Below are 115,343 nucleotides of genomic sequence, written 5' to 3' on the forward strand. Positions count from 1 at the left end.
TGATTTGGGTTTGGTGGGCGATGACTACAATCGCTGGAACACCATGCTCAACCGCCCCAATGGGATTTTGCTGGTTACGGGGCCGACCGGTTCCGGTAAAACCACCACGCTCTATTCGTCGCTGCGCCAAGTCGCGACTGATGAGGTCAATGTCAGCACCATTGAAGACCCGATCGAGATGGTGGAAGAGCGGTTTAACCAAACGCAGGTGCACCACAAGATCGGGCTGGATTTCGCCGCCGGTATCCGCAGCCTGATGCGGCAAGACCCCGACATCATCATGGTAGGTGAGATCCGCGATCTGGAAACCGCGCAGATGGCGGTGCAGGCCGCGCTCACCGGCCATTTGGTGCTATCTACGGTACACACTAACGATGCTCCTTCGACGGTCGCGCGTTTGCTCGATTTGGGTATTCCCTCCTATCTAATTAATGCCACGCTTTTAGGCGTGATGGCGCAGCGACTGGTGCGCACACTCTGCCCCCATTGCAAAGAAGAGGGCAGTATCGCCCACGAACATTGGCAGGAGCTGGTCGCTCCCTGGAAGGTGGCTGTGCCAGCCAAGGTGTATCGCCCGGTGGGTTGTTTGGAATGCCGCAACACCGGTTATTTAGGCCGTCAGGGGCTGTATGAGATCCTGATGCTGTCCGATAACCTCAAAGACAAGGTAGTTCCGGATTGCAACTTGCAGGAGCTGCGCAAGTTGGCAATGAAAGAGGGAATGCGCACCTTGCGCTTGTCCGGCGCGCAGAAAATCGCAGCGGGCTTGACGACAATGGAAGAAGTCTTGCGTGTGGCACCGCCGCCGGATAAGGCGGGTTAATCATCAGTGATACCAAGAACAATGGTGTTCAGATCACAATGCTTTTGGCCCCCTCTCCCATTTACGGGAGAGGGTTGGGGTGAGGGTAGTAATGTCCAGATCAAAACAACAATTTGAATCCCACAAACACCAACATGATTGCCAGTGCCGGGCGCAAATAGTGGTCGGCTACGCGGTTGGCGAGGTGGCTGCCTAAATAAATGCCCGGCAGTGAGCCGATCAGCAAGTTGGCGAGCAAATGCCAATCCACATTCCCCAAACCTGCATGCCCCATTCCGGCAACCAGTGTGAGCGGTACTGCGTGGGCGATTTCTGTTCCCACCAAGCGGACAGTGGGCAGTAGCGGGTAGAGCATAAACAGCGCGACAGTACCCAAGGCACCTGCGCCAATGGAGGTGATGGTAACGACAGCGCCGAGAATCACGCCGGTCACGACTGTCGCTATCATCTGGCCGCGACGGCTCATGCGTGTGATCCAGCTGTTATTTTTTTTGCTGTAATCAAAAATCCGGCGTTTAAACAAAATCGCAATCGCGGTCAGGATCAGCGCATAACCAAGTGTGGTTTTGATAATGCTGTTCAGTGTATCGGTATCCATGCGGATACTATGCAGCGCCCACAAAGTGAGTGCCGCCGCAGGCAAGCTCCCCAAGGCCAATTCACCGGTAATTTTCCAATCGATATTTTTCTTTTTATGGTGGACGTGGATTCCACCGGCTTTGGTAATAGCGGCATACAGCAAATCGGTACCCACCGCATTGGCCGGACTCACACCAAAGTAGAGCAGGATCGGGGTCATTAAGGATCCGCCGCCTACGCCGGTCATACCCACAATAAAACCGACCACCAAGCCTGCGATCACATAGCCAATCTGAAAATCCATAAAACTCCAGTGCAATCTGCTTATAAATAAACAGCTTGCGGGATGTAAGTGTTGAAAAATAAACAGGGCGCGCAGGCTAACAGCCGAGGTGAAGGATGCCTAATGATAATTAGTTTGGTGCTTATAACCGAAAGTGTTTAACGGTCTTGAGGTGATGAATGCTGGCTCAGGTTTTTGCTGCACTATTAATTAGGGCATCTATGGGCTGATTAGGGCATCGATGGGCGCGATAACCACCTTGTTGCGCCCGCCTTGTTTGGCTTGATAGAGCGCTTTATCGACGCGTTCCATAAGGGATTCCAGCGTGTCATCGCTATTGAATTGCGTGACACCGATACTGATTGTCACCGGCGTTGCAAGGTTGAATGGGTGCTGCTCAATAACACTGCGCAAGCTCTCAGCGAGTGTGGCTGCGCCATCCAGCGGCGTTTCCGGGCAGATCACCAAAAACTCTTCACCGCCCCAACGGCCGGGTGAGTCATTGGCGCGGCTGAACTGGCGCAGTTGCGCAGCAATAGTAGCTAACACGGAATCGCCTGCGGGGTGGCCATAGGTATCGTTGATGGCTTTGAAGTGATCGACATCAATCATCAATACCGAGAGCCCAATGCCATAGCGTTTGCTGCGTTCAATTTCATCGCGCAACAATTGGTTTAATTTGAGGCGATTGAATACACCGGTTAATGGATCGGTGATCGACAGCAATTCAAGCGCACGATTTTTTTCGATCAGTTCCTGGGTGCGCTGCTGGATTTGCTCTTCCAGATTGCGCTCGGAATTTTGCAGTGTTTCCACCACTTGTTGCTGCGCAGACAGCGCCGCTATTTGGGCGGCATCTTTTTCCTTACGCGTTGTGTAAAGCCGGTCAGCAAGGGCGTAGGCGAGCAAAATCATTTCAATCGCCGAACCAATTTGTAATCCATTCACAGTAAATAAATTAGTCGGCAGCAAACCGGCGACGCGCAGCGAATTGATCGGCGATGCAGTGCAAATCACCACAAACGCGGCAACAAAAAAATAGGCGCTGCGCTGCCGTTTTATGGCGCAGTAAATGCCAATCCCTAAAATCAAGGTGGAGGCAACCACATTCAGCAGCATCGCAAACGGAATAACGGTTTGGTAGGCGAGAAAAAAGGCGATGGGTGAGGCGATGTAAATTGCCACAATGGTTTTTACGATGCGATCAATACGCGGCAATACACTCGCGGTATTTAACATGCTGCGCGTAAATAACAGCAGCGCAGCGAGTGTGTAGGAATAACCAATCGCCATGGAATAATTTGACCAAAGCGGCGAGTTAGGCCACAAAAATTCATTCGCCAATCCATTTTGCGCGGCGAGTGTCAGTGCGAATGAGGCGACAAAAAATACATAGAGCGCATACATGCTTTCACGTAAAAGCGCGAATACCAGCAGGTTGAAAATCACCATCGCCAGAGCGATACCGGTGTACACCGAGTAAAAAATATAATCGCTGCGCTCGTAAGCGTAGAAGTCATCGGTCTGCCAAAGCGTAGCGGGAATCTCAAGTGCAGCCACGCCTTTTACGCGAATGTAAATGGTGTGTTCACCTTGCGTCATTAACGTTAGTGGAAACACAAAACCGCGGTTAGGGTGAGGGCGGGTTGCGAAGGGAAAGTCGGTGCCGGTAGTCCAACTCAATACATGGCCATCGGGCGATTGATGATACAACTGGACGTTGGCAAGCCGCGCGTAATTGATGTCCAGAAACCGCTCGACTGGATTGCTATGCGGATTGTGCAAACGCAGGCGCAACCAATAGGCGGAGCGGGTAAAACCGTAAATCAGCGATGCGGCGGGCGGCTGTCCAGTCGTGAACCGCTGCGCCCATTCGGGTTGTTGGATGTCATCAAAGCCGAGGTTGTTACTGGAGTCTTCCAAAATGGCGAAGTATTCGGTGAGTGAGACCGATGCCTGGTCGGGATGATTGCTTAACACCAGCGGTTTTTCCTGCGCGTGGCTGGGATGCCACACCAGAGCGAGGAAAAAGCAGAACATCAAACGGGTAAGTGATGCGGTTTTGCCGGACATAACCATCCTGTTGTTGCAGCAAGTTGTTACGAGCCAATTGCTCTTAAGCCTAGCAGCTCGATGGTATAAATCTGCACGCAGGAAATTTAAATTTCGCAGGTCTTCCCCACCAAATGCCTGTCGCGCTCTAGCAGTTCGGTGAGGTTATCGGTTTCTATTGCACCGTCGATCAATATCTCTTCAACGGTTTTTTCCTGGGTGCGCAAAATGCCAATCTGGGTAAACATCAATGCATCTTGTGTGGGCAAATTTTTAAAGTGGTGTTTGCCCATGTGCTTGCCATTCACCCAGACTTCCGCCGAGCCCACTTTCGGGTCAGTTGACCAGTGGATATGCAAGGCAATGCGATGCCATTGCCCGGGTGCTGCTCCTTCGGGTAATTTCCAGAGCACATCGCTTGCGGCAGATTCCTGAAAGCTCAATTCGCTGCCGGTGATATTAAAGCGCAGCATTTGTTGCCAGGATTTATCGGATTCCCAATAACCCAGTTCATGTTTGTGCTCGCTGAATGTTTTGGGCAGATAAAAACTGAACGCAAAAAAAGTGTCTCTACCTTCATGGGTATTACCTGCAGCGCGGCGATGATGGAACTCACTGCGATTCAGAAATTTATTGCCGCGCCATAAAAAAGAATCATCGCCCGTCAGCGTCACTTTGCCTGCGTGTTTTCCATCAAAGGTGCATTCACCGGTGACCGATAATCCGGCGGGATTAATCGGCGAATTCCATTGCGGCATATCACCTGTTTCAAAATCGCCCTGCCAGAGAATGCTGGCATTGCTAAAAGAACAAAAGCCGGTGAACGCGATAAAACAGGACATCAACAAGCATGATTTTTTCATAGCGCAGATCCTTGGAATTATTGTTGTGGGCGATGTAAAACGTCAGGAATTTTTGTGGTGGATAAAGCAAAACGCCGATACTGGCATGCAGTATCGGCGTTTTGTATTGTGCTGTCGATGTGTCGGCAGTTACACCGGCTGTGAAATCACGCCGTTGCAAATGGGGGTGAATGCGGTGATTTTATCCAGCGCGGCGGCATTGCCCAAACTGTTGCCGGGGAACAAATTGCCGAATTGGTTTTGTTGCCCGTGCAGCGCCATGTAGTTGAGGATCACCGTCTCCACCAGCGAGTTGACGTTGTTGGCCGCGCCTACGCCTGAACCAGTTTCCACATCGCCACTGGCGCGCATATGGCCGATTTGCTGGTGTACGCGCTGTACATCGCTAATGGTGGCCGGGTCGCTACTGCTGCCGCCCATGAGCACCGGACGGCGTGCGGGGTTGTAGACCAGAAAGAAGGATGCACCGGTCTGCTGGTCGTCGCCCGTCCAGACACCTTTGCCGCCGCCCATGGGCGAGTCATCAATCATGCCGTTGCTGAATACCGAGCCATCGCTGAATACATAAATCATCAGCGGCATACCTTTGCGTGCGGCGTATTCAAGGCAGGCACCTATGCAGCGGCCTGCGCGTAAATCGCGTGTTTCGCCGGTAGAGCGGTCGCCGGTGTGATAGTCGTAACCGCCCATGGTAATCGTGCCGGCACCGGCATAGCCGTTAATGACCAGCTTGGCGACCGATGCGGTTTTGCGAAATTCACCATCGCCATCAAATTCGGCCTGACTAAATACACCGCCAGCGCCTACCAAATCCGCATCGGCCACCGGATCAATCGCGGAGGGATTACCAAAGCGGTCGGCGAGGTCGGCGCTTTTCACATAGCCGCAGCGCACCATGTCTTTGATCACCGCATCGTTACTGGTGCCGGTGTTGACGGCGCTGAGTTTTTTGTCGCTCAGGCGATAAATTGATTCCATCACCGCTACAGTGTCTTGTTGGTCGAGAAGGCTGACCAGATCGCCTACATCGACAAGGCCGGTCACATCGCTGGGATTATCGACTTTAGTCGGGCGCACTTCGGGGTTGATCATCATCGCCGGTGCCATGGAGTTGCCGCCGGAATCGCTGGCGCGTGAGCCGATCAGCGCCAGCAGTGAGCCATTTGCCCCAGCGCGGTTGATGCCGTACATCGGGTTGTGCGGGTTGTTGCCGGTGTCATTTTCCGAGCGCGCAGGAATGACTGCACCGTTGGTCAGTGCGCGGTTGCCCACGGCGACTTTTTCCAAAATGCCTTGCAGCATGGCGCTGGTGGAATGGAACGAAAGGCCTAGCTCATTATTAATCAGTGGATTAGCTGCGCTGGAGGCGGCCGGACTCATGGAAAGTGGCAAGCCTTGTTTGCTGTAACCGCCCGCACTTAAAAAATCCAATTGGCCGCCGCGCTGGCCGATCAACACATTGGAGCCTGCTATGTTGGCACCGCCGGCCAAATCAAAGCAGATAAACGGGATCTTGCCTGCGCCCTGCGCGGCGATACCACAGCTGCTGCGCATCGCAATCAGGTCCGCCGAGAGCGCGGCTTCAGCCTCACGGGGATTGGCAAACAAGCTGAAAATCGAGCCGCCTAACACGGTGGCAGTACCGGCGCGGAAACCTTGGGATACCAGTTCGCGGCGGGTCACCGGGCGGCTGTGGTTATTCAGCAGCAGCGGGGCATCGGGATGAAGTGGTGCGGTCTTTTTGGCCATGATGTCGGCTCCCCTTACTGCAATAACATAATGGCGCTGCCCATTGCGGCGGCGCAGGTGGCTTTAACGGTGGTGGCGGTGCGGTTGCTGGCACAGCCGCTGCCACAGGCTGTCATACGGTTGATCAGGTTGTTCAGCTCCGCGCGGATTTCGGTCGGGCTGGCCTGATTGCTGAGTGTGCCGCCGGAGGCGATATTGCCCGCCAGCAAATTGCGCAACAGCGGGTCGATAATCTGGTTGCGGCCATTGGTATCAAATGCGGTCGCGGCACTGGCACCAAAATTAAACCCGCTGAAATAGCCGGCGCGCAGGCTGGTATCGTTCACCAGTGCATTGCAATAGGCCACGGCGAGCTGGGTGATGCCCATTTGTTGCGCCGCCAAAAAGCCTTCAATGTTGGTGAGTGTGGGCAGTTGTTGTTCGACTTTGGTGTAAGTCGTTTTCACTGCTGCGTTGGTTTTGCTCACGCCGGTCATGGCCGACAGCGCCGCATTGATCTCGGCAAAATTGCGCAGGCCGATATGCGCCTGGCCAGGAATATCCGCCGGTACCGCCGGTGGTGGTACGGCAACGGGCGTGCGGCTGTAAGAGTTGCTGCCGATCAGGTCAAAGGTCAGGAAGAACTGGTCTTGCTCCGGCCCCTGTTTCATTTCAATGATCGTCCCCAGGCTCGATAGCGGCTGACGGCCTTCAACCATCTGTGCAGCGCTGATCTGTGTATCCAGATTGGCAAACACTTGGCCGACGGGCGCTTCGGTGCCATTTACCCCGATGCGCAAGCCTTTCAAATCCACATTACCCGAGACTTTTTCATCGCCCAGATTGGTGAAGAAGGGCGAGCTGAACAGGTAGGCGTAGTCGTCAAATTGCTGTACATCGAACACGATAAAACTGAGCGGTGTACCTACCAATTCCGACACGTTGAACAGCAACAAATATTTCGCTCCAACGCCTACTTCGAAGTTGGTTTTGATATCCGCTTCGCTCATCGCGCGTTTGTGGATTGCTAAAAAGCGGATGCTGCCCGACCAGGGGCGGTTATTGGAGACATCGTTACCAATCGCAAGCGCAAAACTGCTGTCCCAATCTTTGAGTACAGCACCGGCTTCCGGGTCGGTATCACCGGTGAATTCGCCATTCACGTAGATGCGACGGCCGCGGATGGGGTCAAACGTGACCACCACATGCTGCAAGCTCGCTTGTAACACTTCGGCGTTGGCGGCGGTCGCCAGCTCGGGCAGGCCGTTGGCATCGCTCATGGAGGTGCGGTTTAAAAAGCTGTAGTTGTACTCATACTGGCCAAGGGTGAAATTGCGGCTGGTGTTGCTGCCGGAATAGGTGACGATACGCGCCGGGTTGTTGTCGTTATCGCCCTGCACCACGTTGTCGGGGATCACCCAAGCCTCAATAGAGTATTCGCCCGCGGCGCGCAGTAAATCATAAAATTTGCGGCTGTCCGCAGTAGCGGCCTGCGCCTTGCCTGTGTCTTTAAATTTCAAACCCCAAGCGCTGCTCCAGCCGACGTTGCCGATCAGGTTCAGGTTGGCGACCGGATCTACACCAGACGTGTCATAGGCGATGCTGCCCTTGCCGGTTTTGAATTCGTACTTGGCGATAATATCGGTATCGATGCGACCGCCACTGGTGACAACAAACGCATCACTCAAGCCAACGGCTTTGCTGATGACCAGATTCGGGTCAACGGTGATGGGGGTGATGCTGTCTGCAAACGCGGTAATAGCCGCCTGCATTTCCGCGGCGTTCTGGCTGCAATTGCTCCAGCAGTTGTGGCCATCAAACGACAAGCGCTGCACAAAACGCGATGCGGATGGGTTATCCAAACGCATACGGGTTTTGGCGGCCTCATAGGCAACATCGACACGGCTGCTCGCAAAATAGGGTTGTTGGCGGGTGATGGAGCTCTCGCTGTGACACTGGGCGCAATACTCCGTCAGTACCGGATAAACCGTGGTGGAAAACGCCGTGGGGCTGCTCGGAAATACCTTGCTACTGCTCACATCTTTTTCGGCGGGTGGTGTGAGTACGGTGCTGTTGGCGGTGGTGCCGCTGCTGCCTGCCCAAGCGGTAATCCAGGTGGTCATGATATCGCCGCAGGCAACCGGATCCGCCAGCCAGCAGTTGTGACCAGCAGCGACTTTGGTGACCAAGCGCGACTGCGCCGGATTACCCAGCGTCACCAAGCCATTATCAATCACCGCTGCATAGGCGAGGTTGATGTCATCGCCGCGTGCAAATTCTGGTGCTTGCTTGCCTTGGGTATGGCAGCCGCCGCAGCGGTTTTCGCGCGCGATATTGATCCACAGGTTGTTCTGGAATTTGGTGATGTCAGCCGTCGATGCCGGTTTTTCACCTTTGTAGGAAAAGTCTTCGCCGTTGCCATTACCGGGATTGGTATTGGGGTTGGGTTCGGTTTTGGCACCCGAGCCGGAACCGCAGCCAATCAGGGCGGTAATCAAGCTGAGGATAAGCAGCGAGGAGCGCAATTGAATGGTTTTCACAGTCATCACCCCTTATTGGCCTTTGCAGTAGTTGGCGGTGTCGATAAACACCTGCTTCAACTGATAGTTATGGGTGGCGAAGTTTTGGGTGAACTCCTCAATTTTGGCGCGATCAGTCGCATCGCCCGGTTTGCGCAGGCACACATTCTGGAACACTTTTTCTACCTGACAGCTGGCAAAGGCTTTCGAGTGTGCAAGCTCCATGTTCATGGTTTTGGCTCCGCTGCCGCTGCCCGTTAATGCCGGTGAATTCCACGCCCAACCCAAGTGGCTGTTCTGGCCCTGCCGCCAGTAGTTGGTCCAGTCGTCGTTGGTGGTGACGTAGCCGGGTTTGAAGGTAGAACTGTTGATACGGTATTTCTTTTCCACGCGCGAATTGGTGTCCGGATCGAGCGTGCCCTCGGTGTTGTAATGAATGGCACCACTTACACCATCAGGGTCGGCGTTAATATCAAATTCGTAATCGTAATAGGCGTAGGCTTTGGCCAGTGGATCCATGCCGTTGTGACAGCCGATGCAGTTGTTGAGAAATACGCGGCTATCGCCACCGGGGCTGCGGCTCACATCCTGACGGATATAGTCCGGCACCAGCGATGTGTCATGAACTTGTTCCAGATCGCGGCATAAATGGTTCATCAGGGTAAAGCGGAACATGGCGCGGTTAGTGCCGGCGATAAAGAACGCTTTGGCAGCAGCACGGCTGGTGATCACGCCAGAGGTGGCATCGGATGGCAAGCCATTCAAGCTGGATTGGGTGCGGCGTACCAAGGTGTCTTTCAGGCTGACGCCCTGGTTTTCAATCGCCTCATAGTGCGCGTTATTGCTGTTGGAGTAGGCGGGTAAACCGCCTGCGCTGCTGGTGTAAACCACATCGTCATAAAGCGCCGTGCGGAAATCGGCGTTGTCGCGCACCAGGCCGATAATAGTCGCGGTGTAGTCGTTGAGTGGTGCGAATACAGTTTGCTCCCGGTTGGTCCAGGGGGTTGCCATGTTCTTCAGTGTGACGCTGTAAAACGCCTCGTTATCCATGGCGATTTTCACTGCTTCGGCAGTTTGGCCCGCGTCTATCTGTGCTGCCATTTGCAACAGAACTGCTTCTGTGGGAGGTACACCGGCGACGCGGTTATGGATTTGCAAGGCTTGTTCGCGTGAGCCTGCCTGGGTGGTGGGCGCAATCAGCGCCAGTGCGAATAATCCGGCTGGCAGATAAAACGCCAGCTTGCGGAATAAGCGGGTAGAGGGAATAGTCACGGTGGCTCCCGGTCAATGGCTGCAACAAGCATGGCAGCGGTGTGCAGACAGTGTTAAACGATAAATGTGATAGTCACGCAATGAATATGACAGTTACGCAATGAATGTGATAGTTAAGCGATAAACGCGGTGACTATGCAGTGAATATGCCGAAAAAGTGCGCACAAACCCGTATCGGCATGCAGGTTTCCAGAATTAGAATTGGTTCTCTCTTCCTTTTTGCGGTGGCGCTTTTTCCTTGTCGTTTGGGGGTGATTTTAACTCTATCCCAGCGCTTTCCTTCTGCCGTTAGTCGGATAGTTTACCGCTGTTGATGTGGCATAAATTGTCACTTTGGTGTGCATATGGGCATAGTGAGAACTGGTTCAATTCCGTAGGGGTTAAGGCCAGAAAGCGCTTTGTGCCGGTAAAGCGAGAAGGAGATCACATCGCTTTCTGTGGAATCGGATGAAGATCGCGCCTTTGGCTAGTATTGGCTGAATGCAATCGTGTTGGCGCGGCTTTTGATGATCAAGCTGCGCGAATCGCTCTATAACAACATTGGCAACCGTTTTATGAAATGCGAATTGGGGTTTTCTCTGCTCACTGTCAAGGCTGGTTTTCCGTTATGGCGGAGTACCTGTTTGGCCTTGCTGACGAGCATTCAGTTGGTGTTGGTCGGCTGTGGTGGTGGCAGTGGAGGTGGCAAGTCCGATGGCGGGCAACAGCCTGATCCTGTTGTGGTGGATTTGCCTATCGCCTATATCGAACGCCCTATTCCGGTTGATGAAGACGGTGAGCCAGTTTTCCCTGATGTGTTTGAGCCAGCGGCTTTTAATCCCGGTGCCAAATTAATCCTGAAAGAGCGCGCCACTGCGCAGGCAACGCCGGTTGATATCAGTTCGGCCGCTTTTCCGCTGGAGGATTTTCCCGTTGAGGACTATCCCGATGGCTCGCTCTACGATGTAAAGGATATCTCGGTTCACCCCGATGGGCAGAGCCTGGTATTTGCGATGCGTGCGCCGGAAATCGAAGATGCTGACGAAGACGAGCAGCCCACCTGGAATATCTGGGAATACCATCTGGAAAGCAAAACCCTGCGGCGCATTATTGCGACCGACATAGTCGCTGAGGCAGGGCAGGATATTTCCCCGCGCTATTTGCCCGATGGGCGCATTTTGTTTGCCTCCACCCGTCAAACGCGCAGCAAAGCCATCTTGCTGGATGACGGTAAGCCGCAGTATGCCGCCGGTATCGAGGATGACCGCAACGAGCCCGCGTTCGTGCTGCACACCATGAAAGACGACGGCACTGACATCCAGCAAATTACCTACAACCAAAGCCACGATATCCAGCCCGGCGTTCTGCCCGATGGGCGCGTGTTTTATATGCGTTGGGATGCACTGGGTAACGATAATCTCAGCTTCTACACCGTCAATCCCGATGGCACCAATAGCCAGATTTATTATGGCTATAACAGCCTGAACGAAGAGCCGGAAGATGACACCCAAAGCACGCCGCGCTTGTTTGGCCTGAACCCCATGCCCGACGGCCGTATTGCGGCCATCCTCAAACCCAGCGGCGCGCTGCTGGGGGGCGATATGGTGGTGATCGATGGTGCCGGGTTCAGTGAATTCGACCGCCCGGTTCAGGGGGCTAACAGTGCGGGCGCAGATGGGCAGACCCGTATATCCATACTGCCGGTCAATATCCGCGAAGGCGAAAATGAAATCTCACCACACGGACGTTTTGCCTCGCTTTATCCGCTTTATGATGGCACCAATCGGTTGCTGGTGAGTTGGAGCCAGTGCCGTCTGCAAGAGCCGGAAACCGAACGCCTCCTGCCCTGTACTGAAGCCAATCGGGCGATCCCTGATATCACCGAAGCAGAGCCGTTTTACGGCATCTGGATCTATGACATCACCCAGCAAACCCAGCAGCCGGTAGTGCTGGCAAAGCCGGGGCTGATGTACACCGATGCGGTCTCGCTGGAAAAAATTACCCCGCCCACCTTTTTCCGCTCGGAAGTAGATACCCAGCTCGCGCAGGAATCGGTCGGGGTGCTCCATATCCGCAGTGTGTATGACTTTGATGGCAGCTTTGGCCGCTACGGTGTGACCAGTGCGCCAGCAGACCTGGCGGCGATGGCGGCCGCTGCCCCATCCCAGCGCCCCGCGCGCTTTCTGCGTTTGATCAAAGCTGTTTCCATGCCCGATGACGATACGCTCGATTTTGACGGCTCTGCTTTTGGTGTTAGCGGCGGGGGGATGCGTGAAATATTGGGCTATGCGCCCATCGAGCCGGATGGTTCGGTCAAGGTAAAAGTCCCCGCCGATGTGGCGTTTACCATTGAAATTCTGGATGTGAATGGTCGCCGTATTAGCCCGGTACACAATAACTGGTTGCAGTTGCGCCCGGGCGAAGTGCGGGAGTGCAATGGCTGCCATGATAATCGCAATGATGTCGCCCATGGCCGTGCCGATGCCGAAGCAGCGGCGCTCAATCAGGGTGCGGCAACCAGCGGGATGCAATTTTTAAATACCATCCGCTTTGATAGTTTCGGTACACCCATCACCCCTGCGATGGGCGAAACCATGGCTGAGTTTGCCGTTCGCTCGACCTTCTGTGTGGAAGCGGGAAATGCCGCAAGCTGTGCACCGGTTGCGTTGCGTCAGCCGAGTGTGGATATCGTCTTTAACGATGAGTGGACAGACCCTGCAGTCCGCGCCAAAGAGCCCGCTTTTGATTATCGCTATAGCACCCTTGCAGATGATCCTGCGCAAATCCATGCGCCTACCTCTGAAGCCTGCATGGAGCCGGATGGCTGGAATAGCTTGTGCCGGATCACCATCAACTACGAAACCCATATCCAACCTTTGTGGGAGCGAAGCCGTGTGGTCAATGCGGTCGAGCGTCAATGCACGGGTTGCCACAGCCGCAACACCACCGATCTCAATGGCAATGCGCTTGTGCAGGTTCCAGCGGGTCAGCTAGAGTTGACGAGTCAACCATCGGATATGAACAACGATCACATGACCTCTTACCGCGAGTTGTTGGTGAATGACCTGCGTCAAATTCTTACTGACGACATGGCGGGTCTCACCGATAACATTCCCGTGTGCGAGTTCGTTGTCGATGAAGATGCGATTCCCGAGTGTCAGGTTGTGTTTGATGCCGACGGAAACCCCACCTGCGAAGGTGTTGTGGATTGCCCGTTTGTACAGCAAGACGTAACCAACGAATTGGGCGAGGTCGAACAGGTATTGGTATTGGATGCCGAGGGCAATCCGATACCCCTTACCGAACAAATCGGTGTGACTGCGTCTATGTCGGCGGGTGGCGCGCGCGCCAGCGCACGGTTTTTCAGTCGCTTTGCTAATTTTGATGCGGCGACGGATACTGTTGACCATCGCGGCTTTTTAAATTCCAGTGAGTTGAAACTATTATCTGAGTGGCTCGATATCCGCGCGGCCTACTACAACAATCCCTTTGATTCGGTAGATTGATTTTCAATGACGATTTTCAGCGCAGCACAACAACAAAAACAGTCGCGCAACTATTTTTCAGTAGTCGCCGGGTTGCCAATAGTGCGCCTGCTTTTGTGTGGTTTACTGTTTGCCGCGCAACCCGCATTGGCGCAAAGTTGGTTTAGTAATTGGTTTGCAGAAGATGAACCGCTGCAGGTCAGTGTGGACGATGCATTTATCAATGTGTATTCCGGCCCCGGCCGTGGTTATCCCATTTTTCATGTGGTCGAGCGCGACGAAATTATTACGCTGATCAAAAGCCGCACGGATTGGATAAAAATCAAAACCAAGCGCGGCATAGTCGGTTGGATCAAGCGCGATGATATGCAATTTACCTTGGCGCTGGATGGCAGCAAACCGGAGTTTCCCGATACCAAGCAAGCCGATTATTTGGTGAACCGGTTTGAAATGGGTGCAGCCTATGGTGATTTTGCCGGTGCAGACAGTTTGTCGATGAATGTGGGCTATCGCTTCACCAAAAATTTATCAGCGGAATTGCGCTACGCCGAAAATACGGGCCAGTTTTCTGACAGCCAAATTATTGCGGCGGGCATTTTATTCCAACCGTTTCCTGAATTGCGCGCATCGCCTTTTTTAAGTATCGGCGGCGGTACGATTAACACTTTCCCCAGCTCGACACTGGTTCAGACCGAAGATCGCGAAGACAATTTATTGCAGGCAAGCATTGGCACTTATGTGCATTTGACGGGCCGTTTTTTCCTGCGGGTGGAGTACACCAATCACTACATACTCACCAGCCGCAATACCAACGAAGAGGTTAATGAATGGAAAGTCGGATTCAACGTCTTTTTTTAATCGCGCTGTTGCTCGGCACCACTTGCGTTGGGCAGCTGGCCTATGCGCAGGATGACTCCAGTGAAAGCGAGGACGATGAGCTTGAGCAGATCATCACGCCGGACATCAAGCGCCGCACCATTAAAGAAGATGATCTTGATAGCGAAAATTTTGAAATGGGCGCGTTTTTTGGGCTGCTCAGTATCGAAGACTTTGGCACTAATGAAGTGCAGGGGATTACCTTTGCCTATCACATAACAGAAGACTTTTTTGTTGAGGCTGCCTACGGCATCAGTAAAACCGAAAAAACCAGTTATGAATTGTTGAGCGGCGGTGTAGAACTGCTTACCGATGATGAGCGCGATTTGAATTATTACAACTTGTCACTTGGATACAATTTCTTGCATGGACAAGTATTTATTTCCGATAAATGGACGTTCAATAATCACTTTTATATTTTGGCGGGTGCAGGCAATACCGATTTTGCTGCAAAAGATTATTTCACTACCAACATTGGTGCCGGGTTGCGCTTTTACACGACTGATTGGATGGCGTTGGATATCAGCATGCGCGGTCACAGCTTTAAACATGAACTCTTTGGTGAAAGCAAAACCGTAACCAATCTGGAATCGCGTATCGGATTGTCGTTGTTTTTTTAATGGCTATTTTTAATACGGTTATTTAAGTGGTGAATTTAATGATGTTATTGCAAAAAATGTTTGCACGCTTGGTGATGCTGGTTTCTGTCGGCGTTTTTTCGTTGCATGCAGCGGCTGATGCCGCCCCCGATTTCACCCTGCAAAGTAGCACCGGTGAAAATGTGCGCTTGGCTGAACAGCGGGGTCAGGTGGTGATGTTAAATTTCTGGGCATCCTGGTGTGGCCCTTGCCGTAAAGAAATGCCGTTGCTGGATGAAATGTCCAAACGCTACAGTGCCGCGGGCTTTGTGCTTTATGGTGTGAATGTTGAAGAAGACAATACTGACGCAAAAAAACTGATTAAAGAGTTGGGTGTGACCTTTCCTATTTTGTATGACACCGAAAGCAAAGCGAGCAGCTTGTATAACGTTGATGCTATGCCGACTACGGTTGTGATCGATAAAAAAGGCCAGATCCGCTACGTCAATCGCGGCTACAAAGCGGGCGACGAAAATAAATATCGCGATCAAATCCGAGAGCTTATTAAAGAATGATCCTGCGCCGCCTCACATTACTCGCGCTGCTGTTGTGCATCGCTGCTTGTAGCTCGGTAAAACCTTGGGTGAAACCTTACGAGCGGCAAAAAATTGCCGACGAAATCATGAGTTTCGAGCGCGACCCTGTCGCTGATTCGTATTTGCATCACGTTTACGACGCTCGCGAAGCCGCGCGTGGTGGCGACGGCGCATCGGGAGGTGGCTGTGGCTGTAATTAATTCATCATCGTCATTCCCGCGCACGCGGGAATCCAGTTTTTATTTGCTTTTATCGTTTCTTCTACTTGCGCTATCGCCGCTAACGCAAGCCGCCGTATTACCCGATGAACGCATCGATGTGTTGTACCACGGTTATGATGGTGGCGGCGCAACCATCGATGGCCCTTCGATTTTGGTGCGCAAAAATATTGGTACCTCTGTATCCTTGGCGGCCAATTATTATGTCGATATGGTGAGCAGTGCATCGATTGATGTGCAAGCAACTGCCAGCCCCTACAGTGAAGAACGCAAAGAAACTGGCCTCAGTGGCCAATACATGGTTGACCGCTCCACTATTAAGTTCGGTTACGTCAGCAGTAAAGAAAATGATTACGATGCATCGACCTATTCGTTGGGTGTGGATCAGAGTTTTTTTGGCGATTTAACTACGCTCGGATTTGGTGTGAGTTTTGGTGAAGATGTGGTCGGGCAAAATACCGACCCGACTTACACGCGCGATTTGCAGCGTCGTAAATACAGTGTCAATGCATCGCAAATTGTGACCAAAAATTTATTGGCATCACTCAGTTTTGATAGCGCGACAGACCAGTGTTTGAATCTCACACAAGATCAAAGTTGTTTGAATAACCCGTATCGCTCTGTGCGTTATTTAAGTGGCACCGGCGGTTATCTGTATCAATCAGAGCGCTACCCACATACCCGCAACAGCGATGCACTGGGGTTGCGCGCCATTTATTATTTACCTTATCGCGCCTCTGTCCGTTTTGAAGCGCGTCAGTTTTCTGATAGCTGGGGTATTGATGCAGAAAATATCGAGCTGCGTTATTTGCATCCCTATGGCGAACAGTTTTTGATTGAAGTGAAATTCCGCATGTACGAACAAACCGGTGCAGATTTTTACGCGGATTTATTTCCCTATCGCGATGCACAAAACTTTCTGGCGCGCGATAAAGAACTAAGCCCGTTTTCATCCACCACGCTGGGTTTGGGAGTGACCTACAAAATTCCGCCAGGTTATATTCCCTGGTTCGATAAAAGTACCGCGAATCTTTATTGGGATCATTTCAATATCGACTACGATGATTTCCGCGATGCGCGTGTCTCCCCTGAGGAATTTGCTGCGGGTGAGGAGCCGCTTTACAGCCTGCAAGCTGATGTGATCCGCTTATATTTCTCCTTCTGGTTTTAGTTTCCGGCAATTCCCCTGATCGGGCGCAAAGGTTCATCCGTAAGATGATATTTTGTGCCCCTATCTCTATAATCCCGAGCCTTTTTCTGTGTTGCCGAGAGCGGCTGCCATTGCCTTTTTGCAAATAACAAGTGAGAAAACTGTGTCCCCTGAGCCGATACTAATTGTCGATTATGATGCGACCTGCGCCGCAGGCAGCGGTATGGATGAACTGCGCGTAGCACTGGCCAATCAACGCTCCGGCCTGCGCCCCAATGACTTCCCTGGCTGCGATTTGCCGACCTGGATTGGCCGTGTGGCGGCGATTGATGAATATGTGTTTGCGCCCAATATGGCCGCTTGGCAAAGCCGCAATAACGCGCTCATTGCGCTGGGCTTGCAGCAGGGCAGGCTGCAGCAATCGCTGGCCACCCTGGTTGAGCGTTTTGGTTCGGCGCGCATTGGTGTGGTCATGGGGTCCAGTACCTCCAGTATTGACCGTTCGGAAGAGGCGTATCGCCATCTGGATGACCAAGGCCAATTGCCGCGGCAATTCCTGCAAGAAAATGTACTCAACCCCCACGCACCGGGTTTGTTTGTTGCTGAATTGTTGGGGTTGGATGGCCCTAACATGACGGTGAATACCGCCTGTTCCTCCTCCGCCAAAGTTTTTGCTACCGCTGCCCGCTGGTTGCGCGCCGGTATTGTGGATGCGGTGTTGGTCGGCGGTGCCGATACCCTCTGCCAAAGCGTGCTTTACGGTTTTCACTCGCTGCAGTTGGTGTCTGAATCCCCCTGCCGCCCGTTTGATGGCGCGCGCGATGGCATCAACTTGGGTGAAGCCGCCGGTTTTGCGCTCTTGGTGCGCGGCAGCGATGCCCAAAGCATTGCACACACCGGCATCCAACTGAGCGGCTACGGCGAAAGCTCGGATGCGCACCATATGTCGCACCCGCACCCTGAAGGCGAGGGTGCGCGTTTGGCGATTGAGCAGGCGCTGGCGCAGGCGGGTTTGGTGCCGGCGCAAATCGACTATATCAATCTGCATGGCACCGCCAGTCGCGCCAATGACCATATTGAAGGCAATTTGGTGGGAGCCATGTTTCCAAGCACAACGCTCGCAAGCTCCACCAAAGGCTGGACCGGCCACACCCTGGGTGCGGCGGGAATTCTGGAATCCATTTTTGCACTGGAGGCGCTCGCGTCTGGCGTGGTTCCAGGTACGCTGAATCTGGCGCAGGTTGATCCTGACATCGCCATCAAGATGACAGCGGCAAATCAAACCGCAGATCTGACCCATGTAATGAGCAACTCCTTCGGCTTTGGCGGCAACAACGCCTGCCTGATTTTTAGCCGTGCGGAGGTGTCAGCATGAGCCAGCAGAAGATGACGGTAGATCTGGTGGGTGCAGATCTTGTGGGGATAGGCGCTTGGGGGCCAGCATTTAATAACTGGCCTGAGCTGCAGGCGCTGTTTGCCAATCCTTCCATTGGCGAGGATTTGCAGTGGGCAACCCAAGTGCCCAAGCCGGAGATTATCCCTGCTAACGAACGCCGCCGTGCGCCATTGCCGGTACGTGCCGCTGTTGATGTGAGCTGGCAGGCGCTGCAGCAAGCGGGTTTGGCATCCAGCGATGTCGCCTGCGTATTTGGCTCGGGGTTAGGCGATACCGAAATCACTGATTATATGTGCCGCGTGCTCACCACCGCCGAAAAGCAGCTATCGCCGACGAAATTCCACAATTCGGTGCATAACGCGGCGGCTGGTTACTGGACTATTAGTACCGGCTGTATGAAATCCGCCAACTCCATTGCCGCTTACCAAAATACCGCCGGTTTGGCGCTGCTGGAGGCGATGATCCAGTGCCAGCAGCACAGCGAACCGGTACTGGTGACTCTGTTTGATACCGCCGCGCACGATGCCTATCGCCAGATTTTCGCCTGCGAACACAGCTTTGCCGTGGCGCTGTTACTCGTGCCTGCGGGTTCGGCAAGCTCGCCCATCGCCCGCTTGACCCTTGGCGATGAAAACACCGCTGCGGTTGTGGAGCCACAATTGCCCTCTACCCAGTTGGCCGCACTTTATCGCGATAACCCATCAGCCAAGGTGCTGGGGCTGCTACAGCAATTGGCAACCAAGCAAGCGGGTCAGGCTTCTTTTGCCCTTAGCCCGGCGCGCGCGCTTAACCTTGAGGTGAGTTTTTAGGTGATGAGTGAAAAACTGTCCTATTGGGATGTGATTATCGCGGGCGGCGGTCTGGCTGGTTTGGGCTTGGCCAAACAGCTCAAGCAGGCGAATCCCGAGTTATCGATTGTGGTGGTGGAAAAGCAGGGCTTTCCGCGCCCGCGCGCCATCGCCAAAGTAGGCGAATCCACGGTGGAAATTGGCTCGCACTATTTGTCGCACCACTTGGGGTTGATGCAGCACCTCAAGGAAAACCACCTCAAAAAATTCGGTATCCGTATCTTCTTTGGTGCGCCAGCCGATGACTTTGCCCAACAGGACGAGCTGGGTGCCAGCCAAACCTTTGGTATTCCCACCTATCAAATCGACCGTGGCGATATCGAAAATCACCTCGCCGATGAGGTGCGCGCTCTGGGCGTTAGCCTGATCGACAAGGCCGATATCCTGCAGTTGGACACCCAGGCTGAAACTGGTTCGGCACATGACAAACAACTGGTAATTCGCACCGCCGATGGCGAGCAAACCCTTATCGGCCACTGGCTGGTAGACACCGCCGGGCGCGCCAGTTTGCTGAAAAATCACTTCAATCTCGCCGCCAAAAACGCGCACAAATCCAACGCCATCTGGTTTCGGGTGGATCGCAAAATTACCCTGGACGACTGGTGTGACCTCCCCGAATGGCATGCCCGTTGTATGCCCGAAGGGCGCCGCTGGCTGAGTACCAATCACTTGGTGGGGCCGGGTTACTGGGTGTGGATTATCCCGCTCGCCTCGGGTGTGACCAGCATCGGCATAGTGATGGACGATATGGCGTTTGATGCGGCGGCAATTAGCGACCAAACCTCAGCAATGGCGTGGTTGGCGCAACATCAACCGCGCTGTGCCGCGGCGATTGGCGATGCGAACTTCCTCGATTTTGTTCTGCTGCGCGATTATTCCTACGACTGCAAACAGCTATTTAGCGACCAGCGCTGGGCAGTGGCGGGTGAGGCTGGCTTGTTTGCCGACCCTTTTTATTCGCCGGGCAGTGACTTTATCGCCTTCGCCAACGGTTTTATTTGCTCGCTGATTACCGCCGAGCGGCGCGGGCAGGATATCCGTGTGCAAACGGTCGTCTATGAACGCTTGTTGCGCTCCATCTACCAAAATACCTTGTCGCTTTACACCGGCCAATACGGCGGTTTTGGCGATAGAGTGATGATGGGCTTAAAACTCTTGTGGGATTACAGCTACTACTGGGGCGTGCTCTCGCTGCTGTATTTCCGCGATGCCCTCTGCGACTTTGAGCGCATTCGCCCACTGGCGGGTGAATTGCACAAAGCCCAGCAGCTCAACCAATCCATCCAAGCCCTGTTCCGCGCGCGCGCCGAGCGCCGCTTGCAGCTGCCGAATCGCGGCGTGTTTATGGATCAATACCAAATCCCCTGCCTGCAATTTTTTAACAAGGTATTGATGGAAGAGCCCAAACTGCCACTCGCCGATGAACTCGCGCGCAATATTGCATTGGTCGAACAAGTCGCCGAGGCGGTGCGGGATATGTTGGGAGAAAATCCAGAGCTGGAGGCCAGCGCGGCCGAAACTGAGCTGTTGGGTGACTATCGGTTAAAAATTCTAGGCTGACGGTTAAAAATTCTAGGCTGAGGCTAGTGGCTGCGCAGCTGCCGGTAAAACGCCAGCAGCTTGGCGCGCGGTAATTTGCCGTTATCTTCGCGCGGTAGGGCATCCACCAGTAACAGCGGGCGCGGCATAAATACCGCGTCCAAATGCGCGGCAAAACGCGCGCTCACATCCTGTTTGCTGGCGGTTGTGGCGACCACCAAGGCGACAGGGCGGGTGACTGCCTGAGTGCCATGCTCCGGCATAAACACCACACCATCCACTACGCCGGGCGTGGCGAGCAAGAGTTTGTTCATCTCTTGCAATGAGCCGCGTTTGCCGGCGATTTCAATCATGTCGTCACTGCGCCCGAGCAGACGAAAGCGGCGGCCGTCATGGGTTTCGATGCGATCCTGCACTGGTTGCTGCTGCGGTAGGTGATCGCCGCGAATCACGCTTAACTCCTCCGCAAATTCCAAGCCTTCAAACAGCTGCCACACATCCTCTTGCGCCGTGCGGCGGCGCGCCATGGAGCCGACTTCGCTGCAGCCGTAAACCTCAAGCAATTCGCCGCCAAAACAGGTTTCAGTGGCTTGCGCCAGTTCAGTGGATAAGGGCGCGGTGGCGCAGAGCAAGTGCGCTGCTTGCGGCATGGTCACGCCGCTGGATACCAAGGCGCGCAAGTGCACCGGCGTGCTGATCAGCAAACGCGGTGCCGGTAGTTGTTGCAGGGCATTGGCCACATCCTGCGGGAACAGCGGGCGCGCATCGCTAATGCACAGGCGCGCAAACAGCGGCAGCAGTAGCGAGGTTTCCAGTCCCCACATATGCTGCGCAGGCACTGTGGCGAGCGCGAAGCGCAGCTGGCCGTGGTAGTTATCGCCCAGCATGGCCTTGGCGTTCATCCGGCTGCTGGTGACAAAGGTGTGCCAGGGCTTGAGGTTAGCTTTGGGCTGGCCAGTGGAGCCGGAGGTAAAGGCGATAGCGGCGAGCTGGTCAGCGGGGATGGTGGGAATCGCGGTGGCAGTCGTGGCGCGCAAATCCAAGTGGTTCAGGTTGAGCTGGGTACAGCCATCAAGCAGGGTTTCCAATCCATCGTGTAATACATAGCTGCGCGGATATTGATCCAGCAGCTGTTGCTGCGTGGCGAGCGCGCGGTTTTGCGGTAGCAGGTTAGTCTGCCCGCGCAGTAGCGCCGCACAAAACCCCAGGGTAAACAGGTAGCGGTTATCGCAGAGGTTGATAACCGCATCGGCCTCGGGCAAGCGCGCGGCCAAGTGCATAACCTGCCCAAGAAACTCGTCTACCCTCACTGTGCCTGTATGCTCGCCAAGGGCGGGCAAGGGCTGGTTGATCCGGGCAAAACAATCATCCAACTGCCGCTCAAGTAGCGGCAATTGACGTGTGGTTGTAATGCTTATCGAGGTTTCACAAGCCATAGCAAGGCAGCTAGTGCTTACTTACTTTTATTGGCTTGAACAAAGTCAGTAAGGGTGGCGAGGCTGGTGAATGCCTTGCGGGTGCTTTCATCTTCCGCTTGCATTTGCACGCCGTATTTTTGCGAGATGGCGAGGGCAATTTCCAGCGCATCGATAGAATCCAACCCAAGGCCATCGCCAAAAAGGGATTCATCCGGGGCAATCTCATCGGCTGCTATATCTTCCAGATTCAGTGCTTCTACCAGTAATTCGGCCATTTCCAATTGGGCAGCAGTTTGCGCAGACATAAATACCTCGGCGTTATTGTCGTTTGGTTGTGTGGAGCTAATCTTGTGTGGATTGGTGTTGAAAAGGCGCGCAGTTTAGTCCTTTTGTGCTCCAAAATCACTCGCGCTTGCGCCATGCAGCGTTAACTTGACGCGCGTTTTTGGTTACACTCGCGCCCTTTCACGCCATCGACCAAAGTGACAAGACGCTGTTATGCCCATACTTCGCCAGGAATATTTATCTGCCAACGCGGTGACGGATACCGCCCAACTGCTCGCCCAGCCCGGGGTGCTTGCGTTGGTTAATTTTGGCGACCTGTGCGAGCCCGGTGAACAGCCGGGCATTATCCCGTTGGGGATGCCGTCGCTGAGCGATAAACCCTGGGAGGTCATCCGCTACGGCGATTCGGTTGCCGAGCGCGGTACCGATGAGCACTGCCAATGGAGTGTGATCGAGGATGTGCTCTGCGTCGCCACCTGGATCGCCCCGCAAGATTGCAGCGATATAGAAGCCGCGACCGAGGTGGCCTATGGCCGCTTGTTCCGCGTCATCCAATCCAAAGGTTTTCCCTACCCCTTCCGCATCTGGAACTTTATGCCGGACATTAATCGCGGCGATGGCGACCGCGAGGAATACAAGAAGTTTTGCGTTGGGCGTGAGCGCGCGTTTGATGATTATCATGTCGCGCCACGGGAATATCCGGCGGCTTCCGCGCTCGGGCATCACGCACAAGGCGCAGTGATTTATTTGCTGGCCGGGCGCAATTCCGGTGTGCATCACGAAAACCCGCGCCAGCAACCCGCTTACAAATATCCGCGCGAGTACGGCCCCAGCAGCCCGAGTTTCGCCCGCGCAACCAGTTTGGCGCTACGCAGCAAGCCGCAGGTGTTTGTCTCTGGCACTGCCAGTATCATCGGCCACAACACCCAAGCGGTGGATGACTTGCAGCAGCAATTGGCGATCACACTCGACAATATCCAGCACTTGCTGCAACACGTAGAGCAAGCGGAAAGCGAGCTAAGTGCAGTGCGCGTGTATCTTCGCCACCCGCAAGATCTTCCTCTGGCGCAAGCGCTGATTAATGCTCGTTTGCCGGAGTCGGTCGTCAACTTTATTTATGCCGACATTTGCCGCAGCCAGTTATTGGTTGAAATCGAGGCGCTGGCTACGCCTTCTTCGCCATGAAACAACTCAATTGGTGCTGGCGTTTGCTGGCGACCGCCTTTTCCTTTGTCCTTTTTGCGATAGGGGCGCTGCTGCTTGCGATCCTGCTTGCGCCCCTGATCCGTCTGCTTCCCTGGCCTGAGCAACGTCGCCGTCAACTGGCGCGGCGATCTATCCAGCGCTGGGTTAGATTTTATGTGTGGATAATGTGCACGCTGGGGCTTCTAACGGTTGAGTTTGAAGGCGAGGATGCGCTCAGCCAATCTGGTGTTCTGGTGGTTGCCAATCATCCCACCTTGCTTGACGCGATTCTGTTGATGGCGGTAATGCCCAACGCCACGTTTATCATGAAAGCCGCAATGGCGCGCAACCCGTTTACCTGCTGGATTGTCAGCCTTGCCGGTTACATTCCTAACGACGAAGTGGGGGTGGAGCTGGTCGAAAAAGCGGCGGCAGCGCTGCGCAGTGGTGAAACCCTGATGATTTTCCCTGAAGGTACCCGCACCGATGGCGACGAGCTTAAGCTCAAACGCGGTGCCGCCAATATCGCGCTGGCGGCAGCTTGCCCGCTCTTGCCGGTGGTCATTGATTGTCAGCCCATGACCCTGCGCAAAGGCGAACCCTGGTATCGCATCCCACCTACTAAACCCCATTTCAGCCTGCGCGTGTTGCCGCTTATAGCGCTGGATGAGGCGGTCGATAAATCCCAGCCTCCCGGTTTGCAGGCGCGCACCCTCACGGCGGAGCTGCGCGATGTGTTACAAGGCAGGCAAGGCTAACTGCTTACTGGCCGATAAAACTTGTATAATCCCGCGCCTGTTTAATCCGGTTGCAAAGTGCCTTCTATGATCCATACCCGCGAAAGTCTGTTAACCCGTATCGCCGCGATACTCCAGGAACAATTTGATGTGGAGCCAGACTCCATCACCCTGGAGTCGCGCCTGCGCGAAGATCTGGATATCGATAGCATCGATGCCGTGAATTTAATGATCGAATTAAAATCCATCACCGCCAAAAAAATCACCTTGGAGAACTTTCACCAAGTCAAAACCATTGGTGATTTGATTGAAGCGATTCTCGCGTTTTTACATCAGGATCAGGCAGCCAACTAATGCAGCGCCGCCGCGAACCCAAGGCACTGCTCAGTGTGGATACCGCCATCACTGTGCCGTTTTTTGATGTGGATTCCATGAACATTGTGTGGCACGGCCACTACTGCAAATATCTGGAAGTGGCGCGCTGTAATTTGCTCGATAAACTCGGTTACAACTACACCGATATGAAAACATCGGGCTTTATGTTTCCGATTGTGGATATGCAAATAAAATACATTCAGCCATTGGTGTTTGAACAGCAGGTGATAGTGACGGCGAGTTTGGTGGAGTGGGAATATCGCTTAAAAATTCATTACGTTATCCGCGATGCGCTCACTCATGCAGTATTGAGTAAAGCCCACACGGTACAAGCAGCGGTAGACGCGCACACCAAGTTGCTGCGTATCGGCAGCCCTGATGTATTGATCGATAAAGTAAAGCAACTCTTAAATAACGCAGCTCTCAAATAACGCAACTTTTAAATAACGCGTAAAGCGGTTTTTAGAATAACGAGTTAGCCTAAAGAAAATGCACCCATGTTGATAAACCAAACGCAATTGCTAAAAACCATAACAATGCTGATGCTTGGTGTGTCAGTCTTTTGCGCTGCTGTGGTTTATGCAAATGGCAATACAAACCTGCTCGATGCCTACCTGCCGGAAACCTGTAACCAGACCGGGCTTTATCAGCAGCAGAAATCCATCGCAGGCATTAGTAAGCAACTGGAAACCAGTGGCAGTTTTGTGTTTGCCTGCGAAAAAGGATTGTTGTGGTACGCCAGTGCGCCGTTAAATGAAACCCTGGTGTATGAACTGCAAGGCAGCACTCAATTAATTCCCGCTGCTGGCGCGCCGAAAAAAATTTCCGGTGCGGTACAAAAACACTTGGGCAAAATGCTCAATCATTTGATCGGCGGCGACCATCGCTATATTGAAAAAACCTTTTCAGTTGCGCAGACCGATACTGGTGTTCGCCTGACACCGCGCAATAAGCGTATGGAAAAATTCCTGCGTTCAATTGACATCACGCGCACTGACGGGGCGGTGAGTATTTATATGCAGCATCAGGGCGAAGAATTTACTGCAATCAAGGTGTACCAATTGCAGCCATTGGCGAGTGCATCCTTTGAACAGTGCCAGCAATTAGCCCCAGAGGCCGCACCTTCGTTTGCTGTTGCTTGCCAACATTTATTTCGATAATCAGTTCTATTTCAATCACAGCTTTAGTTGAGTGAAGGCTTTATGACGCAGCATGTTTATCGTCGCTGGTGCAGCGTCGCCCTCCTGATCCTTACGTTGGTATCCCTTGTCTGTTTTTGGTCGATAAGCCGTACCGGTTTGCAAATCGATACCAACCTGCGCAGTCTTTCGCCTTCATTCTCTGTCGATGCTTCGGTAAACCAAGCGCTCAATAAAATGTCCGCCGATGCCGCACAGCAATTTATGCTGGTGCTGGTGCATGAGGATGAAGATTCGCTCACCGATGCCAGCGATTATTTGCGTGAATTAATCGAACAAGAAGCGCAGGTCATTCGTTACGTTGATCACACCGCATTGCTTGATGCCTATGCGGCGCAGTTGCAGCAGCATTCATTTCATATTCTGGGGCCGCAGGCGCAAACGGTGCTCGCCCAAGGTGAGGATGCTGCGGTATTGAAATTGGGAGAAAACAATCTCTACGGCACTGGCGGCATGCTGCGTTTGGTTCCAGTGGTTCGCGATCCACTGGGGTTCGCGAATGAATACGCAGTGAGATTATTAGATCGCATTGGCGTAAATAACAGTGACGAAATCCAAGCGGTAACACGCGCAGGGAAAGACATCTTTATTGCGCCCCATCAATTGCGCTTGGCTAGCGATGCGATGGAAATGAAACAGCAGGATCTGGCGCTAGCGGAACTTGAAAAAATTACCGCGCAATTTAAAGCAGAATATCCCGATGTTGAAATAGTGGAATCCGGCATTTTATTTTTTGCCGCCGATTCGGCCCAGTCAGCGCGGGCGGATATTGAAACCATCAGCACCGGTTCTACCATTGGTGTGTTGTTATTAGCCTTATGGATTTTTCGCGGGCCGCGTGCGTTGGTATTGCCTGCGTTATCAATCGGCTTGGGTTTGGCGTTTGCGTTTAGTATTTGCCATTACTGGTTGGGTTCAATCCATGTATTAACGCTGGTGTTTGGGTCGAGCTTGATCGGCGTGGTGGTGGATTATGCGTTGCACTATTTTTATTTTCAGGCACATCACCCGCAGGGCGAAAATCGTTTGCCGCTCTACCGCGCGCTTATGCTGAGTTTGTTGTCCAGCGTAATCGGTTTTAGTGCACTGGCTTGGTCGGGGTTAGCGGCGCTGCAACAGGTGGCCGTGTTCGCGGCCTTGGGTTTGGTTTACGCTTGGTTGGTGGTGATTTCCCTCGGCCATTTCCTCACTAAAAACGTAAAAGTTTACGATGCCGGTTTGCAAAAAGCGGTGTTGGGTGTACTGCGTTTGTTTGGCAAATTACGCGCAGTGCATGTCATTGTGGCTATGTTAATGGTGCTGGGCGCGAGCTTTTGGGTGAACCGGTTTGACTTTCCAGTTAGCGATAACCCGCGCAGTTTTTTTGCCGCCAATCCACAATTGATTGAGCAAGAAAAACAAGTCAGCGAATGGGTTGCGAGCCATGAGCCTGCGAGTTTTATTCTGGTTCACGGTGAAAATGCGCAGCAAGTGTATGATCGCATCGCGCTGGTGCAAGCCGCTGTAGAAAATTCGGCACAAGAAAATGAAGCATTGCTACCGCTGCTTGGCGTTCATCATTTTTTTCCATCACCCGCCCAACAGCAAACGAACTATCAGCTTAATCAACGTATTTATGGTGCAGATGGCCTCGCTGCAACATTTATCCAGCAGCAAGGACTCACAGAAATTTCCGCGCAAGCCTTGGCTGAGGCGTATCGCGCGCAACAGAATAATGCGTTGAACCCGGCGGAATTTTTTACCGAAGGCGCATTTTTATTACCGCCATTGTGGATTGAAAGTGATAAAGGTGTGGATGCCTTTTTAATGCTGCCCAAGTCAATGGATCTACATAAAGTGGCCGAGCAGGTTGCAGCAATTTCCGGCGTTCGTTTTTTTAGTGCGATGCAAGACGCAGAAATGGGTATGAAAAACCTGCGCCAATCTTCAATGAAATTGCTGCTGCTGGCCTTGGCGTTGATGGCTGCGCTATTGCTTATTCGCTACCCCTGGCGAACAGTATTGCAGCTGATGGCGGTGCCTGCCTTTGCTATTTCAGCCAGCTTTGTGTTGTTGGCCTTATTTAATGTGCCGCTGACATTGTTTCATGTTATGGCATTATTTTTGGTGGTCGGCTTGGGTATGGATTACGTCATCTTTATTGCCGAGATGAGCGAGAATTCGGTAGAAACCTTATCTGCCGTGGCGATTTCATCCACCACCAATCTTTTATCTTTCGGTTTGTTGGGCTTGAGTATTTTGCCTGCGGTGAGCGCCTTTGGTTTGGCCTTATTTATTGGCAGCAGCTTTAATCTATTGGGTGCATTACTTCTGGCCAGCCGTCGCTGGAAAAATCATTAGTGTGATATTTGTGTAGACAATTGTGAGTAAATAGCAATTAGCAAAGACTGTGAGCAAACAAATACGGGTAAACAACTATGAGCAAAAAACGTGTATTGGTGACCGGTGCCAGCCGTGGAATTGGCAAAGCCTGCGCATTAAAACTCGGTGCCGATGGATTCGATGTCTGTGTTCACTATCGCTCCGGAAAAACTGAAGCAGAAGCGGTTGCTGCTGAAATTATTGCCAATGGCGGCAGCGCCAGTTTGATTCAATTTGATGTGTGCGAGCGCGAAAAAGTGAGCGAGGTATTATTGGCTGATGTTGAGGCCAATGGTGCGTTTTATGCTGTGGTGTGCAACGCGGGCATCGCGGCAGACAATGCTTTTCCTGCGATTACGGGCGAACAGTGGGATTCAGTCATTCACACCAATTTAGATGCGTTTTACAACGTGCTCTATCCACTTGTTATGCCGATGATCCGCTTGCGCAAGGGTGGTCGTATTGTGACGCTATCATCCGTTTCTGGTGTGATTGGCAATCGCGGCCAAACCAATTACAGCGCGGCAAAAGCGGGCATTATCGGTGCCACTAAAGCGCTGGCAATTGAATTGGCCAAGCGCAATATCACCGTCAACTGCGTAGCGCCCGGCGTGATTGAAACCGATATGATCGAAGGCATTTATCACGACGAAGCCATGAAATTAATTCCCATGCAGCGCTTCGGTAAAGTGGACGATGTTGCGGCGACCGTGAGCTTTTTAGTGTCCGATGCGGCGGGCTATATAACGCGGCAAGTGATTAGTGTGAATGGGGGAATGTGTTGAATCCCCCAGCCCCCTTTTACAAAGGGGGAGACTGGTCTGCGCCAGATTTTAAACACTCCGCTAGATGAACTGCTCGCCCGGAATAAAACCAACAATCTCAAATTTGGCACATTCAAACTCCCCCTTTGAAAAAGGGGGCAGGGGGATTTGCTGTTAAACCCGCTTAAAAATCAGCGACGTATTCACCCCGCCAAACGCAAAATTATTACTCATAAAATATTGCGCGGTTAATTCGCGCACGTCATTGCGGATGTAATCCAGTAAGCCGCAATTTTCATCCAGCTCTTCCAAATTTAAATTGGGCGAAAACCAATTTTCATTCATCATTTCGATGCCCAGCCAGGCTTCCAAAGAACCGCAGGCACCAAGGCTGTGGCCGATATAACTTTTCAAACTGCTAAACGGAATCTGGCTGCCCATCACCTCTTGTGTTGCCAATGACTCTGCAATATCGCCGTGGACTGTGGCGGTGCCATGACCGGAAATGTAGTGGATTTGTTCAGCGTTTAATTGCGCATCCTGCAAACTTTTTTGCATGACTTTTGCCATGGTGGCTTGATTGGGGCGCACTAAATGATTGCCATCGCAATTGGTAGCAAAGCCAACCACTTCGGCAAGAATGTTAGCGCCGCGTGCAACGGCGTGATCCCAGTCTTCCAGAATTAATGTGCAAGCGCCTTCGCCCAATACCAAGCCATCGCGTTGGGTATCGAATGCGCGTGGCGATAATTCGGGCGTCGCATTTTTTAAACTGGCGGAGTAAACCGTATCGAATACCGCCGCTTGTGTCGGGCAAAGTTCTTCTGCGCCGCCTGCGATCATAATGGTTTGCTGGCCACTGCGAATCGCCTCATACGCAAAACCAATGCCTTGGCTCCCGGCAGTGCAGGCACTGCTGGTGGTGTACATGCGCCCGCAGGTGCCGAACAGCACGCTGATATTGACCGCAGCGGAATGGCTCATCATGCGCAAATAGGTTGTGCCATTTAATTTGGCCATGGATTTGTGCTCAAGCAAGCCAAAAAATTCCATCGCCGCATCACTGCTGCCGGTGGCAGAGCCGTAAGCAACGCCGGTTTCATCGCTGCTGATAATCGGATCTTTAAATAATCCGGCGTGAATCAACGCTTGCTCGGTGGCGACAACCGCCATCTGTGCCACTCGCCCCATGCCGCGCTTTTTTTTCATGGTGTAATGCGCGGGTATTACAAAATCATCCACGGGTGATGCAAGGCGGGTTTGCAATTCCGGATACTGATCCCACTCGTGCATGTAACGCACACGATTTTTTAATTGCAGAATATTTTCGCGAATGGTTTTCCACTCGTGACCCAATGCTGATATGGCACCGGCTCCGGTAATGGCGACACGTTTTGTCACGCGCTTGCTCCTGTTGTTGGTGGAATTTCCTGTTGTGCTTTTGCTTGTTCGTTCGCTTTTTCTTGCGATTGGTTTTCGTGCTCGTTGAGTGGTTTGCGGAATACTGATAATTTTGCGCGTGCCACACAGCGTTGATCGCGCAGGTTAATGATCTCGCATTGAAAATTAGCCAGGCTTTCACCGACAACGGCGCTTTCCGAACAGCGCACTTGCAATACATCGCCTGCGCAAAAATAGGGAACAAATGCCTCGTATTTGCGAGTCCCTAATAACAAGCCCAAATGCGGCGCGACTGTACCTTGCTGCAGTTGATAGCCTGCAATCAATGCTGCGGTTTGCCCCATGTATTCCACACCAATCCAACTGGGTACGCCTTTGCCCGCAACAAAAAAAGAAGACTGTTCGCTAACGGTAATTTCTGCGCAGGAAAAATTGCCAGCCAACTCAATAATACGATTGATCAACAGCATGGGCTCGCGATGCGGTATTAAATCGTAGATGCGTGAATCAATCATCTGGCAGATTCCTCGGCAGACCGGCTGCTCGCCCAATAGGGATAAAAATTAAACCATTGCAGTGGCGCACGTGCCGCTTGTTGCTCCAAGGCGTTGGCATACTGCTGGGCGTAAGCTTGCAATTGTGCGCCGCCATCTTTGCGTGGCAGCGTCACTTGTTGCGCAAAGGGAACCAATTCAAAAACAATTTTGTGCGCGCTGCGATAGGAAAACATCAGTTGCACTTCGCACTGCAATACTTTGGCGAGCATATAAGGGCCGATAGGTAATTGCGCGGGGCGGCCGAGAAAATCCACCGTGACGGTGCGCGCCTCCCCGCTGAGCGGAATCCGGTCACCGGCAATAAATAGCCATTCGCCATTATCGATTTTGGTTTTCAACTGCAGGATGAGTGGAATATCCAGTTCATTTACTTGGTAAATATGAATGCGCGACTCCGGATTAATTTTTTGCATCGCGGTGACAAAATTGGCGGAGTGTTGATCGTAAACGAGTGCATTGATCGTGCGCGCTTTATAGCGTTGCACAAAGCCGCGGCAATATTCCAAATTGCCCAGGTGGGAGCCAATAATTAATTGGCCATTGGTTTTTGCCATAAATTCGGCGAGCAGTGGTTCGTTGGCGATTTCAAAATCCTGCTCGTTGATGGGCGTACTCCAAGCGAGGAGTTTGTCCAGGATGCATTGCCCAAATGAATACATGTGACGAAAAACATCGCGATAACCGGGTGTTTTTCCTTGCCAATAATCGGGATATTTTTCTGCGTGCGTACGTAAAAATTCGAGTGATGCAGAGCGTGCACGGCGGTTAACCAGAAAAAAATACGCCATGATCGGGTACAACAATGCGTTAAAAAATCCTCGTCCGAAAATGCGTTGTATCCACAGCATGAACAAAATGCCGCGAATAGTGCCGGACTCTTGTAGTGTTGACCAATGCGCTTGTTTTTCGGCTGCAGTTGTTGGTGCTGTACTGGTGTCCAACTCTGTCATTATTGACCTCGTAAACGCTGCCATAGTAGCACCGGCAAGCGGATCAACATGCCCAGCATTAAACGGCTGTGTAATTTAATCAGCAACAGGTTATCGCGCAGGTAATTAAAGTGCGACACACTTTGCTCGGGGTAGATGACATGGGTATTGAGAAATACCAATGTGGTATTGCTCCACACCGCTTTTACCAATAGCTCGGTATCAAAATCCATGCGATTGCCGACGAAGTGGCGGTCGAGTACATCTTCAGCTGCGTGGAGTGGATACACACGAAAGCCGCACAGCCCGTCTTTAATCCGCAGTGACAAAGTTTCCAGTGCGACCCAAAAATCAGTGACTTTGCGGCCATAGACGCGCGCTTTGGGTGCTGATGTATCAAACACGGGTTTGCCACAAATAATGGCATCAGGTTGTTGCTGTGAACACTGCACAAACTTTTCAATATCGGCGACGTCGTGTTGTCCGTCGGCATCAATCTGAATGGCATGGGTAAAACCCAGATTGCGCGCAAAAGTGAAACCGGCTTTTACTGCCGCACCTTTGCCGCGGTTGCGTTGCAACGCAAAAAAATGCACGTTGGTGTAATGCGTAATCGCTGCTTCTACTTGCGCGCGGCTATCGGGATTGCTGCCGTCATCCACAATGACCAGCGGTAATCCACTCGCGACTAACTGCGGTAAAAACGCAATAAATTGGCGCTCATGGTTGTAATGTGGAATTAATAAACAATAACTCATGATGTATTACTGCGTTACCGGTGCTTGGCCTTGAAAAACCAATTTACCTTCAGAGAAAAGAGTGTCGTTTTGGCTGTAGCGAAATTTTACCGTTGTACTGCTGAAACTCAGTGTTAATTGCAAATGCTGCCCGGGCAAAATGACCTGCTGGAATTTCAGGTTATCGATACGGATAAATTCATCGCCAATATTAAATAGCGCTTTGGCGAGCTCACCTGCCCAGTGGGTTTGTACAACGCCTGCGACAACCGGTTGTTGCGGAAAATGCCCTTCCAGCCAATGCATATCATGGGCGATATACACATCGATGACGCATTGATCTTGATCGCGGCTAATGTTCTCCATGCGCGGCCAGTGCGCAGAAGAGAATTGTTCGCGCAGTTGCGCAAGGAGATTTACATCGGTCATTGGTTTTTATCGCGTGAATGCAGCCTGTTGGGTTGGGCGACATGATACTCCAGCCTGCCGTCTAACCCAATTGCCCGGTTTTAGTTCTGCTCGTTGTGTTTGCGGATGTAGTGCAGGCGATAGGCGTATTCGCACGCAAAAAACAGCGCAAAAAACACATAAGAGAGTAGCCCGGTATAGAGTGCCCAACTTTTCATGCTGGCAAACGAGGCAAGATAAAGCGCAATCAGGCCGTTACCGATGAGTAAGAAAACCCACACCAATGTCAGGACGCGAATGTAGTGTTTTGCCTTGGGGGTAATCACTGCGCCACCAAGGCGAGCCATGCGTTCAATAACAGTTTCTTTGTGACGAAGGCTGACCGCAAACAGCGCGGCGACGGACCAACTGATGATGACAGGATAAAGCTTCAGCCAATGCTCGCTGTTGCTTAGCAATAATCCGGCACTGTAAACCGACACTGCAGCGAGCAGCAGGATTTGGCTGCTGTCGGATTTATTGTTTGCACTCAAAAATTTAACCAGCCCCAAAACGAAAATAATGATCGCAAATGTGGCTGGATTAAGGTGCTGGATTCCAAAATACACCAGCACCGGATAAGCGATAGAGATGATGGTGAGCAGTAGTGTCAGTAACGATTTCATGAATGCAGCGCAGGTGGGTGACGGATAGAGCAATTCTAGTGATTGAAAGTGTGTCGATCCTGCCACAATTATCGTTAAAAGTCGCGTGATCTCCCTGTTGCCGCAACGCTCCCGATGGCTGCGCAATTGTGTACAGAATTTGAGCGTGATATAAATGACAATGTTGTCATCAGGAGTTGGTGGCGTTTTTAATCCCTATCTCCCGGCAGAATTGGCGACAAATTTTATAACAATAAAATGGATGTATTTTCTCTAGAGAACAAACGAACGTGTCGTCATTAACGTCGATTCGTTGGTAGTCGCAAAGTAAATATTCAATAAAACCTAACGCCTTTGGGATTTGTTAAGCATTTCCAATGGACGTTTTTGCCTGAACTTTTTTTCTGAGCTTTTTTTGAACCTAGAGAGGGAATCATCCAGTGAAACAGTCATTATTCGCTGTGGCGGGCTTATGCCTTGCCGCTGCATCTGTCCAAAGCCATGCGATCAGTTGTGCGGGTATCCCGCAGTGGAACAGTAGCACCGCCTATGGTGGTGGGAGCCAAGTGCAAGAAGCCGGTAAAGCCTACAAGGCGAACTGGTGGTCACAGGGGCACAGCCCCGCAAGTTACTCCAGTCAGTGGCAAGAGTGGGCATTATTGGGTACATGCGATGGAGCAAGCTCCAGCGCGCCATCATCGGTACGTTCGTCTTCAGCGCCTTCGAGCATCGTACCCTCTAGCTCGGCAAGATCCAGCTCCGCGCCTTCGAGTATTCCAAGTTCCCGTTCATCCAGTTCAGTTGCGCCGTCCAGCTCATCGGTTGGCGGCAATTGCGCCTCATCGCAATATGTTGCGGGTACTGCGTACTCAGTCGGGCAATTAGTGAAGAATGCGGGCAATGAATACCGTTGCACGGTTGCCGGTTGGTGTAGCTCAACCGCTGAGTGGGCCTATGCGCCAGGAACAGGTGCGCATTGGCAAATGGCGTGGGAATTGGTGCGCAGCTGCGGTGTTGTGTCGTCTTCCAGTGCGATGCCCAGCTCCGTAGCAAGCTCATCGCGCTCATCCGTGAGTTCATCGGTATCGAGTGTAGGCACGAGCCGTTACCGCATTATTTCCGGTTATTGGCATAACTTTAATAACGGTTCAGGCGTGATTCCGCTAGATCAGGTATCGGATGCTTACGACGCGATTAACGTATCTTTTGCTGAGCCTACAGGTCGTGCGCCGGGCGAGATAGGTTTTGTGCTGGACCCTGCATTCAATATGGCCGCGTTTAAAGCCGCGATCAAATCCAAACAAGCGGCAGGCAAAAAAGTCATCATCAGTATTGGTGGTGCCAATGGCCAAGTGCAATTACCCACTGCTGCTGCGCGCGCGAACTTTGTTAACTCAATGAAAGCGATTATCGATGAATACGGGTTTGACGGGCTCGATGTGGATTTTGAAGGTCACTCGTTGTTCCTGAATTCGGGCGACAATGACTTCCGCAATCCAACAACACCGGTGATTGTTAACCTGATCGGTGCATTGCAGGATTTGACCAATCACTATGGTGATAAATTCGTGCTGACCATGGCTCCGGAAACCTTCTTTGTACAATTGGGCTACAGCTTCTACGGTGGCACCTGTTCAAGTTGCGATACCCGTGCAGGTGCGTATTTACCGGTGATTTATGCAATGCGTGACAAGCTCGATTGGCTGCAGGTGCAGAACTACAATTCCGGCGCGATCATGGGTACGGACAATAAATATCACTACATGGGCGGCGCGGATTTCCATGTCGCAATGATTGATATGTTATTGACTGGCTTTAAAGTGGCGGGCACTAATTTGACTTTCCCTGCATTGCGTCAGGATCAGGTGTTGATTGGTTTGCCTGCAAACGTAAATGCCGGTGGCGGTTTCACCAGCGTGGCTGATGTGCAATCGGCGATGAACTGCCTGATCAAAGCGCAGGGTTGTACAACCTATCAACCGGCGGCGGCATGGAGCAATTTGCGCGGGTTGATGACTTGGTCAATCAACTGGGATCAATTCAACAATTTTGAATTCTCCAAAAACCATCGCCAATATCTGGATCAGTTGCCAACGCCTTAAGTGTTGCAACAGCTTTTGGCAATAAAAAAACGGGGCGCAAGTTGCGCCCCGTTTTTTTATCGCTTCGATCCAATTGTTACATTCCAATTGCCGCATTAGCGGGTGATATGAAGGTAATCGTCCATTTCGCGATGTGGCATATCAGTCCAGTTATCGGCCGGTAATGCCGGAATAGGCGCGGGAGCTTCCAGGGTAGGATGTTCAATTGCGAGTAGCTCATCCAAATGAACCAGCACAGGGTCTTCAATCGCCTCGCTTGGGCTTAAAAATATATTGTGCTGGCGCGTGCTGCGACCCCAATCAAGGCTGCTTGAATAGCGCACCAGTGCCGATGCCAGCACAAGGCCGGTGATGACCGGTGTCAGCCACCAGAAAAAAACCGGCGCGTAGATGTAGGTCATGGTGCCCCAGATAATCGCGGCCGTGGTCATCTTGGAGGTGCGCGCAATACACTCACCCCAGGGCAATAAACGCCCTTCGCGATCTTGCGAATCCCAATTCACTTTGAATCCAAGCAATACTGAAATCACAAAATAGGCGTGGTAGACCATCATGATCGGCGCGATCAGTACTGCAAAAATGGTTTCAACGAAAGCGCCTTTGATGATCGCGCGCGCACCGCCAAATTGTTTGCGGCGATGAACCAACGCGACCACAACACCAAGAAATTTAGGCCCCATCAACAGCATGGTGGTGAGCAGGATCAACGCAATAATCAATTCTGTTTTGGCGATTGGCCAATTGGGGTACAGCTGGTACACCTCAGTGAAATACACATTGGAATTGATGGCGCGCACAACGGCATCTGCAGTGCTCAGCACCAGCATCAGCAGCCAGATAAATGAAGTGATGTAAGCAATTGCGCCGAGCAAAAAATGCAAGCGACTAATGGGGTGCAGGTCTTTGGTATCGACAATACCCAGATGCTGGATATTGCCTTGTACCCAGCGGCGGTCGCGCTTGGCGTAATCGATAATATTGCAGGGTACTTCTTCGTAACTGCCGTCCAAATCCGCGAGCAAAAACACATCCCAACCGGCACGGCGCAGCATCGCCGCTTCCACAAAATCGTGACTGAGGATATCGCCACCGAAAGGGGCTTTACCGGGCAGGGTAGGTAGCCCGCAATGATCGATAAAAGCGCGCATGCGGATGATCGCGTTGTGCCCCCAATAGTTGGCCGCATCGGTCTGCCAAAAGGCAAGGCCGGTGGCAAGCATGGGGCTATAGAGCACCGCTGCGAACTGTACAAAGCGGCCGAAGAAAGTGGTCTGGCGAACGGGGATCGGGATGGTTTGGATTAATCCGGTGCGTGGGTTTGCCTGCATGGCGCGCACCATTTTTACCAGACAGTCGCCGGTCATGATGGAGTCTGCATCGAGCACAATCATATGCTCATAGTTGGCACCCCAGCGCTGGCAGAACTCGGCAAGGTTGCCCACTTTGCGCCCGATGTTCTTCTCGCGGCGACGATAAAACGTTTGCTTGCCCAGATCGCCCAGGCGTTGCTGCAACAATTGCCATGCATCGCGCTCGGCTTGGGCGATGGTCAGGTTGGTGGTATCGCTGAGCAGATAAAAATCGAATTTGTCGATCTCACCGGTTTTTTCCAGCGAGCGCAGGGTCGCTTCAAAACCGGCGATAACGCGGTGAGTATCCTCGTTGTATACCGGCATTACCACGGCTGTGCGGGTGGTAATCGGTGATGTGTCTTCCAGCATGCCCTTGGTGGATTTCAAGCTCAAAGGGTCGATACGCAGCATCTGCAATACAAACCCAAACAGTCCGCTCCAAAACGCCAGGCTAAGCCAGGTAAAACTGATACCGAACAAAATCAGGATGACGGTTTCCAGCGCGGTCAGGTCATTGGCGCGCAGGATGTCGAACATGATGTACACGCCGGTTACGGCGGTCAGCACGCTCAAAAATGCATAAATCCAACGGCGTAAAGACTTGGCCGGAATTTGGATTGCATCTGCAGGTGCTGAAGAAAGGTCAGCCACGGGGCGGCTGACCTTGGGGTGCGGTGTGGGCATGTGGGTCATATCAAATTGCGTCCGGATACCAGACATAACTCCAGACTTCGCTTAAACGTTGGTCGCGCAACTTCAGGAACAAGCGCATATCGGCAACCTTATCGCCTTCAGGTTCCAGCTTGAATGATGCGCGCCAGGTGCGGCCATCGGGCAATTGGCGCACTGTCAGCTCGCTCACCGTGCCAGCGGATTTTTGCATTTCGGCCACTAAAGGTGCATCTGCAGACAAGTTGTCTAATTCACCGCCGCGGAAATCGATCACGAATTTGCGTTTGCTCGGTGGCGGTGGGTTGGCTTGACCCGGGTTTGCGCCCCAGCCGATGCGGGTGCGAATCACTTTGGCGGCAGTATTCTCAGTGACATGATCATCCATCGCGCGCAGGCGGTATTTGTAAGTTGCAGTGCTGCCCGCTTTCATGGCTTTTGCGGGCACCCAATAGGCAACGATGTTGTCATTGGTTTCGCTGTCGCTTGGGATTTCCACTAGCTCGGCGCGGCCTTTGCCCCAATTACCTTCGGGCATAATCCACATGCTTGGGCGTTTCTCGTAGCGTGCTTCCATGTCCATGTAATGGTCAAAGTCGCGGTCGCGCTGTAACAAACCAAAACCGCGCGGGTTTTCGTCCATCATCGAGGACACGCGTAATTGGCGATGGTTGCTGATCGGACGCCAAATCCATTCGCCGTTGGATGCTGCCATCAACAAGCCGTCAGAGTCGTGTACTTCGGGGCGGAAGTCATCCACAAAGCGGGTATGGTTCTCGCCCCACATATACATACTGGTCAACGGCGCTATACCCACTTTCAAAATATCGGTGCGGGCAAACAGACGTGCTTCCACGGCCATCTCGGTTGGTGCGCCGGGAATGATTTCAAAGCGATAAGCACCGGTAATCGATGGGCTATCAAGCAGGGCATACATCACCATGCGTGTATCGGTTGGCGCGGGTTTTACCAGCCAGAATTCGCGGAACACCGGGAACTCTTCGCCTTTGGGCTCGGCGGTATCAATCGCCAGACCGCGTGCCGACAAACCATATGCCAGACCCGGGCCGACCATGCGGAAGTAAGAAGCGCCCTGGAATACCACAAACTCGTCTTTGTATTCATTGCTATTGAGCGGGTAGTGGATGCGGAAACCGGCAAAGCCGATATTGTTGGGCGCTACACCGGCAAGTGGAGCGGCGGGGCCATCGTAATTGAAATACTCTTGCTTGAACTGCACAAAAGCATCGGGGCCATCGGTGGCCATATGCAGGGTCACTGGCTCACGGTAGAGAAATCCCGGATGGAACAGCTGCAGCTCAAACAAGGATTCGTTGTGCCACAGCGATGCCTCCGGACGGAAACGAATCGAGCGGTACTGGTCGTAATCCATGTTCGCCAGTGCTTCCGGAATATTGGCCTGGATAGGTTTGTATTCGCGCTTGGCCAGCAGTTTTGCTCGCGATGCAATAGCATCAAATAAAGCGGGCTGGGCGATTTCGGTTGCCGCCGCCGGCACTGCAGCGGGTTGCTGTGCATATGCGGTGCCGCTACCCAATAAGCAGCTCATCGTGAGGGTGATGATCCCCGCACCAACAAACAATCGATTATTTGCCTTTTTGTTGTTAGACAACATGCTCATCCACTCTCTCTCCGCTTCGGATTGTTGGGCTTAATTACAGTAAAAAGTCAGGTTTGTTTTGCCAGTGCCACAGAAGGTCGCACAGAGGTAAGAATTGGCGCGCATTGTAAACCATCTGCCTGTGAAAATAGCGGCTTGGCGAGCAGGCTGCCACGTTTTTTTTTTACAGTTCTTTGCAATGCCCTTGCAAGGTTTAAAGCTGCTACACTCAAAAGCAATATTCTCTGTCTTGTGCGGTTGGTATAAATGCCCGGCATTAGAAATTACATGCGTGAAAATCCCATAGCTGCGCGCTTGTTGGGGTTGATCATTATCAGTAGTTCGATCGTTACATTGGTCGCTATTTTGCTGCAGCTGCATGGCAATTTTAATGATGACATCGCGGCATTGGAAAAGCGTATTGATCAGGTGCGGATCAGTACCTTGGCTAGCATCACCAAAAGTTTGTGGGGGTTTGATCAGGAGCAATTAAATATCCAGATCAACAGCGTACTCGATGTTGAAGATGTTGTGCAGGTCAAAGTGGTGTGGCACGACTGGAACAATACCGAGCAAACTCTGGTTGCCAGCAATAACACCTATGATGCAAAAGAACTGGAAAATAAACGCAGCCAATTTTTGGTGCGCTCTTACCCTCTGATTTATGAAGACGCAAGCACCCCGGAGCAACAATTGGGGGTGCTAACGGTTACCGCCAGCCTTACCAGTATTTACGACAAGCTGTGGGAGCGCGCGTTTTTTACCGCGTTGGTTCAAGGTGCAAAGACATTAGTGATTGCGCTTTTTATCGTATGGCTGGTGCATACCTTGCTGACGAGCCACATCAAAACCATCGCCAACTATGCGCGCAACCTTAATCTGGAAACGCTCACCAAGCCGCTCAAACTCAAACGCCTGAAAGTGAATTCCCGCTCTGATGAGTTGGACAATGTGGTTAATGCGATTAATCACATGCGCGAAACATTGCTTGACGATATTGAGCAGCGCCACGCAATTGAAATGGCATTGCTTACAGAGAAAGAAGAGAAGCTCGAAACCCGCCGCCAAAAAAATGCGGCAGAAGATGCAAGCCGTGCAAAAAGCCAATTTCTTGCCACTATGAGCCATGAGATACGCACGCCCATGAATGGTGTCATTGGCATGCTGGAAATGCTGCGCGATACCCCGCTCGATGACAACCAAAAGCACTACATCGATGTTATCCACCGCTCGGGCGAAACCCTGCTTACCATCATTAATGACATCCTCGACTATTCCAAAATCGAAGCCGGGAAAATGCGCCTCGAAGAAACCGTGTTTGAGTTGGAAGAACTGATTGAAAGTTGTGTGCAATTATTCGGTGCCAGTGCAAATAAGCGCCATATAGAGCTTTTTGGTGGCATCGATTCCGACATCCCCAAATGGTTTAAGGGTGATCCTACTCGCTTGCGGCAAATCATCATCAACCTGCTGGGCAATGCGTTCAAATTTACCAGCGAGGGCTTTGTATCCTTGCAGGTAACACAGGTAAGTGCTCAGCCTGATGGAAAAATTGAATTGCGCTTCAGTGTGCAGGACAGTGGTATCGGTATTGATGCCCAAAGTGCAGAAGGTTTATTTGATTCATTTAATCAAGCAGATGCATCCACCACCCGCAAATACGGTGGCACGGGATTGGGGTTGGCTATCTGTAAAAGCCTTGCGGAATTGATGGGCGGAAAAATTGGTGTAGATAGTGAGAAAGGAGGCGGCTCTACCTTTTGGTTTACTGCTCTGTTGGAGCAGGAAAATGTGTACGACGCCAATGCGGCAAGATTGCAAGCGCACGAGCGCGTATTGGCTGGTAAAAAATTATTGTTCGTTGAAGCGAACACTCATCTGACTGATTTTATTGTCCGTCACTGCGCGGCTTGGGGCGTTGGTGTTGATGCGGTCGCCTCTGCGAAAACGGCGATGACGCAAGTGAAACATGCGATGCACTCGGGCGAACCTTACGATTTTGTCGGTTTTGATTATGCCTTGCCGGATGCCAACGGATTTGAGCTGGCGAAATGGTTGCGGGACGTTCCCGAGTTGCGCGAGCTGCCCTTGTTTATGTTCAGTGCCGGCGATATTTATCACGATCAAAGTCAAATACGCACGCTGGGTATTCATGCTGTGTTGCGCAAACCTGTTTCAATGCGGGTGTTGTATCAGGAGCTGGTGGCGCTGCTTGGGCATGCGCCTATTCCCGTGGCGATACCTGCGCGCAAAATCCAGAATCTGGATAAATTTTCACGGTTGCGGGTGCTGGTCGCAGAAGATAACCCGGTTAATCGCATGGTGATCAAAGGCTTGTTAGGTAAACTCAATATAGTGCCTGCTTTTGCGGAAAATGGAGTGGAGGCTTGCGACATAGTCACTAACGCCAGTGAGCGGTTCCACGTCATTCTTATGGATTGCGAAATGCCGGAGATGGATGGCTTTGAAGCGACACGCACTATCCGCGACTACGAGCGGCGCGAGGGGCTTCCTGCAATACCGATCATTGCGCTTACTGCCCATGCATTGCAGGAGCATCGCGACGCGGTGTTTGCTTGTGGTATGAATTATTACCTTTCCAAACCCGTCACGTTTGATAGTTTGTATGCTGCATTTGAAGCAGCAGAGCTGTTGGTGCCTGCCACTTAATCTATTTAGGTTTGCGCTGGCAGCATAGAGTCCCCCTATTGTAATGATTGGTTTTTTCTCCTTGCCTGCTTCTAAGCCAATCCTTATCATGGCCTCAACAAATTTAGGGGGCACCCCCCATTACCAATTAACCGTCAGGTTTGGAGTTTATCTATGAGTAGCGATGCTATTGTTCATATCAGTGATGCCAGTTTTGAACAGGAAGTACTGGGTGCAGATGTGCCAGTGCTGGTGGATTTCTGGGCTCCCTGGTGTGGTCCTTGTAAGATGATTGCTCCTATCCTTGATGATTTGGCTGAGCAATTTGCTGGCAAATTAAAAGTGACCAAATTAAACGTTGATGATCATAAAGAAACCGCAGCCAAATTTAATGTGCGCGGTATTCCTACCCTGATCATCTTCAAAAACGGCGCAGCTCACGCCACCAAAGTCGGTGCTGTCAGCAAACCACAATTGGTTGAGTTCGTTAACGGCGCAATCTGATTGATCATTAGGCCATCGAAAGATGGCCTAATTTGTTTTTGCACTGTGTGATTTTTGCCGCTATACTCAGCCCAATCTGATGTTTGTTCCTCCTGAATCACCTTCCCGATTCCCAAAACCAGACGAACAAACCCTAAATTCCCTGCTGTTGTTCTTGCCTCGGCCTCTGGATAACCAGATCAGCCACTCAAAATTAAAAACAGGCAATAAAATAGGACTATAGCGGCTTAATAACAGCGACAATCGCAATCCTTTTCTACAACTGGCATCGTGCCTCCGATAATTATCTGCAATAACTCACATCCATCCATAAAGTCTTTCTTATGAATCTAACCGACCTGAAAAAGAAACCCATCGAAGAATTAATTGATATTGCCCATGAAATGGGTTTGGAAAATATCGCCCGTTCGCGCAAACAGGACATTATTTTTAATATCCTCAAGCGTCACGCCAAAGGCGGAGAAGATATTTACGGCGATGGAGTCTTGGAAATTCTGGTAGATGGCTTCGGATTTTTGCGTTCAGCGGACAGCTCCTATCTTGCTGGCCCTGATGATATTTATGTATCGCCGAGTCAGATTCGCCGTTTCAACTTGCGTACCGGCGATACGATTTCCGGCAAAATTCGCCCGCCCAAAGAAGGCGAACGCTATTTTGCCCTGCTGAAAGTTAACGACATTAACTTTGATAAACCCGAAAACTCCCGCAATAAAATCCTGTTTGAAAACCTCACGCCGTTGTTCCCCAATATTCGTCTGCCACTTGAAGCAGGTAATGGTTCTACCGAGGATCTTACTGGTCGTATCATCGATTTAATTGCGCCGATTGGTAAAGGTCAGCGCGGTTTGATTGTGGCACCACCCAAAGCCGGTAAAACCATCATGATGCAAAATATTGCGCAGGCAATCACGCGCAATAATCCTGAGTGTCATTTGATTGTATTGTTGATTGACGAGCGCCCTGAAGAAGTAACTGAAATGCAGCGCTCTGTTCGTGGTGAAGTGGTTGCATCGACATTCGATGAGCCGCCAGCGCGTCACGTGCAAGTAGCTGACATGGTGATTGAAAAAGCCAAACGTTTGGTTGAGCACAAAAAAGATGTGGTGATTCTGCTCGATTCTATTACTCGTTTAGCGCGTGCGTACAACACCGTTATTCCTTCATCCGGTAAAGTGTTGACCGGTGGTGTGGATGCACATGCTCTTGAGCGCCCCAAGCGTTTCTTTGGTGCGGCACGGAATATCGAAGAGGGCGGCAGCTTGAGTATTATCGCAACCGCATTGGTAGATACCGGCTCCAAAATGGACGAGGTTATTTACGAAGAATTTAAAGGTACTGGTAATCTTGAATTGCATCTTGATCGCAAGATTGCAGAAAAGCGTATTTACCCAGCTATCAACGTACGCCGCTCCGGTACTCGCCGTGAAGATTTATTGATGAAAGAAGACGAGTTGCAGCGCGCGTGGATTTTGCGCCGTTTGCTGAACGATATGGAAGATGTTCCCGCAACTGAATTCTTGCTCGACAAATTGAAAGACTTCAAAACCAACGACGAATTCTTCCAGTCGATGAAACGTAAGTAATCGATACTCCAAGAAGATATTTGCAGGGCGGAACGTGAAACGCCTTCCGCCAATTCTACTAACGGCGGAAGGCGTTTTTGTTTTTCCGCCCTGTGAGTTTCTACCGCATGAAATATAAAGATCTCCGCGATTTTATTGCTCTGCTTGAAGCGCGTGGTTTGTTAAAACGCATCAAACAAGAAGTTGATCCTCATCTTGAAATGACCGAAATCTGCGATCGCACCTTGCGCGCAGGCGGTCCCGCATTATTGTTTGAAAATCCCAAAGGCTATTCGATTCCCGTGTTGGGGAATTTATTTGGTACCCCCGAGCGGGTTGCGTTGGGAATGGGGCAGGAATCAGTGGGGGCTTTGCGCGAGGTGGGAAAACTGCTCGCGTTTTTAAAAGAGCCGGAACCACCAAAAGGCTTTAAAGACGCATGGGAAAAATTGCCCATCTTCAAACAAGTATTGAATATGGCTCCCAAAGTATTGAGCAAGGCACCGAGCCAGGACATTGTGTTGGAAGGTGATGCGGTCGATCTCGATCAAATTCCCATTCAAACCTGTTGGCCGGGCGATGCTGGCCCGCTGGTAACCTGGCCATTGGTGGTGACGCGTGGCCCGCACAAAGAACGGCAAAATCTGGGTATTTACCGGATGCAAAAAATCGGGAAAAACCGTTTGATTATGCGTTGGCTTTCGCATCGCGGTGGCGCGTTGGATTTTCGCGAATTCCAAATCCAACATCCGGGCAAACCTTTTCCGGTTGCGGTTGCGTTGGGTGCTGACCCCGCAACAATTCTCGGTGCGGTGACGCCCGTGCCCGATACACTTTCTGAATACGGTTTTGCGGGCTTATTGCGCGGCGATAAAACGGAAGTGGTGAAATGTATCGGCAATGATTTACAAGTGCCTGCATCGGCCGAATTTATTTTGGAAGGCTTTATTGCGCCGGATGATATGGCACCCGAGGGGCCTTTTGGCGACCACACGGGGTATTACAATGAGGTGGATCATTTTCCGGTATTCACTGTGGAGCGAATTACCCACCGGCGCGATCCGATTTATCACAGTACTTATACCGGTCGTCCGCCGGATGAGCCGGCAATTCTCGGTGTGGCATTAAACGAAGTGTTTGTGCCGATTTTGCAAAAACAATTTCCGGAAATTGTGGATTTTTATTTGCCACCGGAAGGTTGTTCGTACCGCATGGCAGTGGTGACCATGAAGAAGCAATATCCCGGTCATGCCAAGCGCGTAATGATGGGGGTGTGGAGTTTTTTGCGGCAATTCATGTACACCAAATTTGTCATCGTTACTGATGATGATGTGAATGCGCGCGATTGGAATGATGTGATTTGGGCAATGACGACGCGCATGGATCCCGCGCGCGATACCGTGATGGTAGAAAATACGCCAATCGATTATCTGGATTTTGCATCGCCTGTTTCCGGCCTTGGTTCCAAGATCGGTTTTGATGCAACCAATAAATGGCCAGGTGAAACCACCCGCGAGTGGGGCACGCCGATTGTGATGGATGAGCGCATCAAGCAGCGCGTGGATGAAATCTGGGATGCGCTGGGAATCGATTCACCTGCTGCGTACTAATGGCAGGCGCTTGGTTTCCGGGTGAGGATGGGCTATAACGTTAGCGACAATAAAAACTGTTTTTAAACTGAAAAAAAGGGGAATAGATATGAGCTTTATTAAAGACTTTAAAGAATTTGCTGTGCGCGGCAATGTAGTGGATATGGCAGTGGGTATTATTATCGGTGCGGCTTTTGGCAAGGTGGTCAGCTCGTTGGTGAGCGATGTCTTTATGCCGCCGCTGGGCTGGTTGATTGGCGGCGTGGATTTTTCTGATCTGGCGATTATCCTGCCCGAAATTATTGAGGGTAAAGGTACAGTTCCAATCATGTACGGTAAGTTTATCCAGACGATTCTGGATTTCACCATAGTCGCATTCGCGATTTTTATGATGATTAAAGTCATTAACCGTCTGAAGAAAAAAGAAGAAGAAAAACCAGCTGAACCTGCAGCTCCTTCCAACCAGGAAGTGTTGCTGACTGAAATCCGCGACTTACTTAAACAACAGCAAAAATAATCACTCGTTAATATGCTGGTGATGTTTCGGGATTAAGTAACTTCCACCCTTCTAATGCGGGGTGGAAGAAACCGCACTCGCGATAAGCTCGCTCTATTGTTCCTTCCTTACGCATTTTTGCGACTCCTTTTATCAGCGCACGATAAAATTCGTCACCCAGTGGATGGCGTTTACTCACAGGCCAATGCCTGCTGCCTTTAATGGCAATTTTTACACCTTCAATCGGAACTAGCCGGATATTTTCCACCAGAATTTCTTTTGCCGGATTTTGGTGAAAAGGGGAGAGTGTAATATCGACGCGCCCGGCATTGATCATGCGTGCCATGTTGACCCAATTAGGCGTGTACATGATATTGGTGAAACCCAATTTTTCGAGTGTGGTCAGATCGGGTTTCCATTGGCGGCTGGTGACAACGCGCAGCTTATTAATTTGCTCAAGGCTTGTACTGGAAAGCGCGCGTTTATTGGTGGGCGAGGTGTAGATACCCACAATAAATTGTCCGTCCTCTACGATGGGTGGTGAAATGTGCAGCTTATTGATTTGCGGCAGTAAATCCTGATACCAGATGGTGCCACTCATGGTGAGTGTTTTGCCATCCAACACATTGCGGATACTGCGGAAATAATTTTCTTCATCGACAAAGTTGAGCGAGTGCGCGAAGCCGCCCAGCGCCAGTGCTTGCTGGAGTAGCACCAGCTCGATCACGTCGCGGCGGGCGTAATTGCCGCCGTAGTAGGTGACATCAATCGGATTTCGGTTGCCCAAAAAGAGCGTGTAGTCATTATGGATGTCGGGCAAAACAGCGATATTGGCAATGCGCTTGGCATCACTATCGTCTGCAGCATCGTTTGCAGCAAAAATGGGGCTGCACAGGAGTGTTGCTAGCAATGTACAGCAATAAAAAAAACGATGCTGATACCAAAAAGCGTTCATAGTCTGCCAAACAGTGTTGGATTATTAGGTAAGTGCGCTGAGGAAGGATAAGCCCAAGGCTTGCTCTAATTCTGGATGCGAATTTTCCAGCCGTCCAGAAAAGTTTGTGCTTTTTAACGACATGCTGGCTAGACAATCACCCTGTGGCCGCGATACATGCGCATGGGTTTTTCTGGCGGCATATCGGTGATCAATAATTCGCTGCGCTGTTGATCCTGCTGCGGTGCCTCTACCAAAATGGTTTGGCCGCGATAAACCTTGACGACTTGTTTAGGCGGTTCAACCGCCGCCGGTGTTGGTTCTAATAATTGTCGCCATTCATCTCCTGCCATAGCGAGCAGTTCCTTGATCAGGGTTTTGGTGATCGTGTCCTTGGTGGTTTGGTAGTAATCAGCCAATTCTTTAAGAACGTCGGGATTGGCCATTTTTACGCTGGGCTTCATGTTTGCATCAACGCGGCGACGAATTTCGTACACCAAATCAATCATCGGCTTAGTGTATTGCATTGTCAGTTTCCTCGAGCTGGGATTTCTTCTTGTATGTTGTGATTGAGCAAAAAACAGACCAATGGCAAATCGCCGCCATTACAGCTTGATATGAGAAGGGGATGGGCAAAATGTTGATCTGTTTTGGTGCGGGATGACTATTCTGGGGCGAAATGGCGTTTTGGATAGCAAGTTGGCATCTGCTGATACAAATGCCAGCTGCACAAGCATCAATAAACGGGCACTAGCGGATCAGATGATCCATCTCCCGTGCGGGTTGGTTGCAGGCGGTTTCGCAGATGATTTGCGCGGGAACACCCGCGACGGTTGCGCGCGCAGGCACATCTTTTAACACGACACTACCGGCACCGACTTTGGCGCATTCGCCTACGGTGATGTTACCGAGGATTTTTGCTCCGGCACCAATCAATACCCCTTTGCGGACTTTCGGGTGGCGGTCGCCTGCTTCTTTGCCGGTGCCGCCAAGGGTGACGGATTGCATGATCGATACCATATCTTCTACGACGGCGGTCTCACCAATCACTATGCCGGTGGCGTGGTCGAACATAATGCCTTTGCCAATCCGCGCGGCGGGGTGGATGTCTACCGCAAACACAGCGGATATACGGTTTTGTAAAAACAGTGCGAGTGAATTGCGCCCCTGCTGCCACAGCCAATGGGCGACGCGATAAGCCTGCAGCGCGTGGAAACCTTTGAAGTACAGCAAAGGTGTGACCAGTGAGCAGCAGGCGGAATCGCGCTCGCTGACGGCCATCAAGTCGGCCCGCACGGATTCAATGATCGAACTGTCTTTTTCCATCGCCTCTTCAATTACTTCGCGGATCAGCATGGCGGGCAGGGCGGGGCTGTCGAGCTTGTTGGCCAGATGGAAGCTCAGTGCGCCTTCCAGAGAGTCGTGATTAAGGATGGTGGAATAAAGAAAACTGGCCAGTACCGGCTCGGTTTCCGCTTGCTTGCGGGTTTGCAAACGGATGGACTCCCACAAGCTATCAGCCACGTTGGCGCTTGGCGATACGGCAGTGGCGGAGGTTGCGGCGGAAATAGTGGCATTCATGGCCAGATCCTTACGTGGGGTCAATCGTGGGGTAAATACTGACAAACAAAATCAAACTGCACATTAACGACAATTATTGGGTGTTGTTGCTGAATTTCCAACACAATTCCACCGCCGGAGCCTCAATAAATGACCAACGGCGGTTCGTTAAGCATCGCCAACTGCTCGCGCAACTCCAGAATGTGTTCGCCCCAGTAGCGTTCGGTATTGAACCAGGGGAAGTGATGGGGGAAGGCCGGGTCAGTCCAGCGCCGCGCAAGCCAGGCGCTGTAATGCATGATACGCAGGCTGCGCAGGGCTTCGATCAGCGCCAGTTCGGCCAAATCAAAATCGCAGAACTCGCGGTAGCCCTCCAGAATTTCGCTCATCTGCGCGGTTTGTTGCTCCCGCTCGCCCGAGAGCAGCATCCATAAATCCTGGATTGCAGGACCCATGCGCGCATCGTCAAAATCCACAAAGTGCGGCACGTCATCGCGCCACAAAATATTGCCCGGATGGCAATCGCCATGCAGGCGGATGGGCGTGTAAGCCACGCGCTTGAACAGGGTTTCGCAGCGCGCCAGCACATCTGCGCCCAGGGTGCGGTAAGACTCGCGCAAGCTCGCCGGAATAAAGTCATTGGCCAGTAAAAAGTCATAGCTGTCGCGGCCAAAGGTCTGGATATCCAACGCCGGGCGATGCTCAAACGCGCGCGCTTGCCCCAAGGCATGCATACGCCCCAGGGTGCGGCCGAGCGATAGCAGCGCATCAAAGTCATCCAGATTAGGCGAATGGCCGCCCTGGCGAGGGTAGAGCGCAAAGCGAAAGCCCTGGTATTCACGCAGGGTGTTGCCCGCTGCATCTGCCAGCGGCGGCACGACTGAAATTTCCAACTCTTTCAATGCGGCAGTGAATTGGTGTTCCTCGATGATCTGCGCATCGCTCCAGCGCCCGGGGCGATAAAACTTGGCGATCACCGGGCTGCCACCTTCGATCCCCACCTGATACACGCGGTTTTCGTAACTATTGAGTGCGAGGATGCGGGCATCACTCAGCAGGCCGGTTCTCTCGATTGCATCAAGTACCAGATCCGGTGTGAGTTGTTCATAAGGGTGTGTCATAAATTGGGGTTCGCAATAGCAGCCAGTGAGGCGATGGGGGCTGAGTGTACCTGTCGACGCCCGATTGCGCCTTAGTAAACACTTTTTCGCGCAAATCGCTGCATAAATTTTGAAGGATTCGGTTAAAAATGCTACAAGTTAATATTCAGGCTGGTCGCTCGGTAACTTCCTAAAAGACGGAATCCTTATGATAAAAATCGCGTTTTACAACCTCAAAGGCGGCGTGGGTAAAACTACGACGGCAGTCAACATGGCCTACATGGCCGCTGCGGCGAAGAAAAACGTCATCCTCTGGGACTTGGACCCGCAAGCGGCAGCCAGCTGGTTTTGCCAGCAGGAGCCGGAAGCTGCCAAGGCGATCAAACTGTTTAGCAAGGGCAAATCCATTGGTGAGATGGAGCTGTACAGTCCTTATCCACGCTTGATGCTGATTCCCTCCGACTTGAGTCTGCGCAGTCTGGACAGCGAATTCGACGAGCTCAGCAAAGACAAAAAGTTTCTCAAGCAACTGCTCAAACCCCTGAGCGATAAAGCCGACATTCTGATTTTTGACTGTCCACCGACATTGTCACCCAGCGTGGAGCAGCTGTTGATGGAGGTGGATATTTTGCTGATCCCGATGATCCCCAGCCCCTTGTCGATCCGTGCGATGGAACAGGTGGTGGAGTTTTTAAAAGGCAAGAAGTCGGCCCCCGGGCGTATCGTCGGCTTTTTCAATCAGGTGGATATGCGCCGCAGCCTGCACCGCGAAGCGATTGAAAACAGCAAGAAAATGCCGGTGCCGATGCTCAAGACGTATATCCCCAATGATGCTGCCGTGGAGCAAATGGGGCTGCGCCGTGCGCCCCTGACCAGCTACAATCAGCGCAGCCGCGCGGCACTGGCGTATCTTGATATGTGGAAAGAAGTGGCGCGCTTGCTAAAAGCGGCGGCGAAAGAGAACGAGTAAACCGCCGCCGTTCCCTTTATCGACCGCAATCCATCGCACCAGAACGTCTCATTTGGGCTATTTATTTATCTGAGCTATTTAAGCGTTAAACTTATTAAGAGTTACTTACAATGTTTGTATCGATCCGTTTATTGGCGCGCACCTGTGCCATCGCAGGTGTGCTCACCATCGTTGGCTGTTCTACCCAACCGCAAGCCCCGCAGCGCCCTGCGCCGGTTATTGAAAAACCCGCCGTCACCAAGCCCGCTGAACCTGTCGTTGTGCAACCCCAACCCGGTGTAGTGCCAACGCCAGCGACACCGCCAGTACAAACCCTGAACCCGGCAGCATTGAGTCTGGCCAGACAGGCGCACAGCCAATATCTGCAACAGGATTATCAAGGCGCAATTGCGACTGCCGAGCGCGGCCTGCGTATTGAGCGCCGCGCGGCAGATTTGTATCTGGTGCTCGCCCAAGCCTATGCCCAATTAGGCCTGTCGCAAAAGGCCGATATGTTTGCCCAACAAGGGCTGCGCTTTGCGCCCCAAGGTTCTGAAGTGGCTGAGAAATTGTTGCGGGTGCGTGAGTTTATGGGCAACTAGTGCGATGGATTCTCTGCAATAAAAAATGCAATAAACCCGATTGATTTCTGTGGTAAACAAAAAGGGCGCAATCATTGCGCCCTTTTTGTTGCCTGTGACCCGTCCTGAATAAAGTTGACACTTTTCTACTCTCTACTGAGGAAAGTGTTATGAATCCCGTTATTAAACGCACCCAGCGTGATTACTCTCTCGCCTTTAAATTGGCTCTTGTCGATCAAATCGAAAAAGGAGAGATGACTTATAAACAAGCCCAGTCTCGCTACGGTATACAAGGCAGATCTACAGTCTTGTGTTGGCTGCGCAAGCATGGTCAACTGGATTGGTCATTAGGTTTACCAGCAAAAGGCCTCCTCATGTCCGATAATCCTCGCCCTCAAACGCCAGAACAGCGCATCAAAGAACTGGAACAGCAGCTCGCTCTAACCCAACAAAAAGCGGATTTTTTCGAAGCGGTGGTTGATGTACTCAAGCGCGACTATGGAGTCAGCGTGGTAAAAAAGCCGCACGGAACATCATCCAAACGAAAACGTTAGCGGGTTTATCCGTTGTCCGTGGTTGCCAGCTACTCGGCATCAGTCGGCAAGCCTGGTATCAACAATGTAAGCGGGTGCGACAACGAGAAGTGCACACGCAGATACTCCTTGATGCGGTGCAGCGTGAACGTGCATTACAACCCTGCATCGGAACGCGCAAACTACAGCGCTTGTTACAACAATCCGCATTGGTTGTGGGGCGAGATCGACTGTTTGCTTTGCTGCGCGAACATCGCCTGCTGGTTCCCACCAAGCGGGCTTATCACAAAACAACGCACAGCCATCATCGCTTTCGCAAACATCCCAATCTTCTGAAGCCTGGTGAACATCAAGTGATTCCGCAACGACCAGAACATGTTTGGGTGGCTGACATTACCTATTTACCCGTGCATCAGGGCGAGGCCTATTTGAGTTTGGTGACCGATGCCTATTCGCGCAAGATTGTGGGGCATTGCGTCCATGACAATCTGAAGGCTGAGTCAGTAATCGGTGCGTATAAACAAGCACTACAGCAGCGACGCAGTGGTGATGAGCTCATCCACCATTCAGATCGGGGTATTCAGTATTGTTCAGCGCAATACCAGAAATTGCATTATCAATACGGTGTTCATTGTTCGATGACGGATGGTTACGACTGCTATCAAAATGCGCTGGCAGAGCGTGTGAATGGTATTTTGAAAAGTGAGTTTTTGATAAGGAAACCCAGGGATCTTGCAGAAGCAAAAGTGATGGTGGCCGAGTCGATTCGGATCTACAACGAACGTCGTCCGCATCTATCCCTAGAATACAAAACGCCCGATGAGGTGCATCGGGCGTTTGGATAAATCAGTGTCAACTTATTTCAGGACTGGACACTGCTGTTTTATACATCTTGCGGATGGTTAATAACGCCAGGTGATGGAGCCCATCGCGTTGAGTGGAGCTCCATAGTTGGCTTGTCCCCACTGCGGGCTTAGCAAGTATTTTTCATCAGTGGCATTGTTGATGTTCAATGCCAGACTCAGGTTTGGTGTGAGCGCATACTGGGCAAATAAGTCCACCAGCGCAAAATCCCCCTGTACTCTGGTATTCCCGACATACAGCTCACTCTGCCAGTTAATACCGGCACCCAGGCGCAGGCCGGATACAGCGGGCACTGCATAGGCGGTGGCCACTTTAAACTGGTGTTTGGGGATAAAACGGCGGGTGTCGTTGCCGTTTTCATCTTCAACGCCCACTTGGGTATAGCCTGCGCTGATATTCAGCCCGGTAAAAATTTCACCCGCCAGCTCTACTTCAAAACCATCGCTTTCAAACTCGACGCCGCGATAAATATTGAGACCGGAGGCTTCGTCGCGGGTGACCCACTCGCCAAAGTTCTCCTGCCGGGATTCAAACATCGCCAGAGTGAGCACGGCATTGCCATCAAACACTTCCTGCTTAACACCGGCTTCAGTGCTTTCACCGCGTACGGCACCCAAGGGCAGCAAGTCAGCATCAACCCAGGTCTGGGCGTTGAATACTTCGCTGTAGCTGGCGTACAGCACGGTGCCCGGCAGGGCTTCATAGGTAATACCGGCATAGGGCACGGTTTCATCATCCGCTGCGGTGGCGGGTGCGCCGTAGTTAATGCCGTCTTGCTCGATATCCACGGTGCGGGAACCCAGCAACAGCGACAGCGCGTCGGTGAGATTCAGGCGGGTCGATACGTAATAGGAGTCTTGCTTCTGGTCGATATCGGTAGATTGGGTTGCTGCATCGTACACATCAAATACCGGCAGCGCGGTTTTGCCATCTGCCCAATTAGCGCCTACCGGGGCGTAGTTCCATTCATCGGTGTAGATGGAACGGCCGGTCAGGGTGATGTCGGCTGTGTTAATCCCGGCGACCAACTCATGTTCTTGTCCGAACAGTGAAAAAGAACCGCTGACAAACAGATCGAAAATATCCTCCTGGTCATCCGCTTGGTAAAGGCTTGCATGGGCCAGTAAACCCTCTTCGGTGACCGGGTCTGGTGCGCCTGCCAAATAGAGTGATGTCCATTCACTCTCAAGTCCATTGCGAGTGTAAACGGCCTTCGCCACCCAGTTCGCGCCCAAGTCCTGCTCCAGCTCCACAAAGCTGCGGGTTTGTTCTACATCTTGATATGCCCATGCGGGCGCAGTGTTGGTGGAGGCATCGTAATGGGTCAGTGAACCATCGCTGTAAAACAGTGGCAGGGCGCCGGATGAATTGGCATCGCTGTGGCTGTCGTTGATGCTGTGCCCCAAGGTAAAGCGAGTGGTATCGGTAACCTCACCGCTGACAACGCCGTAGAAAACGGTCAATTCCTTGCCGTAGCGATCCAGATAAGAATCGCCATCCTGCTTGGCGACAACCAAACGGCCGCTGAGTGTGTCGGCAACAATCGGCCCTGAAATATCGCCATCCACACGGTATTGGTTCCAGCTGCCCCCCGAACCGGTAATGGATGCCTGCGTTTCTTGCGTCGGGCGCTTGCGCACGTAGTTAATGGTTGCAGACGGGTTGGCAAGCCCGGTGATCAGGCCGGTCGCCCCTTTCACGACTTCCACCTGCTCGTAAATGGCGGTGTCGTCATGGCCATGCCCCAGGCCGTAAGCGAAGGGAACGCCCAGGCCATCGTACTGGAAGTTAACAATGTCAAAGCCGCGCGCAGTGTAGTAAGTGCGGCCGGTCTCCACCTGTTCAACCGTAACCCCGGGAACATAGGTCAGCAGCGAGTTGATCTCGCGCAGGGAGAAGTCATCAATCTGGTCACGGGAAATCACCGATACCACCTGCGGTGTTTCCAGCACCGACAGGTTTAACTTGGTTGCGGTCTTGGTTTTTTCAGGCTCACCGTAAACATAGGTGGTTTCAATCTCGCCCTTACTGGCATCTGGGGTTTGGCTGGTTTGCGCATAGGCACTGGCACCCCAAATGATACTTGCAACAGACAGCGCCAAAGCGCTGCGCGATAAATGACGCATAACGGCTCCCTACCGGAAAAGAATGGGTGTGACTGCAAATGTGATGTTTTTCTAAATGCATATATTATACAAATGATAATAAATATCATATAGGTTTTCAAAGTCTATAAGCTGCACATCCGCATCCTGAGCCAGGATCGGTTAGGGATGTTGGGCGTGTTGAAAGGGGCGAGAGAGAAGGCGATGTAAACTGTGGGCGCTAGTTAAGTCGTTAAATGCAGGCGTTAAATCCAAAAATGAAAAGGGCGCAATGACTGCGCCCTTATTTCCAACCTAAACAGAGTCAGAAGCTAAAACTCGCGATGCGCCTGCTCAGCCTGTTTGGCTTTTTTCAATTGCTGCTTTTCTTTCGCAGTATGTTTTGCAGGTTTCTTACTTTCTTTACGTTTATCTTGCGATTTGCTCATGGTGCTCACCTCCTGTTTATCACTGTCGGTAACGCTCTTTAAGCTTAGGCGGTGTAGTGGTATTTACCAACGCGGAGATGATTAAAAAATTTATCGTCTAACTGCAGCCTCACAAGCCAACAGTTTATGGCCAGATAAACAAGCGACATGTGCAAAGGACGTTTTACCGCTTTGCTTAGTGAATATTTCACAGCTGTATTCGATGGTTCTGGATATGCTGGCTCTGCGTTACAAAACATTCACTTGGTCTTACTTATAGGGAAATTGAAAATGAAAGCACTTCATGGTTTTACTCGTTCACTCGCTATTGCCCGTTCACTGATTGTGGCTTCTGCCGCATTAGCTTCTGTCGCTGCCACCGCTGGGGATTTCCCGCTGCGCGCCGATGACATCAACCTGAACTACCGTTACACCACCGATACTCATTGGTCTGGTGGCTCGCAGGCTCATGCGTTGGATATAGTTGCCCGTCGCCATATTGGCAGCGGTAAATGGTCGCAGCTAAAGACGGATTCATCCGCGACCAACCTCAACTCCAGCTACATAATCTACGGTGCAAAAATTCGCGCAATGGATGATGGTGTCGTCGTAAATTGCTGGCGCAACGCACCGGAAAATACCCCCGGTTCCAATCACAGCAAAGTCACCGACGGTTATATCTCTTACGCCGGTAACTATTTGTACGTGCTGCAAGATGACGGCAACTACGCCCTCTACGCGCACGCACAACCAGGCACGATTCCCAGCAGTCTCTGCCCCAAGACGGCAACCTACAGTTCTACTGCAAAACCAGGATATGTACTGAATGCCGACGGCGCGGTGAGCGGCGGTGCGCGTATAACCAAAGGCCAATTTTTGGGTAACGTGGGTAACGTAGGAAATTCATCCGGCCCGCACCTGCATGTGCATGTACAAACTCCGGGCGGCAGCGCAGTGAAGTTGAAATTCGATCACGGCCAAACCACATCTTTCGCCAATCAAACTGCATCGGTTAATGCGACTTGGAATCTGTTGAGCGGTAATGCATTACCAACCGGTGAAGTGATGGTGTGGGCACCGCATTCCGTGGGCAACTGGACAGTGAACAATATTCCCGATGAGCGTATGCAAGCCTGGTTCAACCACTTTGCCGATTCCGGCGAAATGCCCAACACCTATGCCTGCACCGACAACGGCCAGATTTACAACACCAGCTGGGTTCCATCGCAAGGTGCCTGGGTTGCCTACCACGGCATGAATCTGACTACCTTCAACAACAAGAAAACGACTTTGGCAAACCAAGGTTTCTACCTGCACGGTTGGTGGTACTGCGGTTCTTACTACACCGGAATCTGGCGTAAATAATTAGCAGATTCAACGTGCGAAATAAAAAGGCAATCGCATGTGCGATTGCCTTTGGTTTTTTACATTTTTGTTTAATGCTTTTTGATTAAGGTGCCTGCTTAATCCAGTTGATGGATTGATCTATACCAGAGTCGTACCCGCCATTACGCTCTTCAGGCGTTGCAAATGGCACTGCGATATCAGCAGGAATACCAATGCCTTCGTAATTATTCCCCAGCGTATCCAAATAGGTTTCATTGCTGATACCAAAGGCGATATCGCTGGTTAAGCGTTTAATCAGAATATCGGAAAATGCACCGGCAGTTGGTTCTCCTACAATCGCCACTTGAGGTAGGGATGCCATTGCTATAACAAAGAGTTCCGCTGCACTGACGGTATCCCCGCTCACTAACACGGCAGTAGGTTTTAAATAAAGGTTTTTGTCTGCCGGTTCCAATACCACATCTTTGCGCGGTGTTTGCAATGCGCCGCTGCCGGCAAATTTGGAGTAAACAACTTGCGAGCGACTCATAAAATGGCGAACAAAGGCGATAGACACTTGGTCATGTCCGCCATCGTTAAAGCGAACATCAATAATAAGCCCATCGGTATTCGCCAGATCTTGCAATGCTTCGTTGATGGTAGCTTCCGCTATAGCAATATCAGCATCCATTCCTGAAAAAACGCCTGATTGTTCCTCGCTGTATTCGGACATGGAGTCAATCAGTAAATAACCCATATTATCTTTTGTGGTAAACCAGGCTATTTCCCCCGCAGCTCTTACTTCAATATCTGATGACGTATCCGCATAGCTGAATATGTTGCTTCGCACTTTATCAGAGTTTTCAGCTATGTAATTTTCTGCTGCAGTTATTTGGGTTGCGGTTAATTCATCTTTCGCCCCCAGCGTTTGTAAATATTCAGCCAATAATTGTTGATAAAGAGTTTCTTGCGTTTCTGTATAAAAAAGAGAAGTGCTCTCTTTGGTGAGTGCTTCCTCCAGACTTTTGTTGAGATCTGGTTTGAGTGGGGCTTTTAATAGCATGACATGAGGGTCACCTAGCGGAGCGATAACCGCACTTAAAAATTCAAATAATTCTGTCTCATTGGTGACATTATCGATTGACGTGAGTGCGTCATCATAAGCCTTATCCCAATCCATGCCTCTCAACTCAAAATAGACGTAAAGCTCATTGAATGCATTCCAGAAAATATCGAAGTCTTTTTTTGCATCAAACGAATAGCCCGCGTCTGTTTTTACTTTTTGCAGATTGTCTTCACACACTTTTGGAGGTGCTTCCAGCTTTTTAAAAGTGATTGCGGGTAAATAGTCAGGGATGTTTTGCTGCAACATTTCTGTGGGCGTGTTGGAATGCAGGTAATCCTTTTTCAGGTCAGATAATGAAAGGTTGCTGTCAACATTCTGTAATAAACAGTCCTTTGTGGTAACACTGTAGTTTTTAACGGTAAATGAATTGCTGTCAGCACTTACCGATAACACGTAACCATAGGCAGGCGCGTGCCATTGGCCTAGATAAGGTGAGTCGGATACGGACGGATTGCTGGAAGAAGATGAGCTAACTGATGCGCTCGATAGAGATGAGCTTGACGATGAGCTGGAAACCTTTCGGTCTTTATTGTTATCGTCACATCCTGTTAACAAGATGATGCTAACACATGAGGCAACGAGTAATGATTTTCTTTCGAAAAAGCTTTCTTTAATGGAGTACATAAAATTATCCCTGTAGGTGATTTGAACGGGATAAGATTAAGTTGCATCACTCTTAATAACTGTATCAAGGTTTATCAAATTGTATGCAGTTATTATCGGTGTGGTTAGGCGTGCGAAGAATGTATGCGCGGAAATGACAGTGTGAACCTTGCTCCACCCAAGGTTTCTGATGTTGCAATATCAATTGTTACATTGTGCAAATCGGCAATGCGTTTTACTAACGCCATGCCAAGGCCATGTCCTTTCTGTGCAGGTTGATGGGGGTTGCTCTCTGTATTCTTCCCACGAATAAAAGGTTTGAATATATCCTGCCGGAATTGCTTGTCTATTCCCTGCCCGTTATCTTCAATGGAAAGTAAAATATGTTTTTCATATTGCTGAACACTAACAAGTATTTTTCCTGAACCATACTTAACTGCATTGGAGAGTAAATTTTCTATCAGCAAGTTTAAATAAAAAGCATCGCCATTTACGATATAAAAATTCTCAGCCGCCGTTATATTGATTTCAGTGAAGGCCTTCTTGTCATCTTGCTGTGTAATAGAGGTAATGGCGTTGTTGCATAGCTCTAATAGATCCATTTTACCCTGCGTGAGCTGCGCGATATTTTTGTCCAGCCGCGCATATTTCAGCAAGGTCTCAACAAGGTTTGTCATGTCGGCTATCACCTTATCAAGGCGATCTTCGTAGGTGTGGCGTTTTTCTATATCGTCTTCATCGCGTAATGCATCCAAACCGAACTGCAATTTCGCCAAAGGCGCACGCAATTCATGGGAAATCGCTGAGCTTAATAAGCTGATGTCCGATACCAGATCTTCAATGCGCTGTGCCATGCGATTAAATTCGAGTTCAATATCATTTATATACGAAATATTACCCGGAGCGATTCGCGCGCTCAGATTGCCTTCACCCAATTTTTTGGCGGATGATTTTATTGTCTGTAAACGGCGAATTAACGGGGTCAGCCACATAACGGTAATGGCGATTAACAAGGCGTAGAAAAGGATAGTGAAGAGAATCGGTAACCAATTATTTTTCTTTGGTTTTGTTATCTGTGGAGTGCGCAGCACAAAAAAGCTATCTGCATTATTTGGGAAGTAGGCGCTAATAATGCTTGATGACGAAAGCGTTAGATAGCCAGTTTTTTTTAATTCCTGAATCAGCTCGGCAGGTATTTTCATATCGTCTTGCTGCACGATTTCCAATGAAATAAATGGATTTCCCTTTTGCCAAATACGTATAAATTCCTCTTTGCTTTCAATGTTCCGCAGCGTGGCTGAAAGCTGTATGCCAATTGCTTCCAATTGTGGTTGCGTTAAGCCACTATCAGGTTGATCGCTTGAGTTTAATGTGCTGTAGAGCTTGTCCAGTAGTAACCCTGCACCAATGGAGGTAACGACAATTGTGAGCAGGAGTGACAGGCTAAGTGTGCGTAGTGTCAGCATAAATAACCTTACCAGGCATCTCTTACAAAAAGGTAGCCTTTGCCCCAAATGGTTTTGATGCGATAAGGTTCCTCACCCGAATCATTCAATTTTTTTCTTACCCGTGAAATACGCAGGTCAATAGATCTGTCGAGTCCATCAAACTCATAACCCCTGAGTTCTTTCAGTAAAGTGTCACGTGTAACTATCTCGCCCGGATGCGAAGCCAAAACCCACAGGACTTCAAATTCTTTCGAGGTAAGTTTTGCATCAATGCCAGCTAAAAGGGCAGATTGCGAATAAGGGTCAATAACCAGATTATTAAAGGTCAATGTTTTTGAATGTGCTGTGATTACTTTCTTTTCGAGAAGTTTTTGAATTCGCGTCAATAACGCGCGCGCTCTTATGGGTTTAATCAGGTAATCATCTGCACCGGCTTCCAGCCCCAATATTTCATCAATTTCCTCATCGCGCGCTGTGATCATAATAATGGCACCGCGAAAAAAAGGCCTTACTGTTTTACAAACAGCAAAGCCATCTAACCCCGGTAATGCGCCATCCAATAACACGATATCCGGTTGCATATCGGTAATTAATGTAACGGCTTCCGTGCCATTTTCTGTGCAGATGCAGGTAAATCCTTTTCCGGTAAGGTAGTCGGCTATCCATTGTTGTAACTCTATATCGTCTTCAACAATAAGAATTGATCCTGCAGATTGATTATTCATTGGTTGTGTTAATTGCCATTAAAAAAGTCGCCAAGTGGAATTGGGTCTATTTGATTTTTTATGAACCCAGAAAAGATGCAGTGTTTCTTTTGCCAGAATTTCTGAGTCATCAGCCGTTGCCAGATAATAGTCTACAGGTTCATCCATCACCAGCTTCTCGGTAAACTGGCCTTCATTCTGGGTATCCCAGCAGGTCAATTTAATTTCATCCGGTGCTCGATATAGGCACAAAGAGCTGGGTACATTCGCCTTCCATTTAATGGCGACATCGGCATAACACTTGTCCCCTTCTTTGAGCACAACACATTCTTTGGGTTTCAACGATAACGTGATTGACGAGTGAAGATATTGATCGGCTGCTGTAACTGCATTCGAAAATACAAAAAGCAAAACAATACAGATGAACTGATAGTTATTTTTCATGTCAGTTCATCCTTAAAACACGTAGTTCAACAAAATGCCGAACTCGCGTTCCTGTTCGGGGTGCTTATGGTATTCACGAATTTTTTTTACCATTGGGCTATCCAGCGTCTCATCTGAATAGAGCATGTGTCTGGAATACATTTGAAATAACACGTTTTTGGTTACGGGGTATGTCAAATCAATTTGTGCTGTGTAATCAATGCCGGATGAAGGCTGATAGGCAGAAATAAATTCATCCGCCTCATTTTCTGTTACCCCCCATTGATGATCCAGCAACCCACTCGACTGGTATTGTGCGCCGACCAGTCCACTCAGGCTCCAGTTTTTAATTTGCCAGCGGTGACCAGCCCATAACGATGCATACTCAATTGCGCTATCTGTCCGAAATTCTTCGTGGTAATAGGGCAGAGCAATAGCTTGTACAAATGTATTTCCCCAGCTGCCTTGCGCTCTTAAACCAACACCGCGCGGCGGTTGGGCGGATATCTGCTTGGCTTCACCATAATAGTTATATTTAAACCGCAAGTCCGAGCCGGTAACAGCGAAAATGGCATCCAGGCTCCAGTGGTCGGTGTTATAGAAGTTGTACCCTAATGCAGGAAGATTTTTATCTCGGGAGGCATCAATAGCGGCCTCAGCAAAAAAACCCTTCCATTGATAACGGCCATTAAAAACGACCCGGACACCATCGGTTTTTTCAAACGTAGGCGACTCCAGATTGATATAGCCCGCCCCGATAGAAAGGTAATAGCCATCGCGATTATTTTCGCTTTGCGGCTTCTCTATATTCTGACTTTCTTCCGCAAGACTACAGCTTGCGATGGATGCTGTTATGAGCGTGAGTAAAAAAGCACTTATTGTTTTACCTGGTTTTTTCATAGCGGCTCCTGTCAATGACGTTTTCATTTGGCAGAGTGTAAAGAGCTACCAACCGAAGGTGTTTACCAAAGAAAGTCAAATTGTACCAAAGTGTATCCTTTCATTGTGCAGCGGGTGTTGTGCACTGAATATAACGAGTTTACGTTAAGAATATTGGAGAGTGACCGCACTATAAGCATCTATTATTGGCTGTACTTCTGCGCCGCGCTTTAGTTGCTGTCGCTGGTAATGTGCGAGCGTTTTGTTCAGGTAGCCAGACGCAAGATTAAATTCTTCCTGATTGCGACATTGCCAAATTGAATCGCCGACAGGGCTTATAGTTGAAACACCATTATTGTTATGGGGAGATGCCAGGATAATTTCATAATAGCGACGATTTTCAATCATCAAGGTTTCAGCTTTCAAACCAAGATCGAGCGCAATTAATTGTTGCCTTAACGTGTATTGGTGGTGCACAGGGCACAAGAGAAAATCGATGTCGGCAGCAGCGTTGTTTTGTGCAATTGCCTTAACCATCGTACTCATTAAATCACCGCCCACACCCGCAATAATGACTAAATGCTTTCCCTTAAATTCCTGCAATTGCAACTGACATAAATCCATACAATGCACTTGCCATTGCGAATAGGAAAGGGAATGGAAATTTGGCTCTTCACCAATTGGAAAATAACGCTTCAGTTTATTTTCCAGCTGATCCATAAGCTCAGGTACAAGATCCACAAAATGAACATAAGGCGCTGCCTTTCTGGTCACCAGCTTTGCGCCCAATAAACCATGGTCACAACAACAATCCCAAATATGATCGTATTGCGAACTCACCATGGATTCGATTTTTTGTAGTCGTTTACTGAGTTTCAATTAGCTGGCTCTGCTATGCATTGTTTGTGTAAAGCATATGGATTTATATTTTGAGAAAAGAAAGAGTTTTTCTAACAGTCAGTTGTTGAAGTTAGCTCCCAACCTACTTGCTTTTTATTTTAAAGTAGAAAAATACCATTGGAGTGAAATAGAAAAATAACCAATGACCTGAAAATCCACGAATCTCATTGACTTGCAATACTTTATATTCTGCTTCGGTAATATACCTAATAAGTTTGCCGTGGTTATGTAGAACATACTGTTCTTGCCAGATATCAGCTACGCCACCCTTTGATTTCGCCATAAATATGACAAAGTTTACGAAAATATAAAAAAACAATAGTGCACAGAGGACTGAATACTTAATAGGAATGATATTCGTAAATTCAGTCATAAAATTATTTTTAGATTTTCCATTCGCTAAATAGAAGATAAATGGCGTGAAAGTAATAAAAATGCCGATGTGTAAAAAACGTATATGCTTTGTCGCTGCTATGTCAGGCCAAAAAAGTAAGCCAAAATGAACAGTCAAAGAGCTCAAAAAACCAATTGATGATAGGAGAAATAATATTCTCAGCATAGTGTGACCTAACGTTTAATGTGGCGAAGGTATGTTTATTTTTGGATATGTTTTGGTGTTAAAAGGATCGCGTAATAGCATTTTATGCGTCGAGCTAGTTTGTTTTGGAAAAGAAAATGATCAAGCCAACCAGCGATATCACAAGTAAGGTGAAAACGCATATTCCTTTCATCATGAGTTCGAGTGCCATTTCTTTACCATCTGCTCCTTCAGTGTACGCTTGATATTCGCTCACATCGATCTTGTGAACAACCACATGATCTGGGTCACTCATCAAAAGAAGAGCATCTTGATGTTGATGATCTAGAGCAGAGAAAACACTGTATTTTATGCCGCTACCTCTTGCACCTTCATATTCCACATAAACGGCAATGCCGTTTTTTTCAAGATGTCTCCTGAGCTTATTGGCTTTTGCTTGAGTGTAAAAACTTGCGATTAATTGCATGATCTTGGTCTTGTTATTAAGGGAAAAGCATACACGCGTTGCGTTGGAAATTATTCCCATCCACATTTTCAATTTAATTTGATCGCATCCAAAACTAATCGAGGTTCGTTAACTTGTCCGCAACTGACCCTCTGCTCGGTTAAAGAACATAGCAGTATTCCCCGGTACTTGGAATTGCGTCGCCTGATACATCTCTTGCCCTCTACCCGAAAGCCGTGGCGCTATGATGTGATGTTGCTCTTTTGATAGCCAATAAGGATTGATAATTATGTTCTGATAGATTTTACAAATGGCCCGTATGGCGATACTCAATTGGCCGCTTGGCGCTTAACTCCCTAATCTGTGCCCCGTAACGTAATTAACCCACGGGCGTAGCCCGCATAGACTTAGGAGTGTGACTCATGGCAACTATCAATTCAGAAATCAAACCTTTCAGTGCACAGGCATATCACCAAGGCAAATTCGTCCATCTGACCGAGGCTGACCTGAAAGGCAAGTGGTCAGTGGTGTTCTTTTACCCGGCGGACTTCACCTTTGTGTGCCCCACTGAATTGGGCGATTTGGCGGATAACTACGCTGAATTCCAAAAGATGGGTGTAGAGATTTATTCCGTATCGACCGATACCCATTTCACCCACAAAGCCTGGCACGACAGTTCTGAAACCATCGGCAAAATCCAATACCCGATGATCGGCGACCCAACCGGCACTATCACCCGCAACTTCGGTGTGATGATTGAAGAAGCTGGCTTGGCTGATCGCGGTACTTTTGTGATTGACCCGCAGGGCAAAATCCAAATCATCGAGATCAACGCGGGTGGTATTGGCCGCGATGCTTCCGAACTGCTGCGCAAAGTAAAAGCGGCGCAATACGTTGCTGCGCATCCAGGTGAAGTGTGCCCTGCCAAGTGGAAAGAAGGTGAAGCGACACTGGCTCCGTCTCTGGATTTGGTTGGCAAAATCTAACGCAAATTTTTTCGTCACTCCCGCTTGCGGGAGTCCAGTTCTTGAATTTAAGACCTATGGATCCCCGCATGCGGGGATGACGTTCGCACGCGAATAAATCTGTTTAAAAAAGCCCGCTCACGAGGCGGGCTTTTATTAAAAAATTCTTATGGAGAACACCATGTTAGATGCCGCGATTAAAGGCCAACTCAAAGCCTATTTGGAAAAACTGCAACGCCCCATCCAACTGGTTGCAAGTCTGGATGACAGCGCAAAAAGTCAGGAGATGTATAGTCTTCTGCAAGAAATTTCTACGCTTTCCGATAAGGTGAGTGTGAGTGATCAAGGTAATTCAACCTATCGCCCATCGTTTGCGGTAGCCGCACAAAACGAAGCCGCTCGCATTCATTTTGCCGGTATCCCGATGGGGCATGAATTTACTTCGCTGGTGTTAGCGTTATTGCAAACCGGCGGCCATCCACCAAAAGTGGATGCAAAAACCATTGAGCAAATTAAAGCGATTAACGGCCAATTTCATTTTGAAGTGTTTGTCTCGCTCTCCTGCCACAACTGCCCGGACGTAGTGCAAGCAGTGAATTTACTGGCAGCGATTAACCCGAATTTTTCGGCCACCATGATCGACGGCGCGCTCTTTCAAAGCGAAGTGGACAAGCGTCAGGTGATGGCGGTGCCAAGTGTGTACTTGAACGGTGAACATTTCGGCCAAGGCCGTATGACGCTGGAAGAGATCATCGCAAAAATCGATACCGGTGCTGCCGAGCGCGATGCAAAAGCATTGAGCGAACGCGACCCTTATGATGTATTAGTTATCGGCGGTGGCCCAGCCGGTGCAGCAGCGGCAATTTATTCTGCGCGCAAAGGTATTCGCACCGGTGTTGTCGCCGAGCGTTTTGGCGGACAAGTATTGGACACCGTATCGATTGAAAATTTTATTTCAGTAAAAGAAACCGAAGGGCCGAAATTAGCGATGGCCTTGGAGCAGCATGTTAAGGAATACGATGTTGATGTGATGAACTTGCAAAAAGCGGTAGACATTGTTCCCGGCGATCTGGTGGAAGTAAAACTCGCGAGCGGCGCAACCTTAAAAAGTAAAAGCATTATTCTTGCGACCGGTGCGCGCTGGAGAGAAATGAATGTACCCGGTGAAAAAGAATATCGCGGCAAAGGTGTGGCCTACTGCCCGCACTGCGATGGTCCTTTATTTAAAGGCAAGCGCGTCGCTGTTATCGGCGGTGGCAACTCCGGTGTAGAAGCGGCGATTGATTTGGCCGGTATTGTTGCGCATGTCACGTTGATTGAGTTTGATTCCAAATTGCGTGCCGATGCCGTATTGCAACGCAAATTATTCAGCTTGCCGAATGTGACAGTGATTACCGAAGCGCTGACGACAGAAGTGATCGGCAACGGTGAAAAAGTCACTGCGCTGAAATACAAAAGCCGCAATACCGATGAAATAGCGACAGTAGAGCTGGAAGGTATTTTTGTGCAAATCGGTTTATTGCCCAACACCGATTTCCTTAAAGGTACGGTGCAGTTGACCAATCGCGGTGAAATTGAAATCAATGCCCGCGGTGAAACTTCTGTGCCGGGTGTGTTTGCCGCAGGTGATTGCACCAACGTTCCCTACAAGCAAATTATTATCGCAATGGGAGCAGGTGCTACTGCCTCGCTGGGAGCGTTTGATCATTTGATCCGTACCAGTGCTCCGGCTTAATTAGTGGTGTAAATAAAAAAACCGCGTGACATTGAGCTGTCGCGCGGTTTTTATGTTTTTCAAACGTTCTTAAAGAGATCAGGCTGCTTCGTCTGTGTTCAATTTCCACCCCGGAAACACCAATACCGCCGGATGGCATTTTAATGCAGTTGCTAATACTTTGGCGCGTTCGACACCAAGATTAATGCGGCCAGACTCAATACTGGAAATGGTTGATTGTGGAATACCAGTGAGTTCTGCCAGTTGATTTTGGCTAAGTTCTTGTAATTCACGAATAATACGGACAGATTCGCCGGGTGTTACCGCTATGTGCTGTTTGGCAGGAATAAAATCTTTCATCAGGATTTCCTCTTGTAATCATGAGGGGTGACTTCGACAACGTTTACGTAAAGCTCTTTGTCCTTAACCTGATAAATCACGCGATATTGAATATTTAAGCGCGACGAGCGAAAGCCTTTCCACTCGCCTTGTAAATTTTCATCTTTAAAGCCTTTGATGGCTTTCAGTCCGTCTGGGCCAGAAATTTCTACAATGCTTTTCCATATCTCATAGCGAGCCAGAATCTCGGCTGGAATTTTGCCGAGCTGTTTGGATAGTTTCCTATGTTCAAATATTGTCCACATACCTTTTATGGTATGTGGTAGGGGGGGGAATGTCAATAATGATTATTTTGCGGTTGGTAAACTAAACCAAAATACGCTGCCGCCATCGTCGGATCGTTCGTAACCGACTTCGCCGTCCAGTGCGTGGGCGATGCGTTTAACGATTGAGAGGCCGAGGCCGTGTCCGTCGGTGGATTTTTTATCAAAGCGCACAAATAAATCGAATAATTCAGCTTGCTGTTCGTCGGTTAGCCCTGCTCCAAAATCCTTGACCCAGCATTTCACTTTTCCCTCTTGGGTCGTATCGGCTCCCATCACAATCAGCGGTGATGTGCCGCCGTATTTGATCGCGTTGGATAAATAGTTCACCCACACTTCTTCTACCCATTGTTCATGGCCGAGTGCGGTTGGCCAGTTTTCATTGAATTGGATATTGGCGTGGTGTTTGTCTGCTAGAGGTTGCAGCCGATTGCAGGCTTCATGTGCGATCTGGCCAATATCCAATGGCTCGCGCTGGATTTTATCGGCTTGGCGCACGCTGGCTAATAACAACAGTGATTCAATAATTGCCTGCATTTTTTGCGCAGAGCGTTGCATACCTCCCAGCAGGATTTTTTTCTTTTCATCGGGTAGCGTTAGGTTTTCGGCATTTAGTAGCGTAGTGCTGGCAACCATATTGGTGAGGGGTTGCTTTAAATCGTGTGCCACAGTGTGGGCATAGGCATCCAGCTCGCGGTTTTGTTCGCGCAATGCATCTGCCTGTTGTTCCAGTAAATGGGTTTGCTGTCGTAAATCTTTGGTGCGCTCATCTACCAATAATTCAAGTTGCTCACGATGGCGAGTTAATTCCTGCAATAGTTTATTGCGTTTTTCCACATCGTCACGAATGCGGATGCGCATGTGGTTAATGGCTTCTGAAACAAGATCGAGTTCATCCGGTTTATGGTTGGAAGCGCGATCCAGCACTAGCGGTGTATTGAGTGTTGTTAAATCCAGTGCTTGGGCGTAGCGCGCCATTTTTTCCAAATGACGGCTAATCCGGAAATGAATGATCAATAAAATAAATACTGCGCAGATCAGCAGGGTGCTGAGTGTGGATAGCGCAATACGCTGTGCAGTACGCTGCAGGTTTGCAATGATGTGGGTGTTGACGGTTTCGGCATGCAAGAAACCGAGTAAAAATGTTTCGCCATTATCGTCGTAATGAATAGGGAATTTTGTGCGTGCGAGAGTTGTGTTTTGGGTAGGTGCATTTCGCTCCCATGTTGTGCCTATATCATCCTCCAGCGTTACCCGCCCGACATGTGGCATCTGCGCAATACTGTTAAGAAGTGCATTAATGCGCGGCTCATCCACTGACCAGAGTGCAGCGCCCAGTAATGGCAGATAATTTTTTTCGATGACAAGGGTCTGCGCTTTTGCATCGGTGACAGCAGCTTGATACGCGCGATAAATCAGTACAACGGAAATCAAACTGGCAAACAAAAGTGTACTGGCGAGCACGACAAATACAATGCGAAAACCCAAGCGATGCTGTTGTTGTATCTGTGATGATGTGTCGTTCCGTGTAAACCAGGGGAGCGGCATTTAAAAACCTCGTGCAGGGGAATACCAAAGCGCAGCATTATCCAGCGGAGTATCTGCGGAGAGTAATGGGTTATCCAAGAGGATCAGCTCGCGGTGTTGCAAATCCAATTGAGTGATGTGTTCGGAAAAGTGCTGATGAAATAAGGTTTGCATGCTGCCATCGGCAATCGCAATCAGAAGGCCCTTCTCAATGGCGGCGGCTAATTCCGGGCGCTGCTTGTTCACGAAAAAATAGACCGGTGCCGGATAATACAATGCCCATCGTGGTGCTATTGCCATGGGCAGTTGTGGGTGTGCATGTATTTCCGGCAGGATTTCTGTCGCTGCGCGCGGGAAATAGCGAATGCGCCCGCGCTTGAGCATGAGGAACAGCCCTTCGTAATTGGTAGTGGGCGTTACTTTGAAATTATTGTGGAGCAGGATTTTATAATCCGGCCAATCCTGTTCCTGGCCTGCGAGCAGTTGTTTGATCTGCTGTGCACTGTTAATCCCTGCAAAAAAATTCACATCGGATTTGTTAATCAGTAGCAAGCGCCAGCCAAGTAAACCGCGGTCGATGGGAATGCGGATTGGCAGCAAACGGGCTTCGCGTTCGGGGGTAGCGAGGGTCCAGGTAATATCCAGTTCGCGCTGTAATTCTACATGGCGCAGTGTGCGCTCCTGGGTTAAATCATGCTTGGCAGGGCGGGGATCATAAGTTCCGCCGGCTTTTTGCAGCGCCAGTGTTAGTAGCGCAACGGGGTAGTGCCCGCGCTCGTCTTGCGCGCGTGATTCCGCCCAGGAATAAATAACTGTCTCGCGAGCCAGTGCATGGCCGGGCAAGTATGGAAGGCAGATAATCCAAATCGCCAACAGCGTTCGTCCTGCCATGCCAATAGTTGCCATGAGGTGCCTGTTGTAATTTTAGCTGTTCAAACCATGGCGCAGTACGGTCACTGAGCCCAGCTAAAATTATAGCGGGGGATTATTGGCTTGCATTACGCGGCGTAATTTAATTCCGGGCTCTTGGTAGCAGTGGAATAGTGCGGATCTGTTGCTTTGTGAATGTCTGCCGTCTTGTGAGTATTTGTCGCTTTGTGGAATTGCTTCGCCTGGCGTGCGCGCTGCTTGCGTATTAAGCCCTGCAGCTCGCGGATGCCATCTGGCCAGAATCCCAGATGCGATTCACTATTGATATGTCCAACCCCTTTCAAGCGTAAAAAATCCGCTCCCCATAGCAGCGCCCAGTAAGCCGCTTTACTGTCGCTCAGCCATGGGTCATTGCTGCTGGCGATGATTTTTGCGGGTACCGGCAACGCGGTTTGCGGCAGTTGTTGTGCGATTGAAAATTTATCCGGGTCAGCGGGTGCCACTAAAAAAAGTGCGGCAATTTTATCGGGAAATTCACTCGCAATACTCGCGCTGGCCAGTGTGCCAAAACTGTGGGCAATCAGGATGGCGGGCTTATCAAGCTGCGCCAATTCTGTAGCGATACCGGCTTTCCATTGTTCGAGCGAGGGAGTTGCCCAGTCATCGACATGAATGCGTTTGCTGTTGGGCAATTGTGCTTGCCACAGGCTTTGCCAGTGATGTTCATCACTGTTGCGCAAGCCCGGCACAATGATCACAGAAAATTTTTCCAGTTGATGCGGCAACCTTAATGGCTTACCTGAAAAAATGGTTTTTTGCTGGGGGCTCACGGTGCTGCTCCTCTGGAGGAATTGGGTTTATGAATTCCGTGGTTGGATCCATCGTTGAATGAGCGCAGCTTAATGGCAGGTGATTTTTTTTAAAAAGAATACTTTTTTCTTTGCTTATTCCTAAATGAATGGCTGCGATGAATTGCCGCAACCAATGACTAATCAAATCAGAGCTTGGTAAATGCCAATGCGCCGCCTGCGAGTATCAATGCGCCACCGGATATCCAGTTGAACCAGCGTTGATGCTCGGGGGATTTCAGCCAGCGCATGATGCTATGCCCGCCCACGGCGTAGACCGTCATCCAGATTAAATCCATCAGCAGAAAAATCACGGTCAATAGCGTGAACTGTGGCGGCATGGATTTATTAATGTCGATAAATTGTGGAAAGAGTGCGCCGAAATAAACCAGGCCTTTGGGGTTGGTGACAGCAACCATAAATGCTTTGCCGAATAAGTGATGGCTGCGCACGTTGCGCGCGTACATATCGGCACTCAGCGGTGGTGCCCGCAGCAGCTGGATTCCCAAATACACCAAATAGGCAGCGCCGATCCATTTAATGGTATGGAACACGGCTTCGGCTTCTTCTACCAGTAATCCCAGCCCCAGCGCTGAGAGCAGCATCAGCGCCAAATTCCCTGCGCTTGCACCGAGCATGGTGTAAACCGATTTACCTATGCCGTAGCGCCCGGCATCGATCATACAGGCGAGCATAACGGGGCCGGGGCTGGCCGATAAAACCAGGGTGATGGTGATAAAAAGCCAGAGCTGTTCTGCGGGCATGATGCTATCCAGGGTTGCGTTGTTTTCTAGTGCGGGCGCGGAGTTTAGCAGGCTCATCCGGCAAGCTGGTTAAAGTCTTCTATACTCCAGTCATTGACTATTAGAACGGATAATTAAAGCGAAAAGGTGTGTTATGCCGAACAACAGTATCTCCTGTGCGATCAAAATTCTTGAAGACTTACTGGCAGGTTTAAGCCAAGCCTATTGGGAAGCCAATAGCCTTGATCGCAAAGATTTTTTCTTTGATTTGATCAGCGCCCTGCACGCGGAGTTATCCGAATTGGGCAAGCTGAGTGTGCAGGATCACGACCTTGACTACGAACCGGTAACCGAAGAGTTTCGCGCGGTGCGCCCCAAGCTCAGCCGTTTGCGCAAATTGGTCGATGATTTTGCGCTGCGCTCGACCACTGCCGTGCGACTGGAACATTTGATTAATGAATCGATGGTATTGATGGGGCGTAATGGTTCGTAATGGTTCGTAAAGATTTCTGGCGGGGTTTAACGTTTATATAGCCATTCTTAATCAGGCGTTTGGGTTTATCGCCAAATAATTTAACTACAGCGATAAAAAAACTGGCAACGCCTGAAAACTGAACAATACTAAAGCTACCGGTAACGGTTTCTTCCTGTAAGTCCAAGGGTGCCTGATGGTGTTCAGGTATATGTTCAGGTAACAGTTTGCTTGGCTTATCGATTTAGGAAGGCAGTACCTTACCGACGGGTTTTTTTAGCCCAGTTTGGAACTCCCCTTTATTTGTAATCTAGTATGGTCTTGGCCGGCATCTTGTGGTGTCGGCTTTTTTTTGTTTCTATTTTGGCCATTCTGTTTTTATTTTTTCCATTCTGTTTCTATGGTCATTTTTATGGTGAGTGTTAGCAATGAAAAAATACGTTGTTGTGGCTGCCTATTGGAGTGTTTGTCTGGCTTTTACGGCAGAGGCAAATAGTTGTCTTGATGCAGAAAATATTGTGCAACTGGATTTGCAATATGAGCAGGCGCTGCAATCTGGCGATGTGGCATTTTTGGATAAGTTGCTGGCACCAGCGTTTTATTGGGTGCACAACCTCGCCAGTATGAAAGAAAATAAAGATCAGCTGATCGCACGCGTGCAAAAACCGGAAGAGCAAGCCCATGCGCGTCGCTCGCATGATGTAAGCCAGCATCGGCTGGATAACACGGTAGTGCTGCAAGGCTTGAGCAGTGTCGATAAATTAAATCCCGATGGTAAAACCCTGCGCACCTATCGTTATCAATTTATGCGAACTTACGTCGAGCAAAAAGGTGAGTGTAAGTTGTTAGCGGTACAGACTATGAAGGTGTGGTCGAGTGAAGAGGGCTTATGAGCAGACATCATTCTGTGACCTACACACAGGGATGGCGTAATGCCGTCACTGCGCAAAGCATTAATTAAAAATATTGTCGTCACCGGGAAAAATACCGGCTTTTACATCGGCGACATATTTTTGCATGGCACCGGGAATATCGTTCGCTTCCAATAAAAAGTTTTTGGAAAATTTTGGCGGTTGTTCTGTTAATCCGAGAATGTCATTAATGACTAACACTTGCGCATCCACATCGCGCCCGGCACCAATTCCAATTGTCGGAATGGGAGTTTCACGCGTGATTTGTGCTGCCAGTGCGGCGGGCACACATTCCAAAACTAATAAATCAGCGCCTGCATCTGCCAGTAATTTTGCATCGCTGAGAATTTTGTCAGCACCTTCCTGATCGCGGCCTTGTACGCGGAAACCACCAAATTTATTGACTGACTGTGGCGTTAAGCCCAAATGTGCGCACACGGGTACGCCGCGCTCCGCAAGCATGCGTACTGTGTCGGCAAGCCAGGCTCCGCCTTCCAGTTTTACCATCTGTGCACCGGCCTGCATAATGCGCATGCAGTTGCGCATGGCATCTTCCGGTGTTGCGTAGGTCATAAACGGCAGGTCGCCAATAATCAGCGATTTTTTATTGCCACGCGCGACGGCTTCCACATGGTAAATCATCTGTTCCATGGTGACGGGAATGGTGCTGTCGTAACCGAGCACCGTCATGCCGAGTGAGTCGCCAATCAATACCACTTCCACACCACAGCGCTGCGCCATAGCTGCCATGTGCGCGTCGTACAATGAGATGACTACAAATTTTTCGCCACTGCTTTTTAATTTATGCAGCGTATTGATGGTGACATTTTTAGTCAGAGCCGTGTTCGCTGTAGGGGTGCTGTTGATCGTTCCGTAAGGCATGGCTAGGCTCGCTCTCAATATTCATTCAGGGTTAACGATTACAGTGCTGGCACCGGATTGTAATAGTGACGGCCGCTCTTGATGGTAAGAATATATTCCACCAGTTGTTTGAAATGGTCGCGATTTTTCGCCAGGTTTAAATCCTTGGCGTTGACGATCAATAGCGGCGCACCATCATAAAAATGAAAAAATTCAGTGTAGGTATCGTTGAGCGCTTTTAAATAATCGGCGCTGATATATTGCTCGGCGCTAATGCCGCGCTGGCGAATACGTTCAAGCAATACATCCAGCGGTGCCTGCAAATAAATCACCAGATCAGGGCGCGGCGCGTTGATGACGAGTTTGTCGTACACCTGGCGATAAATGTTCAGCTCATCGTCATCGAGCGTCACCTTGGCAAACAATTGATCTTTTTCTATCAAAAAATCGGCTACACGAACCGGTTCGAAAATATCGTCCTGGCGCAAATTTTGTAGTTGGTTTGCGCGCTGGAATAAAAAGAATAATTGTGTTGGCAGCGCGGTAGATTTTGGATCGCGATAAAAACGTTCCAGAAAAGGATTTTCCTCCGGCTGCTCTAACAGCATATCGTAATTAAACAGACTGGCGATGTTGCGCGCGAGGGTCGTTTTACCCACGCCTATGCAACCTTCTACCGCGATATAGCGCGGCAGTCTGGTGTTGGTAAGGTCAAGACCCAATTCTTCAAATACAGCGTCCACGATAACTCCTTGCGGCCGGTTAGCGGTGGTTCGGCAAACCGTTGTCTGGCAAGCGCACCAAGCCTTCAAACGGACATTGGTGCAGCAGTGCCTGTAACGTTTGGCCATCCGGCAGTTGTAAATTCGGGCTAATGTCTGCCAAAGGATAAAGTACAAAACCGCGCTGGGTGAGATAAGGATGAGGTACTACCAGCCGCGCATGTTGAATGGTTTGATTGTCGTAAAGCAGTATGTCCAAATCCAGAGTGCGTGGCCCCCAATGCTGGAGGCGAACCCGTTGATGCGCCTGTTCTATGGATTGCAGGGCATCCAGCAGCGCCAGAGGTTCCAGTTGGGTATCAAGTAGTGCCACTGCGTTGATGTAATCTGGCTGCTCGGGGCCGATTGGAGCGCTCGAATAAATAGCTGAGCGTGCAATTAAGCTGGTGTGCGTCAGTGCTGCCAGCTCATCAAATGCACGCGTTACCTGCGCCAGTGGATCTTCCAGATTGCTTCCCAGACCGACATAGGCCAGCGCCATGGGTTATTCGTTCCCGCCGGGAGCTGCATCACCCCTTGGTTTACGAGGTGAACGGCGACGGCGAGGTTTTGTTGCGCCGCCGGTTTTGGATTGCCGTGCAACCTCTTTCACCATTTGTTCGCGTTCATCTTCGGTGGCGGTTTGGTAATTGGTCCACCACACACCCAATCCATCCAGTGCTTCGCCAGCGGCTTCCCGCATCAATAGGAAATCATAAGCTGCACGGAAGCGTGGGTGATCCAATGTGCGCAGGGCGCGCATTCCCAACCGGCTGGGCAAGCGTTGTTGCAAATCCCAGATTTCACGCATGGGGATCAGGAAGCGCTTGGGAATGGCTGTGCGGGTCAGCTGCAGGTTGATGGTGTTGGTTGCAGCTTGCGTCCATGCCTGCGCTGGCGTCATTTTTCCGGAAAGCAGCTGGAATTGCTGTTGCAATGCAGGCCACAGGAGTGCGGCATAAATAAACGCCGGGGTAACCGTTTTATCGGCACGGATACGTTTATCGGTATTGATCATGCATTGCTCAACCAGGCTCGCCCCGAGGGTATCACCTGCCTTGAGCGCTGTATCCGTTCCGGGGAACAGGTGTACCAGCAGATCGTACTCACGCATCAGGCTAAATGTAGCAGTCGCTGAGCCGCCCAAAAACAGCTTGAGCACTTCCTCAAACAGGCGCGCATCAGACACATTCAATAACAAACTGCCCAGCTCGCGGATAGGCTTGGCGGTTTTCGGCTCAATGTTAAAGCCCAACTTGGCGGCGAAACGAAGAGCCCGCAGCATACGTACCGGGTCTTCTTTATAGCGGGTTGCCGGATCGCCAATCATGCGCAGGGTTCGGCTTTTGAGATCGTCCATGCCTTTGCAGTAATCGATCACTGAGAAGTCTTTCAACGTGTAATACAGCGCATTGACGGTGAAGTCGCGGCGCATGGCATCGGTTTCCAATGTGCCATAGACGTTATCGCGTAACAGCATACCGTCTTCGCTGCGGGATGAATGTTGGGATGTGTCTTCGTGATGGCCACGGAAGGTGGTGACCTCAATGACTTCGCGCCCCATACGGACATGGACGATCTGGAAACGGCGTCCCACAATGCGCGCGCTGCGGAACAGGCGTTTTACTTCCTCGGGGCGGGCATTGGTGGCCACATCGAAATCTTTGGGGTGGTTGCCAAGTAATAGATCGCGCACGCCTCCGCCCACCAGGTAGGCAGAAAAGCCGGAATCTTCTAACTGCTTGATAATTCGGATTGCTGCCTGACTGATATTTTTGCGAGAGATATTGTGTTGGTCGCGTGGAATGGCAATCGCGCCATTGGGAGCGGCACTTGATACTTTGCTGGAATCTTTTGACGTAAAGAGGTTAAGCAAGCGTTTGAGCATGTTGTCTCGCTGGTGTTTGGGCAGTCTGTTGCATGGAAGCGGCGAGTTTAGCAGAAGATCAGGGTTTTTTACGACAGACAGCCATGCCTGGAATGAGTCTCAACGATCGGTTTTAGGTCCCCCTTAAAAGCAAAACGGGAAAGCTTTCGCTTTCCCGCTGGAGGGTAGCACCAAGGTGCTGCATTCTGGCATCTCAATGGGTTGCCTCCGTGGCAAACATCCAATCTCGCGTGCTATCCCATCCCGTGCCTAGTCAGTCATCCGCTTTATTTTACTGTCTTATTGCTTTTGTCTTCTAGCGTAGGTCAATCTAAGTTATTGTTTTCGTTATTGTTATATACGTTCTATTGTTATTATTTCTTGTTGTTATTATCTATTTTTTCAGCTTTTTATTATTTCTTGTTGTTATTCGTTTTTTTCAGTTTCTTATTGTCTATTGTTGTTATTTTTAAGTTTCTTCAGTTTTTTATTGTTTCTTGTTGTTATTAGATTTTCACATTTAATTCTTATTGTTTGTTTTTGTTATGGCGCTCTAAAAGCAGTAGTTGTGCCATATTTTAAATGTTCAATAAAAACAAACAGTTATGTTTTTTGGTTCGTCTCTTATTCTTTTTTGTTATTTCGAACGGTTACATATTTATCGCTTATTTGTTACGTGTGGCAATTACGGTAACAGTATTTGTGCGGTAACACTCTCGTGGATGGGGGTAACGATTTGGCGCTGTTTACTGCAAAATTGGCGCGTTAATTTAGAAAAATGTCACTTAAAATAAAAATCCCCGATTGCTTGAGGGCTAATCGGGGGCTTTGGGGGAATAAACGTTAGTGAAATTTATTTGGCGCTACCGACAGCGGCAGAGGATTTTGATCGGGGAATGCCGAGACGTTGACGGCGCTCCCATAAGCATTTACGGCTAACCCCCAGTTTGCGCGCCAGTTCTGTTTCACTCATGGTGTCCTGATGTTCCAATACAAAACGTTGGAAATAGTCCTCCAGTGACAAATCTTCCGATGCGGCACCCGCAGAGCGATTGGCAAGGCGGGCGGGCTCCAATACGGAGCTGCCAGTGTTGTCATCCAGATCATCATTGCTGTCCATATCGATAGAGAGCAGATGGTCGCCAATTTCGGTGCTGTCCTCACACAGAATGACGGCGCGTTGCATGGCGTTTTCCAACTCGCGCACGTTGCCTGGCCAGTTGTAACTCATGATGGCATCCATCGCCGCGGAGGAAAGTTTGAGCTGGGGTTTGCCGAATTGTGCGCAATAGCGTTGTAGCAGGGATTCGGCAATATTGATGATATCCCGTCCACGCTCGCGCAGCGGCGGTAGCTCCAGTTGCACGACGTTAATACGGAAGTACAGGTCTTCGCGGAATTTGCCTTCTTTGGACAGTTTGCGCAAATCGCGGTGGGTTGCCGCTACGAGGCGGACATCCACTTTGCGCGATTCCACCGAGCCGAGCGGGCGTACTTCACCCTCTTGTAGTACACGCAACAGACGGGCTTGGGCTTCCAGTGGCAACTCGCCGATCTCATCGAGGAACAAGGTGCCGCCATCTGCCGCAGCGACCAAGCCTTCACGGTTGTTCGCTGCACCGGTAAATGCCCCTTTTTCGTAACCGAAGAGTTCGGATTCGATCAGCGTGTCGGGAATGGCGGCGCAGTTAACAGAGATCATCAAGTGATTATTGCGATTGCTTTCTTCGTGTAGTGCGCGGGCGACCAGCTCTTTACCTGTGCCGGTTTCGCCGTGGATTAACACGGTGGCATTGGTAGGGGCTACTTTGTGGATGCGGTTGTACAGGTCTTGCATCACATCGCTCGCGCCGATCATGCCGGCAATCGCGGTGCTGGCCGCAACGGTGCCTGAGGCCGCTTTGGTGGCGGCTTTGGCTTTACCGATGACGCGTTTGACGGCATTGACCATTTCATCATGATCAAAGGGTTTGGCGATGTAATCAACTGCGCCCATACGCATGGAATCTACTGCCGAGCGAAGGCTGGCGTAGCTCGTCATAATAAGAACGGGGGTGTCGCCTGCCAGCTTGATCAAATCCGTGCCGGGCGCGCCGGGCAGACGGAGATCGCTGATAATCAGGTCAAAATCCTTGAGTTGGAATTTGGAGGTGGCCTCTTTAACCGAGGGAGCCTCACTGACTTCGTACTGGTTGCGCTCAAGCAGCTTGCGCAGGGCATTACGGATGATGGTTTCGTCTTCAACAATCAGAATCTTACTCATAGCTATCCGGGTCTTGCGTTAAGTGTTGCTGGTCGATAACCGGCAGCTTGCACCTGCCGGTCGCGGATCTTTTTGTCGTTCTGTTTTTGGTTTTTACTCTGGTTTTCGCTGTTGCACCCAGTGGGTATTTGTTACGCATCCATAAAGGAATCGAGATGACGAGGTAGCGTGATCTCAAACCTTGCACCGCGATTGTGGACGGTATCGGCCGGGCTGATGATGTCCATATGGCCGCTGTGATCCTCGATAATGCTATACACCATTGCCAAGCCCAAGCCCGTCCCTTCACCTGGCTCCTTGGTGGTAAAGAAGGGTTCGAGAATTCGCTCGATCAGCTCGGGAGGGATGCCGTGCCCCTCATCGGTAACAGAAATTGTTACCGAATCTTCATCTTCGTTACTTTCAAGCATAACACGGCCTTGCTCCGGGCTGGCATCCCGCGCGTTAGATAAAAGATTTATAAAAACCTGAATTATGCGCTGCGCATCGCCTGCAACAATGGCGGTTTTAGGGATGTCGTTACAGAACAGTACCTGGGTTTTCTCTTTTTGCAGGGATAACAAGTGAATCGCCTCATTGGCGCAGTCACGAATGGAAACAGCTTCGAACTCGGTTTTGCTGGCGTGACCGGCATGGGAGAAACTCACCAGCGACTGCACGATGCGCCCGACACGGTCGGTCTGGCTAAGGATTTGTTCGGCTGTTTCCAGCACTTCGGCTGGGTCGCTGGAGTCGTATTTCAGATTTTGTGCGAGGCAGGCGATACCGGTAATCGGGTTGCCAATTTCATGGGCAACACCCGCCGCGAGGCGGCCGACGGAGGCAAGGCGTTCGGAGTGCACCAATTCCTGCTCCAATAACTGGGTTTCGGTAACATCTTCCAGCAGCATTACCTGATCGTAAACACCCGCAGTAATCGGCCCTTCGATGTTGGCTTTATGCAAGCTGATCCAGTGCGGGCGATTATTCAGTTCGATTTCGCGCCGGTAAAAGTGCGGCTCTTTGCTTTGGCTGAAATCGATTAGCAGGCTGCACCAGGGTTCGGGAATGTCCTCCAAATAAGAGCCGGTAACATCCTCGCTCGGGGTTTGGGTGAGTTCCGCCATGGCGCGGTTCCACATCAGGACTTCCATATCGCGCCCCAGTGAACAAACCGCCATTGGCAGTTCTTCCAGTGTTTTACGGTGATACAGGCGGAGTGTGTTGAGTTCAGCTGCCATACCGGTGAGGTGGTCGCGGTACTGGGCGAGGCGGTTTTCGATCAGGTTGATGTCCACCGTGCTTTGGGTTTCAGCGGTTACATGGGGGATGTGTTTGTCCATGATCTCGCTGGCGACGTGGATTCCCATCAGGCTCGAAAGATTACCTTCAATTTGGTCGCGCAGGCGGCGCAATGCATAGGGGCGGCGCTCGTCAATTGTCAGGTTCAGCTCTTTTAAGGCGAGATCAACCTCGCGGCTGGCGGTTACCTTACCGAGGGGTTTGGCCAGACGGTGTTTGAATTCCGAAGCGGAATGGACATCCAACGCTTGGCGTACCGGATGGCTGAGCTCATCGGCGGCGCAGAGGTCAGCGCTGTATTGTTCATCTTCGGTCTGGCGGGTGAGTAGCGATATCAATACAAAGCAAAAAGTGTTTAACCCGAGAGAGATTAACGTCACTTCGCTCCAGTATTCGATCCCTACCGGAATCGTCCAGCTCAGCAGCGGCAGCTGGATGTATTCCATGCCGGTCAGGATGGGCAGTAACAACCCGATCGCCCAGATACTGGTACCAACCGCCAAACCAGCGATGATGCCGCGCTTGTTACCTTTACTCCAAAACACAATGGCAAATGTGCCGGGCAGGAATTGCAGGGTTTCGATAAATGCTGTCATCGCCAGATGAGCAAGGCTGAAACGGTTATCCAATATCCAATACAGCAGGTAACCGCCGAAGAAAATGGCGGCAATCAGGATTCGACGCAGCCAGATCAGCTGGCTGTAGAGATCGGTGCGCGTGCGCAATTTCAGGCTGGGCAGCAGCCAGTGGTTCATTACCATGGTGGAGAGTGCGAGTGAGATCACCACCATCGCCCCGGTTGCGGCTGAAAGTCCGCCGATGAACGCCAGCAGGGTTAGGCCCGGCGAATCAAATAGGATCGGGATGCCCAGTGTGTAGTACTGGGGTGGTAATGGGACTGAAAGCTCGGTACCAGCCCAGAGTATCGGGAAAATCGGCAGCGCCATTAATAGTAGAAACAGTGGAAATGCCCAGGTCACCGTGTGCGAGTTGCGCATCAGCGGGTTTTCCGCCAATCCCAAATGGAAGATGTGCGGCATGGTGACGGCTGTCGCGACAAATACTAGAAGCAGGGTGTGGGCTGAATCGGTGTGGATGGGGGTGTGCAACAGCGCCAGATTTTCGGGGTGATCGAGCAGCCATTGATCCAACCCTTCCAGACCATCAAATACCCCAAAAACAGCGACCAGCCCGACTGCACAGAGTGCGCAGACTTTGATCAGCGACTCGAATGCCATGGCAGTAATCAGCCCGCGGTGTTGCTCGCGATTGGCACCGAAAGAGATCGTAAAAAACGCCAGAATAAAGCAGTAGCAGAGCGCCATTATGTCTTTGAATGTAAGCCCGGTTCCCGCCAGGGGCAGGGAAGGGTTGCCGCTTACCGTGAGGATGTGCATGGTGTCTGCAATCGCCTGGATCTGTAATGCCATCAAAGGAAGGATGCCACACAGCATGCAAAGAGTGGTCAGGGCGCCCACGCTGTGGCTGTGGTAACGAAATACCAGTAAGTCAGCGAGCGAGTGCACCTGGTGTCGCCGAGCCAACTCTGCCAGTGGTGCCAAGGCAACAGGAGCGAACAGAAAGAGCGCTCCGGTGCCAATGTAGTAGGCGAGTGCGCCATAACCGTATTGGAACGCGAGATCGATTACGCCGTAAAACGCCCAGGCGCTGGCAAAAATCCCTAGCGATAAAATATAGGTGATCGGGTGTGAGGTGACCGCTTCGGGAATCCAGCCCCGCTCGGTTATATAAGCGATACCAAATAGCAGCAGTAAATAACTGATACCGATGAGTGCTACCTGGCTGAGATCAAAAGTCATGTTGTTTTTTTATCGGTATTTTTTAGTGGTAGTAGCCAATGAATAGTTGGGGGCGACAGTTTTGGCGCCGTGTGGTCAGTCAAACTCATGATAGTTCTTGCGGCGAACTTGCATCACAAACGCGACAACAATGACCGCAATCCAGACAATAAACGGCCGATACCAGGCACCTTCCGGATTAAGTATCCAATTAAACAGGCTGGGCGAAAAAATGTAGGCTACCAACAGTAGCAGTATTACCAGGCGTTGGTTGTTCATAAGCGTTTATTCCCCATCGGTACAGCGAGCTGAGGGTTGTTATTGTTCTGTGTTTTTGGTTGTTTTTAGTCTGTATATAAATGACTAAGACCGGAAACTGCGTGGCGTTGCCAATGCTGTACAGCCCAAGCCAGTATTTCGGTGGTTGATACTCCCGCCAAATCAACTGGAGGATTCTGCCCTAAAAACATCAGTCCACGCCACAGGTTCTTGCTGGCATCTCCGGCTTCGATCGCTTTTGCATGGTTTTGTTTACTGAGCTTTTGCCCATTGGCATGTACTGCTAACGGGACGTGACCAAACCTTGGCAGTGGTGCACCTAACAACCCAAAAAAGAATAGCTGCCTCCCTGTGACTTCCAATAAGTCACTGCCGCGGATGGTATGGGTGATGCCTTGGGCAATATCATCGACAACGACTGCCAAAGGGTAGGCAAACAAACCATCGCGCCGTTTCAGGATTTGGTCACCTGCCTGGGTGCGCAGGTTTTGAATTTGTATGCCCTGGATAAGATCCTCAAACTCAATCAAGTCGTTACTGGCGCGATCAGGTAAATCATAGAGTTTCAACCGCAGCGAGTATGCTTGCCCCGGGCTTATCGGATGAGTGCGGCAATGACCGTTGTATATTCCACCCATGTGCGCCAGATCCTGACGGGAGCAGGTGCATGGGTAGACCCAATTTTTTTTCAGCAATACATCCAGACATTCCTGATAGGCCGGATGGCGTTGGCTTTGGTAGAGAACCTCGCCATCCCAATGCAGCCCGTGATCCTCAAGGCTCTGCAATATGTTGCGTGCTGCGCCTGGTTGTTCGCGCGGCAGGTCGAGATCTTCCATTCGCACCAACCATTGACCGTTGTTGGCTTTGGCATCCAGATAACTGGCGAGTGCGCTGACTAGCGAACCAAAATGCAGTGGGCCTGTAGGTGATGGTGCAAAGCGGCCGATATAGCCTGAAACCTCAGTGTTGTCAGGTTGCGAGGGTGAGGTGTGGAGGGATGGGGCTGGCATGGTCGTGGGGCGAGTATTGCTCGCCCCGCTGAATCGGCTTAGCCGCCGATTTGTTTTTCTTTGATCTCTGCAAGGGTTTTGCAGTCTACGCAGAGTGTCGCTGTTGGGCGCGCTTCAAGGCGACGAATACCAATTTCAACGCCGCAGGCATCGCAATAACCGTAATCGTTGTTCTCAATCAGCTCCAGAGTGCTGTCGATTTTCTTGATCAGTTTGCGCTCGCGGTCACGGGTGCGCAGCTCAAGGCTGAATTCCTCTTCCTGGCTGGCGCGGTCAGCTGGGTCAGGGAAGTTCGCCGCTTCGTCTTTCATGTGGCTTACGGTGCGGTCTACTTCTTCCATCAACTCTGAACGCCAGTTGAGCAGCAGCTGCCGGAAGTGCAGTTTCTGGTTGTCGTTCATGTACTCTTCGCCTTTTTTCTCCACGTAAGGAGTGAAAGGGCGTAGCGCGAAGGTTTCAGTAGAAGGTGATTTTTTCGCCATAGGTAGCGCCTCGTAAGACTTCCTGGATCAGCTTATAGTGTTGCACCGCAGGGCGGGCATAATTAGAAGGGGGAGCAAGCTATCAGATAACAAATGCGAGTGCTAGCGTTTTTTCGTGCCCTGCATTGCGCGTAGCGGCATATCCCCAAGGCTGTGACAGCAATTTATTCCCAACCCGATGCAAACCTATTCCAAACAAAAACTATAGCCCCAAATTGGCGCAATTGTGCTTCAATTTGCGCCTTGTCTGCCTTCATTTGATTGTGATTCTTTTATGGCTGTCTTGTTCCCTGCTCTGTTGCTTCGACGTTACAAACGGTTTTTGGCGGATGTTCGTTTGCCGGACGGAAGTGAAATCACTATTCACTGCCCCAATACCGGTTCGATGAAAAATTGTGTCGTACCAGAAAGTCCTTGTTGGTATTCCCTGAGCGAAAATAAAGCGCGCAAATATCCACAAACACTGGAATTGGTCACTACATCTGGCGGCCACATTGCCGGTATCAATACCGGGCGCGCCAATGATTTGGTCGAGGCTGCAATCCAATCAGGCGTTATTACCGAACTACAAGGTTATGGTTCGCTCAAGCGCGAACAAATTTATGGTGAAGAAAAATCGCGCATCGATTTTTTGTTAAGTAGCAATCCAGCAGATGCGCGGTTTTGTTACGTTGAAGTTAAAAATGTCACCTTGATGGAAAGCGAAGGCGAGGGTTTTTTTCCTGATGCAGTGAGCGAGCGTGGCAGTAAGCATTTGCGCGAGTTGATGGCGATGCGTGCGCAAGGGCACAGGGCTGTGTTGTTATTTTGTGTGCAGCACAGTGGGATATTATCGGTGCGCGCTGCCGCGCATATCGATGCCATTTATGCTGCGACGCTGGCCAGTGCGCATGCAGCCGGGGTCGAGGTGATTGCCTATGGTGCGACGATTCAGCCTGAGCAACACCTCATTGCGTTGGATCGCCCGCTACCGGTTTTGTTGTAGTGATTTTCGCCGTTGTGAAATTGACCACCGCAACGGCCCCCAAAATTAAAATAGTCGCACTGAATTCCGGCCAGCCGGGGCGCTCGCCCAATAATAAAATTCCAGACAGGACTCCAATCAGCGGTGTGATTAACGACGACAGAGAAGACACGCTGACGGGAACCAAACTGACCAATCGCACCCACGCCCAATAGCAAAACATAAAGGCGATAAACACATTGTAAAATACCCCCCAAAGCGCAAGATGCGATGGCATTTTTTGTGGTAGCCCATCAACAATCGCTGCAGCAATCAATACCGGAATGCTGGCCAGTAATAATAGCCAGCCAGTGAGCACCACGGTATTTATAGGGATTTTCCAGCGCTTCATCATCACTGTGCCCGCAGCCCAACACCAGGCGGCAACAATCATCAGTACTGCACCGATGAGTAAATTGTTATCGATTGGCCCACCAAACCAGCTGATTAATGACTCGCTCATTAATGCAAAAACACCTGCAGCTCCCAATAGCAATGCGATGCCCACGCGCAGAGTGAATTTATCCTGCAATACCCAAATGGATAAGAGTACTGTCCAGATGGGCATGGTGTAGCCCAATAATGCCGAGCGCCCGGCAGGCAATAAACTCAGTCCATAAGTGGCTAGCACATTCCATGCAATAATATTGAACAGGCATACCCAGAGAATTTTTTGAACAAATCCGCGAGGCATTTGCAGGGAGAGTCCGGAAAAACGCGCAATACCCAAAATTCCCAGGCCGCCTAAACACAAACAAAAACCGCGGAATGTCAGCGGTGGAATTTCACTGATGATAAATTTCATGATTGGCCAATTAATTCCCCAGCCAATTGCCAAACCTATCAATAGCAAAATGCCTTCCGTAGACAGTCGATGTGAATTGGGCATGGAAATTTCTTCTTGTGACAGTGCGTTTTGTGAAGGCGCATTTACTTCGCGGGGCAGCGAGATCAGGGCGCGGGCGATTAATTAATCGCCGCGGCTACAGCAAAACCGTGAACAATAAAAGGCTGCTAATAATTAATTCTCACTAAAGCTTAGCTGGGAAAATTAATTCGTCTCGTTGGAGGGTGGGAATAGTTGCAATAACCGCGTAAAACTTTCACGTAACTTCTGTTCTGCTTTTAACGAAAAATGAATTAGCGGAATTCCTTCCGCGTTGCCGCGCCACACGAGGGTATTATTGCTCGATTGGGTTATATCAATAACGATAACTCCCTCCTGCTTTCCTTGCCCCAGTGTTTGTCCGGTGCCCAATCCCACATTGCCATGACGACCGACCGGCAGGCCAATCCCTATACCGATACTGGTGTTGCCGCCACGGCTGATGCGGGAAAATACTTGCATATCAATAAGCATGTCGGCATTGCTATCTGCGGGCGTGAAGCCTTGTGCGCGCAATTGTTCATCTGCAAGCTGTTGCAGAAATTGTTTATTGGTGCCACCAATATCGATATCCACCGAACGCCAGCGGTAGGTTTTTAAATGGCTGAAATCTGTCCCGGCTTTGTGATCATCGACGTATTTGATATTGGCGCAGGCGCTCAGGAGTGAAAACACTCCAGTGAGCAATAAAATTGAAACAAAAAGGCGCATGCTGTGTCTCCTATGGAATCCTGTGTCACGAGTATAACGCTATATAGACATCGGGTATGGGCACAGAGTTTGCAAACACGAAATAATTGCCGCAGACTTGCGCCGCCGAACCATTGAGTGATTACTATTGTTTGACTAAGGAGTTGTTGTGGATTTATTGCTGATTTTCAAAGCCATCATCATGGGGCTGGTAGAAGGGGTAACCGAGTTTTTACCTATATCGAGTACCGGGCATTTAATTGTCGTCGGGGATTTGATTAATTTTCATAACGACGGCCGGGTATTTGAAATTGCTATCCAATTGGGCGCTATTTTGGCTGTAGTAGTTGAATACCGGCGCAAATTTACCCAGGTTGCATTCGGCATGTTTAGCGATCCACAGGCGCAAAAATTTATCACCAATCTGATTATTGCATTTATTCCCGCTGCCATTGTGGGGGTGTTATTCATATCGCTGATCAAAACCTATTTATTTAACGCATTGACCGTTGCCACTATGTTGATTTTGGGTGGCTTGGTAATTCTGTGGGCAGAGCGGCGAAAGCACGATATCCGTGTCACAGATGTCGATGACATAAGCTGGCGGGATGCATTAAAAGTAGGTTTATTTCAGGTGATGTCGATGATTCCGGGGACTTCCCGCTCGGGCGCTACGATTATTGGTGGTTTATTTATTGGATTGGATCGCAAAGTAGCTGCAGAGTTTTCATTTTTCCTCGCCGTGCCAACCATGGTTGCCGCCACCGTTTACGATATATATAAACACCGTGATTTATTGGAAATGGGCGACTTCCCAATGTTTGCCGCCGGTTTTATCACCGCGTTTATTAGCGCCTGGATTGCTGTGCGTACGCTTGTGCGTTTTGTCGCCAATCATAGCTACGAGATTTTTGCCTGGTACCGAATTGCGTTCGGATTATTGATTTTGATTACCGCCTATACCGGCATGGTGAGTTGGTCCATGTGACAGAAAGGTTTATTTAATCTTTCTTTACACGGCAATGCTTGAGTCTTGTGGGTGGATATTTTGTAATCGTCCCGCGTTTAATACCAATCATAAATTTACTCAACCAGAGGAACACTTCAATGCGCAAATTACTCCTGACTTCACTGGTATTATTAAGTCCATTCGCTGTTGCCGGCCCTGAGTGCACAACGGTAGAAAAATCCCAGTGGCTGGATCAAACTAAATTTCAGGATGACTTGAAGGCTAAAGGTTACGAGATCAAAGTGTTTAAAGTGACCGATGGCAATTGCTATGAAATTTATGGCTGGAACAAAGAAAAGCAAAAAGTTGAAATTTATTTCAATCCGGTGACGGGCGAGATCGTTAAAGAAGAGATCGAAGACTAATTATGTCACCTGCAATGATTACGCTATGGGACCCGCTTGTGCGGGTTTTTCATTGGTCGATAGCTATCATTTTTGTGGCCAATATGTATTTCAATGAGGCGGGTGATGATTGGCACCAATGGTTAGGTTACGCAATGGTGGCGTTGTTGCTGGTGCGCTTTATATGGGGTTTTGTGGGCAAAGGGGCTGCGCGCTGGGCGGATTTTTTCCCTACGCCAGCGCGTCTCTCTGCGCATATCGGTGCATTGGTGCGCGGTCAGGCATACCATCGTATGGGGCATTCACCTTTGGGTGCATTGGTCATGATCTTGATGATGCTGTGCTTGTTGGCGCTGGGCGTTACCGGTTTTTTGGCGCAAGAGGTGGATTATTTCTGGGGGGAGGATTGGATCATTGATCTTCACGATGCGATTGCCAACAGTTTATTGGTGTTGGTATTGCTGCACATCGTTGCAGCTTTATTTGAAAGTTATCGCCTCAAGGAAAATTTGCCGCTGTCGATGATCACCGGAAAGCGCCGTCTGGGTGAGCTGGATTCAAATCACTCTCATCCCCAAGGTTAAACACACTACACAAATCGCACAATGCTGGTGTCGCGTTCCCGACTTTTCCCGGCATTGTGCAATTTGTTCTCATACTCTTGCCAGAGCGACTCCTGATTTTTTGCCAGCTCGTAAAAATAATCCCAAGTGTAAATACCACTGTCGTGGCCATCATCAAAAACCAGCTTGAGCGCATAGTTTCCTGCGCGTTCAAGCTGGGTGATCCGCACATCTTTCTTGCCGAATTGCAGGACTTCCTGGCCTACACCATGACCTTTTACCTCGGCACTCGGTGAGTGCACGCGCAAAAATTCGGCGGGCAATAAAAACTGCTCGCCGTCAAAATGCAGCTCCAGTTGTTGCGATTGTTTGTGCAGCAAAATTTTACTGGGAATTTTGGTCATAGTGTTTTTACAACATGTAATGCTTACAGAATAAAGCGGCTTAAGTCTTCGTTTTTCGCAAGTTCGCCCAGATGTGATTCTACAAAAGGTGCATCAATTTCCACTGTGCGATTACCATCACCGGCGGTGAAAGAAACATCTTCCAGTAAGCGTTCAAGAATGGTGTGCAAGCGGCGCGCGCCAATATTTTCAGTGCGCTCGTTTACATCAAATGCGGTTTCCGCAATGCGGCGAATACCATCTTTGGTAAATGTGATTTCAACACCTTCGGTTTTTAGTAACGCTTCTTGCTGTTCCGTTAGCGATGCTTTGGGTTCGGTAAGAATGCGTTCAAAATCATCCGGTGTTAATGCTTGCAGCTCAACGCGAATAGGTAAGCGTCCCTGTAGTTCCGGAATTAAATCCGACGGTTTGCTCAAGTGAAACGCACCCGACGTAATAAATAAGATATGGTCAGTTTTAATCGAACCATGTTTGGTGGTCACTGTGCAGCCTTCAATTAATGGCAGCAAGTCGCGCTGAACGCCTTCGCGTGATACATCTGCGCCGGTTACATTGCCACGGCGTGCAACTTTGTCGATCTCATCGATAAACACAATGCCGTTTTGCTCAGCCGCTTCAATCGCTTGCGTTTTGATATCTTCATCGCTTACCAGTTTCGCTGCTTCTTCATCTTGCAATTGTTTGAAAGCTTTTTTCACCGTCATCTTGGCTTTTTTGGTTTTGTCGCGGCCGAGCGATGAAAACATGCTTTGCAATTGGTTGGTCATGTCTTCCATGCCGGGTGGAGCCATGATTTCAACACCAACACTTGCGGCTGCAATATCAATTTCAATTTCTTTATCGTCTAGGTCACCTTCGCGCAATTTTTTGCGGAAAATTTGGCGGGTGCCTGATTCATGTTTGCTCTCTTCAGAAGATAAATCGCGTGCTGGAGGTAAAAGTGCATCCAGAATGCGTTCTTCCGCGGCTTCGGCAGCGCGATGCTGTACAGATTTCATCGCTTGCTCGCGGCACATTTTGATGGAGACATCGACCAGGTCGCGAATAATGGATTCAACATCGCGGCCCACGTATCCCACTTCAGTAAATTTAGTGGCTTCTACTTTTATAAACGGCGCGTTGGCGAGCTTTGCCAGGCGGCGTGCAATTTCGGTTTTGCCGACACCGGTGGGGCCGATCATCAAAATATTTTTGGGTGTGATTTCATTGCGCATATCGGCGGGCACTTGCATGCGACGCCAGCGATTGCGCAGTGCAATTGCCACAGCGCGTTTGGCATCGGCCTGGCCGACGATGTGTTTATCTAATTCGTGCACGATTTCGCGCGGAGTCATGGAGGACATAAAAAACTCTTAAGTAGCCCGCATGGAGTGAAACGTAATGCGGGGTGGTTAATCAATTAAGAACTCCCGTATTTCGCTAGGCTCCATACGGGCTACGGCTATCAATATTCGAGTGTTTCGATCGTGTGTGTTTGATTGGTGAAGACGCAAATATCGCCTGCGATTTTCAGCCCTTTTTCAACAATGGTGCGCGCATCGAGCGAGGTGTTTTCCAGTAGTGCGCGTGCAGCGGCTTGCGCGTAATTGCCGCCGGAGCCAATCGCAATTAAATCGTCTTCGGGCTGGATGACATCGCCATTGCCGGTAATGATGAGCGAAGCGTCTTTGTCCGCGACGGCAAGTAAGGCCTCAAGGCGACGCAAGCTACGATCAGTTCGCCAATCTTTGGCGAGTTCAACCGCGGCGCGGGTGAGTTGGCCATTGTGCGCTTCGAGCTTGGCTTCAAAGCGTTCGAACAGGGTAAATGCATCGGCGGTGCCGCCTGCAAATCCAGCGATGACCTGATTTTTGTAAAGGCGGCGCACTTTGCGTGCATTGCCTTTCATGACGGTGTTGCCGAGCGAGACCTGGCCATCGCCGCCGATTACCACTTGCCCTTCACGGCGTACAGAGAGAATTGTAGTCACTGGACTTCCTTTAAGATTGACATCACAGAAGCCAGAAAAATGGGGGCACACATACCTTTTTCAAGGCATGTGCATCAAGCAGATAAGAAGGGTGGGCCTTACTTGGTTTTTGCGCGCTTGAGTACCAGCGCATTGTATTGGTTGTTGACCAGTTGGGTGCGTGCGCTTGTCAGTGCAGTTTGGGTGGCAAACGGGCCAACCACAACGCGATGCCAGATTTCCCCTTTGCGAATTTCCACGGTTTCTATGTGTGCATCGAGATTGATCAAAATTAATTGCGCACGCAATTTATCTGCATCATCCGCGCTCGGGAAAGAGCCAACTTGCAAAATGTACTCGGTTGCCTGGTCTTGCGCGGGTTTTTCTTCGTTGATCGTTTCGCTTGCGGGCACAATAGTTTCACTTTCCTGCAGCAATTTGTAGAAATCAAAGCGCGGTTTGGGCGTTTTGTTTTCCGTTACTTTCGGTTTTGGTTCTTCTTTGGGTGCAGGTTCAGCCGCAGGGTTTTTAATGAAGTAGAGGCTTGCGGCAAAAGCACCTAGCACCAATCCGGCAATAAACCACACCCAAGGCGGTGTTGCACTGTTGGTGGAGGATGTGCGGCGCGCGGGTGCACGGCCTTTTTTGGCGAAATCTCTGCTCATGTAAATCGTATATCCGGATTGAAACGAGGCGCGATTGTAAACGGGCGACAGGTTTGAGTCACTAATCGGTGTATATGACCGCGCGCGTAGGCAGTTGGTTTAACCCATTTCTTGCGGATCAACATCGATTGACCAGCGTACACGTTTGGCTTGCGATACAGCTTCCAATTGTATTGCCAACTGGCTTAATAATTGTTGCAGTGGTTTGCGCTGGGCGCTGTTGATTTGCAATTGGTAGCGGAAGCGGTCGCCGCGCTTTTCCATCATCGCAGGCAGTGGGCCCAGATACTGTAATGCCGGATGAGGTGCCTGTAATTGCTCTGCTAGCTGGCGTGCTTGCGTCAAAAAATCCATGGCTGCTTGTGCGTATTGGCTCTCGGCACGGATCAGTGCCAGATGGCGATAAGGCGGCAACTGGGTGATGTGCCGCTCCTGCAATATTAAATCAGCAAGTGCGTGATAGCCTTGCTTTACCAGTGTTTGCACGAGCGGGTGATCGGTATGGTTGCTTTGCATGATGACCCGCCCGCGTTTTTGTTCGCGCCCTGCGCGCCCCGCAACTTGTAGTAATAATTGTCCCATACGTTCGGCACCGCGAAAGTCGGTGCTGAATAAGCCGGCATCGGCGTCGATAATCACCACCAAAGTCACATCGGCAAAGTGATGGCCTTTGGCAAGCATTTGGGTGCCGACAAGAATGCAGGGTTCGCCACTGTGGACATCGACCAACAGTTTTTGCATTCCATTTTTGTTGCGTGTGGAATCCCGGTCAACGCGAATAACTTTGTGCGCGGGGAAGAGTTGCTGCAATACGACTTCGCTGCGCTCTGTGCCTTGGCCAATTGGGTGGATTTTGCTGCTGTTGCAGCTTGGGCAGCGTTTGGGAATGCCGCGTTGGTGGTCACAGTGGTGGCAGTGCAGGTGACGCGGATTCTGGTGTACGGTCATGCGCGCATCGCAGTGATTGCAGTTGGCCAGCCAGCCGCAATCATGACATTCCAGCGTGGGGGCGTAGCCACGTCGATTGAGGAACACCAGTACCTGATTGCCTTTACCGAGGGCGTCACCTATGGCATCGATACTGGCTTGGGCAAAGCCTTCATGGAGAATTTCGCCACGAATATCGAGCAGTTGAATTTCCGGTGGTTTGGCATTACCTGCGCGCGCTTTCAAGTGCAAATGACGGTAGCGGCCTTGCTGTGCATTGTGCAGGGTTTCCAGTGAGGGTGTGGCGGAGCCAAGAATTAACGGAATCCCCAATCGATGGGCGCGCACTGCAGCAAGATCGCGTGCGGAATAGCGGAAACCATCCTGTTGCTTAAATGAAGCATCGTGCTCCTCATCAATGATCAATATTCCCGGCTCTTTGAGTGGCGTGAACAGGGCCGAGCGGGTGCCGATGATGATGCGCGCTATGCCATCGCGTGCGCGCAGCCAGGCTTCCAGCCGCTCGCGGTCATTGAGACCGGAATGCAGTGCAACAATCGGCAGGTTGAAACGGCGCTGGAAGCGCTCAAGGGTTTGTGGCGTGAGACCAATTTCGGGTACAAGCACCAAGGCCTGCTTCCCTTGTCTGAGCGTCTGTTCGATGGCTTGCAGATAAATTTCAGTTTTACCGCTGCCGGTTGCGCCATCGAGCAGGTAGGCCGTGAAGCTGCTGTAATCAATTTGCGCAAATGCGGCTACTTGTTCATCGCTCAAGTTCAGGGGTTTTTCACGCAGCAGATTGTGCGGTTGCGATGCTTGGTTGGGGGCGATTTCATCGATGCGCACAAGCCCTTTATCGATCAAATTTTTAGCCGTGCTGCGCGCAATCCCTAATAAATCGAGATCAGTCCGTGTGAGCTGCTGATGGGTTTGTAGGGCGGCAAGCAAAGCGGCCTGTTTTGGCGAGCGTTTGAGTGCCCCCTCGGGTAAGCCTTTGCCTTCGGTGGTCAGTTTGAAAACAGGTTCTCCGGCCAAGTGTGCTGGTTCGCCCTGGCGCAACAAGACCGGTAGGGCAGCTTGCAAGGCCTCGCCTGGTGCGCATTGGTAGTAATCGGCAGCCCAGAGACAGAGTTCCAGGAGTTCGCTATCAAGTGCGGGGCGAGTGTCGATAATCGCCAGTGCAGAGCGCATCTTGCCCAAGTCTTGCGTACTTTCTGTCTTGATCTTGATTAGTACGCCGACCAACTCCCGGTTCCCAAACGGTACCCGCACCAATACACCGGGTTGCAGGGCGCTGGCATCCTGCCCGGGCGGCAATAAATAGTCGAAACAGCGCCTTAACGGAACAGGAAGGGCTACTTCGAGTAGTGTTGGATTTTGGGATGATGAATGTGGAGTCATAGATGGCGGCAGCAAATAACAGATGGCCAGCATAGCCTATATCGGTTATCGGATGCGTAGACTGATTACTGTGAGAGTGTATGTTGGCGGCGATTTTTTATCCAAAACGGCGGTTTTCAGTTGCGCGCCAGCGGTTTTCTGGTAGTATCGCCGCTCCCAAAAAACGCCGTTTTTTTTAACCTATGTGCGGTGCCTGGCAATTGATCAGGTGGCGGCACAGATTACGAAGGCATTCATCATGAAAGCAGATATTCATCCAAATTACGTTGATGTAGCTGTAACTTGCAGCTGCGGCAACAGCTTCAATACCCGTTCAACTCTGGGTAAAGCACTTCACGTTGACGTATGCGGTGCTTGTCACCCATTCTACACTGGCAAGCAAAAAATCGTTGATACCGGTGGCCGTATCGATCGCTTCACCAAGCGTTTCGGCAGCCGTATCGGTGGTGCCAAGAAAGACTAATTGTCTTGTCTCGCACTCCTCTGGCATCGCCAGTAAAAACGCCGGGAATGAAGATTCCCGGCGTTTTTTTATGCCTGTTAATCTCTTCGTGCTTTATTGCGTGCCCCGCGTTTGCTGAATGTGGTTTGCCTTCCGGGGATAGTGTCCAGGTTGTCAGGGTGTCTGACGGTGATACATTAAAGTTGCATGATGGACGCTCGGTGCGGGTGCTTGGGATTAATGCACCGGAAATCGCTCATGGCGCTGTAAAGGGGCAACCTTTTGGTCGCGAGTCCAAGGCTCATGCGCAGATGTTTGTTGATGAAACCAAAGGGCGCATCCGACTCGGGTTTGAAAGGGAAATCAAGGACCGTTACGGGCGGCTTCTGGCTCATGTTTACGATAGTCAAAATCGCAGTTTGGCTGCTGAACAGCTGCGTGCAGGGATGGCGCTGCAAATTGCTGTGCCGCCTAATTACTCGCAAATGGATTGTTTGCGGCCGCTGGAGAATAGTGCTCGCGAAAAAAAGCTGGGGTTATGGCGTTCGTCCTATTGGCAGCCAGTGCAGATTACATCTTTGCAGGAAACCGAAGCGGGCTTCAGGCATGTGCGTGGACGTATTACAAAAGTCAGCATGAATACCGCAATTTGGCTGGAATTTGATGGGCAGCTGGTGGCGAAAATTGCCAAAAAAGACTGGCCATTATTTATGGGGAAATTGGCTGGTGTTTATAAAAAAGCCGATTGGTTGAGCTTAAAAGGCAAAGAAGTTGAGTTGCGCGGTTGGATTACCCGACGTAAGTCCAATCCGGCGCGACAATACAAGCCTTTGATATTGCACGTGCGTGTGCCCTCATCCATGAGGGTGGTCGATCGTTGATCGGGAAAAACTAGAACAATTCTTCCGGTAAGGTTGCCTGCTCACTGGATTCATTGCCAGCCGCTGATGTGCGCCCGGTATCCTCCCCCAAAAACACTTCAAATATGGCATCAGGGTCGCCCGGCATGGCGGGTTTGCCTGTATCCGGATTGATTCGCACTGTCACTATTCCTTCCGGTTGGCGTGGCAGTTGGTCTGGAACACCTTCCAGCGCTGTGCGCATAAAATCGATCCAGATTGGCAAGGCTGCTGAGCTGCCGAACTCTCTGCGTCCCAGTAGGGTGTTTTGGTCAAAACCAGCCCAAACTGTTGTTGCTATGTTGGGGTTGTAGCCGGAAAACCAGCTATCACGAGGGCCGTTGGTTGTACCTGTTTTACCTGCAATATCGTTCCGCCCCAGCTGCTTGGCCAAGCGTCCGGTACCTTTGTCTACAACATCGCGAAGCATGGAATCAATTATGTAGGCGATTCGTGCATCAATAATTCTGGGCGCACGCTGGCTGCTGTCCATATCCGGCATCGGCGGAAGTGGGGTTCCATCATCGGCGTAATTGACCTGATTGTTTTCACACTCTTTGCATACGCGTTTGGGGTTGGCCTCGTACACCACCTTGCCTGTGCCATCTTCGATGCGGGTGACAAGGTATGGATCTATCTTGAAACCTCCATTCGCAAAGCTGGCGTAAGCGGTGGCCATTTGCATCGGGGTCAGTGCATGGGAACCCAAGGCTAATGTTAGATCGCGCGGGAATTCTTTCGGATTAAAACCAAATCGCGCAAGGCTATCCAGCGCAGTTTGCATACCAATACTGCGTAACAAGCGTATGGATACCAAATTGCGCGAGCGATACAGAGCCTGGCGCATCCGCATAGGACCAACAAATTTTCCGTCATCGTTTTCCGGCCGCCAGGCAATTCCGGTGCTGGTGTTCTCTATCACTATGGGTGCGTCGTTAATAATAGATGCAGGAGTAAATCCGTTTTCGAGCGCAGCGGTATAAATGAGCGGTTTAAAGCTGGAGCCGGGTTGGCGCGCACCTTGTATAGCGCGGTTGTAGTGACTTTGATTGAAGTCGAATCCCCCCACCAATGAGCGTATCGCACCGTCCATTGAATCAAGGGAAACTAATGCTGCCTGAATGGCGGGAACCTGACTGAAGCGCCACATATCGTCATCATCTTTGATAATGCGTACCACATCGCCGGGTTTTAAAAACTCGGTCGCTGCTTTATAGGCTGCGCCTCTGGAGTCCTCGGTGATGTAGGGGCGAGTATTTGCAAGGCCCTGCTCCCAACCCAAATCGATCAGGTCACCGTTACTCATAATCACCCGGATAGATTTTTCCTGCACATCCACAACTGCGGCGGGCTCCAAACCTCCAAGGCTGGGAATGGATTGAAGCTGATCCTGCCAGTCGATCATATCGGCATCTACTGATGGTTTCAGTCGCAGCTCAGGGCCGCGATAACCGTGGCGCTGGTCATATGCCATTAAACCCTTGAGTACAGCGGCTTGTGCGGTAGCCTGCATCGCACTATCGACACTGGTGTAGACCTTATAGCCCTCGGTATAAGCCTTGTCGCCGAAGCGGTTTAGTGCCTCTTGGCGTGCCATTTCAGAAATATAGGGCGCTTGCACTTCAAGGGTTGTGCCATGGTTGCTGGCAGTATTGGGCTCGTTGATTGCGGCCATGTAGGTGGCATGGTCAATGTGCCCCAACTCATACATTCGGCCGATAATCCAATTGCGTCGAATCATTGCCCGCTTGAGATTTGCTAATGGATTGTATGCAGAGGGGGCTTTGAGTACTCCAACGATCATGGCGTATTGAGCGACGCTTAATTGATCTATGTCCTTGCCGTAATAGATTTGTGCAGCGGCTTGCAAGCCATAGGCTCGATTGCCGAAGAACATTTTATTATTAAACAAAACCAGAATTTCTTCCTTGGTAAATTTTCTTTCAATTTCAAGGGATAAGAGTATTTCGTTAAACTTGCGTGAGAAGATTTGCTTGCGAGTGAGAAAGAAATCACGCGCCAACTGCTGAGTAATAGTGCTTCCGCCTGATTGAATGGCACCAGACTTTAGAATTTGTGATGCGGCGCGCAACATGCCTTTCAGAGAAACTCCATGATGCTCGAAGAACTCTGCATCTTCAGCGGAGAGGAGTGCTTTTATATAAAGGGGCGGTATCTGCTCGTAGGTCAACGGGGTGCGACGTTGCTCACCAAATTCACCAATGAGTTTGCCGTCGCTTGAATAAACCCGTAAAGGGGTCTGTAATTTAACTTCCCTCAACGACTCAACTGACGGCAATTTAGGGCTCAAATAAAGATATAGCCCTGCAAATGTCACCAAAGTAACGCTGAAGCCAGCCAGTAACAGCCAGAAAATAATACCGAAGATGGATTTTTTGCTGAACATTTTTTCTATGTGAATTAATGGGTTAGCGCGATTGCCGCAGGTGGCGGGCATTATACGGGCTTTTTACCTGTTTACATATTCATCGGTTTGTTGCAGGCTTAAGTTAAAGTGCTATAACATAAACAACGTCTAAGTTACGGATATAGATAGAAAAATGGGCATTTTAAGTTTCCTCGAAAAGAAGGCAAAGCCGGTGATTGGACTGGATATCAGTTCCACTTCGGTCAAATTGCTTGAACTTAATCGCGTGGGTGATCGCTATCGCGTTGAGTCCTATACCGTAAAAGCGCTACCCCCGAATGCGGTGGTAGAAAAAAACATTGCAGACCCGGTCGCTGTGGCTGAGGTTATTCGCTCAATGGTCAAGCAATCCAAAACCAAACTTAAGCATGCCGCCGTTGCAGTGGCTGGTTCAGCGGTCATTACTAAAATGATCGATATGCCAATGGATTTAAATGATGATGCAATGGAAAGCCAGATTGCGGCAGAGGCAGACCAATATATTCCCTTCCCTCTGGAGGAGGTGGCTCTTGATTTTGAAATTCAGGGCGTCTCCCCTCGTAATCCAGATCAGGTAGAAGTGCTACTGGCCGCATGTCGACGTGAGAATGTGGAGGTTCGCCAGCAAGTTCTTGCTGATTCAGATCTCATCGCAGAGAAAGTTGATATTGAAGCCTACTGTATGGAACGCGCTTTTGAATTGATCGCTGAGCAGTTGGAAGATCAGGAAGGCCAGGTAGTTGCGATCATTGATATCGGTGCCACTATGACAACGCTCAGTGTTTTGGTGGACGGAAAAACAGTTTATACACGCGAACAGTTATTTGGTGGTCGTCAGTTAACCGAAGAGATTCAGCGCCGTTATGGTTTATCCCGTGAAGAGGCTGGTCTTGCTAAAAAGCAAGGTGGTTTGCCTGATGATTATGAAATGGAAGTTCTGGCTCCTTTCAAAGACGCCGTTGTGCAGCAAGTCACCCGATCACTGCAATTCTTTTTCTCGGCCAGTCAATACAACGATGTTGACTACATTATTTTGGCCGGAGGTGTTGCATCACTTGAAGGCTTGGTTGGTCTGATAGAAGAAAAGTTAGGTACACAAACTGTTGTGGCAAATCCATTTGCGCGCATGTCAGTCTCGTCAAGAGTTAATGCGGTTTCATTGGCAAATGACGCTCCTGCATTGATGATTGTTACGGGCTTGGCAATGAGGAGTTTTGACTGATGGCCAAAATTAACTTATTGCCTTGGCGCGAGGTCTATCGGCAAGAGAAGAAGCGCGAATTTCTGGGAATCATTGTTGGTATCGGCTTGGCAGCGGCATTCGGTGCCTATCTTTGGGTCTCCAGTGTGCAGTCGTCCATTGAAAACCAGAATGCGCGAAATCAATTGCTCAATCAGGAAATTGCCAAACTTGATGCGCAAGTAAAAGAAATCAGTGAAATTAAAAAGGTTCGCGACGATTTGCTCGCGCGTATCAAAGTTATTACTGATCTTGAAGGTACTCGTCCAGTTATTGTCCGTTATTTCGATGAGCTCGCAAGAGCTATTCCTGATGGTGTTTGGATTAGCTCTGCAGAACGTAAGGGTAATGTAGTCACTATTGAAGGTGTTGCTGAATCCTACAATCGTATCGCCAGCTTCCTGCGTAACCTTGAGGCATCTGATTGGTACGCATCGCATAATCTGATTTCAGTCGATGCTGCTCCAGATGAAGGAGAGGATGCAAGTAAATTCAAAATGACCGTAGAAACTTCTGCTCCTACCGATGAAACTGCTGATGCTGCAAAAACCAATACAGCTGGAGGGGTAAAGTAAATGTCATTCCACGATACCCTTGATCAGCTCAAAGATTTTGATGTCAACAACATTGACTTCGAAAAAATTGGAGTGTGGCCGTTACCCGCAAAAATATTTGTTTGTATGTTACTGATTGCCGTTGTTTTTGCAGGTACTTACTACCTAAAGATCAGTGACTTAAATCTTCAGCTTGAAAGAGTTGTCGCTCAGGAACAAACTTTGCGAGCCACTTTCGAAAAACGCAGCTTTGAGGCTGCTAACCTTGATGCATACAAAGCGCAAATGGAGGAAATGAAGGTAACCTTTGATTCTTTATTGTCTCGTTTGCCAGCCAAAACAGAAGTGCCTGGTTTGCTTGAGGATATTGGTACTCGTGGCGGTGAAAGTGGATTGACAAATATCAATATTAACTTCCAACCAGATGTAGTTGCAGAGTATTACATTGAAGTTCCCATCACTATTTCTGCGGAAGGCGGATATCACGATATGGGTGGGTTTGTCAGTGGTGTAGCAGGCATGCCGCGTATTGTGACTTTGCATGATTTTAAGATAACGGCTTCAAAACAAAATAGAGCGCTTAGTATGACCATTTTGGCCAAGACCTATCGCTATAAATCAGTGGAGGCCGCCAAATGAAACGGGCTTCGTTATTGATTTTGAAATTGGTTTGTATTCTCGCGCTGGTTGGATGTGGCCAAGCCTCGCAACAGGATTTACGTGATTTTATGGAGGAAACGAAGCGCAGGCCTAAAGGGCAAATTGAGCCTCTGCCAACGTTTAGCCCCTACCAGCCATTCACTTACAGTGCAATGACGCTGCGTAGCCCATTTGAAAAGCCTATTCCTCTGGATGAGTCTGCCGTGAAAGGTGGACGAGCAGTTGCCCCAGATTTGACGAGAGAAAAAGAGTTTCTCGAAGGGTTTAACATTACCGCGCTTAAAATGGTTGGCACTATTAGTAAAGGGGGGCAGCTCTGGGCGCTCATTGACGACGGAGTTGGCAGTGTGGTGCCTGCAACAGTTGGAAACTATATGGGGATGAATCACGGCAAAATAATCTCCACTAGCCCATCGCAAATCGAGGTGATGGAAATCGTAGGTGACGGCTCTAATGGTTGGGTTGAGCGTCCTAGAATTATTAAATTAGAAGAGAAGGAATAAGCGGATATGCGTGCTCTATTCACTCCGGGGTTGAATATGCGTAAATTTTTCATTGCATTAGTTGGGCTGATCGTATCGCCGTTGACAGTTGCAGGCACTCTTACAGAGATTAATTTCTTTCAGTTGCCCGGCGAACGCTTTGAGGTTCGCATGTCGTTCGATTCTCCACCTCCGGAACCCAAGGGCTACACTATAGAAAAGCCTGCGCGCATAGTGCTGGACTTTCCTGATGTAATTAGTGGGCTTAAAGAGCGTCGCTTTCCTCTTGCGGTAGATAATGGTCAGAGCGCGATGATTCTGACAAGTGAAGGGCGTACCCGTCTTATTTTAAATCTTAATGATTTGGCTGCGTATTCGACTCGTACAGAAGGCAATAGCTACATTGTTGAAGTGGGTGCAGCGAAAAGTAGTGATGCGGACCAATCTGCTCGTCCGTCAATAGATGTTGCGCAAAAATCTCAATACAAAAACGATGCAATTGACAGCAATAATAGAATTACCGATATCGATTTTCGTCGTGGTGCATCAGGTGAGGGGCGCGTGATTATCACCTTATCTAACCCTAAAGTAAGTGCAGATATGGTGGGTACTGGTGCGGGTGTGCGACTGTCTTTCAAAGATGCGTGGTTGCCTCCAGAGTTGCGCCGACGTTTGGATGTGGTTGATTTTGCAACCCCTGTTTCGTTGGTAAGTGCTTCTCAGGAAGGTGAAAGTTCTGTGCTAAACATTAGTGCAGGTGGTGACTTCGACTATCTTGCATATCAAACTGATAATGAATATGTGGTCAGCATCAAGCCTCTTACAGAGCAAGAAAAGCAAGAAAAGAAAAAAGATTTTGAGTACACAGGCGAAAAATTATCTCTCGACTTTCAAGATATTGAAGTCCGTGCAGTGCTGCAGATTATTGCTGACTTTACTGAGCTAAATTTGGTGGCAAGTGATACCGTCCAAGGGCGCATAACGTTGCGATTGCAAAATGTTCCTTGGGATCAAGCATTGGAGATGGTTCTGAAAAATAAAGGCTTGGATAAGCGTCAAGTAGGAAATGTGTTAATGGTTGCCCCAGCTGCCGAGATTGCAGAGCGTGAGCGTCAAGAGATTACCACCAAGAAACAATTGGAAGAGCTTGCGCCACTGAGAACTGAATATATTCGTGTTCGCTATGCTAATGCCAAAGAAATGTTTGAGCTTTTTCGCGGTGAAGGTAGCGGTGGTGGAGGCGGCGGTGGTCAGGGAGGCAGCCGTGCAACTGGTAGTGTGTTATCTGAACGAGGTCAAGGCGTTGTAGATGAACGCACCAACTCAATTATCATCACTGATACAGCAGAGCGTATTGAAGCTTTCAAGCGTTTGGTTGATCAAATTGACATCCCAATTCGTCAGGTGATGATTGAGGCGCGAATCGTAATTGCAAATACTGATTTTGAGCGCGAGCTGGGGATACGTTGGGGTGGTGTTGGCTACAATGCCAATAGAAATCGAGTTATAGACTTTGCTGGCTCTCAGGATGGACTAGATGACGAAGATGGCGCTCGTCCTTCCCGCTGGTTCAACCCAAGCGCGGACGACGATGACAATACGCTCAATTTAACCGAAAACAATGTTGTTGATTTGGCTGTTGGTAATCCCTATGCAAGTGCTGCAATTGGTATTTTGACTGATAGTACCTACTTGGACTTGGAGCTAAGTGCGCTTGAGAATTCGGGTTACGCTGAAATTGTGTCGCAGCCCAAGGTAATTACTAGCGATAAGCAGTTGGCGATAATTAAATCGGGTAAAGAGATCGGATATCAGGAAAGTGCTCCAAGCGGTGGTACAACTACAGGCTTCCGCGAGGCAGTACTGAAGCTGGAAGTAACTCCGCAGATAACACCTGATAACCGGATTATTATGGATTTAAATGTGTGGAAAGATTCGATTGCTGCTGTAGAGGAAAGTGGTCGTCCCACATTGGATATCACTCGTTTGCAAACGAAAGTGCTTGTTAACAATGGACAGACAGTTGTGTTGGGCGGTGTGTTTTCGTTAGAGGGTACAAAAGGGGAAAACAAAGTGCCTGTATTGGGCGATATTCCTTACCTTGGCCGTCTATTTAAGAAAACGGTGGATAACCAATTCAAAACTGAATTATTGATATTTGTTACTCCCAAGTTGATGTCGGATACCCTGTCGAACTAATGCAAAAGCCAAATGTTTTTCTTGTCGGCCCCATGGGGGCCGGCAAATCTACCATAGGCCGTTTATTGGCTGCTGAGTTGAATCTTAATTTTCGCGATAGTGACCGCGTTATCGAAGAGCGGACGGGAGCTGATATTCCCTGGATTTTTGACATGGAGGGGGAAGAGGGCTTTCGCGAGCGTGAGACTGCGGTGTTGAAAGAGTTGGCCGGTGAATCCGATGCTGTGGTCGCCACTGGTGGCGGTATAGTGCTGCGTGAACAAAATCGTGAGTTGATGAAAGCTTCGGGATATGTGTGTTATCTCACTGCATCCATTGATCAACTAGTAGAGCGTACTGCTCGTGATAAAAAACGCCCCCTGTTGCAAGTTGATAATCCGCGTCAGAAAATCATAGATTTATTGGCTTTGCGTGATCCCCTCTATCAAGCGGCTGCTGATTTTGTTGTCAATACTGATCGCCGTTCCCCCAAGTCTGTTGCCCAGGAAATAGCTGCGTTGGTTCAACAAGGGCGATAGTAAACTTCGATGTCTTTGGTTGCTTCGTTTTTGTCCTGATGACCAGCAACTGCAGTATCTCTGGATTTTCACTTCTGATATCAGCCGCTGCTTTGTGATAAAGTGCGGCTGATTTCTATTTTCATTGTCAAAGGTTTTATATGCAGGTTCTAACCGTTAATCTGGATGACCGTAGTTACCCTATTTATATCGGCGAACATTTAATAGAAAGGCCGGGATTGCTAAATCAACATATTCGTGGTCGCCAGATTTGTGTTGTGACTAACGAAACGGTCGCTCCACTTTATCTGGAAAAACTATGCTCATCTTTGGCTGATTATCAGGTCGATCATGTGATATTGCCTGATGGTGAAAGTCATAAAACTCTGGGTGTATGGAGCGGCATTTTCGACACATTGCTGAATAAACGTCACAACCGCACTACAACACTGATCGCATTGGGCGGAGGTGTTGTTGGCGATATGACTGGTTTTGCGGCGGCTTGCTACCAGCGTGGTGTTGACTTTATCCAAATTCCAACCACCTTGCTTTCTATGGTTGATTCATCAGTTGGTGGTAAAACGGGCGTCAATCATCCCCTTGGCAAGAACATGATTGGTGCGTTTTACCAGCCTTTATGTGTTGTGGCTGATACCTCGTTGTTGGCAACCTTGCCTGCCCGCGAATTATCGGCAGGTATCGCTGAAATTATTAAATACGGATTGATTTCTGATTACGATTTTTTTGTTTGGCTTGAGAAAAATATGGATACGTTACTCGCAGGTGATCAAGTTGCGCTTGCCTATGCAGTAAAACGTTCATGCGAAAATAAAGCTGATGTGGTAGCTCAAGATGAGCGCGAAGGCAGTATTCGGGCGATCTTAAATCTAGGGCACACATTTGGTCATGCGATTGAGACAGCACAGGGTTATGGCAATTGGTTGCATGGTGAAGCTGTCGCAGCCGGTATGGTGATGGCAGCTGACTTATCCTGGCGTCGTGGTGCTATTACCGAGGAAGATCTTGGGCGCACAATAAAACTGTTGCAGCGAGCAAATTTGCCGGTTAAAGCGCCTTCGGATATGACACCCGACCAATTTATGAGCCTGATGGGTGTTGATAAAAAAGTATTGGATGGTCGTTTGCGTTTGGTGCTGTTAGCTGCGATGGGGCAGGCGATTGTCACTAGCGATATTGATATGGGAATGCTTCAAGCGACATTCGATGCGTGTAAGGCTAATTAAGCAAACAGGATACAGAGAAAGAAATCATGACAAGAGAGCCCCCTATGCGTGCCGAGCCTGATAGCCGTTTGTTGGATCATGGTGAATCGCAGCAAGGCTATCTATTTGACGAGGTGGATGACAATCCTGTTGGCGATCAACTGCTGGAGGATTATCGCCAGCGTTATGGCTTGTCAGAAGATCCTTTTTCGCATGATTACTCATTCCCATTGTTTACTGGTGCCGGGCGTCGTCAGTTATTGGATCAATTGCTGCACCTGTGTCAATTCAGCAACAGCGTTATGGTTGTATTGGGTGAATTCGGTGTTGGTAAAACCCGTATTGCCCACGCTTTTATGGATTCTTTGTCTGATCAGGATGAAATTTGTTTTATCAGCCTGCGCTCTGGGCAGGGGCTGGAGCAAGTTTTATTGTCCATTGTTCAAGCCTTTGGTTTACGCACCAATAATCCGCTTTCGATTGAAAACCTGTTGACCGAAATTGAGGCATTTATTGCGCAGGAAGCTGTCTCTGAAGATGATGGTTTGGCTGTCGTGGTTTTGGATAATGCGCATTTACTGGATGATCAATCTATTTCGGTTATCACGTCGTTATTGCACAATTTCCCCCAACAAAATCGTTTGCATCTGGCGCTTTTTGGTGAGCCGCAACTGATTACTCGCTTGGAACGCTTGAGTCCCGAGAGTTTATTAGTCAATGATTTTAATTTGCCGCCATTTAGTCTGTCAGAAACGGTTGATTACTTAAATTTCCGTATGGAAATGGCAGATTATCTCGGGCCGGAAATTTTTACAGAATCAATGGTGGAGCCGTGGTGGCGTCAGATGCATGGGCAGTTAAATGTGCTCCATGAGTTGGCGCAAGACCGGCTTCTTCAGTCGGTGAGCTCCACCCAGTCTGCCAGTAAACGGCCATTGCCTGTTGTGCATATCATCGCCCTATCGATGCTGATTGCAGTTGTCGGAGTGGTGTTCTTATATATGGGTGACGATGATCCCGCACCAGCGGCGGTTGCCACAAATCCCGGTGCGCAAGCTGTCACAACCACATCAACTGCCAGCAGTCAGGATACAAGAAATCTGAGTTCGACAGAGACTCCCGTGCAACCCTTGATGCAATCATTGCCTCAACCGACACAACCTAATCAGCAAGCGGCCGCAAACCCCACTGCACCTGATGCATTGCCGCGCGAGGAAGTAGTGCCGTTAGCGCAATTACCTACCTCGCCCAAAAAAGCGGAGGCAATGGCTTCGAGCACAGCGGCGGTAATGGCCTCATCCCAAGCGCCAGTGGTTGAGCAAGCGCCCGCATCTGTACCTTTATCTGAGCCGATGAAAGTGGCTGGCGAAACCCAATCAGCAAAGCCGGTCGAAAAAGTCGTTGTGCCTGAGCCGGTCAAGCAAAAAACCACCACTGTAGTCTCGACCGCCCCTGCAGGAAGCGCGCAGGAACGTAATATTCTCACGTGGAGCCCTAGTGAATTTACTATCCAGCTGTTGGGCGTCAGTAACAAAAAAGCGGCGCTCGATTTTATTGCTGCCCAGCCAAACAAAAAAGATTTATTGGTATTCCAAAGTAAGCGTCAGGGGCGCGACTGGTTTGTGGTCATTACTGGTCGCTACGCCAACTCGGCGCAGGCGCGTCAAGCAATAGCGCGATTACCTGCCGTCCAGCGCGATGCAGGGCCTTGGCCAAGGGATGTCAAAACCATCCAGAATGAAATCAAATCGGCGATGTAAACGGCGCAGCTTGATCAATAAAAAACGCGGCACAATGGCCGCGTTTTTTTATGAAGAATGTCGAGAAGCAGAATTACTCTTCGCTTTCCAACATTTCACGATATTCACTTGCATCGAGCGCTTCATCCAGCTCGGCCAGATCATCGGGTTTGACGCGGAAAAACCAGCCTTCATCGTAAGGTGAGCTGTTGACGGTTTCAGGGGCTTCTTGCAAGGCTTCGTTTACGGCGACGACTTCACCTGATACCAGCGAGTAAATGTCAGATGCCGCTTTTACTGATTCAACAACACCGGCTTCTTCGCCGATGGATACGCGGCTGCCTACTTCCGGTGTTTCTACGTAAACAACATCGCCCAAAGCGTCTTGTGCGTGATCGGTAATGCCGATGGTGACGGTGCCGTCTTCTTCAACGCGTGCCCATTCGTGGCTGCTCAGGTATTTCAGTTCTTTGCGAATATCGCTCATGGTGTTATTCCTGTGGTGGTTCTTTAAGAATTTTGTAGTGCTTGGTGTTAAAAATGATCGATTTTAAATAAGGGCTTTACCATTGCGCACAAAAGTAGGTGCCACCACTTCAACAGTGATGAGCTTGCCGCGCATATCGACCTGGCAGTGACTGCCAATAGTCGCGGGTACCCGTGCTAAAGCAATAGAATAGCCCAAGGTTGGCGAAAATGTCCCGCTGGTGATCACGCCCTTTTCATCGCTGCCATCGATACTGACAACCTGTTCGGCGCGCAAGACTCCGCGCTCACGCAATACCAGCCCTACTAATTTAGGTGCATTACCCGCTGCTTTTTGCGCTTCCAGCGCATGGCGGCCGATAAAGTCGCGCTCGCTGGGCTGCCAGGCAATAGTCCAGCCCATATTCGCAGCCAGAGGCGATACGGTTTCATCCATTTCATGGCCGTAAAGGTTCATGCCGGCTTCCAAGCGCAAAGTATCGCGCGCGCCCAACCCGCAGGGTGCGACACCGGCGCTGGCTAAAGCGTTCCAAAAATCAACGGCTTGCTCATTGGGCAGCATAATTTCCAGCCCGTCTTCGCCGGTGTACCCTGTGCGCCCGATAAACCAATCGCCTGCTGGCAGGCCTTGGAATATTTTCAGGTTAGCAATCACCTGTGCATGTTCGGCCTTCACCAGTGATGATGCGATGCGAATCGCTTCCGGGCCCTGAACGGCGATCATGGCCAGCTCCGGGCGCTCGGTGACCGTCACCGAAAATGCTGCGGCGACTTTATTCATCCAGGCGAGGTCTTTCTCGCGTGTGCTGCAGTTGACAACGACGCGGTACCAGTCGCCCAGATTGTAGGCAATCAGGTCATCAATAACGCCGCCATTTTCGTTGAGCATACCGCTATAAAGTGCTTTGCCCAGAACAGAATCCAGTTTGGCGACGTCATTCGCCAGCAAATATTGCAGATAGGCTTTGGCGTCGGTACCTGCGACATCCACAACGGTCATGTGGGATACATCAAACATCCCCGCGTGTTGGCGCACCTTGTGGTGTTCTTCGATTTGCGAGCCGTAGTGCAATGGCATGTCCCAGCCGCCAAAGTCCACCAGTTTGCCGCCCATTGCTTGATGAGTTGCATAGAGCGCGGTTTTGTTGCCCATGTTGATACCTATTGAGTTGGCTGCAGGATGCTAAAAGATGAGGTTGGGTAAAAAGGGGCGCCATTCTAGGTGCGCGCCCCGCGTGTGTCCAATATCAGTGCCGGAGGGCTATTCTTTTGGATCCGTTTTTCGTGCGTTATCAACCTTTTCTTTCAGTGCCTCCATATCATTCATGAATTCATCCAAACTGTGATCGCGGCTAATGCGCACTGCAGGTGGATAAATATTGCTCATATAAAGTTCTCCCGCCAGATGGTTGCTGGCTTGGTACTCTTTGGTCATGGCGATGGCAGAGCCGAGAATGGCGATTGCGGCCAAAACAAGTTGCAGCCGTTTTGGCTGCTTGTTGCCTGCGGTGATGAAGTGGAAATAAAGCACGACGGCGCAGATGAAAATCATCGGATGGGCGCTAAACGTTTGCAGTGATTCCCAGCTCATTGCATAGGCGAGCAGGCCGCTTCCATGCTCCCATAACTCCAGAAACGCCAAGCCGGCACTGACGATAAACAAGTGACGGCCAAAACGCGCATGGCCATTGAACAGGCGGCTGAACAAGGCCCAGACCCCGCTCCAGCCAATTGCAAACCCGAACACACTGACTAGCTCCAGCAAGTATTTACTCAGCGTGCCTTGGTTCAGATCAGCGAGCCATGTGCTCAGAAGCCCTGTCATCAACAACAGGAGCAGGCCGGTCAATGCAGGCAGCCAGCCTTCCCAGTGATGGTTGGTTGAGTCGGTCACTTCAGCCGCGACCGGATAATCGGCTGTGCGGATACGCAAATGAGTGTGTCCGAGGCGATAAATATGCTCGCCATCGACCACAAAGAACCGCTCGCGGTTTTTACCCAGCGCGAGACCGTTGTAGCTACCTAGGTCTGAAATAATCAGCTCATCCAACTGGTTCAACTCTACCTGCGCGTGGTGCGCGGCGGTGTGCGGGTCATCAAGGATAACCTCGTTGTCATAGGCGCGCCCGATCCGTGCAGGCAAGTGGGTTACTTTGGTGCGGTGCAATACCTCGCCATCCGGCGTCAGTTGTTCGATAAAAACGGGCTGGTTCATGGCGCTACCTCCCCGTTTGCCGGAGCACTTGTTGGAGTGCTTGCCGGGGTGATTGTTGGCTCGTCTGTTTTATCCGCTTCAGCCCGGTCTATGCCCTGCAAAAACAGCGAAATCAATTTCATCCCGTTGTCGTAAGCAACGCCTTGTATGTTGATCATGCTTTGCAAGCTGGTTTGGCTGTCATCGGTGCTGGCGGTGATCAGGGTGAAATCGTAAAGGCCATTGAACTTGTGATAAGCCTCGGCACAGACCAGCGCGCGTAGCGAGATATTGTTGTGTCTGATGAAATCCTCAGTGCAAGACGCCGGTGTGATGGTCTCGCTCTTGGCGGTGCTGTACACCTGCCCATCAAACATATTGGTCGCGAGCTGCGAGAACTGCATGACGTTGAGCTTTTTGTTGTGCGCGTACTTGTGATGCATGCTGATGTGGCTGGTTTGCATCTCGTTGGAGACGTAAATCGCCGACTCCATAGAGCAGTTGATGCTGGCGATGGTGTACGCCTTTTTGGCTGAGCTGTCGGTATTACCCCAGCAGCGCACCTGATCGGATTCCCGCACCGGCACGCGGTAAGGTCCGAGGGATTTGATGCTAAAAGGCTCTTCCAGCAATTTATCGACCATGACGGTTTGATGCTCCAACAATTGCTCACCAATGATCGGTTTGAAATCCTCCGGTGGAGCCATATCGCTGGTGACACGGGAGAGTAGCGCCTGCACATAACGCACCGGCACCAAAAAACTCACCAGTTCTCCATCGCGCCGGTGCGCCACATTGACTCCGGCAACTTGTCCGTCTGCGGTCACGTTGGGGCCGCCGCTCATGCCGGAATTCACCGCACCGGTAAACATCAATTGGTCGGAAAAGCCGCGCGTGCTGATACCGTTATAGGTTCCCTCGGAAATGGTAAAGCCCAAATCGAGTGGGTTGCCTAATGAGTACAGGTGTTGCCCCTGATGCAGCTTTACCAGTGCTGGTTGTTCGGTATTTGCCGAAGCATGGGGCACCTTAAAGAATCCGCTGCCGTTGCGGGCAATGCGCACAATGGCCAGATCGTGCAGTACATCTACGGCCAGTAATTCGATGGAACCGCTTTTGCCGCTGGTGTCTTTGTATTCGCCAAAATAGGTTTCGGGTTCCAGCGCGATTTGCGATACCACGTGAAAATTGGTCACAACCAGATTGGAATTGCCAATCAAAAACCCCGAGCCAACCGACGATTGGCTATTGCCGTTTTTGAGCAATACGCGCAATTGCAACAAATCCTGCTGGGCAGAAGCATAGAGTTGTTGTGCGGCCGAGGAGGGGGCCGTGTTGGGTGTTGTGTTAGTTGCTGTGTTGGGGGTGTCGGTTTGTGCCGCGACACCCAAGCTGGCCATCAGCGTGAACGCGAAGGTCAGGGGGCGGTAGAAAAATCTCATGAAGATCCTTGCAGTAGTTGAGTCGTCAAGTAATAAAACCATCAAGATAAATGCGGGATTACAAGGCAGGCGCTGTGAAAGGATAGGCGCTGCAAAAGGATAGTAGCGACTATTTTGTGGCAGAGGTAGAAAGATTTGTAGTGCTGCCACCCGCTGCCGGGTTTAGCGATCAGGCGTTCGCGCCAGTGCCCAAATATCCACTTGTCTGGCACCGGCTTTGAGCAAGAGTTCACTCAGCGCGCGTGCGGTGGCGGTAGTCGTTACCACATCATCTACCAGCGCCACATGCTTGTTTTTCAGTCGGGCAATCGCTGCGGGGTTAATCCCAAAAGCCTGCTTTTGGTTGCGCAGTCGCTCTTTGCGGCCCAGGCCTTTTTGCGAATGGTGATGGCGAGTCTGGGTTGCAGCCGCTAAAACCGGAATCCCCAGTTGTTTGCCAGACCAATAAGCGAGTAGCTCGCTTTGGTTAAAGCCGCGTTGCCAGCGCTTGCGCCAATGCATGGGAACCGGTACCAGAAAATCCGGGCGCTCATGCTTGCAGTGCTCAGCCAATAGCCTTGCTAACACTTTTCCGCTGCTTAACTGGCGACGGTATTTGAACTGCTGGATTAAAAAATCAAAGGGGTAATCGTAGGTAAACGGAATGCAGGAGCGTGTGAATGCGGGTGGGTAGCGCAAGCATTTACCGCATAAGGGTGCATCGCTAGCCATCGACAGGGCACAGCATCCACACAAATAAGGCTGGTGAGATTGGTATGGCAGGGCATGGGCGCACTCAGGGCATAGCAGCGGGTGTCTTGCATTAGCCAAACCGCACAACAAGCAGGGTGCAGGCAGCAGCCGGTTGGCCAGTGTGGTAGCAAGAGCGAAAGGCGAAGATAGCAAAGCAAGCGGATTGATCGGGTGAGGCATAAAAATCCTTATCAATAAAGCGGTGCGAGTCCTTTGAAGGGCATTTTCAATAACCGGGCACTGCTTGTCAAAGCGGCGAAATCGGCCTGAAGCGTTCCGCAGTAAACCTGCGAGAGGCTTTTTGGTTGACAGCGACGTTTGCTCGGTTAAGATGAGGCCATCTGTTTTCGTCTATATGGACTTTTTATGAACGCCAGCTTTGCCCCTACTATCCGTCACGATTGGACTCGCGCCGAAATCCTCGATTTGTTTGCTATGCCATTCAGCGACCTGATGTTTCAGGCGCAATCAGTGCATCGCGCCTACTTCAATCCCAATGAGGTGCAAGTCAGTACGCTCTGTTCTATTAAAACCGGAGCCTGCCCGGAAGATTGTGCCTACTGTCCACAGTCTGCCCGTTACGACACCGGACTTGAGCGCGAAAAACTGATGGCGGTGGAAAAGGTCATCGAGGAAGCCAAAGCGGCAAAAGCCTCGGGTGCTACCCGTTTTTGCATGGGTGCGGCCTGGCGCTCACCTAAAAATCGTGATATGCCTTACGTCACCACTATGGTTAAAGGCGTAAAAGCGCTGGGGCTCGAAACCTGTATGACGCTCGGCATGCTCGATGAAAATCAGGCGCAAGAATTGGCCAGCGCTGGCTTGGATTACTACAACCACAATCTGGATACATCACCTGAGTACTACGGTGAAATCATCACCACGCGCACCTATCAAGACCGATTGGAAACGCTTGCCAATGTGCGCAAAGCAGGCATGAAAGTCTGCTGTGGCGGAATTGTCGGGATGGGCGAAGAAGAATCTGACCGCGCCGGTTTATTGCAGCAATTGGCGAACATGTCCGAGCATCCTGAATCGGTGCCGATCAATATGCTGGTTAAAGTAGGCGGCACGCCGCTGGAAAGCGAAGCCGATCTCGATCCATTTGAATTTATCCGCACCATCGCCGTAGCGCGTATTTTAATGCCTAAATCCCACGTGCGTTTATCGGCCGGGCGCGAGCAAATGAATGAGCAAACCCAGGCTATGGCATTTCTTGCCGGTGCCAACTCTATTTTCTACGGCGAAAAATTACTGACCACGCCCAACCCTGAAGCCAACAAAGACATGCAGTTATTCAACAAGCTCGGTATCAAGCCTGAAGCTTATGAAGTGCATGAAGATGAAAGCGAACAGGAAGCAGCGATTGTGAACAAGCTGCAAGAAGCTGCAATGGACTCCCTGTTTTACAACGCCTCCAAATAACACACCGCCATAATGTATTGGTTGTTTGCTGTGCAAGGGTTAACGCCAGTGCGATTTTTTATCGCGCTGGCGTTTATCTTTTTTGCAACAGGCTGCGCTCAAGTCGATAACTCATTATCCGTTAAACAATCCACCACACATGAAACTATCGCGAACCCTGTGCGCGATGAAAATGCCCGGCTCAATGCTGCGCAACTCAAGCAGTCACTGGTAGTCGATGGTGAAATTGATTCTGTTTGGGCAGCCGCAACACCCCTGAAATTCAATACTGATTGGCAAGGCCGTGCCACAGCAACCCCAACACAAGTGCGCGCACTCTGGTCGCAAGACGCGCTTTATTTATTGTGGGAATTGGAAAATGCTGCGCTGCGCAATACCGATCTTGATTTTCCGGTTGAGCAGGAACGCAACAAGTTGTATGACGAAGATTGTGTAGAAATTTTTATCGCGCCTGACTCTGCTAACCCTTACGAATATGCCGAAATAGAAGTCGGACCTTTTGGGCATTTCATGGATCTGTGGGTAGATCGCCGTCGCAAATCACATGAGTCTTCCTGGTCATCCAGTGTGAGTGTTGCAGCAACGCAAAATACATTACATAAAACGGTAGTGATTGAAATGGTAATCCGCGCTCCCGACATTACACGAGCGTTAGTCACGGGAGCGCAATTGCCGATTGGGCTTTATCGTTTGGAGGGCAATAATCCGCGGCAATATCTCGCTGCTTTTCCTACGCATACCCGCATCGCTAATTTCCATGTGCCGGACGCTTTTGGTGTGCTGGTGTTGAATCCCTAATTTTTTGTTTATCGCAGCGATTATTTCGCGCCGATAATTTTCTTGTGGTTACTTCTGTGAACATAGATCAAACACTCGCTCCTGCCCTTGCTGAACGTCGTTCAGCGCATTTGTACCGCGCACGCAAATTGTTGCAGTCACCACAAACGCCTCAGGTCATCGTTGACGGTAAACCTTATCTCGCGTTTTGCAGTAACGATTATTTAGGCTTGGCGAATCACCCCGATGTCATTTCCGCATTGCAAGCATCGGCGCAAACATTCGGTGTAGGCAGTGGGGCATCGCATTTGGTTGCGGGGCATTCCAGTGAACATCATGCACTAGAGGAAGAGCTGGCCGCATTTACCGGCCGCGAGCGCGCTTTATTATTTTCCACTGGCTATATGGCTAATGTGGGCGCAATTACTGCATTGGTTGGACAGGGCGATGCAATATTTGAAGACCGTTTGAATCACGCCAGTTTGTTAGATGCAGGCTTGTTAAGCGGCGCGCGCTTCCAGCGTTTTTTGCACAATGATGTGGATAATTTGCAAAACCGGTTGGATAAAACTGACGCGGCGAGAAAATTGATTGTCGTGGACGGTGTGTTCAGTATGGATGGCGATTGCGCGCCCTTGCCGGAGCTTGCTGCGCTGGCGCAAAAAAATAACGCCTGGCTCATGGTGGATGATGCGCATGGTTTTGGCTGCCTAGGAAAAACCGGTGCGGGCAGTGCAGAGCATTTCGGTTTGACGCAAGAGCAACTGCCTATTTTGATGGGCACACTCGGTAAAGCTGCAGGCAGTTTTGGTGCTTTTATCGCGGGCAGCGAAATTTTAATTGAAACGCTCATTCAATTTGCGCGGCCCTACATTTATACCACCGCGATGCCTCCGGCAGTTGCTGCAGCAACACGTGCGAGTTTGCGCATCATCCAGCATGAACACTGGCGACGTGAACACCTTGCACAACTGATTGCGCATTTTCGTAAAGGAGCGGCGGCGCTGGGTTTGCAATTAATGGATTCATTTTCGCCCATCCAACCGATTGTGATTGGCGATGAAGCCAAAGCATTGTTGATTTCACAGAAGCTGGCTGAGCGCGGCATTTTAATTGTTGCGATTCGCCCACCAACGGTGCCAGTTGGCAGTTCGCGTTTGCGTATTACTTTTTCAGCGCAACACGCCATCGAGCAGGTCGATCAATTGTTGGCAGTGTTAGCCGATGTTATCGATGCGGTGGGGCGCGAGGTTGCGCATGATTAATCTGGTGCTTATCCACGGTTGGGGTTGCGACAGCCGCACCTGGCAGCCGGTGTTGGAGCCCTTGCGATCTATTGCTGCAGTCACAGTAATTGATCTACCGGGTTTTGGCTCAGCTGCTGCATTGCCTGAATTTTCTCTTGATGTGGTGCTTGACGCGCTTGCAGCGCAATTGCCTGAAAAATCAGTGGTTATGGGTTGGTCGCTCGGCGGCATGCTTGCGGTGCAATTGGCCGCGCGTTTTCCCGAGCGCATCGATGCCGTGATTACCTTGGCGGCGAATGCAAAATTTGTTGCATCAATTGATTATCCAACAGCGATGCCGCGCGCGATCAATCGCCAATTCAACCAAAGTTTTGAGCAAGACCCGCAAGCTACGTTGAAATTATTTGGTGGCTTGCTGGCGCAAGGCGATGCAAATGAACGAGTCTTGCTGAAACAATTGCGTCGCATGGAGACGGGTGTCATTTCACCTGCTTGGTTGCAAGCATTACAGTTATTATCGGTGTTGGATAATCGTGAAATTTTGGCGCAATTACGCCAACCTTGTTTGCATCTGTTTGCTGAAAAGGATGCCTTGGTTCCGATCGCAGCCGCCGCCGCAATAAAAGACATAAATCCGCAACAGGATATTGTTGTGCTGGACAATACCGCCCATGCAGTGCACTGGAGTCAACCGCAACAGGTGGTAGATTGCATCGGAAAATTTTTACAGCAACATGCAGCTAGTGGCGATCTTGATAAAAAAAAGGTTGCCCAATCGTTTAGCCGTGCAGCACAAACCTATGATTCGGTTGCACAACTGCAACGCGATATTGGTGCGGTTTTGTTGGAGCGATTACCTCCTGCGTTGCCTGAACAGTCTGTGGTATTGGATCTTGGGTCGGGTACCGGATTTTTTACGCAGCACATAGTGTATCGTTATCCGCATGCGCAAGTGATCGGGTTGGATATTGCGGAAGGTATGTTGCGCTACGCATCTACACAGCATGTGGATGCGCAGTGGCTTTGTGCCGATGCAGAATATTTACCGCTGGCGGATAACAGTGTGGACGTTATTTTTTCCAGCCTCGCCATTCAGTGGTGCAATAATTTGCCACAGTTGTTTTGTGAGCTTGCGCGCGTGCTTAAACCGGGCGGGCAATTGTGCATAGCAACGCTCGGGCCGGATACATTGCATGAATTAAAAATGGCGTGGCAAAAGGTGGATAATTACGTTCATGTAAATCGTTTCCAGTCGTGTGAAAATATTGTCGCAGCAGTAGAGCAAGCGCGACTGGTTACTGACAAACTGCAACAGGAAAATCGCACACTTTATTATGCCCAGCTCAACGATTTTACGCGTGAATTAAAATCCCTGGGGGCGCACAATATCAACACAGGAAAGCCCGAGGGACTTACCGGGCGTGCGCGCTTACTCGCGTTCAAAAATGCTTACGAGGCTTTCCGCACCCCGCAAGGATTGCCCGCGACTTACGATGTTATTTATTTAACGGCACACAACATTTAACGGCGCACAGAGTTTATGGCTAAAAAAACATTTTTCATCACGGGAACTGACACTAACGTTGGCAAAACACTCATCGCTGCCGGTTTGTTGGTCGCTGCAAAAAACAATGGGCTTAGTACCGCTGCATTAAAACCGGTTGCGGCGGGTTGCGAAAAAACCGACGCGGGTTTACGCAATGATGATGCCTTGTTGTTGCAGTCGGTGATGACGGTGCCACTAGCCTATGAGCAAATTAATCCTATCGCGCTGCAAGCCGCCA

General features: G+C 50.2%; 107 protein-coding genes (2 of these 107 running past the window's edge). 50 read left to right on the top strand and 57 right to left on the bottom strand.

Going from position 1 to position 115,343, the window contains the following annotated elements; translation table 11 throughout:
* Window positions 1-823, top strand: the final stretch of a protein-coding gene (locus tag VC28_RS17195) for a type IV pilus assembly ATPase TfpB (RefSeq protein WP_049631727.1). It extends 947 nt beyond the left edge of the window; the window shows 823 of its 1,770 coding nt (coding positions 948-1,770); its start codon lies beyond the left edge, outside the window; it ends in the stop codon at window positions 821-823.
* A gap of 100 nt (window positions 824-923) precedes the next feature.
* Here VC28_RS17195 and VC28_RS17200 read toward each other — a convergent pair whose 3' ends face one another.
* The 6 genes from VC28_RS17200 to VC28_RS17225 all read right to left on the bottom strand — a co-directional run bounded on the left by VC28_RS17200 (window position 924) and on the right by VC28_RS17225 (window position 10,119).
* On the bottom strand, window positions 924-1,706 hold the full coding sequence (locus VC28_RS17200) for a sulfite exporter TauE/SafE family protein (protein WP_049631728.1): 783 nt from the start codon (window positions 1,704-1,706) through the stop codon (window positions 924-926).
* A 198-nt stretch (window positions 1,707-1,904) separates the two neighbouring features.
* Window positions 1,905-3,758 carry a sensor domain-containing diguanylate cyclase gene (locus VC28_RS17205; RefSeq protein ID WP_049631729.1) on the bottom strand — a complete coding sequence of 618 codons (1,854 nt, stop codon included), beginning with the start codon at window positions 3,756-3,758 and terminating at the stop codon, window positions 1,905-1,907.
* Window positions 3,759-3,844: 86 nt separating this feature from the next.
* Window positions 3,845-4,600, bottom strand: coding sequence for a polysaccharide lyase (locus VC28_RS17210; RefSeq protein WP_049631730.1), 756 nt, complete (start codon window positions 4,598-4,600; stop codon window positions 3,845-3,847).
* Between the two features lie 129 nt (window positions 4,601-4,729).
* On the bottom strand, window positions 4,730-6,349 hold the full coding sequence (locus VC28_RS17215) for a hypothetical protein (RefSeq protein ID WP_049631731.1): 1,620 nt from the start codon (window positions 6,347-6,349) through the stop codon (window positions 4,730-4,732).
* 14 nt (window positions 6,350-6,363) lie between these two features.
* Window positions 6,364-8,874, bottom strand: a complete 2,511-nt coding sequence (locus VC28_RS17220; protein WP_049631732.1) for a LamG domain-containing protein — start codon at window positions 8,872-8,874, stop codon at window positions 6,364-6,366.
* A gap of 6 nt (window positions 8,875-8,880) precedes the next feature.
* Window positions 8,881-10,119: a hypothetical protein gene (locus tag VC28_RS17225; RefSeq protein ID WP_197085560.1), complete on the bottom strand. Its 1,239-nt coding sequence runs from the start codon at window positions 10,117-10,119 to the stop codon at window positions 8,881-8,883.
* Window positions 10,120-10,625: 506 nt separating this feature from the next.
* Here VC28_RS17225 and VC28_RS17230 point away from each other — a divergent pair.
* The 9 genes from VC28_RS17230 to VC28_RS17270 all read left to right on the top strand — a co-directional run bounded on the left by VC28_RS17230 (window position 10,626) and on the right by VC28_RS17270 (window position 20,805).
* On the top strand, window positions 10,626-13,604 hold the full coding sequence (locus tag VC28_RS17230; RefSeq protein ID WP_231591895.1) for an HzsA-related protein: 2,979 nt from the start codon (window positions 10,626-10,628) through the stop codon (window positions 13,602-13,604).
* 6 nt (window positions 13,605-13,610) lie between these two features.
* A complete protein-coding gene (locus tag VC28_RS17235) occupies window positions 13,611-14,441 on the top strand; it encodes an SH3 domain-containing protein (protein WP_082191601.1) in 831 nt (276 codons plus the stop codon).
* On the top strand, window positions 14,411-15,079 hold the full coding sequence (locus VC28_RS17240; protein ID WP_049631733.1) for an outer membrane beta-barrel domain-containing protein: 669 nt from the start codon (window positions 14,411-14,413) through the stop codon (window positions 15,077-15,079). The genes VC28_RS17235 and VC28_RS17240 overlap by 31 nt, the downstream gene beginning before the upstream one ends.
* 38 nt (window positions 15,080-15,117) lie before the next feature.
* A complete protein-coding gene (locus VC28_RS17245) occupies window positions 15,118-15,612 on the top strand; it encodes a TlpA family protein disulfide reductase (protein WP_053094225.1) in 495 nt (164 codons plus the stop codon).
* Window positions 15,609-15,833 carry a DUF4266 domain-containing protein gene (locus tag VC28_RS17250; RefSeq protein WP_049631734.1) on the top strand — a complete coding sequence of 75 codons (225 nt, stop codon included), beginning with the start codon at window positions 15,609-15,611 and terminating at the stop codon, window positions 15,831-15,833. The genes VC28_RS17245 and VC28_RS17250 overlap by 4 nt, the downstream gene beginning before the upstream one ends.
* A complete protein-coding gene (locus VC28_RS17255) occupies window positions 15,829-17,022 on the top strand; it encodes a DUF3570 domain-containing protein (RefSeq protein ID WP_369799062.1) in 1,194 nt (397 codons plus the stop codon). Before VC28_RS17250 ends, VC28_RS17255 begins: the two co-directional genes overlap by 5 nt.
* Window positions 17,023-17,164: 142 nt before the next feature.
* Window positions 17,165-18,376 carry a beta-ketoacyl-[acyl-carrier-protein] synthase family protein gene (locus tag VC28_RS17260; RefSeq protein WP_082191725.1) on the top strand — a complete coding sequence of 404 codons (1,212 nt, stop codon included), beginning with the start codon at window positions 17,165-17,167 and terminating at the stop codon, window positions 18,374-18,376.
* Window positions 18,373-19,206, top strand: coding sequence for a beta-ketoacyl synthase chain length factor (locus VC28_RS17265; RefSeq protein ID WP_049631735.1), 834 nt, complete (start codon window positions 18,373-18,375; stop codon window positions 19,204-19,206). The genes VC28_RS17260 and VC28_RS17265 overlap by 4 nt, the downstream gene beginning before the upstream one ends.
* A 3-nt stretch (window positions 19,207-19,209) precedes the next feature.
* Window positions 19,210-20,805 carry an NAD(P)/FAD-dependent oxidoreductase gene (locus VC28_RS17270; protein WP_156184354.1) on the top strand — a complete coding sequence of 532 codons (1,596 nt, stop codon included), beginning with the start codon at window positions 19,210-19,212 and terminating at the stop codon, window positions 20,803-20,805.
* A gap of 23 nt (window positions 20,806-20,828) precedes the next feature.
* On the opposite strand, the gene VC28_RS17275 is transcribed toward VC28_RS17270, so the two are convergent.
* Window positions 20,829-22,220: an AMP-binding protein gene (locus VC28_RS17275; protein WP_049631737.1), complete on the bottom strand. Its 1,392-nt coding sequence runs from the start codon at window positions 22,218-22,220 to the stop codon at window positions 20,829-20,831.
* 17 nt (window positions 22,221-22,237) lie between these two features.
* Window positions 22,238-22,507: a phosphopantetheine-binding protein gene (locus VC28_RS17280; protein WP_049631738.1), complete on the bottom strand. Its 270-nt coding sequence runs from the start codon at window positions 22,505-22,507 to the stop codon at window positions 22,238-22,240.
* 193 nt (window positions 22,508-22,700) lie between these two features.
* Here VC28_RS17280 and VC28_RS17285 point away from each other — a divergent pair, with 193 nt between their 5' ends.
* The 7 genes from VC28_RS17285 to VC28_RS17315 all read left to right on the top strand — a co-directional run bounded on the left by VC28_RS17285 (window position 22,701) and on the right by VC28_RS17315 (window position 29,129).
* Window positions 22,701-23,672: a chorismate transformation FkbO/Hyg5 family protein gene (locus VC28_RS17285; RefSeq protein ID WP_049631739.1), complete on the top strand. Its 972-nt coding sequence runs from the start codon at window positions 22,701-22,703 to the stop codon at window positions 23,670-23,672.
* Window positions 23,669-24,430 (top strand): lysophospholipid acyltransferase family protein, encoded by a 762-nt coding sequence (locus VC28_RS17290; RefSeq protein WP_049631740.1) that lies wholly within the window; start codon window positions 23,669-23,671, stop codon window positions 24,428-24,430. The genes VC28_RS17285 and VC28_RS17290 overlap by 4 nt, the downstream gene beginning before the upstream one ends.
* Window positions 24,431-24,496: 66 nt before the next feature.
* On the top strand, window positions 24,497-24,763 hold the full coding sequence (locus tag VC28_RS17295) for an acyl carrier protein (RefSeq protein ID WP_049631741.1): 267 nt from the start codon (window positions 24,497-24,499) through the stop codon (window positions 24,761-24,763).
* Window positions 24,763-25,215: an acyl-CoA thioesterase gene (locus VC28_RS17300; protein WP_049631742.1), complete on the top strand. Its 453-nt coding sequence runs from the start codon at window positions 24,763-24,765 to the stop codon at window positions 25,213-25,215. The genes VC28_RS17295 and VC28_RS17300 overlap by 1 nt, the downstream gene beginning before the upstream one ends.
* Before the next feature lie 66 nt (window positions 25,216-25,281).
* A complete protein-coding gene (locus VC28_RS17305) occupies window positions 25,282-25,944 on the top strand; it encodes a hypothetical protein (RefSeq protein WP_049631743.1) in 663 nt (220 codons plus the stop codon).
* A gap of 42 nt (window positions 25,945-25,986) precedes the next feature.
* Complete coding sequence (locus tag VC28_RS17310; RefSeq protein ID WP_049631744.1) at window positions 25,987-28,323, top strand: MMPL family transporter; 2,337 nt, start codon at window positions 25,987-25,989, stop codon at window positions 28,321-28,323.
* Window positions 28,324-28,400: 77 nt separating this feature from the next.
* Entirely contained in the window at window positions 28,401-29,129 is a 729-nt protein-coding gene (locus tag VC28_RS17315; RefSeq protein WP_049631745.1) for a 3-ketoacyl-ACP reductase FabG2, read from the top strand.
* Between the two features lie 153 nt (window positions 29,130-29,282).
* Here the strand turns inward: VC28_RS17315 and VC28_RS17320 are convergent, their stop codons facing one another.
* From VC28_RS17320 to VC28_RS17345, 6 genes are all read right to left on the bottom strand, one after another.
* The gene (locus tag VC28_RS17320) at window positions 29,283-30,509 is read right to left on the bottom strand and encodes a beta-ketoacyl-ACP synthase (protein WP_049631746.1); all 1,227 of its coding nucleotides are present in this window, start codon (window positions 30,507-30,509) and stop codon (window positions 29,283-29,285) included.
* On the bottom strand, window positions 30,506-31,024 hold the full coding sequence (locus tag VC28_RS17325; RefSeq protein WP_049631747.1) for a hotdog family protein: 519 nt from the start codon (window positions 31,022-31,024) through the stop codon (window positions 30,506-30,508). Before VC28_RS17325 ends, VC28_RS17320 begins: the two co-directional genes overlap by 4 nt.
* Window positions 31,021-32,016, bottom strand: coding sequence for an LpxL/LpxP family acyltransferase (locus tag VC28_RS17330; RefSeq protein WP_049631748.1), 996 nt, complete (start codon window positions 32,014-32,016; stop codon window positions 31,021-31,023). Before VC28_RS17330 ends, VC28_RS17325 begins: the two co-directional genes overlap by 4 nt.
* Window positions 32,016-32,753 (bottom strand): glycosyltransferase family 2 protein, encoded by a 738-nt coding sequence (locus tag VC28_RS17335; protein WP_049631749.1) that lies wholly within the window; start codon window positions 32,751-32,753, stop codon window positions 32,016-32,018. Before VC28_RS17335 ends, VC28_RS17330 begins: the two co-directional genes overlap by 1 nt.
* A gap of 6 nt (window positions 32,754-32,759) precedes the next feature.
* A complete protein-coding gene (locus VC28_RS17340) occupies window positions 32,760-33,161 on the bottom strand; it encodes an ApeI family dehydratase (protein WP_049631750.1) in 402 nt (133 codons plus the stop codon).
* Between the two features lie 80 nt (window positions 33,162-33,241).
* Complete coding sequence (locus VC28_RS17345) at window positions 33,242-33,805, bottom strand: COG4648 family protein (RefSeq protein WP_049631751.1); 564 nt, start codon at window positions 33,803-33,805, stop codon at window positions 33,242-33,244.
* Window positions 33,806-34,224: 419 nt separating this feature from the next.
* Between VC28_RS17345 and VC28_RS17350 the strand changes: the two genes are divergently transcribed.
* Window positions 34,225-35,886: a glycosyl hydrolase family 18 protein gene (locus tag VC28_RS17350; RefSeq protein ID WP_049631752.1), complete on the top strand. Its 1,662-nt coding sequence runs from the start codon at window positions 34,225-34,227 to the stop codon at window positions 35,884-35,886.
* A 95-nt stretch (window positions 35,887-35,981) separates the two neighbouring features.
* Here VC28_RS17350 and mdoH read toward each other — a convergent pair whose 3' ends face one another.
* Together mdoH and VC28_RS17360 are read right to left on the bottom strand one after the other, a co-directional pair.
* Window positions 35,982-37,958: a glucans biosynthesis glucosyltransferase MdoH gene (gene mdoH / locus VC28_RS17355; RefSeq protein WP_082191603.1), complete on the bottom strand. Its 1,977-nt coding sequence runs from the start codon at window positions 37,956-37,958 to the stop codon at window positions 35,982-35,984.
* Window positions 37,933-39,549 carry an OpgD/OpgG family glucan biosynthesis protein gene (locus tag VC28_RS17360; RefSeq protein WP_053094226.1) on the bottom strand — a complete coding sequence of 539 codons (1,617 nt, stop codon included), beginning with the start codon at window positions 39,547-39,549 and terminating at the stop codon, window positions 37,933-37,935. The genes mdoH and VC28_RS17360 overlap by 26 nt, the downstream gene beginning before the upstream one ends.
* Window positions 39,550-39,795: 246 nt before the next feature.
* On the opposite strand from VC28_RS17360, the gene VC28_RS17365 reads away from it, so the two are divergent.
* The 5 genes from VC28_RS17365 to mscL all read left to right on the top strand — a co-directional run bounded on the left by VC28_RS17365 (window position 39,796) and on the right by mscL (window position 46,349).
* Window positions 39,796-42,198, top strand: coding sequence for a response regulator (locus VC28_RS17365; RefSeq protein WP_049631753.1), 2,403 nt, complete (start codon window positions 39,796-39,798; stop codon window positions 42,196-42,198).
* 153 nt (window positions 42,199-42,351) lie between these two features.
* Complete coding sequence (gene trxA, locus VC28_RS17370; protein ID WP_049631754.1) at window positions 42,352-42,681, top strand: thioredoxin TrxA; 330 nt, start codon at window positions 42,352-42,354, stop codon at window positions 42,679-42,681.
* A gap of 323 nt (window positions 42,682-43,004) precedes the next feature.
* Window positions 43,005-44,264, top strand: coding sequence for a transcription termination factor Rho (gene rho / locus VC28_RS17375; protein ID WP_049631755.1), 1,260 nt, complete (start codon window positions 43,005-43,007; stop codon window positions 44,262-44,264).
* A gap of 107 nt (window positions 44,265-44,371) precedes the next feature.
* Window positions 44,372-45,853 carry a 4-hydroxy-3-polyprenylbenzoate decarboxylase gene (gene ubiD, locus VC28_RS17380; RefSeq protein WP_049631756.1) on the top strand — a complete coding sequence of 494 codons (1,482 nt, stop codon included), beginning with the start codon at window positions 44,372-44,374 and terminating at the stop codon, window positions 45,851-45,853.
* A gap of 88 nt (window positions 45,854-45,941) precedes the next feature.
* Window positions 45,942-46,349, top strand: a complete 408-nt coding sequence (gene mscL / locus VC28_RS17385) for a large-conductance mechanosensitive channel protein MscL (protein WP_049631757.1) — start codon at window positions 45,942-45,944, stop codon at window positions 46,347-46,349.
* Between the two features lie 7 nt (window positions 46,350-46,356).
* Here the strand turns inward: mscL and VC28_RS17390 are convergent, their stop codons facing one another.
* The 4 genes from VC28_RS17390 to VC28_RS17405 form a co-directional block, all read right to left on the bottom strand.
* The gene (locus VC28_RS17390; RefSeq protein ID WP_049631758.1) at window positions 46,357-47,283 is read right to left on the bottom strand and encodes a type 2 periplasmic-binding domain-containing protein; all 927 of its coding nucleotides are present in this window, start codon (window positions 47,281-47,283) and stop codon (window positions 46,357-46,359) included.
* Window positions 47,284-47,411: 128 nt separating this feature from the next.
* Complete coding sequence (locus VC28_RS17395) at window positions 47,412-47,789, bottom strand: hypothetical protein (protein ID WP_049631759.1); 378 nt, start codon at window positions 47,787-47,789, stop codon at window positions 47,412-47,414.
* A 223-nt stretch (window positions 47,790-48,012) separates the two neighbouring features.
* Window positions 48,013-48,843 carry a serine O-acetyltransferase gene (gene cysE, locus VC28_RS17400; RefSeq protein ID WP_049631760.1) on the bottom strand — a complete coding sequence of 277 codons (831 nt, stop codon included), beginning with the start codon at window positions 48,841-48,843 and terminating at the stop codon, window positions 48,013-48,015.
* 122 nt (window positions 48,844-48,965) lie between these two features.
* Window positions 48,966-49,943, bottom strand: coding sequence for a serine/threonine protein kinase (locus VC28_RS17405; protein ID WP_049631761.1), 978 nt, complete (start codon window positions 49,941-49,943; stop codon window positions 48,966-48,968).
* A gap of 187 nt (window positions 49,944-50,130) precedes the next feature.
* Here VC28_RS17405 and VC28_RS17410 point away from each other — a divergent pair, with 187 nt between their 5' ends.
* The 3 genes from VC28_RS17410 (at window position 50,131) to VC28_RS19630 (ending at window position 52,830) form a co-directional block, all read left to right on the top strand.
* Window positions 50,131-50,892 carry a ParA family protein gene (locus VC28_RS17410; RefSeq protein ID WP_049631762.1) on the top strand — a complete coding sequence of 254 codons (762 nt, stop codon included), beginning with the start codon at window positions 50,131-50,133 and terminating at the stop codon, window positions 50,890-50,892.
* Between the two features lie 110 nt (window positions 50,893-51,002).
* Window positions 51,003-51,473 (top strand): hypothetical protein, encoded by a 471-nt coding sequence (locus tag VC28_RS17415; RefSeq protein ID WP_049631763.1) that lies wholly within the window; start codon window positions 51,003-51,005, stop codon window positions 51,471-51,473.
* Window positions 51,474-51,622: 149 nt separating this feature from the next.
* Window positions 51,623-52,830 (top strand): IS3 family transposase gene (locus tag VC28_RS19630; RefSeq protein WP_156184249.1). Its coding sequence is split into 2 segments (ribosomal slippage): window positions 51,623-51,965 and window positions 51,965-52,830, totalling 1,209 coding nucleotides; the frame shifts between segments, so codons are not numbered across the junction.
* Between the two features lie 57 nt (window positions 52,831-52,887).
* Here VC28_RS19630 and VC28_RS17430 read toward each other — a convergent pair.
* On the bottom strand, window positions 52,888-54,975 hold the full coding sequence (locus VC28_RS17430; protein WP_049631764.1) for a TonB-dependent siderophore receptor: 2,088 nt from the start codon (window positions 54,973-54,975) through the stop codon (window positions 52,888-52,890).
* Window positions 54,976-55,652: 677 nt separating this feature from the next.
* On the opposite strand from VC28_RS17430, the gene VC28_RS17435 reads away from it, so the two are divergent.
* Complete coding sequence (locus VC28_RS17435) at window positions 55,653-56,726, top strand: M23 family metallopeptidase (RefSeq protein ID WP_049631765.1); 1,074 nt, start codon at window positions 55,653-55,655, stop codon at window positions 56,724-56,726.
* Window positions 56,727-56,811: 85 nt separating this feature from the next.
* Here the strand turns inward: VC28_RS17435 and VC28_RS17440 are convergent, their stop codons facing one another.
* The 8 genes from VC28_RS17440 to VC28_RS17480 all read right to left on the bottom strand — a co-directional run bounded on the left by VC28_RS17440 (window position 56,812) and on the right by VC28_RS17480 (window position 63,774).
* The gene (locus VC28_RS17440) at window positions 56,812-58,437 is read right to left on the bottom strand and encodes a S41 family peptidase (protein ID WP_082191605.1); all 1,626 of its coding nucleotides are present in this window, start codon (window positions 58,435-58,437) and stop codon (window positions 56,812-56,814) included.
* 104 nt (window positions 58,438-58,541) lie between these two features.
* Entirely contained in the window at window positions 58,542-59,882 is a 1,341-nt protein-coding gene (locus VC28_RS17450; RefSeq protein ID WP_049631768.1) for a HAMP domain-containing sensor histidine kinase, read from the bottom strand.
* A gap of 8 nt (window positions 59,883-59,890) precedes the next feature.
* Window positions 59,891-60,589 carry a winged helix-turn-helix domain-containing protein gene (locus tag VC28_RS17455; RefSeq protein ID WP_049631769.1) on the bottom strand — a complete coding sequence of 233 codons (699 nt, stop codon included), beginning with the start codon at window positions 60,587-60,589 and terminating at the stop codon, window positions 59,891-59,893.
* An 18-nt stretch (window positions 60,590-60,607) separates the two neighbouring features.
* Window positions 60,608-61,012, bottom strand: coding sequence for a DUF3019 domain-containing protein (locus VC28_RS17460; protein ID WP_049631770.1), 405 nt, complete (start codon window positions 61,010-61,012; stop codon window positions 60,608-60,610).
* 12 nt (window positions 61,013-61,024) lie between these two features.
* The gene (locus tag VC28_RS17465) at window positions 61,025-61,891 is read right to left on the bottom strand and encodes a MipA/OmpV family protein (RefSeq protein WP_049631771.1); all 867 of its coding nucleotides are present in this window, start codon (window positions 61,889-61,891) and stop codon (window positions 61,025-61,027) included.
* A 144-nt stretch (window positions 61,892-62,035) separates the two neighbouring features.
* On the bottom strand, window positions 62,036-62,749 hold the full coding sequence (locus VC28_RS17470) for a tRNA (adenine(22)-N(1))-methyltransferase (protein ID WP_053094227.1): 714 nt from the start codon (window positions 62,747-62,749) through the stop codon (window positions 62,036-62,038).
* A gap of 103 nt (window positions 62,750-62,852) precedes the next feature.
* Window positions 62,853-63,329 (bottom strand): hypothetical protein, encoded by a 477-nt coding sequence (locus VC28_RS17475; protein WP_049631773.1) that lies wholly within the window; start codon window positions 63,327-63,329, stop codon window positions 62,853-62,855.
* A 94-nt stretch (window positions 63,330-63,423) separates the two neighbouring features.
* A complete protein-coding gene (locus VC28_RS17480) occupies window positions 63,424-63,774 on the bottom strand; it encodes a hypothetical protein (protein ID WP_156184355.1) in 351 nt (116 codons plus the stop codon).
* Window positions 63,775-64,175: 401 nt separating this feature from the next.
* Here VC28_RS17480 and ahpC point away from each other — a divergent pair, with 401 nt between their 5' ends.
* Both ahpC and ahpF read left to right on the top strand, forming a co-directional pair.
* Window positions 64,176-64,739 (top strand): alkyl hydroperoxide reductase subunit C, encoded by a 564-nt coding sequence (gene ahpC / locus VC28_RS17485; protein ID WP_049631775.1) that lies wholly within the window; start codon window positions 64,176-64,178, stop codon window positions 64,737-64,739.
* 160 nt (window positions 64,740-64,899) lie between these two features.
* Window positions 64,900-66,453 carry an alkyl hydroperoxide reductase subunit F gene (gene ahpF, locus VC28_RS17490; RefSeq protein ID WP_049631776.1) on the top strand — a complete coding sequence of 518 codons (1,554 nt, stop codon included), beginning with the start codon at window positions 64,900-64,902 and terminating at the stop codon, window positions 66,451-66,453.
* Between the two features lie 78 nt (window positions 66,454-66,531).
* Here ahpF and VC28_RS17495 read toward each other — a convergent pair whose 3' ends face one another.
* From VC28_RS17495 to VC28_RS17520, 6 genes are all read right to left on the bottom strand, one after another.
* Window positions 66,532-66,792 carry a helix-turn-helix domain-containing protein gene (locus VC28_RS17495; RefSeq protein WP_049631777.1) on the bottom strand — a complete coding sequence of 87 codons (261 nt, stop codon included), beginning with the start codon at window positions 66,790-66,792 and terminating at the stop codon, window positions 66,532-66,534.
* The gene (locus VC28_RS17500; protein WP_049631778.1) at window positions 66,792-67,076 is read right to left on the bottom strand and encodes a type II toxin-antitoxin system mRNA interferase toxin, RelE/StbE family; all 285 of its coding nucleotides are present in this window, start codon (window positions 67,074-67,076) and stop codon (window positions 66,792-66,794) included. The genes VC28_RS17495 and VC28_RS17500 overlap by 1 nt, the downstream gene beginning before the upstream one ends.
* Before the next feature lie 42 nt (window positions 67,077-67,118).
* Window positions 67,119-68,642, bottom strand: a complete 1,524-nt coding sequence (locus VC28_RS17505) for a sensor histidine kinase (RefSeq protein ID WP_049631779.1) — start codon at window positions 68,640-68,642, stop codon at window positions 67,119-67,121.
* On the bottom strand, window positions 68,643-69,527 hold the full coding sequence (locus tag VC28_RS17510; protein ID WP_049631780.1) for a type 2 periplasmic-binding domain-containing protein: 885 nt from the start codon (window positions 69,525-69,527) through the stop codon (window positions 68,643-68,645).
* Window positions 69,528-69,619: 92 nt separating this feature from the next.
* Window positions 69,620-70,321, bottom strand: a complete 702-nt coding sequence (locus tag VC28_RS17515; RefSeq protein ID WP_231591824.1) for an RBBP9/YdeN family alpha/beta hydrolase — start codon at window positions 70,319-70,321, stop codon at window positions 69,620-69,622.
* A gap of 167 nt (window positions 70,322-70,488) precedes the next feature.
* The gene (locus VC28_RS17520) at window positions 70,489-71,103 is read right to left on the bottom strand and encodes a LysE family translocator (RefSeq protein ID WP_049632507.1); all 615 of its coding nucleotides are present in this window, start codon (window positions 71,101-71,103) and stop codon (window positions 70,489-70,491) included.
* Between the two features lie 133 nt (window positions 71,104-71,236).
* On the opposite strand from VC28_RS17520, the gene VC28_RS17525 reads away from it, so the two are divergent.
* Complete coding sequence (locus tag VC28_RS17525; RefSeq protein ID WP_049631781.1) at window positions 71,237-71,575, top strand: hypothetical protein; 339 nt, start codon at window positions 71,237-71,239, stop codon at window positions 71,573-71,575.
* Between the two features lie 407 nt (window positions 71,576-71,982).
* Complete coding sequence (locus VC28_RS17530; protein WP_049631782.1) at window positions 71,983-72,447, top strand: nuclear transport factor 2 family protein; 465 nt, start codon at window positions 71,983-71,985, stop codon at window positions 72,445-72,447.
* A gap of 60 nt (window positions 72,448-72,507) precedes the next feature.
* Here VC28_RS17530 and panB read toward each other — a convergent pair whose 3' ends face one another.
* The 9 genes from panB to dksA all read right to left on the bottom strand — a co-directional run bounded on the left by panB (window position 72,508) and on the right by dksA (window position 83,071).
* Window positions 72,508-73,347, bottom strand: a complete 840-nt coding sequence (gene panB, locus VC28_RS17535; protein ID WP_049631783.1) for a 3-methyl-2-oxobutanoate hydroxymethyltransferase — start codon at window positions 73,345-73,347, stop codon at window positions 72,508-72,510.
* Window positions 73,348-73,385: 38 nt separating this feature from the next.
* Entirely contained in the window at window positions 73,386-74,069 is a 684-nt protein-coding gene (locus tag VC28_RS17540; protein ID WP_049631784.1) for a deoxynucleoside kinase, read from the bottom strand.
* Window positions 74,070-74,088: 19 nt separating this feature from the next.
* Window positions 74,089-74,589: a 2-amino-4-hydroxy-6-hydroxymethyldihydropteridine diphosphokinase gene (folK, locus tag VC28_RS17545; protein WP_049631785.1), complete on the bottom strand. Its 501-nt coding sequence runs from the start codon at window positions 74,587-74,589 to the stop codon at window positions 74,089-74,091.
* Window positions 74,590-74,592: 3 nt separating this feature from the next.
* Entirely contained in the window at window positions 74,593-75,975 is a 1,383-nt protein-coding gene (pcnB, locus tag VC28_RS17550; RefSeq protein WP_049631786.1) for a polynucleotide adenylyltransferase PcnB, read from the bottom strand.
* An 832-nt stretch (window positions 75,976-76,807) separates the two neighbouring features.
* Window positions 76,808-78,217 (bottom strand): sigma-54-dependent transcriptional regulator, encoded by a 1,410-nt coding sequence (locus tag VC28_RS17555; RefSeq protein WP_049631787.1) that lies wholly within the window; start codon window positions 78,215-78,217, stop codon window positions 76,808-76,810.
* Window positions 78,218-78,348: 131 nt separating this feature from the next.
* On the bottom strand, window positions 78,349-81,318 hold the full coding sequence (locus VC28_RS17560; protein ID WP_049631788.1) for an ATP-binding protein: 2,970 nt from the start codon (window positions 81,316-81,318) through the stop codon (window positions 78,349-78,351).
* A 75-nt stretch (window positions 81,319-81,393) separates the two neighbouring features.
* Window positions 81,394-81,576: a hypothetical protein gene (locus VC28_RS17565; protein WP_049631789.1), complete on the bottom strand. Its 183-nt coding sequence runs from the start codon at window positions 81,574-81,576 to the stop codon at window positions 81,394-81,396.
* Window positions 81,577-81,641: 65 nt separating this feature from the next.
* On the bottom strand, window positions 81,642-82,589 hold the full coding sequence (gluQRS, locus tag VC28_RS17570; protein WP_049631790.1) for a tRNA glutamyl-Q(34) synthetase GluQRS: 948 nt from the start codon (window positions 82,587-82,589) through the stop codon (window positions 81,642-81,644).
* A gap of 38 nt (window positions 82,590-82,627) precedes the next feature.
* On the bottom strand, window positions 82,628-83,071 hold the full coding sequence (gene dksA / locus VC28_RS17575) for an RNA polymerase-binding protein DksA (RefSeq protein WP_007645291.1): 444 nt from the start codon (window positions 83,069-83,071) through the stop codon (window positions 82,628-82,630).
* A 274-nt stretch (window positions 83,072-83,345) separates the two neighbouring features.
* Between dksA and sfsA the strand changes: the two genes are divergently transcribed.
* Window positions 83,346-84,056, top strand: a complete 711-nt coding sequence (sfsA, locus tag VC28_RS17580) for a DNA/RNA nuclease SfsA (protein ID WP_049632508.1) — start codon at window positions 83,346-83,348, stop codon at window positions 84,054-84,056.
* Here the strand turns inward: sfsA and VC28_RS17585 are convergent.
* Together VC28_RS17585 and VC28_RS17590 are read right to left on the bottom strand one after the other, a co-directional pair.
* Complete coding sequence (locus VC28_RS17585; RefSeq protein ID WP_049631791.1) at window positions 84,019-84,963, bottom strand: DMT family transporter; 945 nt, start codon at window positions 84,961-84,963, stop codon at window positions 84,019-84,021. The genes sfsA and VC28_RS17585 overlap by 38 nt on opposite strands.
* Before the next feature lie 162 nt (window positions 84,964-85,125).
* Entirely contained in the window at window positions 85,126-85,671 is a 546-nt protein-coding gene (locus tag VC28_RS17590) for a DUF4136 domain-containing protein (RefSeq protein WP_049631792.1), read from the bottom strand.
* 148 nt (window positions 85,672-85,819) lie between these two features.
* Between VC28_RS17590 and VC28_RS17595 the strand changes: the two genes are divergently transcribed.
* From VC28_RS17595 to VC28_RS17605, 3 genes are all read left to right on the top strand, one after another.
* The gene (locus VC28_RS17595) at window positions 85,820-86,638 is read left to right on the top strand and encodes an undecaprenyl-diphosphate phosphatase (RefSeq protein WP_049631793.1); all 819 of its coding nucleotides are present in this window, start codon (window positions 85,820-85,822) and stop codon (window positions 86,636-86,638) included.
* Window positions 86,639-86,757: 119 nt separating this feature from the next.
* The gene (locus tag VC28_RS17600; protein ID WP_049631794.1) at window positions 86,758-87,024 is read left to right on the top strand and encodes a PepSY domain-containing protein; all 267 of its coding nucleotides are present in this window, start codon (window positions 86,758-86,760) and stop codon (window positions 87,022-87,024) included.
* A gap of 2 nt (window positions 87,025-87,026) precedes the next feature.
* Window positions 87,027-87,587, top strand: a complete 561-nt coding sequence (locus VC28_RS17605) for a cytochrome b/b6 domain-containing protein (protein WP_049631795.1) — start codon at window positions 87,027-87,029, stop codon at window positions 87,585-87,587.
* A gap of 5 nt (window positions 87,588-87,592) precedes the next feature.
* Here VC28_RS17605 and VC28_RS17610 read toward each other — a convergent pair whose 3' ends face one another.
* The 5 genes from VC28_RS17610 to VC28_RS17630 all read right to left on the bottom strand — a co-directional run bounded on the left by VC28_RS17610 (window position 87,593) and on the right by VC28_RS17630 (window position 92,914).
* Window positions 87,593-87,970, bottom strand: coding sequence for a gamma-butyrobetaine hydroxylase family protein (locus VC28_RS17610; protein WP_049631796.1), 378 nt, complete (start codon window positions 87,968-87,970; stop codon window positions 87,593-87,595).
* A gap of 23 nt (window positions 87,971-87,993) precedes the next feature.
* Window positions 87,994-89,316, bottom strand: a complete 1,323-nt coding sequence (gene hslU, locus VC28_RS17615; protein WP_049631797.1) for an ATP-dependent protease ATPase subunit HslU — start codon at window positions 89,314-89,316, stop codon at window positions 87,994-87,996.
* A 101-nt stretch (window positions 89,317-89,417) separates the two neighbouring features.
* Entirely contained in the window at window positions 89,418-89,942 is a 525-nt protein-coding gene (hslV, locus tag VC28_RS17620) for an ATP-dependent protease subunit HslV (RefSeq protein WP_049631798.1), read from the bottom strand.
* A 98-nt stretch (window positions 89,943-90,040) separates the two neighbouring features.
* Complete coding sequence (locus VC28_RS17625) at window positions 90,041-90,586, bottom strand: SPOR domain-containing protein (RefSeq protein WP_049631799.1); 546 nt, start codon at window positions 90,584-90,586, stop codon at window positions 90,041-90,043.
* Between the two features lie 99 nt (window positions 90,587-90,685).
* Complete coding sequence (locus tag VC28_RS17630) at window positions 90,686-92,914, bottom strand: primosomal protein N' (RefSeq protein WP_049632509.1); 2,229 nt, start codon at window positions 92,912-92,914, stop codon at window positions 90,686-90,688.
* Window positions 92,915-93,152: 238 nt separating this feature from the next.
* Between VC28_RS17630 and rpmE the strand changes: the two genes are divergently transcribed.
* On the top strand, window positions 93,153-93,377 hold the full coding sequence (rpmE, locus tag VC28_RS17635; RefSeq protein WP_049631800.1) for a 50S ribosomal protein L31: 225 nt from the start codon (window positions 93,153-93,155) through the stop codon (window positions 93,375-93,377).
* Window positions 93,378-93,535: 158 nt separating this feature from the next.
* A complete protein-coding gene (locus VC28_RS17640) occupies window positions 93,536-94,237 on the top strand; it encodes a thermonuclease family protein (protein WP_231591826.1) in 702 nt (233 codons plus the stop codon).
* Between the two features lie 10 nt (window positions 94,238-94,247).
* Here VC28_RS17640 and VC28_RS17645 read toward each other — a convergent pair whose 3' ends face one another.
* Window positions 94,248-96,713 carry a penicillin-binding protein 1A gene (locus tag VC28_RS17645; protein WP_053094228.1) on the bottom strand — a complete coding sequence of 822 codons (2,466 nt, stop codon included), beginning with the start codon at window positions 96,711-96,713 and terminating at the stop codon, window positions 94,248-94,250.
* Between the two features lie 103 nt (window positions 96,714-96,816).
* On the opposite strand from VC28_RS17645, the gene VC28_RS17650 reads away from it, so the two are divergent.
* From VC28_RS17650 to VC28_RS17685, 8 genes are all read left to right on the top strand, one after another.
* On the top strand, window positions 96,817-97,884 hold the full coding sequence (locus VC28_RS17650; protein WP_049631802.1) for a pilus assembly protein PilM: 1,068 nt from the start codon (window positions 96,817-96,819) through the stop codon (window positions 97,882-97,884).
* Window positions 97,884-98,477, top strand: a complete 594-nt coding sequence (locus VC28_RS17655; protein ID WP_049631803.1) for a PilN domain-containing protein — start codon at window positions 97,884-97,886, stop codon at window positions 98,475-98,477. Before VC28_RS17650 ends, VC28_RS17655 begins: the two co-directional genes overlap by 1 nt.
* Window positions 98,478-99,095, top strand: a complete 618-nt coding sequence (locus VC28_RS17660) for a type IV pilus inner membrane component PilO (protein WP_049631804.1) — start codon at window positions 98,478-98,480, stop codon at window positions 99,093-99,095.
* Window positions 99,092-99,619, top strand: coding sequence for a pilus assembly protein PilP (locus VC28_RS17665; protein ID WP_049631805.1), 528 nt, complete (start codon window positions 99,092-99,094; stop codon window positions 99,617-99,619). Before VC28_RS17660 ends, VC28_RS17665 begins: the two co-directional genes overlap by 4 nt.
* A gap of 6 nt (window positions 99,620-99,625) precedes the next feature.
* Complete coding sequence (locus tag VC28_RS17670; RefSeq protein ID WP_231591829.1) at window positions 99,626-101,797, top strand: type IV pilus secretin PilQ; 2,172 nt, start codon at window positions 99,626-99,628, stop codon at window positions 101,795-101,797.
* Complete coding sequence (aroK, locus tag VC28_RS17675; protein ID WP_049631806.1) at window positions 101,797-102,315, top strand: shikimate kinase AroK; 519 nt, start codon at window positions 101,797-101,799, stop codon at window positions 102,313-102,315. The genes VC28_RS17670 and aroK overlap by 1 nt, the downstream gene beginning before the upstream one ends.
* Before the next feature lie 140 nt (window positions 102,316-102,455).
* Entirely contained in the window at window positions 102,456-103,538 is a 1,083-nt protein-coding gene (aroB, locus tag VC28_RS17680) for a 3-dehydroquinate synthase (protein ID WP_049631807.1), read from the top strand.
* 26 nt (window positions 103,539-103,564) lie between these two features.
* The gene (locus VC28_RS17685) at window positions 103,565-105,277 is read left to right on the top strand and encodes an AAA family ATPase (RefSeq protein WP_231591830.1); all 1,713 of its coding nucleotides are present in this window, start codon (window positions 103,565-103,567) and stop codon (window positions 105,275-105,277) included.
* A gap of 73 nt (window positions 105,278-105,350) precedes the next feature.
* Here VC28_RS17685 and gcvH read toward each other — a convergent pair whose 3' ends face one another.
* From gcvH to VC28_RS17710, 5 genes are all read right to left on the bottom strand, one after another.
* The gene (gene gcvH, locus VC28_RS17690; RefSeq protein WP_049631809.1) at window positions 105,351-105,743 is read right to left on the bottom strand and encodes a glycine cleavage system protein GcvH; all 393 of its coding nucleotides are present in this window, start codon (window positions 105,741-105,743) and stop codon (window positions 105,351-105,353) included.
* Window positions 105,744-105,806: 63 nt separating this feature from the next.
* Window positions 105,807-106,895: a glycine cleavage system aminomethyltransferase GcvT gene (gene gcvT, locus VC28_RS17695; protein WP_049631810.1), complete on the bottom strand. Its 1,089-nt coding sequence runs from the start codon at window positions 106,893-106,895 to the stop codon at window positions 105,807-105,809.
* 108 nt (window positions 106,896-107,003) lie between these two features.
* A complete protein-coding gene (locus VC28_RS17700; protein WP_156184356.1) occupies window positions 107,004-107,957 on the bottom strand; it encodes an FHA domain-containing protein in 954 nt (317 codons plus the stop codon).
* Window positions 107,954-109,378: a S1 family peptidase gene (locus VC28_RS17705; protein WP_231591832.1), complete on the bottom strand. Its 1,425-nt coding sequence runs from the start codon at window positions 109,376-109,378 to the stop codon at window positions 107,954-107,956. Before VC28_RS17705 ends, VC28_RS17700 begins: the two co-directional genes overlap by 4 nt.
* Window positions 109,379-109,540: 162 nt before the next feature.
* The gene (locus tag VC28_RS17710) at window positions 109,541-110,290 is read right to left on the bottom strand and encodes a ComF family protein (protein ID WP_231591833.1); all 750 of its coding nucleotides are present in this window, start codon (window positions 110,288-110,290) and stop codon (window positions 109,541-109,543) included.
* A 186-nt stretch (window positions 110,291-110,476) separates the two neighbouring features.
* Between VC28_RS17710 and bioB the strand changes: the two genes are divergently transcribed.
* The 5 genes in view from bioB to bioD are tightly spaced (at most 56 nt apart) and all read left to right on the top strand, a layout consistent with a single transcriptional unit that may run on beyond the window.
* Window positions 110,477-111,535 carry a biotin synthase BioB gene (gene bioB, locus VC28_RS17715; RefSeq protein ID WP_049631811.1) on the top strand — a complete coding sequence of 353 codons (1,059 nt, stop codon included), beginning with the start codon at window positions 110,477-110,479 and terminating at the stop codon, window positions 111,533-111,535.
* A gap of 48 nt (window positions 111,536-111,583) precedes the next feature.
* Complete coding sequence (locus VC28_RS17720; RefSeq protein WP_197085561.1) at window positions 111,584-112,333, top strand: carbohydrate-binding family 9-like protein; 750 nt, start codon at window positions 111,584-111,586, stop codon at window positions 112,331-112,333.
* A gap of 56 nt (window positions 112,334-112,389) precedes the next feature.
* Entirely contained in the window at window positions 112,390-113,577 is a 1,188-nt protein-coding gene (gene bioF / locus VC28_RS17725) for an 8-amino-7-oxononanoate synthase (protein WP_369799050.1), read from the top strand.
* Window positions 113,570-115,084, top strand: a complete 1,515-nt coding sequence (gene bioC / locus VC28_RS17730) for a malonyl-ACP O-methyltransferase BioC (RefSeq protein ID WP_049631813.1) — start codon at window positions 113,570-113,572, stop codon at window positions 115,082-115,084. The genes bioF and bioC overlap by 8 nt, the downstream gene beginning before the upstream one ends.
* 15 nt (window positions 115,085-115,099) lie before the next feature.
* Window positions 115,100-115,343, top strand: the 5' end (the start) of a protein-coding gene (bioD, locus tag VC28_RS17735; RefSeq protein ID WP_049631814.1) for a dethiobiotin synthase. The gene runs 452 nt beyond the window's last position; the window shows 244 of its 696 coding nt (coding positions 1-244); it begins with the start codon at window positions 115,100-115,102; the stop codon falls past the right edge of the window.

It is taken from the genome of Cellvibrio sp. pealriver, from assembly GCF_001183545.1.
Classification (GTDB): Bacteria; Pseudomonadota; Gammaproteobacteria; order Pseudomonadales; family Cellvibrionaceae; genus Cellvibrio.

What these genes read in the sequence shown, in the direction of transcription:
- VC28_RS17495 (WP_049631777.1), bottom strand. Translation starts at nt 66,792, where the DNA reads ATGAAAGATTTTATTCCTGCCAAACAGCACATAGCGGTAACACCCGGC.
- VC28_RS17200 (WP_049631728.1), bottom strand. Translation starts at nt 1,706, where the DNA reads ATGGATTTTCAGATTGGCTATGTGATCGCAGGCTTGGTGGTCGGTTTT.
- VC28_RS17240 (WP_049631733.1), top strand. Translation starts at nt 14,411, where the DNA reads ATGGAAAGTCGGATTCAACGTCTTTTTTTAATCGCGCTGTTGCTCGGC.
- gcvT (WP_049631810.1), bottom strand. Translation starts at nt 106,895, where the DNA reads ATGGGCAACAAAACCGCGCTCTATGCAACTCATCAAGCAATGGGCGGC.
- VC28_RS17705 (WP_231591832.1), bottom strand. Translation starts at nt 109,378, where the DNA reads ATGAGATTTTTCTACCGCCCCCTGACCTTCGCGTTCACGCTGATGGCC.
- VC28_RS17250 (WP_049631734.1), top strand. Translation starts at nt 15,609, where the DNA reads ATGATCCTGCGCCGCCTCACATTACTCGCGCTGCTGTTGTGCATCGCT.
- VC28_RS17600 (WP_049631794.1), top strand. Translation starts at nt 86,758, where the DNA reads ATGCGCAAATTACTCCTGACTTCACTGGTATTATTAAGTCCATTCGCT.
- VC28_RS17710 (WP_231591833.1), bottom strand. Translation starts at nt 110,290, where the DNA reads ATGCCTCACCCGATCAATCCGCTTGCTTTGCTATCTTCGCCTTTCGCT.
- VC28_RS17345 (WP_049631751.1), bottom strand. Translation starts at nt 33,805, where the DNA reads ATGAAATCGTTACTGACACTACTGCTCACCATCATCTCTATCGCTTAT.
- VC28_RS17450 (WP_049631768.1), bottom strand. Translation starts at nt 59,882, where the DNA reads ATGCTGACACTACGCACACTTAGCCTGTCACTCCTGCTCACAATTGTC.
- VC28_RS17665 (WP_049631805.1), top strand. Translation starts at nt 99,092, where the DNA reads ATGAAACGGGCTTCGTTATTGATTTTGAAATTGGTTTGTATTCTCGCG.
- VC28_RS17280 (WP_049631738.1), bottom strand. Translation starts at nt 22,507, where the DNA reads ATGTCTGCGCAAACTGCTGCCCAATTGGAAATGGCCGAATTACTGGTA.
- VC28_RS17500 (WP_049631778.1), bottom strand. Translation starts at nt 67,076, where the DNA reads ATGTGGACAATATTTGAACATAGGAAACTATCCAAACAGCTCGGCAAA.
- VC28_RS17435 (WP_049631765.1), top strand. Translation starts at nt 55,653, where the DNA reads ATGAAAGCACTTCATGGTTTTACTCGTTCACTCGCTATTGCCCGTTCA.
- VC28_RS17520 (WP_049632507.1), bottom strand. Translation starts at nt 71,103, where the DNA reads ATGCCCGCAGAACAGCTCTGGCTTTTTATCACCATCACCCTGGTTTTA.
- VC28_RS17700 (WP_156184356.1), bottom strand. Translation starts at nt 107,957, where the DNA reads ATGAACCAGCCCGTTTTTATCGAACAACTGACGCCGGATGGCGAGGTA.
- VC28_RS17315 (WP_049631745.1), top strand. Translation starts at nt 28,401, where the DNA reads ATGAGCAAAAAACGTGTATTGGTGACCGGTGCCAGCCGTGGAATTGGC.
- VC28_RS17390 (WP_049631758.1), bottom strand. Translation starts at nt 47,283, where the DNA reads ATGAACGCTTTTTGGTATCAGCATCGTTTTTTTTATTGCTGTACATTG.
- ahpC (WP_049631775.1), top strand. Translation starts at nt 64,176, where the DNA reads ATGGCAACTATCAATTCAGAAATCAAACCTTTCAGTGCACAGGCATAT.
- VC28_RS17605 (WP_049631795.1), top strand. Translation starts at nt 87,027, where the DNA reads ATGTCACCTGCAATGATTACGCTATGGGACCCGCTTGTGCGGGTTTTT.
- VC28_RS17455 (WP_049631769.1), bottom strand. Translation starts at nt 60,589, where the DNA reads ATGAATAATCAATCTGCAGGATCAATTCTTATTGTTGAAGACGATATA.
- VC28_RS17335 (WP_049631749.1), bottom strand. Translation starts at nt 32,753, where the DNA reads ATGAGTTATTGTTTATTAATTCCACATTACAACCATGAGCGCCAATTT.
- VC28_RS17305 (WP_049631743.1), top strand. Translation starts at nt 25,282, where the DNA reads ATGTTGATAAACCAAACGCAATTGCTAAAAACCATAACAATGCTGATG.
- VC28_RS17565 (WP_049631789.1), bottom strand. Translation starts at nt 81,576, where the DNA reads ATGAACAACCAACGCCTGGTAATACTGCTACTGTTGGTAGCCTACATT.
- hslU (WP_049631797.1), bottom strand. Translation starts at nt 89,316, where the DNA reads ATGTCCTCCATGACTCCGCGCGAAATCGTGCACGAATTAGATAAACAC.
- VC28_RS17395 (WP_049631759.1), bottom strand. Translation starts at nt 47,789, where the DNA reads ATGCAATACACTAAGCCGATGATTGATTTGGTGTACGAAATTCGTCGC.
- VC28_RS17365 (WP_049631753.1), top strand. Translation starts at nt 39,796, where the DNA reads ATGCCCGGCATTAGAAATTACATGCGTGAAAATCCCATAGCTGCGCGC.
- VC28_RS17205 (WP_049631729.1), bottom strand. Translation starts at nt 3,758, where the DNA reads ATGTCCGGCAAAACCGCATCACTTACCCGTTTGATGTTCTGCTTTTTC.
- VC28_RS17655 (WP_049631803.1), top strand. Translation starts at nt 97,884, where the DNA reads ATGGCCAAAATTAACTTATTGCCTTGGCGCGAGGTCTATCGGCAAGAG.
- pcnB (WP_049631786.1), bottom strand. Translation starts at nt 75,975, where the DNA reads ATGCTCAAACGCTTGCTTAACCTCTTTACGTCAAAAGATTCCAGCAAA.
- VC28_RS17610 (WP_049631796.1), bottom strand. Translation starts at nt 87,970, where the DNA reads ATGACCAAAATTCCCAGTAAAATTTTGCTGCACAAACAATCGCAACAA.
- trxA (WP_049631754.1), top strand. Translation starts at nt 42,352, where the DNA reads ATGAGTAGCGATGCTATTGTTCATATCAGTGATGCCAGTTTTGAACAG.
- VC28_RS17220 (WP_049631732.1), bottom strand. Translation starts at nt 8,874, where the DNA reads ATGACTGTGAAAACCATTCAATTGCGCTCCTCGCTGCTTATCCTCAGC.
- VC28_RS17430 (WP_049631764.1), bottom strand. Translation starts at nt 54,975, where the DNA reads ATGCGTCATTTATCGCGCAGCGCTTTGGCGCTGTCTGTTGCAAGTATC.
- aroK (WP_049631806.1), top strand. Translation starts at nt 101,797, where the DNA reads ATGCAAAAGCCAAATGTTTTTCTTGTCGGCCCCATGGGGGCCGGCAAA.
- VC28_RS17340 (WP_049631750.1), bottom strand. Translation starts at nt 33,161, where the DNA reads ATGACCGATGTAAATCTCCTTGCGCAACTGCGCGAACAATTCTCTTCT.
- VC28_RS17590 (WP_049631792.1), bottom strand. Translation starts at nt 85,671, where the DNA reads ATGCGCCTTTTTGTTTCAATTTTATTGCTCACTGGAGTGTTTTCACTC.
- VC28_RS17465 (WP_049631771.1), bottom strand. Translation starts at nt 61,891, where the DNA reads ATGAAAAAACCAGGTAAAACAATAAGTGCTTTTTTACTCACGCTCATA.
- VC28_RS17660 (WP_049631804.1), top strand. Translation starts at nt 98,478, where the DNA reads ATGTCATTCCACGATACCCTTGATCAGCTCAAAGATTTTGATGTCAAC.
- ubiD (WP_049631756.1), top strand. Translation starts at nt 44,372, where the DNA reads ATGAAATATAAAGATCTCCGCGATTTTATTGCTCTGCTTGAAGCGCGT.
- VC28_RS17525 (WP_049631781.1), top strand. Translation starts at nt 71,237, where the DNA reads ATGCCGAACAACAGTATCTCCTGTGCGATCAAAATTCTTGAAGACTTA.
- VC28_RS17630 (WP_049632509.1), bottom strand. Translation starts at nt 92,914, where the DNA reads ATGACTCCACATTCATCATCCCAAAATCCAACACTACTCGAAGTAGCC.
- VC28_RS17475 (WP_049631773.1), bottom strand. Translation starts at nt 63,329, where the DNA reads ATGCTGAGAATATTATTTCTCCTATCATCAATTGGTTTTTTGAGCTCT.
- VC28_RS17300 (WP_049631742.1), top strand. Translation starts at nt 24,763, where the DNA reads ATGCAGCGCCGCCGCGAACCCAAGGCACTGCTCAGTGTGGATACCGCC.
- VC28_RS17330 (WP_049631748.1), bottom strand. Translation starts at nt 32,016, where the DNA reads ATGACAGAGTTGGACACCAGTACAGCACCAACAACTGCAGCCGAAAAA.
- VC28_RS17625 (WP_049631799.1), bottom strand. Translation starts at nt 90,586, where the DNA reads ATGAGCAGAGATTTCGCCAAAAAAGGCCGTGCACCCGCGCGCCGCACA.
- VC28_RS17230 (WP_231591895.1), top strand. Translation starts at nt 10,626, where the DNA reads ATGATCAAGCTGCGCGAATCGCTCTATAACAACATTGGCAACCGTTTT.
- rpmE (WP_049631800.1), top strand. Translation starts at nt 93,153, where the DNA reads ATGAAAGCAGATATTCATCCAAATTACGTTGATGTAGCTGTAACTTGC.
- VC28_RS17410 (WP_049631762.1), top strand. Translation starts at nt 50,131, where the DNA reads ATGATAAAAATCGCGTTTTACAACCTCAAAGGCGGCGTGGGTAAAACT.
- VC28_RS17560 (WP_049631788.1), bottom strand. Translation starts at nt 81,318, where the DNA reads ATGACTTTTGATCTCAGCCAGGTAGCACTCATCGGTATCAGTTATTTA.
- folK (WP_049631785.1), bottom strand. Translation starts at nt 74,589, where the DNA reads ATGGCGCTGGCCTATGTCGGTCTGGGAAGCAATCTGGAAGATCCACTG.
- VC28_RS17325 (WP_049631747.1), bottom strand. Translation starts at nt 31,024, where the DNA reads ATGATTGATTCACGCATCTACGATTTAATACCGCATCGCGAGCCCATG.
- VC28_RS17645 (WP_053094228.1), bottom strand. Translation starts at nt 96,713, where the DNA reads ATGCCCGCCACCTGCGGCAATCGCGCTAACCCATTAATTCACATAGAA.
- mscL (WP_049631757.1), top strand. Translation starts at nt 45,942, where the DNA reads ATGAGCTTTATTAAAGACTTTAAAGAATTTGCTGTGCGCGGCAATGTA.
- VC28_RS17585 (WP_049631791.1), bottom strand. Translation starts at nt 84,963, where the DNA reads ATGCCCAATTCACATCGACTGTCTACGGAAGGCATTTTGCTATTGATA.
- VC28_RS17405 (WP_049631761.1), bottom strand. Translation starts at nt 49,943, where the DNA reads ATGACACACCCTTATGAACAACTCACACCGGATCTGGTACTTGATGCA.
- VC28_RS17215 (WP_049631731.1), bottom strand. Translation starts at nt 6,349, where the DNA reads ATGGCCAAAAAGACCGCACCACTTCATCCCGATGCCCCGCTGCTGCTG.
- VC28_RS17685 (WP_231591830.1), top strand. Translation starts at nt 103,565, where the DNA reads ATGACAAGAGAGCCCCCTATGCGTGCCGAGCCTGATAGCCGTTTGTTG.
- bioB (WP_049631811.1), top strand. Translation starts at nt 110,477, where the DNA reads ATGAACGCCAGCTTTGCCCCTACTATCCGTCACGATTGGACTCGCGCC.
- aroB (WP_049631807.1), top strand. Translation starts at nt 102,456, where the DNA reads ATGCAGGTTCTAACCGTTAATCTGGATGACCGTAGTTACCCTATTTAT.
- mdoH (WP_082191603.1), bottom strand. Translation starts at nt 37,958, where the DNA reads ATGTCTGGTATCCGGACGCAATTTGATATGACCCACATGCCCACACCG.
- dksA (WP_007645291.1), bottom strand. Translation starts at nt 83,071, where the DNA reads ATGGCGAAAAAATCACCTTCTACTGAAACCTTCGCGCTACGCCCTTTC.
- VC28_RS17270 (WP_156184354.1), top strand. Translation starts at nt 19,210, where the DNA reads ATGAGTGAAAAACTGTCCTATTGGGATGTGATTATCGCGGGCGGCGGT.
- VC28_RS17285 (WP_049631739.1), top strand. Translation starts at nt 22,701, where the DNA reads ATGCCCATACTTCGCCAGGAATATTTATCTGCCAACGCGGTGACGGAT.
- VC28_RS17555 (WP_049631787.1), bottom strand. Translation starts at nt 78,217, where the DNA reads ATGAGTAAGATTCTGATTGTTGAAGACGAAACCATCATCCGTAATGCC.
- VC28_RS17210 (WP_049631730.1), bottom strand. Translation starts at nt 4,600, where the DNA reads ATGAAAAAATCATGCTTGTTGATGTCCTGTTTTATCGCGTTCACCGGC.
- ahpF (WP_049631776.1), top strand. Translation starts at nt 64,900, where the DNA reads ATGTTAGATGCCGCGATTAAAGGCCAACTCAAAGCCTATTTGGAAAAA.
- VC28_RS17415 (WP_049631763.1), top strand. Translation starts at nt 51,003, where the DNA reads ATGTTTGTATCGATCCGTTTATTGGCGCGCACCTGTGCCATCGCAGGT.
- VC28_RS17670 (WP_231591829.1), top strand. Translation starts at nt 99,626, where the DNA reads ATGCGTGCTCTATTCACTCCGGGGTTGAATATGCGTAAATTTTTCATT.
- VC28_RS17295 (WP_049631741.1), top strand. Translation starts at nt 24,497, where the DNA reads ATGATCCATACCCGCGAAAGTCTGTTAACCCGTATCGCCGCGATACTC.
- VC28_RS17360 (WP_053094226.1), bottom strand. Translation starts at nt 39,549, where the DNA reads ATGAGCATGTTGTCTAACAACAAAAAGGCAAATAATCGATTGTTTGTT.
- VC28_RS17265 (WP_049631735.1), top strand. Translation starts at nt 18,373, where the DNA reads ATGAGCCAGCAGAAGATGACGGTAGATCTGGTGGGTGCAGATCTTGTG.
- bioC (WP_049631813.1), top strand. Translation starts at nt 113,570, where the DNA reads ATGATTAATCTGGTGCTTATCCACGGTTGGGGTTGCGACAGCCGCACC.
- VC28_RS17440 (WP_082191605.1), bottom strand. Translation starts at nt 58,437, where the DNA reads ATGTACTCCATTAAAGAAAGCTTTTTCGAAAGAAAATCATTACTCGTT.
- VC28_RS17275 (WP_049631737.1), bottom strand. Translation starts at nt 22,220, where the DNA reads ATGGCTTGTGAAACCTCGATAAGCATTACAACCACACGTCAATTGCCG.
- rho (WP_049631755.1), top strand. Translation starts at nt 43,005, where the DNA reads ATGAATCTAACCGACCTGAAAAAGAAACCCATCGAAGAATTAATTGAT.
- VC28_RS17505 (WP_049631779.1), bottom strand. Translation starts at nt 68,642, where the DNA reads ATGCCGCTCCCCTGGTTTACACGGAACGACACATCATCACAGATACAA.
- gcvH (WP_049631809.1), bottom strand. Translation starts at nt 105,743, where the DNA reads ATGAGCGATATTCGCAAAGAACTGAAATACCTGAGCAGCCACGAATGG.
- panB (WP_049631783.1), bottom strand. Translation starts at nt 73,347, where the DNA reads ATGCCTTACGGAACGATCAACAGCACCCCTACAGCGAACACGGCTCTG.
- sfsA (WP_049632508.1), top strand. Translation starts at nt 83,346, where the DNA reads ATGGCTGTCTTGTTCCCTGCTCTGTTGCTTCGACGTTACAAACGGTTT.
- VC28_RS17290 (WP_049631740.1), top strand. Translation starts at nt 23,669, where the DNA reads ATGAAACAACTCAATTGGTGCTGGCGTTTGCTGGCGACCGCCTTTTCC.
- VC28_RS17310 (WP_049631744.1), top strand. Translation starts at nt 25,987, where the DNA reads ATGACGCAGCATGTTTATCGTCGCTGGTGCAGCGTCGCCCTCCTGATC.
- VC28_RS17650 (WP_049631802.1), top strand. Translation starts at nt 96,817, where the DNA reads ATGGGCATTTTAAGTTTCCTCGAAAAGAAGGCAAAGCCGGTGATTGGA.
- VC28_RS17460 (WP_049631770.1), bottom strand. Translation starts at nt 61,012, where the DNA reads ATGAAAAATAACTATCAGTTCATCTGTATTGTTTTGCTTTTTGTATTT.
- VC28_RS17530 (WP_049631782.1), top strand. Translation starts at nt 71,983, where the DNA reads ATGAAAAAATACGTTGTTGTGGCTGCCTATTGGAGTGTTTGTCTGGCT.
- cysE (WP_049631760.1), bottom strand. Translation starts at nt 48,843, where the DNA reads ATGAATGCCACTATTTCCGCCGCAACCTCCGCCACTGCCGTATCGCCA.
- VC28_RS17245 (WP_053094225.1), top strand. Translation starts at nt 15,118, where the DNA reads ATGATGTTATTGCAAAAAATGTTTGCACGCTTGGTGATGCTGGTTTCT.
- gluQRS (WP_049631790.1), bottom strand. Translation starts at nt 82,589, where the DNA reads ATGCCAGCCCCATCCCTCCACACCTCACCCTCGCAACCTGACAACACT.
- VC28_RS17510 (WP_049631780.1), bottom strand. Translation starts at nt 69,527, where the DNA reads ATGGCAACTATTGGCATGGCAGGACGAACGCTGTTGGCGATTTGGATT.
- VC28_RS17480 (WP_156184355.1), bottom strand. Translation starts at nt 63,774, where the DNA reads ATGCAATTAATCGCAAGTTTTTACACTCAAGCAAAAGCCAATAAGCTC.
- VC28_RS17235 (WP_082191601.1), top strand. Translation starts at nt 13,611, where the DNA reads ATGACGATTTTCAGCGCAGCACAACAACAAAAACAGTCGCGCAACTAT.